Here is a 115,343-nt window from a genome sequence, read left to right as displayed (position 1 = left end):
GGCCGCCGCCACCGCCTCCTCGTTCAGCGCCGTGATCACGGCGCCCAGCCGGTCTTCCGGCACGCCCGCTTCCGGTTCGTTGACGCGGTGCTTGAGCAGCGCCAGCGTGCCGACCATCTTGTTGCTGGCCAGTTCATCGGGATTGCCGACCCGTACCCGCAGGCCCGGATTGGCACGCACCAGCGCCACGAACCAGCGGTCCAGCGCCGCCATCGCGCTGCCCGTGCTGTCCACCGTGTCCCAGGCCGGCGTTGGCAGCGCGGGAGCCGGCGGGTGGCGCCGCGCCATTGGATGGCGACTCTCCCGTTCCCGGCCCTGCGCCGCGTGCGTATCCAGCGTGCGCAGCGCGGCGCGCAATTCGTCCGGCGCGACGAACAGCGCGGCCGCGCCGGCATTGAACAAGTCGCGCGCGACGGGATCGTCATGGGGATTGGCCACCAGCGGCAGGTTGTGCGCGGCATTGGTGCCGGCGCCGGGAAAACCGTAACCCTTCTCCGTTTCCGCTATTACATAGGGCAGCGGTGCCGGATAACGGCGCTCAGGGTCCGCCGCGAAGCGCTGCAACGCCCGTTCCGCCGCGACGATCGCGACCGCGATGGCGGCCGGGTCGCGGCCGTCCACGCGCAGCGGTGCGAAGCCCTGGTGGGCGCGGTCCTCGGCCAGCCAGCGTGCCCCGCCGGACTGCGTGATCTGGGTGCGCTGCTCGATGCGCCGGCCGTTCAGGATCATGACCGGGACGACCAGGCCGCTGTCCTCGGCACGCCACCAGCGCGGCGCCCAGTCCGAGCCGCGCTGCTCCTCGAACGCGCCGTCGCTGAGGAACGCCACCAGCCGTTCGCCCGGCAGCGGCATGTGCACGTACTGCAGCCCCGCGAAGCCTAGGTAGCCGCCTTCCGACACGGCGCCGGCCGTGTGCGGCCCGGCATGACTGCCCACCGGCACGGCCGGACGGCCCTCGGCATCCATCGCATACGAATAGAAGTCGGCGATCAGCCGCGACAAGCCGGCGGCGCTCGCGTCGTAGCGCCCGCGCTGGGTCGCGGACACGTCGCCGGTCAGCGCATTGACCGCCTCGATCGCGGCCACGCAATGGCCCTGCCCCATCAGCCAGCCCCGCGTCGTCGCCGTCAGCGCATTGGCCAGCAGGTAGCCGACGAACGCCGGCACCATGTTCAGCGCGCCACCCGTGTGGCCTTCCGGATGGGGCTTGAAGTCCGCGGCGGCCAGCGGCCCGCCTTCCATGTCGATGCGGCGCGCGTAGGTCATGTGCGCCACGACGTTCATCGCCGCACAGGCCAGCCGGTCGCCCGCCGCCAGCAGCGCGTAGGCGCGCCCGGCCTCCTGTCCATCGGCGGTCAATTGCGCGATCACGTCGTTCACCAGGGCGACCGTGTCCGGGACGTGCCGGATCGGTCCGTGGCCATCCAGCCAGCGCTGGCGTTGGGTATTGCCTGTCATGCTGTTCTCCCTGCCGCTGTACGTTGCATCGGCCTCAGTCCCACGCACGGTGGACGATCGCATCGGCGACCAGGCCCGCCACGCTGATGCCATTGCTCGGGTGCGGCACCGTATCCGTCGAGACGAGCCGCGCGAACAGCGGGCGCAGCGTGTTCCAGGTATCGGCCCCGAACAGCGCATGCACCACCGCGCATTCGGGCTGGCGCAGGCCCTGCCCCGCCAGCTGCTGTGCCGCCACCGCCAGTGTGCGGCCGGACGACGCGATGTCGTCGACCAGCACTGGGGTGCGGTCGCGCCATGCGGACAGGTCGGGCACGGCGATCTCGACGTGGCGGTCGCCATGGCGCGTCTTCGTGAGCACCGCGTACGGCGCGTCGATGCGGCGGGCGATCGCCCCGGCCCACTGCGCGCTTTCCTCGTCGGGGCCGACGATCAGCGGTGCCGCGACGTGGCCGCCGATCCAGTCGGCCAGCAGCGGCGCGGCCTGCAGCGTGATCGTGGGGATCGTGTACACGGCGGCCAGCGCCGGATAGCGGTGCAGGTGCGGGTCGACGGTGACGAGGCTGTCGAACGTGCTCGAGACGAGGCGGGCGAACGTGCGCGACGTTACCGCTTCGCCGTCCTGGAAGCGCTTGTCCTGCCGCATATAGGCCAGGTAGGGTGCCACCAGGTTGACCTCGCTCGCGCCCAGTTCGCGGGCCGCATCGGCGGTGAATGCCAGCGGCAGGAACTGCGTGTCCGGTCGCTCGAGCGTACAGACGATGTCCACCGGCCGCCCCTGCGGCGCGCCGTGCAGCCGCACATAGCTTTCGCCATCGGGGAAGGCTCGCGTTTCGATGCGGCCCAGTTCCCCGTCGCAGTGCCTCGCCAGGGCGCCGGCGAAGGCTTCATTGCCGGGCAGCGCAAAAATCAGTCGTTGCATGGCGCCCCCTTACCCGGCTTGCTGTGCCGGCGTCGTGCCGGCGGCATGGCTTTGCCGCACCAGCAGTACCGGTACAGGCGCCAGCCGCGCGACCTGCTCGGCGTCGCTGCCGATCAGCACGCGGCCGAGGCCACGCCGGCCGTGGGTGCCCATCACAACGATGTCGCACCGGGTGGCGGCGGCCTGCTCGACGATGCGCGCCGCCACGCTCTGGCCCTTGCATTCGATCAGCACCGTCTCGACGGCAAGGCCGCCCAGCCGCAACCCGTCCGCGGCCTGGTCGAGCAACGCCTGCCCGGCGGCGAGGAAGGCCGGTTCCACGTCCCGCACGTAGACGGTGGCCGGCTCGAAGCCGGAGCAGTGATCCAGCTCCTCGACGACATGCAGCAGCACGAGGGGGGCGCCCGTCAGCCGCGCCAGGGCGGCGGCGTGATCGAGCGCGTGGCGGGCGGTGGCGCTGCCGTCGAGCGGTACCAGGATACGTGTGTACATGGCGGTCCTCCAAAGGTTGATTCCCCATTGTAACGACGCGTTGGAAGTGGCGTACGTGAAACGGCGTACGTCAACGGCAAGGCGAGCCGCACGGCACCGGCATGGCTTATACGCATAAGCTCTTGCACAGGCAGAATGTTCAAAATTTAACATTCTTGGGCACTTTGTCCCATTTATAGCCCCTGTGTTGCGGCAGCGCCGCACTCGGGATCGCTTCCGATTTAACAGTGTTGACTTATATTTAAGCTCCATGTGACGATGATTTTCCACCGGTGCCACCGGTGTTCCATTCAACTTTCACTACAGGAGTCGGCAATGAGGAAATACATCGTCTGGTTGGGCGGTTCTGTCATGACGGCGGCGTTCAGCATGTCCGCCTATGCGGCTTCGGGTATCACGGCAACGGTCAGCACGGACAAGCAAAGCCTCGGGCCGGGCGAGGACCTGGTCGTGCGCGTTACGCTGACCAACACGACTTCCGCGCCGCAGCGCCTGCTGAAATGGCACACGCCGTTCGGGGCGATCGAGGAATCGCTGTTCGACGTCAGCCGCGATGGTGTGCCGGTGGCCTATGAAGGCAAGCACGTGAAGCGCCCCGCCCCGACCGCGGCAGACTACGTCACGCTGCAACCGGGTAAATCGTATTCGGCGAAGGTCGAACTGTCGGCGATCTACGACCTGTCGATGACGGGCGATTACGCGATCCGCTTCCGTACCCATGCGCCGGACGTGCTGACGAAGACCGGCGTGCGGCCGGACAAGGTGGCGAAAACCGAAGCGGAAGACGCGGCCAAGGGCGTGCAGGTGGATGAGGATGACCTGCTGCAATCCGCGCCGGTGCAGGTGTGGATCGAGGGCACCAACCAGAAGCGCTCGGTGCCGATTCCGACCGGTGAAGCGAGCCTGGCGTTCAGCCAGTGCAGCGCATCGCAGCAGTCGACGATCACGTCCGCGATCAGCGCCGCGAAAACCATGGCGAACGGCGCGGTCTCGTACCTGAACGCGGGCACCGCGGGGCAGCGCTACACGAAGTGGTTCGGCACCTACAACTCGACGCGCTCCGCCACCGTGAAGTCGCACTTCGCGAACATCAAGGATGCGCTGGACAACAAGCCGATCGTCGTCGATTGCAGCTGCCAGGAGAGCTACTACGCCTACGTGTATCCGACGCAGCCGTACAAGATCTACGTCTGCAACGCGTTCTGGAGCGCCCCGCTGTCCGGCACCGACTCGAAGGGCGGCACGCTGGTGCACGAGACGAGCCACTTCAACGTCGTGGCAGCCACGGATGACTGGGCCTATGGCCAGTCCGCCGCGGCCTCGCTGGCGATCAGCAACCCGTCGCGTGCGATCGACAACGCCGACTCGCACGAATACTTCGGCGAGAATACACCGGCGCTGCCGTAAGTCCTGCCGCGGCCAGCCGCCGTCAGCGCGTGTACGTGAACGTGAACGGCGGTGCCGTCAGCGGAATGCCCGGCGCTCCGGTGCCGGCCAGCGCCTTCGCATCGGTCAGGTAGTGCCCGGCATAGGACACCGAATAGGTGTGCGTGCCGGGCCTGAAGCCGTAGGCCGGGCCGATGTCGATCACGTGCTGGTGGCGCTGGCCTGGCTGCAGCGCGAGATAGTCGGCGGCCGTCAGCGGGCCGCGCTTGACCATCGGGCCCTCGTATTGCACCGTCTCGCCCGTCACCGCGTCCTTGACGATGAAGACGTTACCCAAGAGCCGGTCCATCGCGGCGATCGCGCGCGGCACCAGGACCGGCGTCTTGCCGCGGTTTGTCAGCTCGATGCGCAGGCGCACGTGGCCGTCGGCCGGCGGCGCATCCAGCGCAAGCAGCATCTGTACCTGGTCCAACGCTTCTCCCCTTGCCGTACCACCTCCCAGCGCGGCGGCCGCCAGCAGCGGCGCCAGCATCGCTTTTCCGTTCATCGCAGCGCTCCTTTGTCCGATCGCCCATCTTACCCCGCCGTTGACGGGTGGCGCGCGAGCCTTTATTGTCCTCCTGTCCCTACCAACCGAGGAGCCAGCTTGATCCGCGACGCCAACCCCGCCGATGCCGCAGCCATCGCCGCCATCTACAACCCCTACATCGCAGACAGCACGATCAGCTTCGAAGAGGAAGCCGTGAGCGTCGAGGAAATGCGTACGCGCGTCCAGGGCGTGCAGGACGGCGGCCTGCCGTGGCTTGTGCTGGAACACGACGACGGGTCGATCGCCGGCTATGCGTACGCGACGAAATGGCGCGTGCGCCACGCTTACCGGTTCTCGGTGGAGACGACGGTGTACCTGGCGCCGGCGCACGGCCGCAAGGGCCACGGCACCGCGCTGTACGTCGCGCTGCTGGAACGCCTGCGCGCGGCCGGCTGCCACCTGGCGATCGCCGGCATCGCCCAGCCGAACGAGGCCAGCGTCGCGCTGCATGAAAAGATGGGGTACCGCAAGGTGGCCCACTTCTCGGAAGTGGGCTTCAAGTTCGGGCGCTGGGTCGATGTCGGCTACTGGGAACTGAAGCTCGCGCCCTGAGCTTATTTACCCTTCGCCGCCTTGGCGGGCTTGTTCGCGCTGGCCGCCTGGTACAGCGGCATCACCTTCGGCAGCATCGCCGTCAGCTCGGCGATGCGGGTCTGGTGCGACGGGTGGGTCGACGCGAATTCCGGCGGCTCGCTGCCGGTGGCCTGACTGCCTGGCGTGCGCTTGCCGTGGCCCAGCGCCGCCATCTTGCGCCACACGGCGGGCGCCGCGTCGGGCTTGTAGCCGGCGCGGGCCGCCAGTTCCAGGCCCATCGCATCGGCCTCCGATTCGTTCTGCCGCGAGTTCGGCAACATGAACAGGTAATGCGCGACGGCGCCCGCGGCCTGCACCTGCGCTTCCGTGCTCGGCGCCGCCGTCAGCGCGGCCGTCGTCAACGTGTTCTGCGCCACGGCGCGCGACACCCGTTCGCGCCCGTGTTCGCGCAGCGCATGGGCGATTTCATGGCCCATCACCATCGCCACCTCGTCGTCGTTCAACTTGAGTTGGCGCAGCAATCCCGTGTAGAACGTGATCTTGCCGCCCGGCGCGCAAGTGGCGTTGATCACCGGCGCATCGATCAGCGCCAGCTGCCAGTTCCATTTCGCCGCATCGTCGCGGAACGTCGTCACCTGGCCCTGCAGCCGCGCCGCGATCCGCTTCAGCCGTTCGTATTCCGGGCCTTTCGTCACGAGCCGGCCCGCCAGCTGGGCATCGCGGTTCTGCTGCGTGTAGTTGACCAGCGCCATCCGCTCGACGGTTTCCGCCGAAACGAGCATCAACTGCTGCCGCTGCACGCCGACGGCGCCCGGTTTCGTCGTGGATGCGCAAGCGGCAAGGACCAGCGCCGCGGCACAGGTGACGACACGGGTGACCAGCATCTGTCGTTTCATTGCAACCTCCGATGGGGATGACGGGATGCCACTGTCCGGGATTGCCAAAACCGAGTCAAATGCAACGGCGCAATATCCAAACCCGCATCAAACGGCCGCGGGCGGCCCGCGCAATGCTTGAGCTATGGCTATAATTGCCGCGCCATCAACGATCGAAAGGATGTAGCGGGATGAAACACGCATTGCTGGGCGCCGCGCTGGCGTCGCTGGGGCTGGCCGCCGGTCACGCCGCCGCAAACCCGTTCGGGCTCATCGAGAACCAGCCGCGCAGCGAGCTGTGGGTCAATCCGGGCTTTTACTCGTATCACTTCGACCGCAACGACGGCCTGGACGACACCAACCCCGGCATCGGCGCCGAATACCGCTTCTCGACCGTTGCGGCGGCCACGGTGGGACGGTTCCACAATAGCGACCGGGCGATCTCGAATTATGCGGGCATCTACTACCAGCCGATCTCGCTCGGACCATTGCGCATCGGCGCAGTCGTCGGCGGTTTCGACGGCTATCCGAAGATGCGCAACGGCGGCTGGTTCCTGGCCGCGATCCCCGTCGTCAGCGTGGAGTACGAACGGGTCGGGGTGAACTTTGCTATCGTACCGTCCTATAAGGACCGCCTGCACGGTGCGCTTGCCATCCAGCTCAAGTTCAAGCTGATGGACTGACGCCAACGGCGGCACACGGCTGCGAACTCCCACCCCATGAACAATATCGCTCCACGAGAACAACATCAGCTGGCCCAGGAGTCCGAGCCGGACCTGTACCCCGCCGAACTGCTGCGGCTGGCCGGCTACCTGTGCGGCAAGACCGTGCCGCCGGAGGCGCTGGCCGACGAGCAGGCGCTGCTCGGCTACGCACCGCCGGCGATGAGCGCCGAGCAGCGGCAGGCCCTGTCCGACGTCGCCGCGCTGGCTGCCAGCCAACGCGCGCTGAAGCGGCAGCTGGCGCGGGCCGAGAGCTTCCTGTCCGGCTTTGCCGAGCACTCCCCTTCTCCGCTGTGGATCAAGGGCCGCAGCGGCAGCTATGTGATGGGCAATGCGGCGCTGTCCGGCTTCTTCGGCGTTCCCACGGTCGTCGGCATGGACGATAGGCACTTCTGGCCGGAAGACGTGCGCCAGAGCCTGGAGGAACAGGATCGCGCGGTGCTCGAGCACGGCGAAACGATCAAAACGATGGAAACGTCGCACGACGGCACCCGCCACTGGCTCGTGCACAAGTTCCCGATCGACGTCGACGGCGAGCCGTTCCTCGGCGGTACGGCCATCGACATGACGACCGAGGTCGAGAAGGAACGGGCGCTGATCCGGCACGATAATTTCTACGTGCTGCTGTCGCGCCTCTCGGCGATCATTTCGCGCGCGAAGACGCTGGAAGCGCTGTGCCTCGACACGTGCCGCGTGGCTGCCCACCAGCCGGGCATGGACATCGTCGACATCAGCCGCGTCGACGACGCGGGCGGTACGTTGAAGCTGTTCACCTCCGCGGCGCGCGACGGCACCGAGCATCAATGGCGGCTCGATGACGACACGTCGGAAGCGGACTGGTTTCTGCCGGACCTGGCCGGCACGGCCGCCGCCACGGGCCGCCTGCAATTCTCGAACGATCTGCATGGCGGCTGCGAGCGCCGCCACATCGCCTCGTGCATGGCGATTCCGCTGTTCGTCAACAGCAAATGCTGGGGCGTGATCTCGTTCTATTCGCACCGGCCGGAGTTGTTCGACCACTTCTACCGCGACCGTGCGGGCGAGCTGGGCAATGAGCTGAGTTTCGGCCTGGAGCGGCTGATCAATGCCCAGGAGCTGTTCCGGCTGGCGCGGACGAACGCGCTGTCCGGCCTGCCGAGCCGGCTGCATTTCGACGAGGCGATCGCCGGCCTGGCCGCCGTGAATGCCAGCGGCACGGTGCTGCTGGTGAACATCAACCGTTTTGACGAGATCAGCTCCGCCTACGGCAACACGGCCGCGATCGGGCTGATGCGGCAGGTGGCGCAGCGCTTGAAGACGGAGGTGGCCGAGCGGATGGCGCTGTCGCACGTCGGCATCGGCCGTTTCGCGCTGTTCTACCCCGTCGACGAGGACCGGTCGCCGCGCCGCTACGCCCGCGACACGATCATCCCGCTGCTGGAGGGCTCATACCAGGTGGACCAGCAGAAGATCTGGTGCACGGTGAACGTGGGCGCGGCGATGTTGCCGGAGGATGGCACCAGTGCCGACGAGCTGCTGGTGAAGGCGTGGGACGCGCTGGCCGGCGCCCGCGCCCAGGACGAGCAGATCGGCTTCTACGACCGCGATGCCGACCACGCGCTGGCGCGCCAGGTCAGCATGGAAGCGGAGCTGCGCGAGGCGGTCGAGCGCGGCGAATTCGTCAACTACTACCAGCCGAAGATCGACCTGAAGACGGGCAAGCTGGCCGGCGCCGAGGCGCTGGTGCGCTGGCGTCACCCGATCCGCGGGCTGATCCAGCCGACCGAATTCGTGCCGGTGCTGGAGCGCAGCGGCCTCGTCACCGAGGTGGGGCGGCGCGTGATGCAGCGGGCGATGGAAGATTGGCGTGCGTGGTACGACGAAGGCCTGATGCCGCCGCAGATCGCCGTCAACGTGGCGCCCGCGCAGTTTCGCTGCGACACGCTGTTCGACGACATCGAGCGCGCGTTGAACACGGCCGAAGCACATATGACGCCGTTGTCGATCGAAGTGACGGAGAGCAGCCTGGTGTCGGACCACCGCCGCGTGATCGACACGCTGACGCGCGTGCGCAACCTGGACGTGCCGGTGGCGATCGACGACTTCGGCACCGGCTACTCGTCGCTGGCCTACCTCGTCACGCTGCCGGTGGACGTGCTGAAGATCGACCGCTCGTTCGTGATGAAGATGGCGCAGGATGCGGGCTACATGGGGCTGGTGTCGACGATCGTCTCGCTGGCGCACAACCTCGACCTGAAGGTGGTGGCCGAGGGCATCGAGACGGAAGAGGAATCGAAGCTGCTGAAACTGCTGCGCTGCGAACAGGGCCAGGGCTATCTGTACGGCCGGCCCGTGCCGGCCGAGGAATTCGCCAAGCTGCTGCGGCGCTGACGGTTGCGGCGCCAGCGGCAGCCTGGGGTGGTAACCGCGAAAACGTGGTTCAGTGCGTCAGGTGCGGCTTGCCCTGGTCGGCGATCGTGCCGCGCCAGGCGCCCGTCTCCTTGCCGCGCGCCTCGATCATTTCCTTGAAGCGGCGCAGGTTGCCACGCGCCTCGGTGCGCACGGCACCCATCGCGTCGCCGATGGTTTCCAGCGGGCCTTCCGGCGTGTAGGTCAATTCCAGCACGACGCGGGTGCGGTTGCCCCGTTGTTCGAACGTGACGACGCCGCTGTTCGGCTTGCCCGTCGTGCTGCGCCAGGCGATGCGCTGGTCCGGGATCTGCTCGGTGATCTCCGCATCCCATTCGACGGGCTTGCCGAACACGTCGGCCTTCCAGTGCAGGCGCTTGTCGTCCAGCTGGCGGATTTCATGCACGCTGTCCATGAACTGCGGGAACTCCTCGAACTGCGTCCACTGGTCGTACGCGGTGCGCACCGGCACGTCGACCATGATCTCGGCCCGCACGGTCGAATCGGCCTTGCGATTGGTATTGTTCTTCAGGTACTTCGCGAGATACGCGCCCCCGACGGCGAGGGCGGCAAGCGTGAGCAATCGTTTCATCCTGTTCTCCTCTGACGATACGTCCTGGAATCGCCCAGCCGCGGCGCAACAGACCACCGCGGCGGACGCCGAACGAGGATGCTAGCCCGCCACCAAGCCGCGGCCTATAGGCATGCGGCCGATGTGGATGTAGTCCGGCTCCGGCACTGCGTGCATTATTTCCGGAGGTGCGGATGAGTCTGTGTCCCCTCGTGCCAGGCACTAAGGGACATGCAGACATGCGGATGAGCTCGTGTCCCCTGGTGCCAGGCGCCAGGGGACACAGGCCCAGCCGTGAGAGGCGGGCTCAGCCCCGCACGCGGGTCGTCGCAATCTGGTCGAGGATGTGCTTCGGCACGGCGGCGTAGTGCTTGAACTCCATCGTGTACGTCGCCCTGCCCTGCGTCAGCGAACGCAACGTCGTCGAGTAGCCGAACATCTCCGCCAGCGGCACGAGGGCGCGGATCAGCTTGCCGCCGCCGCCCGGAATCTCGTCCATGCCCTGCACCATGCCGCGCCGCGTCGTCAGGTCGCCCATCACGTTGCCCATGAATTCCTCGGGCGTCTCGACTTCCACGTCCATCATGGGCTCCAGCAGCTGCGGGTCGGCGCGGCGCATGCCGTCCTTGAACGCCATCGAGCCCGCCATCCGGAACGCGTTCTCGTTCGAGTCCACGTCGTGGTACGAGCCGAACGTCAAGGTCGCCCGCACGTCGACGACCGGGTAGCCGGCCAGCACGCCGGAGCGCAGCGTCTCCTGGATGCCCTTGTCGACGGCGGGGATGAATTCGCGCGGCACCACGCCGCCCTTGATCGCGTCGACGAATTCAAAGCCCTTGCCGGCTTCGAGCGGTTCCAGCTTCAGCACCACGTGACCGTACTGGCCCTTGCCGCCGGACTGCTTGATGAACTTGCCCTCGACGTCGGACACTGCCTTCTGGATCGTCTCGCGATACGCCACCTGCGGCTTGCCGACGGATGCCTCGACGCCGAACTCCCGCTTCATCCGGTCCACCAGGATCTCCAGGTGCAGCTCGCCCATGCCGGACATGATCGTCTGGCCGGATTCCTCGTCCGTATGCACGCGGAACGACGGGTCTTCCTGGGCCAGGCGCGACAGCGCGATGCCCATCTTTTCCTGGTCCGCCTTCGTCTTCGGCTCGACCGCCTGCGAGATCACGGGTTCCGGGAACACCATCTTTTCCAGCACGATCACGTGATCCGGCGCCGACAGCGTGTCGCCCGTCGTCACGGCCTTCAGGCCGACGGCCGCCGCGATGTCGCCGGCGAACACCTCCTTGATCTCCTTGCGCTCGTTCGCGTGCATCTGCAGGATGCGGCCGAGCCGCTCCTTCTGGCCCTTGGTCGGGTTGTACACCGTGTCGCCGGAATTCACCACGCCCGAATAGACGCGGAAGAACGCCAGCTGGCCCACGAACGGGTCGGTCATGATCTTGAACGCCAGCGCGGCGAACGGATCGCTGTCGGTCGGATGGCGCTCGATCTCGTTGTCGTGCTCGTCGTGGCCGGCGATCGCCGGCACGTCCACCGGCGACGGCAGGTATTCGATCACGGCATCGAGCATCGCCTGCACGCCCTTGTTCTTGAACGCGCTGCCGGCCAGCATCGGCACGATCTCGCCGCGGATCGTGCGCAGGCGCAGCGCGGCCTTGATCTCGTCTTCCGTCAGCGTTTCGCCGTTCAGGTATTTTTCCGTCAGCTCCGGCGTCGCCTCGGCGGCCGCTTCCACCATGTGCTCGTGCCACGTCCGCGCCAGCTCCTGCAGGTCGGCCGGGATGTCCTCGTACGCGAACTTCACGCCCTGGCTGGCATCGTCCCAGATGATCGCCTGCATCTTGACGAGGTCGATCACGCCCTGGTAGTGGTCCTCGGCGCCGACCGGAATCTGGATCGGCACGGCGTTGCCCTTCAGCCGGTCGCGGATCTGCTGCTGCACGCGGAAGAAGTCCGCACCGACGCGGTCCATCTTGTTGACGAACGCGATGCGCGGCACCTTGTACTTGTTGGCCTGGCGCCAGACGGTTTCCGATTGCGGCTGCACGCCGCCGACGGCGTCGTACACCATCACGGCGCCGTCCAGCACGCGCATCGACCGCTCGACCTCGATCGTGAAGTCGACGTGGCCGGGCGTATCGATGATGTTGATGCGGTGCTCGGGGAAGTTGCCGGCCATGCCGCGCCAGAACGCGGTCGTCGCGGCCGACGTGATCGTGATGCCGCGCTCCTGTTCCTGCTCCATCCAGTCCATCGTCGCCGCGCCGTTGTGCACCTCGCCGATCTTGTGGTTGACGCCGGTGTAGAACAGGATACGTTCGGTCGTGGTGGTTTTGCCGGCATCGATGTGGGCGCTGATGCCGATATTCCGGTAACGCTCGATGGGGGTCTTGCGGCTCATGACATTCTCCTTGAATGGCGGGACGCGCAGGTCTCGCTGTCGATTTTACTGCATCGGGTCATGCAAGATCGGGGGGACTTTCCGAATCTCAAGCCCTGGGGCAACCCTATCCGTCACTCCTGTTGTGCGACTAACAAGCACAGCCGTGCGTATACTGTCCCGATGCCAAAATACAAGATCATGACAATGAAACCACGACTTGCCCCCTGCCTTACGGCCATGCTGGCCCTCCCCCTTTATGCGTCGGCCCAGGCTCCCCAGCCTTCCGTCGAACAAAGCCTGGGACGCTGTGCGCTGCTGGGCGACCCGACGCAGCGGCTCGGTTGCTACGACGCGCTGGCGAACCGCCCAGCCGCCGATCCCGCCACGCCGGAGACGGCCCAGCAGCAAGGCGCCTTCCCCGGCGGCCCGAATGCCAAGGTCGTCGAACCGGGCACGGCGGCTGCGGACCCGGCCGCCGACCCCGTCGTATCGCGCCAGGTGCCCGTGTGGGAGCTGGATGCGGCCTCGAAACGGGGCGTGTTCAACTTCCGGCCGTATCGCGATACATACCTGCTGCTGGCGAACTACAGCAACAGCACGAACGACGGGCCGTTCCAGGACGTCACGCCGGCCGGCATCAAGGCCAAGCACGTGGAACTGGCTTACCAGCTGTCGTTCAAGATGAAGCTGATCGAAACGATCGCAGGTTCCCCTGTCGACCTGTGGTTCGGCTACACGCAGCGCAGCTTCTGGCAGGCGTACAACCGCAGCGCGTCGAGCCCCTTCCGCGAAACCAATTACGAACCGGAGATCATGGCCGTGACGCCGATCGGCAAGCGCATCGGCGGCTTCGATTTCCGCTATGCGGGCCTCGGGCTGGTGCACCAGTCGAACGGGCAGGCGTCGACGCTGTCGCGCAGCTGGAACCGGCTGTACGGCGAAGTGGGCGGCGAATACGGCAAGCTGGCGGTGACGGCGCGCGTGTGGAAGCGGCTCGACAATGCGAAGTCGGACAACGACAACCTCGACATCACGGACTACATGGGGCATGGCGACGTGCGCGTGTCGTACCGCACGGACGGCAACGAGTACTCGCTGCTGGCGCGCCGCAATTTCCATACGGACCACGGCGCGCTGCAGCTGGGCTGGGCCTTCCCGCTGCGCTCGAACCTGAAGGGCTACCTGCAGTTCTTCTCGGGCTATGGCCAGAGCCTGATCGACTACAACTACTCGCAGATGTCGCTGGGCGGGGGCTTCCTGATCGATTTCTGAGGCCGCCGCCGGCTTACGACCGGCGCGGGCCGCCCAATACCCGGGCGGGCAGCAGGACGATGGCGCGCAACGTCTCGAAGACGGCATCGACGCCGATGCCGATCAGCCGGAACGGCAGCAGCACGAGCCAGACGAGCGGATAGAGCACGAGCGCCAGCAGGGCCAGCGGCCAGCAGAAGAACAGCAGCACCAACCACAGGATGAAGCTCAGCATGACGACCTCGCGTGACGGATTGAACGAAGCGTCACTGTAGGCGGCATCCCGGCGGCGCGCACCGGCGCTGCGACGGGCGGGCGAAAAGGCGGGATGAACGGCGCCCTGGACGGGTCAGGCGTAAGCGACGACCTGCGGCTGCAGCGCGGCGTGATACAGCACGCTGGCGGACAGGCGTGCCTGCAGCGACGGAATCGAGCCGCCGGCGCGGTAGGCGAAGCGCACCTGCAGCACGTCGCCCTGCTTGACCGGCACCGGCTTGTCCAGCGGCAGCGACATGAAGTGGTTCAGCCAGTCGATCGTCGTCGCCCGTTCCTGGACGACGGACAGGATGTTCTTCGTCACGAAGCGGATCGCGTTGACGGTGCCGTCGCGGTCGATGACGAACTTGCCTTCCCAGCTGTAGCTCGTCTCGTTCGGTTGCGTGAAGTCGATCACCGAATAGACGGCCGGCTGGGACATCTCGACGGTGCCGGGATGCAGCATGCCCGGCTGCTGGAACTGCACGATCGGCGCGTAAAAGCCCTCGAAATCGTACTCCTGCTGCAGCGGCTGGGCGGCCATCAGCACGGCCTCGGGCAGGAACACGGGCAGCGGCCCGCCGAAGCGCTGCAGGTAGCGGCGCTTGAACTGTTCGATCACCTCGACCTGCTTCTCGCGCAGCATCGCCACGTGGATCATCTCGCAGATGACGACGTCCACCGGTTCCGGCGGCAGGTACTCGAACGCGTCGGCGTGGATCACTTCGACCTTGTCGCCGCCCGGGTTCATCGCGAGGAAGCGGCGCGCTTCCTGGACCATGTCCGGATTGAAGTCGACGCAGTAGACCTTGTCCGCCCGCTGCGCCGCGAACCACGACAGCACGCCGGTCCCGCCGCCCAGCTCCAGCACCTTCATGCCCGGCTGGACGACGTGGGCGATGGCCGCGCGGAAGCTGTGCATCCGGTTGGTATCCATCAGCATGTTGTGGTGATAGTGCACCGGGATGAACTGGCCCAGGTAGCAGCTTTCGAGTTCGCGTTCGGACAGCATCGTGTTTCCTCTCGTGGCGATAGCGACATTATCGGCAACACGATGCCTGCGCAAAACGCGGAGGTCGGCGGGAAAAATGGTCCAGTTCGGGAAAATGCGGGGCGGGACTGATGAGACCGTGTCCCCTCGTGCCTGGCACCAGGGGACACAAGCTCAGCAGCAGTCGGAGCTGACAGCGAGTGGCTTTGTCAACGGTGCCTGGCACCAGTGACACGGGCTCAGCAGGACGCGGAGTTTTCAGGGGGCAGTCCAGTTCGGGAAAGTGCGGTGATGGTGCGGCTGAGGCTGTGTCACCGGTGCCTGGCACCAGTGACACAAGCTCAGCAGGAGTGAGAGCTGTCAGCGGGCGGTTTTGCGCGCCGCCAGGTGCGCGCGGATCGTCTTCGCGATCCACGGCTTGTCGGCCCGTTCGGCGAATTCGGCGGCGTCGATGTGGAAGCCGCTGTCGCGCAGCGTGGCGTCGGCGCCTTCTTCCAGCAGCAGCTTGACGGCGTCTTCCTGGCCTTCACGGGCGGCCAGCATCAGCGGCGTTACCTTGGTCGGCGATTCCGCGTCGATGTACGCGTGGTGTTCCAGCAGGATGCGCATGATGTCCGTTGCGCCGGCCGCCGCCGCGTAGTGCAGCGCCGTCCAGCCGGGCCGGTTCACTTGCGCGCCCTTGGCCAGCAGCGCGAGCACGGCCGGCTGGTTGTTCTTGAACGCGGCCATCATCAGTGCCGTGTTGCCGTTCTCCGCCTGCGTTTCGAGCTGGATCTTCGGGTGCGCCAGCAGCAGCTTGAACACTTCCATCGCGTCGTAGCGCAGCGCCACGATCATGCCCGTCTCGCCCCGCTCCGGCTCGCGCACGTTCGGGTCCAGGCCGCGCGCCAGCAACGGCTTGATGCGGCCGACGTCGTCCAGCTGGGCGGCACGGAAGAAGGAAACGGCGTCGGCATCCTGTGTCTGCGCCGCCGCCGGCGCGCCGAATACGGAGGCAGCGGCCATCGCGGCGGCGGCCGTGCGCAGCGTGAAGCGGGCACGGATGCGGCGGCGCAGCTGGCGCGCCCGGTTGACTAAGCCTCGCAATGACAAGCGCATCAGGCCCTCGCCGCGGCGAACAGGTTGAAGAAGTTCGCCGTCGTCGCCGCGGCGACCTGCTCGACAGGCACTCCCTTCAGCTTGGCGATGAACTCGGCCACGTGGGCCACATAGCCCGGTTCGTTCATCTTGCCCCGGTACGGCACCGGCGCCAGGTATGGCGAATCCGTCTCGATCAGCATCCGCTCCAGCGGCACTTCCAGCGCCACGGCCTGCAGCTCCTTCGCGCTCTTGAACGTGACGATGCCGGAAAACGAGATGTAGAAGCCCATTTCCATCGATGCCCGGGCCACGTCCAGCGACTCGGTGAAGCAGTGCATGACGCCGGCGACGCCGCCCTTGTCGGTGCCGGCGCCCTCCTCGCCCATGATGCGGATCGTGTCCTCGCTGGCCGAGCGGGTGTGGATGATCAGCGGCTTGCCGCAGGCGCGCGACGCGCGGATGTGCGTGCGGAAGCGCTCACGCTGCCATTCGAGGTCGCCCTCGAGCCGGTAGTAATCCAAGCCCGTCTCGCCGACCGCGACGACCTTCGGGTGGCGCGCCAGCTCGACGAGCTGCTCGGCCGTGGGCTCGGGCGTGTCCTCGTAGTCGGGGTGCACGCCGACCGAGGCGTAGATGTTCGGATATTCCTCGGCCAGCGCGAGCACGCGGGGGAAGTCCGGTAGGTCGACGGAGACGCACAGCGCGTGCGTCACCTGGTTGTCCGCCATCTTCGCGCGGATTTCAGGCATCCGGGCTGCCAGTTCCGGGAAGTCGATATGGCAATGTGAATCGATGAACATGCCCCGATTGTAGCCGACCCCGGAAATCCGCGCAGACCGCGCACCCGCCAGCAATATTTCCTGAAATCGGGGTCAGACCCCGTTTTTGGGAAATATTGCCGGGATCAGGCCACCCGCTTGCCCAGGATGATCAGGTCGCGTTCGATGCCGTCCAGGTTCGCAACGCGGGGGAAATGCGCCCATTCGTCGAAGCCGAACTTGCGGAACAGGGCCAGGCTCGGTGCGTTGTGGCCGAAGATGAAGCCGAGCACCGTGTGCACCGCGATGCGCGGCGCGTAGGCGATCGCCTCCGTCAATGCATAGCGGCCGATGCCCTTGCCGCGCCAGCTTTCCGCGATGTAGATCGACACCTCGGCCGTGCCGGAATATGCCGGCCGGCCGTAGAAGTTCGAGTAAGAGATCCAGCCAAGGATTTCCGGCTGGGCCGACGTATCGTCCGCCCGCTCGATCACCCACAGCGGGCGCCGTTCCGGCTGGTGTTCGTGGAACCAGTTCAGCCGCGACTCGACGGAGACGGGCTCGGTATCGGCGGTGACTTCGCGCGAGGCGATCGTGCTGTTGTAGATGGCGACGATCGTCGGCAGGTCGTCGAGGGTGGCGATGCGATGGCGGAAGGACATGAATCGGTCAGAGTGTGTGGGTGGCGCGGGAGGAACGCAGGGCCGCGCCGAGGATCTCCTCGATGCGCGCGCGGGTGCGCTGGCCCGCTTCGTCGTCCGGGAAGTGGACGCCGATGCCCTGCGCCTTGTTGTTGTGCGCCCCGGCCGGCGTGATCCAGACGACCTTGCCAGCGATGGGGTATTTGTTCGTATCGTCCATCAGCGACAGGATCAGGTAGATCTCGTCGCCGATCCTGTACGGCTTTTGCGTCGGGACGAAGATGCCGCCGTTCTTCAGGAACGGCATGTAGGCGGCGTACAAGGCGGCCTTCTCCCTGATCGCCAGCGACAGCACGGCGGGCCGCGTCGCGGGCGCCGGGCTGGCGCCGGATGCGGTGCCGGGATCAGGGGGAGAAGCGCTCATGGCAGTCCTTCATCGACGTCTCATGCACAGCAGGTCGTGTAATCCAACAGCATGTCTTCCAGGAACAGCTTGGGCGACAGCGGGTGGTCGGACGTCGCCCGCCGCTCGGCCGTGCCCTTGATCGCCGCCAGCATGCCGGGGACAGTGACGCGGTCCGCCAGGCCCTTCAGCTCCCGCTGGTAACGGGGATAATACCGGATTCTGCCCGTGAGCTTGATCGAAAAGAGGTCGTACAGCCAGCGCTGCTGCCACGCCACCACGGCGGTCAGCGGTACCTTCTGCATCTTGTCCGCCGTGCGCAGCGCCAGCTCGACGGATGGGTGGGCCAGGCACTGCAGCAGCGTATCCATCTCTTCGCGGTTGCCCGTTTCCGCCTGGGCCAGAGCGGCCAGTGGCGCGCCGCCCTGCTCGCGTAGCCAGCCGTCCGCGTCCTGCACGCCCTGCTCGGCCAGCCAGGCCAGCGCTTCCTCGTGCGCCGGCAGTGCCAGCGCAAACTTGCGGCAGCGCGACAGGATCGTCGGCAGCAGCCGGTCCAGGCTGTTCGACGACAGCAGGAACACGGTGCCCGGCGGCGGCTCTTCCAGCGTCTTCAGCAGCGCGTTCGACGCGGGCATGTTCAGCGCCTCGGCCGGATACAGCACGACGACGCGCAAGCCCTGCCGGTGCGTCGAGATGTTCATGAAGTCCGCCAGCTGGCGCACCTGCTCGATCTTGATTTCCTTCGACGGCGCCTTCGACTTCTTCGTCTCTCCGCCCTCGTCGTCGCCGGCCGCTTCCTCTTCGAACGCTTCCGGCCGGATGCGGCGGAAGTCGGGATGGCTCTGCTGGGCGAACCAGCCGCATGACGCGCAGGCGTTGCACGGGTGGCCATCGGCGCGCACGTCCTCGCACAGCAGCGCTTGCGCGAAGTGCTCGATGAACGCGGCCTTGCCGATGCCGGCCGGGCCGTGGAACAGCACCGCGTGCGGCAGGCGATGGCGCACTTGCTGCAGCTGCGTCCAGGCGTCCTGCTGCCACGGGAAGATCATCTGGCTCATTGCAGCGCTCCGACGATGCCGGCCAGCTCCACGCGGATCGCCTCGATCGTTTGCGTCGAATCGATCACGCGGAAACGCTTGGGGTCCTGGGCCGCGCGGCGCAGGTATTCGTTGCGCGCGGCGCTGAAAAAGTCGGCCTTTTCCTGCTCGAACTTGTCGAGCTGGCGGGTGGCGTCGAGCCGGGCGCGCGCCACCTCCAGCGGCACGTCGAACAGGATCGTCAGGTCCGGCCACAACTCGGGGTGCACCCAGTTCGCCAGCGTGTCGATCTTGATCAGGTCCAGGCCGCGGCCGCCGCCCTGGTAGGCGAAGCTGGCGTCCGTGAAACGGTCCGAGATGACCCACGCACCGCGCGCCAGCGCCGGTTCGATCACCTGGGCGATGTGCTCGCGGCGGCTGGCGAACACCAGCAGCGCTTCCGTCTCCAGGTGCATCGGCTCATGCAGCACGAGCTCGCGCAGCTTCTCGCCCAGCGGCGTGCCGCCCGGTTCGCGCGAGCTGACGAGTTCGATGCCGCGGGCACGGATCAGGTCCGCCACATACTGGATGTGCGTGGACTTGCCGGCACCGTCGATGCCTTCGAAGGTGATGAACCTGCCGCGGGTGGAAGATTGTGCTTGTGCTGCCATCATTGCGAGCGGGTCTGCCGCTGGTACTGGTTGACCGCCCGGTTATGGTCGGTCAGGTTGTCGGAAAACTGGCTCGTGCCATTGCCACGGGAGACAAAATACAACGCGCCCGATTTTGCCGGCGCCAGCGCGGCGCTCAGCGATTGCTGGCCGGGCAGCGCGATCGGTGTCGGCGGCAGGCCGGCCCGCGTATAGGTATTGTACGGGGTGTCCGTTTCCAGGTCCTTCTTGCGGATATTGCCGTCGAACCTGTCGCCCAGCCCGTAGATGACGGTCGGGTCGGTCTGCAGCATCATGCCCAGCTTCAGCCGGTTGACGAACACGGCGGCGATCATCGCCCGCTCGGACTTCTGTCCCGTTTCCTTTTCGACAATCGACGCCATCGTCAGCGCCTGGTACGCGTCCTTGTACGGGAGGTCCGCCGCGCGTTTTTCCCATGCCGCGCTCAGGTGCTGCAGCAGCGCCGCGTGGGCCTGCTTGTAGATCTGCAGTTCCGAAGCGCCCTTCGCGAACAGGTACGTGTCCGGGAAGAACAGGCCTTCCGGTTCCTTGTAGTCGGAGCCGATGCGGGCCATCAGCTCGCGGTCCGACAGGCTGACGGTATCGTGCTTCAGGCCCTGGTGGGCGGCGATCGCCTGGCGCATCTGGCGGAACGTCCAGCCTTCGATGATCGTCAGCGATTCCTGGGCGAATTCGCCGCGCACCAGCTGGTCGATCAGCCGCAGCGGCGTGGTGCCGGGCTTCAGCTCGTACGAACCGGCCTTCAGCTTCGCGCTCTTGCCGGTGAAGCGCGCCAGCACGTTGAACAGCAGCGGCTGGATCGGCACGCCGGCCTCGGCGATCTGCTGGCCGGCCGCGTGGGCGCCGCTGCCCTTGCTGATCGTAAACGGGATCGTGTCGCCCTCGGCCACGATGGGTTGCTCGGACCACCAGGAGAAGCCGGCGCTGGCGGCCGCCGCGACCAGCACGCCCAGTACGATCGTTTTTGTTATGAATGACATGTTTTTTCCTGCCCGCGGCGCCGTACGGCCCTGCCGTTTTTGCGGCGCCCGGCGCGTTTTGTACGGGATCTTTATAATGAGCCCGTAATGATAATGCTTTCGTGGCCAAAGTATCCAAATTTATGAACACGTGGAATCAAATCCTCGCACCTCGCGCTGACACACCGGCAACCCCGGCGGCGCTCGCCGTCGGCTTCGTTGCTCCCGTCACCGACCTGGGCCTGATCGCCTTCACGGGCGACGACACGGCAACCTTCCTGCATTCGCAGCTGACCAACGACATCGAGCACCTGGCTCAGCAGGAAGTGCGGCTGGCCGGCTACTGCTCGCCGAAGGGCCGCCTGCTGGCCAGCTTCCTGATGTGGCGCGACGCGCAATCGGTCTACCTGCAACTGGCGCGCGACATCCAGCCGGCCGTGCAGAAGCGGCTGCAGATGTTCGTGCTGCGCGCGAAGACCAAGGCGGCGGACGTCACCGACCAGCATGTCGTGCTGGGCCTGGGCGGCGGCCTGGCGGAAGCCGTGCTGCAGACGTGGTTCGACGCGCTCCCGAGCGCACCCTACACGAAAATCGACCATCCGCTGGGCACGCTGCTGCGCGTGGCGGACGCCTTCGGCTCGCCCCGTTACCTGTGGCTGACGACACAAGAGACGGCGACGACGGCCGCCCCGCTGCTGGCCGACCGCCTCGTCGTCGGCGGCAACGAGGCCTGGCGCCTGGCCGAGATCCACGCCGGCGTGCCGCTGGTAACGGCCGCCACGCAGGAACAGTTCGTGCCGCAGATGATCAACCTGGAGCTGCTGGGCGGCGTCAATTTCAAGAAAGGCTGCTATCCGGGCCAGGAAATCGTCGCGCGCAGCCAGTACCTGGGCAAGTTGAAGCGCCGCACCGCGCTCGTGTCCATCGACGATGCGGGCATCACCGCCGGCACCGAGGTGTTCGCGGCGGCCGACCCGGACCAGCCTTGCGGCATGGTCGTCAACGCCGCGCCGAACGGTGCCGGCGGCGTCGACGCGCTCGTCGAGATGAAGCTCGATGCGCTCGAAACGGGTGCCGTCAACGCCCGCGCGGCGGGTGGCCCGGCGCTGCGCTTCCTGACGATGCCGTACGTGCTCGACAAGCTGGACGTGTGATGGACCTGTACGTGTACTACCGCGTCCGCGACGAGGATGCGGAACGCCTGCTGCCGCGCGTACGGGCATTGCAGGCGGCGCTGGCGGCCGCGCATGGCGTGGCGCCGCAACTGAAGCGCCGTCCCGGCAGCACGGACGGCATGCAGACGTGGATGGAAGTCTACCCCGCCACCGCGGCCGGGTTCACGGACGCGCTGGCGCAAGCCGTATCGACGCCCGATCTCGCGGCCGATCTGGGGGCGCTCATCGCCGGCCCCCGCCATACTGAAGTGTTCACGGATATCCCCTCATGTGCCTGATCGTTTTTGCCTGGCGCGTCGTGCCGGGGGTGCCGCTGATCGCCGCGGCGAACCGCGACGAATACTATGACCGCGCCAGCCTGCCGGCCGGCCCGTGGGAAGAGAACCCGCAGATCATCGCGGGGCGCGACCTGAAGGCGGGCGGCAGCTGGATGGGCGTCACCCGCCCGGAAGGCCCGGATTGCCAATGGCCCGCGGAAGCGCTGGCGCGGTTGTCGCCACTACGGGCCTGCTGCCAGGACGGCGACCTGGCCGCCACCGAGAACACGGGCAAGGCGCCGTCGCGCTTTGCCGCGATCACCAACATCCGTGCACCGCAGGACTACAACCCGCAGGCGCCGTCACGCGGCATGCTGGTGTCGAACTTCCTTGCCGCGACGATGAGTGCGCGCGACTACGTCGAGCAGATCCGCCCCGGCGCCCACGCCTACAACGGCTTCAACCTGGTGCTGTGCGATGGCGAGGAACTGGTGTGGTTCTCGAACCGGGGCGAAGCGGACCCGCGCAACGGCCAGCCGCTTGCACCGGGCATCTACGGACTGTCGAACGCGCTGCTCGATGCGCCATGGCCGAAAGTCGTCAGGACGAAGGCGCAGTTCGCGAGCCTGCTGTGCCTGGGGGCCCCGGAAGACGCGTACTTTGAAATGCTGGCCGACACGACGCGCGCGCCGGACCAGCGCCTGCCGGAAACGGGCGTACCGCTGGAGCGCGAGCGGCAGCTGTCGGCGGTGAAGATCGAGTCGCCGGACTATGGCACCCGCACGTCGACGGTGGTGAAACTGTATGCGGAAGCACCGGCCGTGTTGCACGAGCAGGTGATCCGCTGACTTGCTGCCAGGGTCGGACCCGTCGGGGCTTTCAGGGGTTTCGGGGAGCAGCGCTCCCCGCCTGCAAAGCGGTGCTGGCATGCATGCCAGCACTCCCTCCTGACCCCAGCCTTTGCCGTTGGGGTGACAGCATGCGACATTGATGCGCTGCTGTTTGCAGCAATCAAATATCCGTGAACACCTGCTCGGCCGGCAGGCGCGACTTCGGCAGCTTGGCGTTGAAGTCCTCGCTGCCGCTGTAGCCCAGCGACACGAGCACGGTGGCCGAGAAGCCCTTTTCGCGCAGGCCCAGTTCCTTGTCCAGCGCTTCCGCGTCGAAGCCTTCCATCGGCGTCGCACCGATGCCCAGCAGTGCGGCGCCCTGCAGCAGCGTGCCCAGTGCCAGGTAGGTCTGTTTCTCGTACCAGAACGGCACGTCCTTCTGCGTGAAGCGGTGCATGTTCGTGTACGACATGCGGCCGGCATGCTGCGACGTCTTCGCCGCGTCGTTGACGAAGCGGCCGTCCTTTTCCTCCTGTGCCAGCACGGCGGCGTTGTGCTCGTCGCTTGGCGCGACGCGGGTGGCCAGCACGATCACGTGCGACGCGTCGCGGATCTTCGCGGCGTTGTACTGGAAGTCAGGCTCGGTGGCCTTGGCGATGCGGTCCTTGCCTTCGGCCGTCGAAGCGACGACGAAATGCCACGGCTGCGAATTGACGGACGACGGCGCAAGGCGCAGCAGTTCGCGCAGCTGGGCGATGACGTCGTCCGGCACCTTGCGTGCGCGGTCGAACGACTTGACGGTGTAGCGCTGGCGCGCCTTGGTAACGGGATCCATGGTGTTTCCTTTCACATCATTTAACGGGACTTAGTTGGTGGGTGCCGGCTGCGCGTTCACCTTCACGCGCAGCAGCTCATAGGGTTTGCGGCGCAGGTCGCGGCCGTCGTTGAAGCCGGCCTGCCGATGCAGCTGGTTGGCGATCACGTACAGGTAGCCGTCCGGTCCGACGGACAGCGTGTCCGGCCACGACAGGTTCTCGCCTCGCGCGATCGTCCGCCACGTCGTGCTGCCGCGCGCGAGCTTGCGGATCGCGTTGTGCTCGTAGTCGCCGGCATACACGGCGCCCGCCGCATCCGACTCCAGGCCGTCCGAGGCACCCTTCACGCCGAGGTCGCGCACGGCACGGGCGAGTTCGGCCTCGGTGACGTTCGGGTCGCGCAACAGCCGCGTGGGCACGGAGTATAAACGCCGGCTCGACAACGCGCAGAAGTACAGCGTGTCCCCGTCCGGCGACAGCGCGATGCCGTCCGACGCGACCTTGAACGTGGCCGGCAGCGGCTTGCCGTCGATGGCCGCCGCGAAGCCCGGTTCCGGCATCGTCGCCGGGTGGCCGTTCAGCCGCCGCACGGCCTTGCCCGTCGCGAGATCGAGCACGATGATGGCGCCGGGGCCGGACAGCGACGAATCCGTCACATAGGCCACGCCTTCCGCGCCGGCCCGAAAATCGAAGCGCATGTCGTTCACATAGGTGGACGGCAGCACCACTTCCGCCGGGAACACGACGGTCTTGACGATGCGGTTGCTCGCCAAGTCGACGGCGACGAGCTTGGCGCCGCCCCGCCGCGGCGCCTTGAACTCCGGCGCCGCCGTGTCGAGGATCCACACGCGCCCGCGGCCGTCGGCAACGACGCTTTGCACGCTGATGAAGCCCTTGGCCGGGTCGGCGGGATCAGCCACGTTCACGGCCGCATCCGGGTACGGTACGGCTTTGCCATCGCGCAGTTCGGCCACCGTGTACGGCACGTCGTCGCCCCAGCGGGGGAAGTTCACGAAGATGCGGCCCGTTTCGGTGACGGTCACGCCGGTCGGCATCGCGCCGTCGAATGTGGCGACCCGTTCCAGCTTGCCGATGGATACCGGCTTGTCGGCCGCCGGGGCCAATGGCGCATGCATGGCCGCTGCGGCGGCAACCGCGGCGGCAATCAACGTCAGTCGTTTCATCATGCCCCCGTCAGAAGCCGGCCAGCACGAGCTTTCCGCGCGCCTGGTTGCTCTCGACGATCGCATGCGCCCTGCGCAGGTTGGCGGCGCTGATCGTGCCGATCCGCTCGCCCACCGTCGTGCGCAGCGCACCGATGTCGATCAGCGCGGCGATCCGTTCCAGGATTTCGCGCTGGCGCACCATGTCGACAGTCTCGTACATCGAACGCGTGAACATCAGTTCCCAGTGCAGCGAGATGCTCTTGCGCTTCAGCGGCATCGCGTCCAACCTGGCCGGATCGTCGATCAACGCGAACTGGCCTTGCGGCGCCAGCATGTCGACGATGTCGGCAAAGTGCTGGTCAGTGTGGGTCAGGCTGACGACAATGTCCGCATACTCATACCCCAGGGCCGCCAGCTGCGGCTTCATCGGGCGGCTGTGGTCGATGACATGGTGCGCGCCCAGCGCGAGGGTCCACTCGCGCGTGTCGGGCCGCGATGCGGTGCCGATCACGGTCAGGCCGGTCAGCTTGCTGGCCAGCTGCGTCAGGATCGAACCGACGCCGCCGGCAGCACCGATGATCAGCAGCGTGCGGCCGCGCGCGCCCTGCTCCGGCACCTTCAAACGGTCGAACAGCAGTTCCCACGCCGTCAGGGACGTCAGCGGCAGCGCGGCCGCATCGGCGAAGTCCAGCGACTTCGGCTTGTGGCCGGCGATGCGCTCGTCCACCAGGTGCAGCTCGCTGTACGAACCGGGGCGCGTCAGCGAACCCGCATAAAACACTGCGTCGCCCGGCTTGAACGCCGTGACGTCGGTGCCCACCGCCGCGACGATGCCGGCGGCATCCCAGCCCAGCACGCGCGGCGCGGTAACGGCCGCACCACGGCGCACCTTCGTGTCCACCGGGTTCACGGACACGGCCTGCACGCGCACCAGCAGGTCGCGCGGGCCCGGCACCGGGTCGGCCAGCTCCATCTCGACCAGCGCGTCCGGCTGCTCGATCGGCAGGCCATGCTGGGTGTACACGATTGCTTTCATCTGCTTCTCCGCATTGTTAAGTTGGAGCAATCATATGGCGGGAGTGGCAACCGAAAAACCCATATAATCGGATAGCACTTTCTCTTTTGGAGTGAAAATGGTTCGTTTTGAGGATCTCGCGCTGTTCGTCCGCACGGCCGCCTGCGGCAGCTTCACGAAGGCGGCGCGGGAGGCCAACCTGCTGCCGGGCCAGGTCAGCGCCGCGATCATGCGGCTCGAGCGGGACCTGGAAATCCGCCTGTTCGCCCGTTCCACCCGCAGCCTGCGGCTGACGGACGAGGGCGAACGGTATTTGCCGTTTGCGCGCGACGCGCTGGCGCTGCTGCACAGCGGCCGGGACGAGCTGCGGCGCAGCGACGACACGCTGTCCGGCACGTTGCAGCTGGCCGCGCCGTCGGACCTGGGCCGCAACGTGCTGCTGCCCTGGCTGACGGCATTCCGGCGCCAGCATCCGAAGCTGGAATTACGCGTGCAGTTTTCCGACCAGGTGACGGACGTGTTCCGCGACCCCGTCGACATCGCGATCCGCTATGGCCAGGTGGACGATGCCAGTTACGTGGCGCTGCCGATCGCACCGGACAACCGGCGCGTGCTGGTCGCTTCGCCCGGCTACCTGGAACAGTGCGGCGCCCCGCAAGCGCTGGACGAGCTGCCGCGCCACTCCTGCCTGCTGTGGCATATGCAGGGCCGGCTGTACGACAAATGGGGCTTCCCGGCCGGGAAAAGCCGGCGCACCGTGCAGGTGAAGGGGCCGCTGGCCAGCGACGATGCGGACATCGTGCGGCGCTGGGCGATCGACGGCGAAGGCATCGCCTATAAATCCTGGCTGGACGTCAGCAACGACGTGCGCGCCGGCCGCCTCGTCGTGGTGCTGCCCGAGCAGCCGGGCGAGCCGGCGCCGCTGCAGCTGATCTGCCCGCACCGCAAGCAGTTCTCGCCGGCCGTGCGGCAGTTGCATGCGCTGTTGCAGGAGAAGTGTGCGGGGCTGGGGACGCCGGCCGCGGCACCCGATGCGGCGTGACGGGTCAGTAGCTCCATTGCACGTGGAACCAGCGCTCCAGCGTGTGCGCAAAGGCGAACCACGTGACCGGGAAGCTCGCCCCGCCGAGCAGACAAGCGGCGGCAAACACGCCGTGGCGTGCTTCGCGCGTTGCCGCGAAACGTTCGTGCAGCAGCGCGCCGGCGGCGACAGCGACAGTGCTGACGGCGAGGATCGTCAGGAAACAGAAACCGAAGGCGGAAACGCGCTGCGTCGCGACGACGGCGAACGGCACGACGATCGCCGCACCGCTGGCCAGCGCCGTCAGTGCCACCAGCTGGCCCAGCGCTTGCAACGCATCCGGTGCCGCGTGCAATGCGCGAACTGCCGTCGCGATGCCGGTGGTTGCGAAGCCGACGAACATCGCCACCAGTAGCGGTAACAGGAAGATGCCCACTCAATGATTCCGGCTCGGCTGGTTCACCGCCCCGCCACCCCAACCTTGTCCAGCGCCTCGGCCATCCTGACCAGCCGCACGAACTCCGCCCGGTAGCCGTCGCGGTCCGGTCCGCGGGCGCCGTCGGCCAGCCTGGCGATATCGTCGTAGCCCATGTCCGCCACCGGACTCTCGCCGCGCAGCCGCTGCGCGAACGCGGCCACGGCGACGGCGAAGCGCGGGTCTTCCGGTGCGCTGTCCAGCCGCTGATGCACCGACGATGCCGTCACGGGATGCTCGATCAGCCGGCTCGTATTCTCCCCGGGGCGCTTGTAGCGCAGCCGCACGAAACACAGCTCGTCGCCGGCGCGCTTGGCCGGCTGCGTCTTGCGGTTGCCCTGGTAGCGCAGCGGTTCGACCAGCTTGTCCGCCGCGTCGGCCGGCGTGATCTCGTAGATCGCCGTCACCGTGTGGCCGGCGCCGATGTCGCCCGCGTCGACCTTGTCGTCCTTGAAGTCCTGCCGTTCCAGCATGCGCGTCTCGTAGCCGATCAGCCGGTACGCGGCCACCTTGGCGGGATTGAACTCGACTTGCACCTTCAGGTCGTTCGCGATCGGGAACATCGTCGACGCCAGCTCTTCGGACAGCGCCTTGCGCGCTTCCAGCAAGGTATCGATGTAGGCCGCGTTGCCGTTGCCCGTCTGCGCGAGGCGCTGCATCAGCGCGTCGTTCAGGTTGCCCTGGCCCACACCGAGGATCGACAGGTAGACGCCTGTCTTGCGCTTGTCGGCGACGAATTTCTCCAGCTGGCGCGGATCGGTGATGCCCAGGTTGAAGTCGCCGTCGGTGGCGAGGATCACGCGGTTGACCGCGTGCTTGTCGAAGTTGCGCTCGGCCAGCTCGTAGGCCCGTTGCAGGCCGTCGCCGCCCGCGGTGCCGCCACCGCTGGAGAGCGCGTCGAGCGCGTCGACGATGCGGTTGCGGTCCTTGCCCGGCGTCGGCTCCAGCGCCACGCGCGTGCCGCTGGCATAGGTAACGATCGATACCGTGTCGTCGTCGCGCAGCTGGCTGGCGAACAGCCGGAACCCCTGTTTCAGCAGCGGCAGCCGGTCCGGCGGCCCCATCGAGCCCGAGACGTCGACCAGCAGCACGACGTTGGCACGCGGCCGTTCGGCCGCCTTGATGTCGTAGCCACGGATCGCGATGTGCACCAGCTGGTTGCCCGCCTTCCATGGGCTGGGCATCACGGTCGTCCCTACCGCGAACGGCCGGGCCGGATCGGCCGGGGCCGTATACCGGTACGGGAAATAATTGACCATCTCCTCAACCCGCACGGCGGCGGGCGGCGGCACGTGGCCGGCCGTCAGCATGCGGCGCACGAATGCATACGACGCCGTATCGACGTCCGCGCTGAACGTGGACACGGGCTGCTCGGACACGAGTACCGGCTTGTTCGCTTCCTTGTCCGTGAATTTGTCCGACCCGCTCGGCAGCACGAAGACGTGCGGCCGGCCGATCAACGGCGATGCCTGCTTGGCGCGGTAGCCCTGCACGGCGACCGGGCTGGCGCCGGCCGCAGCGGGCACCGGCGGCGGGGCCGCCGGCGCGGGAACCGCCGTGATGGGCGAAACGCTGCGCTGGTCGGGTGCCGGTTGCTGGAGGGGCACCGGCTGGCTGCACGCGGCCAGCAGCGCTACCGCCGCGGCCGTGAGGATGAAATGGGTCGGCTTCTGGTTCATCGGTCGTCAAGGGCTCCGTCGAGTGGAAGATTGCACAGCATAAGGAAGGCCGGCGCTGCGCTGCAAGTATTTCTACTTCATGCAAGTTACCCGGCCAGCGCGCCGCCATGTACGCGAATTTGTATCCGAACGTATCTGGCCGGGTTGTGCATACATGGGCTTGCACCGGGCCCGTTTCCCGACATCCGCCGGATACGTGCGGGCGGTCCAATGACTCCATCGACGCAGCACATACCTTCAACCCAACCAACGGAGATCGCGATGAACCAGCCCTTCAACCAGCAACGCCGCACCTTCTTCAACGCCGCCGCCCTCGGCATCGCCGCCACCCAGCTGGGGCTGGCCAGCGGCATCGCCAACGCGGCCGGCATGGGCACTTCGGCAAATGCCGCCGGCATCTCGGCCGGGACCAATACGTTCACGGATATCCGCCAGATCCGCTCCGGCCTGTTGAACGTGGGGTATGTGGACATGGGCCCCGCCAACGGCTACCCGATCGTGCTGTTCCACGGCTGGCCGTACGATATCCACGCGTTCATCGACGTGGCACCGATCCTCGCAAGCGCGGGCTACCGCGTCATCATCCCGCACCTGCGCGGCTACGGCACCACCACATTCCTGTCCGCCGATACGCCGCGCAACGGCCAGCAGGCCAGCTTCACTGCCGATGCGGTGGACTTCCTCGATGCCTTGAAGATCGACAAGGCCGTCGTCGCGGGGTTCGACTGGGGCGCGCGGATCGCCACGACGTTGGCGGCACTGTGGCCGCAGCGCTTCACCGGCCTCGTGTCCGTCAGCGGTTACCTGATCGGCAGCCAGGAAGTGAATCGCAAGCCGCTGTCGCCGAAGGCGGAACTGCAGTGGTGGTACCAGTATTATTTCGCCACGCCGCGCGGTGAACTGGGCTACCGCGAGAACACCCATGCGTTTGCCCGCCTGATCTGGGAACTGGCTTCTCCGCAGTGGAAGTTCGACGATGCGACGTTCGCCCGCTCGGCCAGGTCGCTGGACAATCCGGACCACGTGGCGATCTCGATCACCAACTACCGCTGGCGCCTGGGCCTCGCGCCCAGCGAGCCCCGCTACGAAAGCCTGGAACGCCGGCTGGCGCAGTTCCCGACGGTGAGCGTGCCGACGATTACGATGGAAGGCGATGCGAACGGCGCGCCGCACCCGGACCCAAGCGCGTACGCGAAGAAGTTCACCGGCAGGTACGAGCACCGCAACCTGGACGGCGGCATCGGCCACAACCTGCCGCAGGAAGCGCCGCGCGCCTTTGCCCAGGCCGTGCTGGACGTCGCCAGGCAGGTCTGACGCCGGTACCTAGAACGCGTGGCGCATGTCGACGTGGGGAATGCCGGCTTCGTGGAACTCGTCGCCGGCCACGACGAAGCCGTGCGCCAGGTAGAACGGCGCGGCATGCGTCTGCGCGGACAGCACGACCTCGGCATGGCCTCGGGCGCGCGCCTGGTCCATCAGCCCGCGCAGCAGCGCGCTGCCGATGCCGGTGCCGCGCACGCGCTTGAGCACGGCCATGCGGCCGATGTGCCCATCGGGCAGCAGCCGGCCGGTACCGACAGGGATACCGGCCGCGTCGTACGCGACGGCATGCAGGCAGGCGGCGTCGTTATCGTCCATCTCCAGTTCGGCGGGCACGCCCTGCTCCTGCACGAAGACCTCGAGACGGACAGCTTGTGCGTCGGCACGCAGCGTGCTCCAGTCGCCGTAACGAATCTGCTGGATCGCCATGCTCACACCAGTTTCACGAGTTGCTTGCCGAAGTTGCGGCCCTGGAGCAGGCCGATGAACGCTTCCGGCGCCGCGGCCAGGCCTTGCGCCACCGTCTCGCGGTATTTCAGCTGGCCCGTCGCCACCAGCTTGCCCAGTTCCGCCAGTCCCTCCGGCCAGCAATCGAGGTGCTCGGTGACGATGAAGCCCGTCAGCGAGATCCGGTTCGTCAACAGCACACGTACATTGCGCAGCGGGATCTCTTCGCCGCTGTAGCCGGCGATCATGCCGCACAGCGCGACGCGGGCAAACGCATTGGTGCGCGCCAGCGCGGCATCGAACACTTCGCCGCCGACGTTTTCAAAGATGCCGTCGATGCCGTCCGGCGCCGCGGCCTTCAGGTCTTCCTTCAGGTTGCCCGCCTTGTAGTCGATGCACGCGTCGAAGCCCAGTTCGCGCACGACGTAATCGCATTTCTCCTGGCCGCCGGCGATGCCGATGGCCCGGCAGCCGCGCAGCTTGGCCAGCTGGCCGACCGCGCAGCCCACCGCGCCGCTGGCCGCGGACACGCACACCGTCTGCCCAGGTTCGAGGCGCAGGATGCGGTTCAAACCGTACCAGGCCGTCATGCCCGGCATGCCGACGGCGCCGAGATACGCGGACAGCGGGATCGCCGCCGTATCGAGCTTGCGCAGGCCGCTGCCGTCCGACACGGCCATCTCGGACCAGCCGCCCATCGCGGCGACGAAGTCGCCCTGCGCATACTTCGGATGGCGCGACGCCACCACCTCGCCGACGGTCCCGCCGATCATCGTCTCGTCCAGCGGCTGCGACGCGGCATAGCTCTTCGCTTCGCTCATCCGCCCCCGCATGTACGGGTCCAGCGACAGGTAGTGGTTGCGGATCAGCAGCTGGCCTTCCGCCAGTTCCGGCACGTCGGCCGTCTCGATCCTGAAATTGTCCGGCACGACCTGGCCGCGCGGACGCGATGCCAGCACGATGCGCTGGTAGTGACTCTTCGATTCCGTACTCATCGATTCTCCTTCCGCTTTCTTACACCGCCGATACGCCGCCGTCGACGGCCAGGATCTGGCCCGTGATGTGGCGTCCCGCCTCCGACGCGAACAGCACGCACGCGCCTTTCAAATCCTCGTCGCCGCCGAGCCGGCCCAGCGGCGCCGCGGCGGCCAGCGTGTCGCCCATCTGGCCCAGCACGCCGTGCGTCATCTTCGACGGGAAGAAGCCCGGCGCGATCGCATTGACGTTGATGCCGTATTCGCCCCACTCGCCCGCCAGCGCGCGCGTGAAGTTGACGATCGCGCCCTTCGACGTGTTGTAGACGAGCGTCTTCATCGTTCCCGGCGGATTGCCGGCCAGGCCGGCGATCGATGCGATATTGATGATCCTCCCGGCGCGGCGCGGAATCATCGACAGCCGTCCCACCGCCTGCGACAGCAGGAACACGCCGCGCACGTTCAGATTCATCACCTTTTCCCACGCTTCCAGCGGCAAATCCTCGGCCGGCGCGGCCCAGCTGGCGCCCGCATTGTTCACCAGGATGTCGATGTGCCCCAGCTTGTCGATCGCGCCTGCGGCCAGCGCTTCCACCGCGGCCGGATCGGCCATGTCGGCGGCCAGCGCGTAGGCCGTGATGCCACGCGCGGCCAGGTGGGCCACGGCTTCGTCGAGTTCGTGCTGCTTGCGCGCGCTGACCACGACGGTGGCGCCCTGCTCGCCCAGCGCCGTCGCCATCTGCAGGCCGAGGCCGCGCGAGCCGCCCGTCACGAGGGCCGTCTTGCCCCGCAGGCTGAAGAGATCCTGGACGGTCGCCACGTCACACCTCGTAGTCCATGCACTGGCGCTCGTCGCGCACGGCGGCAAAGAACGGTTTCAGCGCCTGGTGCTGCGGATGCTCGAGATAGCCGTCCAGCGCGGCCTTGTCGGCGAACTCGGAATACAGCACGACGTCGTACGTCGCTTCCAGGCCCGGCTGCGCCAGCGCCACTTCGAACTTGCCCATGCCCGGCACGATGCCGTTGCAGGCGTCCAGCAGTTCCTTCATCTTGCGGGCGTTCGTCGCACGGTCGGCGCCTTCGGCCGCATCCTTCAGCTTCCACATCACGATGTGCTTGATCACATTGCTTCCTTTACCAGATTGCCAAGCGCCGCAGGATAGCACACGGGCAGGCGCCGGCGCACCCGGTGCCGGGTGCTCATCTGTAAGCTTCGCGTAAGTTTCAAGCAAGAATGATGTAAGGTTCGGCGCGCAGAGTGGGTCGGGCCTACACAATAACCGGGATACACCGGCACGGCACAACCAATAATTGGAGACAACATCATGGCTATCACATCTGGCACCGCGGACCCGCGGAACCTGGGGGGCAAGGGGAAGTCGACGCCGATGACGGCCGAGGAGAAGAAAGTCATCTTCGCCTCGTCGCTCGGCACCGTGTTCGAATGGTACGACTTCTACCTGTACGGCTCGCTCGCATCGATCATCGCCAAGCAGTTCTTCATCGGCGACCCCACCACCACCTTCATCTTCGCGCTGCTGGCGTTCGCGGCCGGCTTCATCGTCCGTCCGTTCGGCGCCGTCGTGTTCGGCCGCCTGGGCGACATGATCGGCCGGAAGTACACGTTCCTCGTGACGATCCTGATCATGGGCATGTCGACGTTCATCGTCGGCCTGCTGCCCGGCCACACGTCGATCGGCATCGCGGCACCGATCATCCTCGTCACCCTGCGCATCCTGCAGGGCCTGGCGCTGGGCGGCGAGTACGGCGGTGCCGCCACCTACGTGGCCGAGCACGCGCCGGACGGCAAGCGTGGCATGTTCACGTCGTGGATCCAGACGACGGCCACGATGGGCCTGTTCCTGTCGCTGCTGGTGATCCTGGCGACCCGCGTCGCCGTCGGCGAGGACGAGTTCCAGGCCTGGGGCTGGCGCATTCCGTTCCTCGTCTCCGTGCTGCTGCTGGGCGTCTCCGTGTGGATCCGCCTGTCGATGAACGAGTCGCCCGCGTTCGCGAAGATGAAGGCCGAGGGCAAGACGTCGAAGGCGCCGCTGTCCGAGGCGTTCGGCCAGTGGAGCAACCTGAAGATCGTCATCCTGGCGCTGGTCGGCCTGACGATGGGCCAGGCCGTCGTGTGGTACACGGGCCAGTTCTACGCGCTGTTCTTCATGGAGAAGACGCTGAAGATCGAGTCGGCCACCGCCAACATCCTGATCGCCGTCGCCCTGCTGCTGGCCACGCCGTTCTTCATCTTCTTCGGCGCGCTGTCGGACAAGATCGGCCGCAAATGGATCATCCTGGGCGGCTGCCTGCTGGCCGCGCTGACGTACTTCCCGCTGTTCAAGGCGCTGACCCACTACGGCAACCCGCAGCTGGAAACGGCGCTGCAGAACTCCCCGGTCGTCGTCGTCGCCGACCCGGCCTCGTGCCACTTCCAGTTCAACCCGACGGGCCAGAAGAAATTCCCGTCGTCGTGCGACATCGCGACGGGCGCGCTCACCGCGTCGTCCGTGAACTACACGCGCCAGGACGCACCGGCGGGTACCGTCGCAAAGATCAAGGTGGGCGACAAGGAAATCGCGTCGTTCAATGCCACGATGACGGCCGATAACCTGAACTTCGACGCGGCCAGCAAGGAGAAGGAAGCCGCGTTCAAGAAGCAGGTCGGCGGCGCGATCAAGGAAGCGGGCTATCCGGCCAAGGCCGATCCGGAGCAGATCAACAAGCCGATGGTCGTGCTGATCCTGTTCGTGCTGGTGCTGTACGTGACGATGGTGTACGGCCCGATCGCCGCGATGCTGGTCGAGATGTTCCCGACGAAGATCCGCTACACGTCGATGTCCCTGCCCTACCACATCGGCAACGGCTGGTTCGGCGGCCTGCTGCCGACCACCGTGTTCGCACTGGTGGCATTCAAGGGCGACATCTACTACGGCCTGTGGTACCCGATCGTGGTCGCGCTGGCCACGCTCGTCATCGGGGCACTGTTCATCCGCGAGACGAAGGACCGCGATATCTACGCTGCCGACTGATCGTTCGCCGCACACTTCGGAGGCCACCTGCGGGTGGCTTTTTTTTTGCTGCTGAGGCTGTGTCACTGGTGCCAGGCACCGTTGACACAAACTCAGCAGCACTATGCAAGCTCATCAGTAGCGTTTTCGCGCCCCGTTGCGTATCCTGTAGCAATGGATACGATCACGATCCGGCCCTTCGCGGCCGATGAATGGCGCACCTGGCGCGCGCTGCGCCTGGCCGCCCTCGCCGACACCCCGGATGCCTTCGCCGTCACGCTCGCGCAGGCGCAGGCACGTTCCGACGACACGTGGGCCAGCCTGCTCGCGCAAGCCTGCTCGGCGCCGGCTGACCTGCCGCTCGTCGCGCTCGTCGACGGCGAACCGTGCGGCCTCACGTGGGCCAATCACGAAAGCGGCACCGTGTGGCTGTATCAGGTGTGGGTGGCACCGGAGCGGCGCGGGCGCGGTGTCGCGCAGGCGCTGTTGCGGTATGCGATCGGCTGGGCGCGCGAGCGCGGCGCGGCCGAAGTGCGACTGGACGTCACGGCCAGCCTTGCGCCGGCCTATGGGCTCTACAAAGGAATGGGATTCGAGGAGGACGGCGCTCCCGTTCCGATGGAGAACAGGAGCGGGCTGCGGGAACAGCCGATGCGTTTACCGCTCGGCTGACATCAGCCCAGCGCGCCCTCGACGATGCGCAGCGAGTAGTCGGTGGCCTTGACGTCCTTCGTCAGGGCGCCGATCGAGATGCGGTGCACGCCCGTCTCGGCGATCGATCGCACCGTATCGAAATTGACGCCGCCGGAGGCTTCCAGCAGCGCACGGCCCCGATTGACCTGCACCGCGTCGCGCATCATGGCCAGGTCGAAGTTATCGAGCAGGATCGACGTGGCGCCGGCCGCCAGCGCTTCGTCCAGCTCGGCCAAGGTCTCCACCTCGACCTGGATCGACACGTTCGCGTTGACCTTCTTCGCGGCGACCAGCGCGGCCGTGATGCCGCCTGCGGCGGCGATGTGGTTTTCCTTGATCAGGATGCCGTCGTACAGTGCCAGGCGCTGGTTCTGGCCGCCGCCGACGCGTACCGCGTACTTCTGCGCCAGACGCAAGCCGGGCAACGTCTTGCGCGTGTCGAGGATCGCGGCGCTGGTGCCGGAGATCGCGTCGACGTAGCGGCGCGTCGCCGTTGCCACGCCGGACAGCAGCTGCATGAAGTTCAGCGCCGCGCGCTCGCCCGTCAGGATCGCGCGGGCCGGGCCGACCAGCGTGCACACTGGCGTATCGGCCGCCATCACGTCGCCTTCCGCGTAGTGCCATTCGATGCCGATGGCCGGGTCGAGCGCGTGCATGATGCCTTCGAACCAGGGCGCGCCGCACAGCACCGCGTCCTCGCGCACGATCACGCGCGCGACCACACGGCCCGCTTCCGGCACCAGCTGGCCGGTGAGATCGCCGGTGCCGACGTCTTCCAGCAGCGCGGCCAGCAGGTTCGCTTCAAAGGCGCGGGTCAGCGCCTCGTCGAACGGCGCGAAACGATTCAACAGTGTGCTCATGCGGGTCCGATTCCGTTAAACAGTTGGGCTTCTTGCGCCAGGTCGGCGCCGGGCGCCACCTTGGCCTTCTTCGCGGCCGCGAAGTCGAGCATGCGGTTGATCGACACCTGCGCCTGGCGGCCCACCGCCGGGTCCACGTGGATCTCGTTGCCCAGGTTTTCCAGCACGTCCACCAGATTGCGCAAGCCGTTCATCGCCATCCACGGGCAATGCGCGCAGCTCTTGCAGGTGGCGCTGTTGCCGGCCGTCGGCGCTTCGATGAACGTCTTGCCCGGCGCCGCCATCCGCATCTTGTGCAGGATGCCGTTGTCGGTGGCGACGATGAACCGCGTGGCCGGCAGGCTGACGGCCGCCGCGATCAGCTGCGACGTCGAGCCGACGACGTCCGCCTGGGCGACGACGTTGGCGGGCGACTCCGGGTGCACCAGCACTTTCGCGTCCGGGTACTCGGCCTTCAGCAGGTCCAGCTCGATGCCCTTGAATTCGTCGTGCACGAGGCAGGAACCCTGCCACAGCAGCATGTCGGCGCCCGTCTGCTTCTGGATGTACGAACCCAGGTGCTTGTCGGGGGCCCACAGGATCTTCTTGCCCTGCTCATGCAGGTGCTTGACGATATCGAGGCCGATCGACGACGTCACCATCCAGTCGGCGCGCGCCTTCACGGCCGCGCTGGTGTTGGCGTAGACGACGACGGTGCGGTCCGGATGCTGGTCGCAGAACGCCGCGAAGTCCTCCGGCGGGCAACCCAGGTCCAGCGAACAGGTCGCGTCCAGGTCCGGCATCAGGATGGTTTTTTCCGGCGACAGGATCTTCGCCGTCTCGCCCATGAATTTCACGCCGGCGACGACGAGCGTTCTGGCGGGATGATCGCGCCCGAAGCGCGCCATCTCGAGCGAATCGGACACGCAACCGCCCGTCTCCTCGGCCAGATCCTGCAGGTCCGCATCGACATAGTAATGCGCGACCAGCACGGCCTCGCGCTCGCGCAACAACGTGCGGATGCGCTCCTTCAGCAGGATCTTTTCATCGGCCGCCACGGGCGCCGGCGTGCGCGCCCACGCGTGCGCGACACAGCTGCCGCCCTGCTGGTTATCCTCGATCAGCGGCTTTTCGTACTCGACGGTCTTGACGGGGATGGCTACGGTATTCATCGCTTGCCTTTGTCCGAATCAGTTGATGCCCTGGCTGGTCAGGTACTCTTCGTAGTTGCCGCGGAAGTCCACCACCTCGTTTTCCTTGATCTCGATGATCCGGTTCGCCAGCGACGACACGAACTCACGGTCGTGCGACACGAAGATCAACGTACCCGCGTACTTGTCCAGCGCGATGTTCAGCGACTCGATCGATTCCATGTCCATGTGGTTGGTGGGTTCGTCCAGCAGCAGCACGTTGTGACGGCCCAGCATCAGCTTACCGTACATCATGCGGCCCTTTTCACCGCCGGACAGCACGCGCACGGACTTCTTCACCTCGTCGCCGCCGAACAGCAGGCGGCCCAGGATCGAGCGCACGGCCTGGTCGTCGTCGCCTTCCTTGGTCCACTGGCCCATCCAGTCGGTCAGGTTCAGGTCCGTCGCGAAGTCTTCAGTCGGATCCTGCGGCATGTAGCCGACGTTGGCGTTCTCGGCCCACTTGACGAACCCGGTATCGGGCTGCAGCTTGGCCATGTCGCCGGCGATGCAGCGGAGCATCGTGGTTTTACCGGCGCCGTTCGCGCCGATGATCGCGATGCGTTCACCCGCCTCGACCATGATTGAGAAGTTCTTGAACAGCGTCTTGTCGAACGTCTTCGAGATCGAATCCACCTCGACGGCCAGGCGGTGCAGCTTTTTCTCGCCTTCGAAGCGCACGAACGGATAGGCACGCGAGGAAGGTTTAATATCCTCGACCTTGATCTTGTCGATCATCTTCAGGCGCGACGTCGCCTGGCGCGCCTTCGATTTATTCGCCGAGAAGCGGCGCACGAAGTCCTGCAGCTCGGCGACCTTTTCCTTCGCCTTCGCGTTGTTCGCCATCTGCTGGTTGCGCGCCTGCGTCGATGCCAGCATGTAGTCGTCGTAGGTGCCCGGGTAGATCTTCAGCGTGCCGTAGTCCATGTCGGCGATGTGCGTGCAGACCTGATTCAGGAAGTGACGATCGTGGGAGATGATGATCATCGTCGAGTTACGCTGGTTCAGCACGTCCTCGAGCCAGCGGATCGTGTGGATGTCCAGGTTGTTGGTCGGCTCGTCGAGTAGCAGGATGTCCGGATTCGAGAACAGCGCCTGGGCCAGCAGCACGCGCAGCTTCCAGCCGGGAGCGACGTTGCTCATCGGGCCCTGGTGCAGGTCGATCTCGACGCCAGCGCCCAGCAGCAGTTCGCCGGCGCGCGCCTCGGCCGTGTAGCCGTCGTACTCGGCCACTTTGCCTTCCAGTTCGGCGGCCTTCATGTAGTCGTCGTCCGTCGCTTCCGGGTTCGCGTAGATCGCGTCGCGTTCCTGCATCGCGGCCCACATTTCCGTGTGGCCCATCATCACGACGTCCAGCACGCGCATCTCCTCGTACGCGAACTGGTCCTGGCGCAGCTTGCCCAGGCGCTCGTTCACGTCGAGCGACACGTTACCGGCCGACGGTTCCAGGTCGCCGCCGAGGATCTTCATGAAGGTGGACTTGCCGCAGCCGTTCGCGCCGATCAGGCCGTAGCGGTTGCCGTCGCCAAACTTGACGGAGATGTTCTCGAACAGCGGCTTGGCGCCGAATTGCATGGTGATGTTTGCGGTGGATAGCACTGATGAGCCCTTAAATAACGCTTGTCGCAGATGGTCGCGGATCGATCCGCGACGAGATTCAATGAACCGGGTATTTTACCATTTTCATACCGTGCCGGCACGGCCCGGCAGACTACAGGTCGGGCCGCGCCAGCGTCGGGTAGTCGGTAACCGTCAGGTCGAAGCCCGTCTCGTCCGATACCAGGTGAGCCAGGCCGCCGAACGGCAACGTGCAGCGGTGCTTGACGTGGCCGAACGGGAGCCCCGTCAGCACGGGGATCGGCAGCGTCTCGCGCAGGTACGCGAGCATCGCATCGAAATCGTAGCCGTTGTCGAACGGCGCCAGCCGGTAGCCGGAGAAGTCCCCCAGCACGAGCGCGCGCTGCCCCTCGAGGGCACCGGAATACAGCAGCTGCAGCACCATCCGCTCGACGCGGTACGGGTGCTCGTTGATGTCCTCGATGAACACGATGCCGTTGGGGATGCGCGCGAAGTACGGCGTACCGGCGAGGTGCGTCAGCATTGCGAGATTGCCGCCCCACAGCCGGCCTTCGACGTCGACGCGCGGATTGCCTTCGGCCGTGCCGCGCACATGGTGCGTGGGGCCGCGCAGGCAATCCCGGAACTGGTCCAGCGTATAGTCGACCGGTTCGTCGCGGATGAAATCGTCGCAGATCATCGGGCCGGCAAAGCTCTTGCGGCCGGTCGCCGCCATCAGCCCCATGTGGAATGCCGTGACGTCGCTGTAGCCGACGAACAGCTTGCCGCTGTCGGCCATCAGGCGAAAGTCGATGCGGGGCAGGATGCGCGAGATGCCGTACTGGCCGCGCAGGGCGATGACCACCTGCACGTCCGGATCGCGGGCCGCCGCCTCCAGCTGGGCCAGACGGCCCGCATCGGTGCCGCCGAAGCGCAGGTGTTTCTGCGCCGGGTCGTAGTAATTGTGCACCGTGCAGCCCTGCTGTTCCAGCCGGGCGATGCCGCGTGCCACGGCGTCGTCGTCGAGGGCATAACCGCCGGGGGCGGCGATCGCGATTCCGATGTTCTTCAAGGTCGTGTCCGGAGAGTGAAAGGCGCGGCCATCTTAACCGTGGGCCGGCCCGCCAGCAAGGCGCGCCGCGACGATGGCTGCCTTCTCCCGTTCGTCCCGCGCCGCCTTCGCCGCCGCGCGCCGGTGCGCAAAGAACGCCTTCAGCAGGTTGCCGCACTCCTCTTCCAGCACGCCGCCCACCGCCTCGGTGTGGTGGTTCAGCTGGTCCGACGCGAACAGGTCCACGACGGAGCCACAGGCGCCCGTCTTCGGATCGCGCGCACCGTACACCACCTTCGCCAGCCGCGCATGCATCATCGCGCCGGAGCACATCACGCACGGCTCCAGGGTCACGTACAGCTCGCAGCCCGGCAGCCGGTAATTGCCGAGCGCCTGGGCGGCCGCGCGCAGCGCGACGATCTCCGCATGGGCCGTCGGGTCATGGCCGGCGATCGGCTGGTTGAAGCCGCGCGCGATGACGACACCGTCCTTGACGACGACGGCGCCGACCGGCACCTCGCCCAGGTCCCAGGCGCGCTGCGCCTCGGCCAGCGCGGCCAGCATGTGACTGTGCTGTTCGTCGGTCATCGCGCTGTCAGTTGTCGGTGATCTCGGCCCAGCAGTTCGGCGTCTCGTGCAGCACAAGCTTGTGCAGCTTCAGGCCGGTGCCGTAGCGGTCCTTGTAGGCGGCCTTCAGGATGTCGAACGCGACGGCGGCGAGGTTTTCAACGGTCGGGATGCGGTCGATGACGACGGTCTTGTGGTTCGGCAGCGACGCGAGGAACTCCTTCACGGCCGTGTCCTTCTCGTACACGAGGAACGCATGGTCCCACACGTCGACGAGGTGCTCTTTCGCGAGCGCCTTGACGTCGGAGAAGTCCATGATCATGCCGTTGTCGGAATTGCCTTCCGCGGCGATGACCTGGCCGGTCAGCGTGATCTCCAGCGTGTAGCGGTGGCCGTGCAGGTTGCGGCACTGGCTCTTGTGGTCGGGAATGCGGTGGCCGGCATCGAATTCGAGCTTGCGGGTAATCGTCAGCATACGGGTGATATCAAGGAATGTTCAGCAGTTTATGGGTTTGCAGCGACAGCTTCCATTTCGGATTGCGCTTGCACGTCTCGATCGCCAGCGTCGTATTGAACGCGGCCAGCGGCCCGTCCATCGGCTGCACGAAGAAATTCTCGAAGTCGAGGTGTTCGTAGGCCGCCAGCTCCTGGTTGGCCTGCGGGATCACGACCTTGATTTCGTTGCCGCGCTCGACGACCAGCTGGGAGCCGACCTTCGGGCTGACGCAGATCCAGTCGACGCCCGGCGGCACCGGCAGCGTACCGTTCGTTTCGATGGCGATCGTGAACCCGGCCGCGTGCATCGCATCGATCAGCGGCGCATCGAGCTGCAACAGCGGCTCGCCGCCGGTGAACACGACGTACTTGCTGGCCGGGTAGGTGGCGGGCCACAGGCTGTCGATGACGGCCACGAGTGCATCGGCCGTGGCGAATTTGCCACCCCGCTCGCCATCGGTGCCGACGAAATCCGTGTCGCAGAACTGGCAGGTCGCCGTGGCGCGGTCGCTTTCGCGGCCCGTCCACAGATTGCAGCCGGAAAAACGGCAGAACACCGCGGGCCGGCCGGCATGGGCGCCTTCGCCCTGCAGCGTATAGAAAATTTCCTTGATACTGTAAGTCACTATGAATCCTGAAGCGGCCGCTGTAGCACAAATGGCTCGCGGACAAAAGGGTAACCCTCAATTATAAGCTATTGCAACACCCGCCGCGCGCCGGCCCGCGATTGATTTGGCGCAAGGCCGCGCCGGTACTGTTCAGTTAAGGTCGTCTCGTACAGATGATCAAGGGCAACACGATGAAACGCTGGGCAAATCTCTCGCACGCGCCGGGTTGGCTGCTTGCTCTGGCGGCCCCGGGCGCCGCCGCCCTGCCCGCTCATCCCACGCTGGACTGGGCCGACGGCGACGTCGCCCTGTTTGCGAGCCTGGCGGCCCTGTTCGCCGTGCTCGGCGGCGTGCTGTGGTGGCGCCATGCGCTGCTGTTGCAACGCTGCGCCGGCCTGCGCCGCCAGCTCGTTGCCGAACAGGCGCTACGCACCACCGCCGAGCGTGCGCTGCGCGACAGCCACGGCATGCTGGCCCGCATGGCGGACCAGCAGCGCGGCGCGCGCGAGGCGGAGCGCCGCCGCATTGGAACAGGGGCTGCGCCTGGCCGTGCAGCGCCAGCTCGACGAATTCGCGCGCATCTCCGGCATCCGCTGCCACCTGGAGACGGAAGCGCCCGACGCGGCGGGTATCGCCGCGCCCGCGCCGCGCCGCCGGGCCGACCGCGACGCGTTTGCCGCGGCCGAGACGGCGCTGTTCCGCATCCTGCAGGAAGCGCTGTCGAACGTGCTGCGCCACGCCTGCGCCAGCGAGGTGCACGTGGCGCTCGGGCGCGGTGTCGACACGCTGCTGTTGACGGTGCGCGACAACGGTGTCGGCCTGCCGCCCGGCTGCGAATGCCAGGGCCACGGCCTGTCCGGCATCGCCGACCGCGTCAAGGCGGCCGGCGGCCAGCTGACGCTCGACAGCCAGCCCGGCCAGGGGACGACGATGCACGTCGCCCTGCCTGCCGGGCACCCGCGCACGGCTGAGTGCTATCAAGCTGAACTTTGTGATTGATCAAACGCGCAGTGGATCGTGCAATGCACAATTTGGATTCCGCGCAATGCAACTCGTAGTTAACAACACGCAGGCTCGTCAAATGAACAGTTCCCAGAAAGTGCAACCCTTGATGGATTTCCCCCATGCCGATGCCGCGCAAGCCTACGCGTTCAAGCTGCTGGAACTGCTCGTGATTCCCGCTTTCGTCGTCGATGCGCGCGGCCGCGTGATCCTGTGGAATCGCGCCTGCGAACGCCTGACGGGCGTGGCAGGCTACGAAGTACTGGGCACCTGCGATGCGTGGCAATGCTTTTACCAGTCGCCGCGCCCCACCTTGGCCGACCTCGTCGTGCAGCAACGTACCGACGAGCTGCCGTCGTTGTACGAAGCCCACGGCAAGCCGTGCGACGAGCCGCGGCACGTGAACGCGGAAAGCTGGTGCGACATGCCGCGCGCGGGGCGGCGCCGCTACCTGGCCGTCGACGTCAGCCCGATCTGCGATGCGCATGGCCGCCTCGTCGCCGTCGTCGAGACGCTGCGCGACATGACGGACGAGAAGCAGGCGCAAATCTCCCTGGAGCAGCTGGCCACGCGCGACGGCTTGACGGGCCTGGCGAACCGCCGCTGCTTCGACGACACGCTGCACGCCGAGTGGCAGCGCGCGCTGCGCCAGCAGCAGCCGCTGTCGCTGCTGATGGTCGACGTGGACAATTTCAAGCAGTACAACGATGCCTACGGCCACGTGGGCGGCGACGAGTGCCTGCAGCGCATCGCCGGTGCCGTGGCCAAGGAAATGCGTGCGAACGACCTGGTGGCCCGCTACGGCGGCGAGGAGTTCGCCGTGATCCTGCCGAACCAATCGCTGAAAGGGGCGGCCATCGTCGCGGAGCGGATCCGCTGCCGCGTCGAGCAGCTGCACCTGCCGAACCTGGGCACGGCGAAGCAATTCGTCACCGTCAGCATCGGCGCGGCGACGGCGCTGGCAGCGCCGGACAACGACCCGTCACAGCTGCTCGCCACTGCCGACGCGGCGCTGTACCGCGCCAAGCACATGGGCCGCAACCGCATCAGCCTGACGCGGGAGCCGCAAGAGGCGCTGTGATCAGCTCGCCGGAATGTAGTCGATGCCGTTCTGCATCACGCCGATCAGCTGCGCCTTGAGCTCGTTCGATTCCGAGAAGCCGACTACGATCTCGCCGCGGGTCATGCCACTGTCGAGCAGCGCCATCCAGTGGTTGAACCCGTCAATGTCATAGGTCCGCCCCAGCGCATTCTGGTACAGCTGCGCGATGAAGTGCCCATTGTCGAGTTGGCCATACAGCCGCGAGAACTCATCACTCGTCGTGAATTTCTGGGCCACGGAGGCCAGGCTTTCTCCCGCGTCCATCAGTTTGATCCAGGTGCCGATGCCGGGCTGGTCCGGCGCGCGATCCAACGCGGCCGCGTACAGCCGATAGATCTGGCCGGGTACGCCATACACGTCCAGTGCCACCGCCGCGTCGGCGAACTGCACGCGCTCGACATTGCGCAGATGTCCCGTCTCACCCGCGGCGCTCGTGACGACGAAACCGTCGCTGGCGGCGGTAACCGTGTAGGCGTTACGTACACCGACATACTGCACGGTGTCGAGACCGGCACCGCTGTCGATGCTGACGTTGCCCGCGGGAGCGACAACGCGGTCGGCACCATCGGTGCCGTTCAGGAACGCGCTGCTCGGCAGATCCCGCACCGCTACCAGGGTGTCACTGAACCGCAGGTACTCCACGCCGTTCAGACTGTCGATACCGTCGCCGGTCACCGTCACGGTATCGCCCGCACGGTTGATCCCGTAGCTCGCAAAGGCGTGCGTGAAAACGACAGTATCCTGGCCGCCCGCGCCCGAAATCGTATCGCTGCCGGCGCCCTCGTAGAAGATGTCGGTGCCGGCACCGCCCGTCAGCGTATTGCCGGCTGCGTTGGCATAAATCGTCGACCCGCCCGATCCGGCGATCGCGCTCTCGATCGTCACGTTGTAGGCGATGGAGATGTTGTGCAAGCCGCTGGCGGTTTCGCTGAACGTGCCGGCGTTCAGATTGATGATCGTCGCGCTCGTGCACGCGGAGAAGTCCAGCGTATCGGCTCCACCCGCATCCCAGATGCACTCGGGGGCAATGTTGTTGGTGAATGTATAGGCGTCATTGCCCGCGTGGTAGCTCATGTTGGCGCCATACAGGTACTGGATTGCCTGGATGTCGTACAGCATCGGCGTCGTCATGAACGTCCGGTTGATCGCATAGCTGGTCGGATCGTTGTACGACATCTGCGTGTAGTCGCCGTTATCCGTTGCCGCCGGCAGGTACGGACCGCCGAGCTCCGAGCCGGTCGAATCGTAGTCTCCAGGATGCTTCAAGCCCAGCATGTGGCCGATCTCGTGCACCAGCACGGTCGGACCGTAGGTGCCGGCCGTGAAGACCGTATTGCTGCTCGACGTATTGTTCAGGTACATCGTCACGCTGCGCACGCCGGTCTCGGGCAGGTAGGCGTAGGCGCTGCTGTCCGATTGCGTGTTGGTGCCGAACTGCAGATTGCCGGAGTTCGCCGATACTTCCGTGAAGGTGATGTTCGCGACGGCGGCCCATTCGGCCAGCGCGTCGCGTACGGCGGCCTGCTGGGTCGCCGTCATCGCCCGGAAGCCGCCCGCGTCGTCATCCGAAGCGTTGGACGGCACACGCGTGAGGAAGCTGTATGTCAGCGAAACAGGTATGCCCGCCGTCGCGTTCCAGCTGCTGTAGACAAGGGAGTCGATCGAATTGTTACCGGTCGTGAGGCTCATGATTGCTCGGGGAAGTCGGTTTGACGGACGATGGTAGCACGGGATGCTTGTGCGTGGCGCAACAATTGCGGCGTTGCACCATTTGCACTATGCAAACGTAAAGCAAAAAAAAAGGGCGCCGAAGCGCCCTTCCCTGCGTCGACGGTGCCGCTACTGCGCGCCGCCCTGCGCGGCCGCCCCAGCGGCGGCCGTGGCCATCGGCTGCATGCCCAGGTTCCTGGACAGGAAGCCCCAGCGGTCGGCCACTTCCTCGATCTGCTTCGACGTCGGCTTGCCGGCGCCATGGCCCGCCTTCGTGTCGATGCGGATCAGGATCGGGGCCGGGCCGGCCTGGGCGGCCTGGGCGGCCGCCGCGAACTTGAAGCTGTGCGCCGGCACGACGCGGTCGTCATGGTCGGCCGTCGTCACCATCGTGGCCGGATAGCAGGTGCCCGGCTTCAGGTTGTGCAGCGGCGAATAGCGCACCAGCGCCTTGAATTCGTCGGGATTGTCGGACGAGCCATAGTCCGACGTCCATGCCCAGCCGATCGTGAACTTGTGGAAGCGCAGCATGTCCATCACGCCCACCGCCGGCAGCGCCGCCGCGTACAGGTCCGGCCGCTGCGTCAGCGCCGCGCCGACCAGCAGGCCGCCATTGCTGCCGCCGCCGATCGCCAGCTTGGCCGGCGACGTCACCTTCTGCGCGATCAGCCATTCGGCGGCGCCGATGAAGTCGTCGAACACGTTCTGCTTGCGCAGCTTCGTGCCGGCCTGGTGCCACGCCTCGCCGTATTCGCCGCCGCCGCGCAGGTTGGCCATCACATACACGCCGCCCATCTCGACCCAGGCCAGGTTGGCCACGGAGAACGACGGCGTCAGCGATACGTTGAAACCGCCGTAGCCATACAGGTAAGTAGGATTGCTGCCGTCGCGCCGCATGCCCTTCTTCGCGACGATGAACATCGGCACGCGGGTGCCGTCCTTGCTGGTGAAGAATTCCTGGCGCGTCTCGAACGCGTCCGGGTCGAAGTCGACCTTCGGCTGGCGGTACACCGTGCTCCTGCCCGTCTTCAGGTCGTAGCGGTAGATCGTGGTCGGCGTCGTGAAGCTCGTGTACGAGTAGAACGTTTCCGTGTCGCCCCGCTTGCCGCCGAAGCCGACCGCCGAGCCGATGCCCGGCAACGTCATGTCATGCAGCGGCTTGCCCTGCAGGTCGAACATCTTGACGGCGCTGTGCGCATCCGTCAGGTATTCGGCCACCAGTTGGCCGTTGACGATGTTCGCACCGGTCAGCGTCTGCGCCGCTTCCGGCACGATCTCGCGCCACGCCTTCGTCGCCACGTCGATCGCGACGATGCGCGAGCGCGGCGCGTTCTTGTCGGTGACGAAGTAGAACACCTGGCCGACGTTGTCGATGAAGCTGTAGGATGCGTCGAACGCTTCGAGCAGGCCCGTCACGGGCGCATCCTTGCGTTTCAAGTCCTTGATGAACACGCGGTTCTTCGGATCGGTGCCCTGGGACGAGCTGATGACGAGGTAGCGCCCGTCGTCCGTCACCTCGGCGGCGAAGCCCCATTCCTTCCGGTCCGGGCGGTGGTACACCAGCACGTCCTTGTCCTGCGGCGTGCCCAGTTTGTGGAAGTACAGCTTCTGGAAGTAGTTCACGCTCGCCAGTTTCGTAGCCTCGGTCGGTTCGTCGTAGCGGCTGTAGTAGAAGCCCGAACCGTCATGCGCCCAGGCCGTTTGCGAGAACTTGACCCACTTGATGTGGTCTTGCGTGTCCTTGCCGCTGTCGATGTGGCGCACACGGATCTCGTTCCAGTCCGAGCCGGATGCGGCGGTGCTGTACGCCAGGTACTTGCCGTCCGGGCTGACGGCCGTGCCGGCCAGCGCGACGGTGCCGTCGGCGGCCAGCGTGTTCGGGTCGAGCAGCAGGCGCGGTTCGCTGTCCAGCGTCTTCAATGTGTACAGCACGGCCTGGTTCTGCAAGCCGTCGTTGCGGCTGTAGAAGTAGCGGCCGCCTTCCTTGAACGGCACCGAGTAGCGCTCGTAGTTCCACAGCTGCGTCAGGCGCTGGCGGATCGCGGCGCGCTCGGGGATCTGCGCCAGGTAGCTTTGCGTCAGGCGGTTCTGCTCGGTCACCCACGCTTGCGTTTCGGCGCTGTTGGCGTCTTCCAGCCAGCGGTACGGATCGGCGATCGTGGTGCCGTGGTAGTCGTCGCGCTGATCCACTTTCTTTGTCACGGGATACGTCGGCGGCGTGCCGGGGGCACAAGTCTGTCCGATGGCGTAGCCGCTGGTGGCGGCCAGCAGCGCGATGGCGGTTGCGAGGGTGGCGCGGTGGAAGTGCATGGGTGTCCTTGTCGTTGTAGGTGACCTGCCATGAGCAGGCCGGGCGATCATAGCTTGAAGCGCGGCAAATAAGTGTTGTTAGAGGCATCCGCCCACGGTGTTTTATTTGGTCGTTTCATCAACCTGTAATAATTTCTTTATATCATCACCGGCAGATTCAACCCGAGACCGACCGTGAAATCCGCCACCGCCCTGCTGTCCACCCTGCCCTCGAACGTCAGTTACCTGCACGCGCCGGAAGGAGCGGACGAGCTGACCGGCGCCCACCTGCTCGACATCATCGCGCGGCGCCAGCTGACGGCGCTGTTCCAGCCGATCATCCAGATGCAGACCGGCGACATCGTCGGCTACGAAGGCCTGATCCGCGGCCCTTCCGACAGCCCGCTGCATGCGCCCATCAAGCTGTTCCGGGCCGCCCGCGACAACAACCTGACCCTGGAAGTGGAGCACCTGTGCCGCCGCGTCGTGCTGGAACGTTTCGCGGAGCTGGAGCTGCCCGGCAAGCTGTTCCTGAACGTCAGCCCGGAATGCCTGCTGCCGCAGCGCGAGGGCAGCACCGGCGAAACGCTGGACTTCATCCGCCAGATCGGCATCCATCCGGACCGCGTGATCATCGAGCTGACGGAGAACCAGCCCACCTACGACTACGAGCTGATGCGCGAAGCGGTGCTGCACTACCGCGAGCGCGGTTTCCAGATCGCGATCGACGACCTGGGCGAAGGCTTTTCGAGCCTGCGGCTGTGGTCGGAGCTGCGCCCGGAGTACGTGAAGATCGACATGCACTTCATCCAGGGCATCAACAACGACCCGGTGAAGCTCCAGTTTGTCCGTTCGATCCAGGAGATCGCGGAAAAATCCAATACGCTGGTGATCGCCGAGGGCATCGAAAAGCAGGCCGAGCTGCTGGTGCTGCGCGACCTCGGCGTCGCCTTCGCGCAGGGCTATCACCTGGGCCGCCCCCATGCGAACCCGGCGCGGGCATTGCCGGCCGAGGCGGTGCAGGCGCTGTCGCGCAACGGCGTCGCCGTCTATCCGCAGCGGGCGGCGGAGAAGAATACCGTGAGCATCCTGAAACTGCTGCACCGCGTGGCGGCCGTTGCGCCGGCGATGACGAACAACGAGGTGTACGAGATCTTCCAGGCCGATCCGAAGCTGCTGATCATTCCCGTCGTGGAGGACGGCGTGCCGCTCGGCCTGATCTCCCGCTTCGAGATGATCGACCACTTCGCCCGCCCCTACGAGCGCGAGCTGTATGGGAAGAAGTCGTGCCGCCAGTTCATGGACAGCAAGCCGCTGATCGCCGACAAGGACACCAGCCTGCAGGACCTGTCGTACCGGATGGTGGAGTCGGACGCGCACCACCTGTTCAACGGCTTCATCATCACGGACCAGGGCCGCTACCTGGGCATGGGCACCGGCCACGACCTGATGCGCGAGATCACGCAGCTGCAGATCAATGCGGCCCGCTATGCGAATCCGCTGACGCAGCTGCCCGGCAACGTCCCGATCAACGAGCACATCGACCGATTGCTGCAAAGCGGTACCCGCTTCTGGGTCTGCTACTGCGACCTTGACCACTTCAAGCCTTTCAACGACGTGTACGGCTACCGCCGTGGCGACGACGTGATCCAGCTGACCGGCCACATGCTGACGCGCCACTCCGACCCGGATCGCGACTTCGTCGGCCACATCGGCGGCGACGACTTCATGATCCTGTTCCAGAGCGAGGATTGGGAAGCGCGCTGCCGCGCGATCCTGGCCGACTTCGGCGACAGCGTGCTGGAGTTCTACAGCGATGCGGACCGCGAACAAGGCGGCTACATCAGCGAGGATCGGCAAGGCAAGAAGGTGTTTTATCCGTTGATGAGCCTGTCGCTGGGCGTGATCCGCGTCGAGCCGCGCCAGTACTACTCGCACCACCAGATCGCCACCTGCGCTTCGGAAGCGAAGAAACAGGCCAAGAAAATCCACGGCAACAGCCTGTTCCTCGACCGCCGCCAGCCGGCACGCTGAGCGCGCCGGCAGCACCATTCAGGCACGGTGGGCGTCCCGCCAGCGACGCGTCAGCGCCTGCGCGGAGCCGATCTCCTCGCGGGTCAGCTTGCGTTCGATGAGCTTGCGGTTGTTGCAGGCCGTCTCGTCGCCCGCCTCGGCCGCCAGCGAAATCCACATGTACGACAGCACCGGGTCGCGCTCGACGCCGCGGCCGCTGGCATACATGCCGCCCAGGTTGTACTGGGCCAGCGGGTGGCCCTGTTCGGCCGCGCGGCGGTACCAGCGCACGGCTTCGGCATCGTCCTGCGGCACGCCCTGGCCGTTCGCGTACATCACGCCCAGGTTGTTCTGCGCGCTGGCATCGCCCTGTTCGGCCGCGTGGCGGTACCACGCGACGGCGCGCGCCTCGTCCTTCGGCACGCCGTGGCCGTTCGCATAGATGACGCCGACATTGAACTGCGCGTTCGGCGCCCCCTGGTCCGCCGCCTTGCGGTACCACACCAGCGCCTGCGCCGGGTCGCGCTGCACGCCGCGGCCGTGCGCATACATGCCGCCCAGGTTGTACTGTGCCAGCATGTGGCCCGCCGCGGCGGCGCGGTGGTACCACGCGAACGCCTGCGCCTCGTCCTTGCGGGTGCCGTAGCCGTTCGACAGCATCACGCCCATGTTGAACTGGGCATCGACGTCGCCCTGGTCGGCGGCGCGGCGCAGCCATGAGCAGGCACGCTCCAGGTCGACCTGCACGCCGCGCCCTTCCGCATAGGCGACGCCCAGGTGGCGCTGGGCGGCCGCCAGTCCCTGCGCGGCGGCCTGGCGGTACCAGGCGACGGCCTGGGTATCGCTTTGCAGCACGCCGTGGCCGCGCCGGTACATCAGGCCGAGATTGAGCTGCGCGGTCGCATCGCCCTGCAGCGCTGCCTTGCGGAACCAGGCCAGCGCCAGCGGGAAATTGCGCTTCGTGCCGAGCCCTTGCGCATAGGCCTCGCCCAGCAACGACTGCGCGCTGGCGACGCCCTGTTCGGCGGCCCGGCAGAACCACGTCAGCGCCATCTCGTCGCTTTGCGGTACGCCGCGGCCCTTGCGGTACATCAGGCCCAGGTTCTGCTGGGCCGACGCATCGCCCTGCTTCGCCGATTTGCGGAACCAATACACGGCCTCGCTATCGTCCGGCGGCGTGCCGGTGCCGTTGTAGTACATGGCGCCCAGGTGGTTCTGGGCGAAGGCGATCCCCTGCTTCGCCGCCTCCCGCATCCACACGAATGCGACCTTGTCGTCGCGCTGCACGCCCTTGCCGCGCTTGTAGAGCAACGCGAGATTGAACTGTGCATACGCGTTGCCTTGTTCCGCGGCGTCACGAAACCACGTGAATACGCCCGCGCTGTTGCTCGAGTAACGGTTGTTCATGCCAGCTCCCCCATCCCAGCACGTCGGTGTTGCATAAAGCTTAATAAACGATGGCGTGGCCCACTTGAGCGGTCTCAATCGGTGTGCCGGTTTGCCATGGACATCAAGCGGCAACGCAGGCGCATCGGCCTGCGGGGGAGGTTTTCAGTGCGCGCCCGTGTCGGCCGAGCGCTTGTGGAGGAATGCGGGGACCTTGGCGGCCGCAAGTTTATTGACCGACATCAGCAGCGCCGGGTCGACCGACGCGATGCCGTACTGGTTGGCGATGTGGCGGCCGACGTGCAGCAGCACCTCCGCCGCCACCTGCGCATCGGCCTCAGCGCGGTGGGCCGTACCCTGGAACGCGATGCCGAGCCGGTTGCCAAGCTGGCCCAGCTTGTAGCTGCCGAAATCGGGGAATACGCGCCGGCACAGCTTCAGCGAGCAGACGGTGCCGGTATGGCCGGACGCCATGCCGAGCCTGCCGCTTTCCGCGTGCAGGAATTTTTCATCGAAGCTGGCGTTGTGGGCGGCCAGCGGGTCGCCGCCGATGAATGCCAGCAGCCGCGGCACCACTTCGTGCGCGGGCGGCGCCGTATCCACCATCTTTTGCGTGATGCCCGTCAGGCTCGTGATGAACGACGGGATGCGCACGCCGCAGTTCACCAGCGACACGTAACGGTCGACGATGACGCCGTCGGCGATCCGCAGCGCCGCCACTTCGGTGATGCGGTCGCCCATCGCGGGCGACAGGCCCGTCGTTTCGAAGTCCAGCATCACGATCGGTTTTGTCAGCATGGGATCCTCACCCGAATTTACGGACGGCGTCGAGCGCCAGGCCGGCGCCGATACTGCCGAACAGGTCGCCTTCGACGCGGCGCGCGTCAGGCACGGCGGCACCGATCCGCTCGCGCAGCGCGGCGACGCCGGACGAACCGCCCGTGAAGAACACGGTGTCGACCTGCTCCGGCCGCACGCCGGCATCGGCCAGCAGCGCATCGACCGTCGCGCCGACCGAGTCGACCAGCGTGCCGATGGCCGTGACGAACTGCTTGCGCGCCACTTCCAGGGTCAGTGGCGGAGCGAGCCGTTCCAGGTCCAGCCGCACCGTGTCCTGTGCGGACAGCGCGATCTTGCCTTCCTCGACCCGCATCGCCAGCCAATGGCCGGCGCGCTCGTCGATCAGGTGTTGGAGCCGGCGCAGGCGCTCGGGTTCCCGCGCATCGCGCACCAGCTCGCCGAGCTGCGCCGCCATCTTCTTCGTGTAGGCCTGGTTGATCGTATGCCACGTGGCCAGGTTGAAGTAATAGCTGGACGGGACGGCACTGCCGTTCTTCAGCTCGCTGCCGTAACCGAGCAGCGGCATCACCGCGGCCAGGCTCAGGTATTTGTCGAAGTCGGTACCGCCGATGTGCACACCACCGGTGGCGAGGATGTCGTCGCGCCGGTCGGCCTTCGCAACCCGTTCCGGTGCCAATCGCACCAGCGAGAAGTCGGACGTGCCGCCGCCGATGTCGGCGATCAGCACCAGTTCCTCGCGCGCGATCTGCGACTCGTAGTCGAATGCGGCCGCGATCGGCTCGTACTGGAACGCGATGTCGCGGAAACCGGCGGCGCGGGCGATGTCGGCCAGCGTGTCCTCGGCCAGCCGGTCGGCGACGGGATCGTCGTCGATGAACTGCACCGGGCGGCCCAGCACGGCCGACGTGAACGGCCGGCCGGCAGCGGCCTCGCCGCGCTGCTTCAGCTCGCCGATGAACTGCGCCAGCAACGCCCGAAACGACAGCGCGCGGCCTGCCACTTCCGTCTGCCCATCCATCAGCGGCGTGCCGAGCAGGCTCTTCAGCGAGCGCATCAGCCGGCCTTCATAACCGGCCAGGTAATCGGCCAGCGCGGCGCGGCCAAACGTGACCTCGTCATCGTCGGCATTGAAGAACACGACGGAAGGCAGCGTCGCCTTGCCGTCCTCGAGCGGCAGCATCACCGGGCGGCCCGGCGCGACCCACCCGACCGTGGAATTGGATGTGCCGAAGTCGACACCGCATGCATTGGCCATCGCTACCATCCGCGAACTAAAAGGGGCGGTATTTTAGCAGAGGTTGGATTGAGCTGGATCAAAAACATGGTGGAGGAAAAAGTTACGCTAGGAAATTCAAGAACGAAGGAGACAGACATGGCAACCCTCGACAACCGATCCACACGCTTCACGCCGGCGCAGCAGCCGCACCAGCAGCAGAACCAGCAGCAGACGCGGCACCAGCGCATCCTGCAGACGATCCGCGGCGCTTCGCTCCGACGGATTACGGCCTCGGCTGCGCTGCTGGCCGCCGTCGGCCTGACGTTTGTGCTGGTAGGGTAGCGGCGGCGCGACAGTAAGTGTTTTCCGCAGGGAAATTAATTGCCAGTAGGTAAGTTGATACGTTATCCTCAACCGAAACGAGTGCCGTCGCGGTACTTTGACGAGACAATGAGAAAAACGAAGACACCACCTCCGGTAGACAACGGGGCCGACAGCAAGGCGGCCGAATACAAGGCGGCGTTGCTCCGCGAGAACCGGCGCGTCACCTCCTACGACGTCGCGATGGTGGCCGGCGTGTCGCAGTCGGCCGTCTCGCGCTGCTTCAAGCCGGGCGCCAGCGTATCGAAGTCCACGTATGCCCGCGTGATGAAGGCCGCCGCCGGCCTCGACTACATCCCGAACGCCGCCGCACGCAGCCTGATCACGCGCCGCTCGAACATCGTCGCCGTCGTCATCTCGCACACCGCGAACCTGTACTACCCGGAAGCGCTGGCGGAATTGTCCGCGCAGTTGACGCGCCGCGGCAAGCGCGTGCTGCTGTTCACGATGCAGCACGAGGCGGACGTCGAACAGATCCTCGGCGACGTCTGGCAATACCAGGTCGACGGCGCGATCGTCGCTGCCGCGCTCAGCGAGGAACAGGTGCAGGAATTCGAACGCCGCCGCCTGCCGCTCGTCGTCTTCAACCGCAACCTGCGCGGCCGCACCGTCAACAGCGTGCTGTGCGACCAGTACGAATCGGGCCGCCTGCTGGCGACGCGCCTGACGGCCGCCGGCCACCGCCAATTCGGCATCGTCGCCGGCCCTGACACGTCCACCGTCGCCACCGAGCGCCGCAACGGCGCCTGCGACAAGCTGCACGAGCTGGGACTGCCGGCCCCGGTCGTCGTCACGGGGCAGTTCGACTACGCCAGCGGCGCGCGCGGCCTGCGCGAGATCCTCGACCGGCTCGGCCGGATTCCCGATGCAGTCATCTGCGGCAACGACGTGATGGCGCTGGGCTGCCTGGACTACGCGCGCCACGAGCTGTCGATCGACGTGCCGGGCACGATGTCGGTGGCGGGATTCGATGCCGTCGAGCCGTCCAACTGGCTCAGCTATAACCTGACGACGTTGCGCCAGCCGATCCACAACATGGCATTGGCCGCGGCCGACCTGTTGACGTCGCTGATCGAGACGGATGGCCGCCTGGCCGAGAAACGCACGTTCGCGCCGCAGTTCGTCGAAGGGGCAACCGCGCGGCTGCGGCCGCTCGGGGACGATTCGCTGGCTGCATAAAAAAACCCGCCGTCTGGCGGGTTTTTCACGTGGCGATCGGCGGAATCAGCCCGCCGCCACCCGCTTGCCGATATGCGCCAGTGCTTCCTCGACCTGGTCGATCAGGATCAGGCACAGGTCGCCTTCCTTCAGCCGGTCCAGCGCCGTATCGATCGCGACGAACTCGCCGTTGATCTCGTCCACGTGGGACGTGCGCGGTGCGCCTTGCAGGCCCTGGCGCAGCAGCGCGATCACTTCGCCGTCGGCGCGGCCGCGCTGGCACTGGTCCTGGTACAGCACCACGTCGTCGAACGCCTTGCCGAGGATTTCCGTCTGCTGGCGGATGTCTTCGTCGCGACGGTCGCCCGCGCCACTGATGACGACCGAGCGGCGCTTGGCCGGCATCGATTCGACGGCCTGCACCAGCGCAAGCATCGCGTCCGGGTTGTGGCCATAGTCGGCGATCACGGTGGCGCCGCGGAAGTCGAACACGTTGAAGCGGCCGGGCGCGTTGTGGCTGTCGGTCGTGAACGTTTTCAGGCCCAGGCGGATCGACTGCCAGTCGATGCCGGCGCCCCATGCTGCGGCCACGGCGGCCATCGTGTTCTCGACCTGGAAGCCGATCGTGCCGTTGCGCGTCAGCGGCACGTCGGCCAATGCGATGCGCTGCTCGAACTTGCCTTCGACGGCGACCAGCTCGCCCTTGTCCACGTAGACGGTGCGGCGGCCCTGCGCGATGTGCGTCGCGACGACCGGGTGGTAGCGGTCGGCGCCGAAGAACGTCACCTTGCCCTTGCAGGTGGCGGCCATCGCGGCAACGATCGGATCGGTGGCGTTCAATACCGCCATGCCGTTGTCGTCGACGTTCTGCACGATCACGCGCTTCAGCACGGCCAGGTCCTCGACGGTCGTGATGTAGTTCAGGCCCAGGTGGTCGCCCGCGCCGATGTTGGTGACGACGGCCACCTTGCAGCGGTCGAACGCGAGGCCTTCGCGCAAGATGCCGCCACGTGCCGTCTCGAACACGGCGGCGTCCACGTCCGGGTGCTGCAGCACGCTGCGCGCGCTCTTCGGCCCCGAGCAGTCGCCGGAATCGATCTGGCGGCCGTTGACGTACACGCCGTCCGTGTTGGTCATGCCGACGCGCAGGCCGGACGACGCGATCAGGTGGGCGATCAGGCGCACGGTCGTCGTCTTGCCGTTCGTGCCTGTCACGGCGACGACGGGAATGCGGCCATCCTCGCCCTCGCCGAACAGCGTATTGACGATGGCTTCGCCGATCGGGCGGCCCTTGCCGTACGACGGCGACAGGTGCATCCGCAGGCCGGGCGCCGCATTGACTTCGACGACGCCGCCGTTCTGTTCCTCGATCGGGCGCAGCACGCTGTCGACGACGGCGTCGACACCGCAGATGTCGAGACCGATCATCTGCGCCGCTTCGACAGCGCGCGCCGCCACTTCCGGATGCACGTCGTCCGTCACGTCGGTGGCGCTGCCGCCCGTCGACAGATTCGCGTTGTTGCGCAGGATGACGCGCTGGCCTTGCGGCGGCACGGAATCCGCGTCGAGGCCTTGCAGCTTCAGGCGCGCCAGCGCGATGTCGTCGAAGCGGATTTTCGTCAGCGAGGTCGCGTGGCCGCTGCCGCGGCGCGGGTCGGCATTGACGATGTCAACCAGTTCGCGCACAGAGTGCACGCCGTCGCCGACGACGTGCGGCGGGTCGCGCCGCGCGGCGGCGATCAGCTTGTTGCCGATGACGAGCAGGCGGTAGTCGTGGCCCGGCAGGAAGCGCTCGACCATGATGTCGTCGCGGAACTCGCGTGCCGTGTTGAACGCGGCGATCGTCTGCTCTTGTGTCGTGATGTTGACGGTCACCCCCTTACCCTGGTTGCCGTCCTTCGGCTTGATCACCACCGGCAAGCCGATCTGCTGGGCCACCTGCCAGGCTTCCTCGGCGGTCTCGACGGTGCGGCCGATCGGCACCGGCACGCCGGCCGCATCCAGCAGCTTTTTCGTCAGTTCCTTGTCCTGCGCGATGTTCTCGGCGATCGCGCTGGTCGAATCGACCTCGGCGGCCTGGATGCGGCGCTGTTTGCTGCCCCAGCCGAAGGCCACCATCGACCCCTGCGTCATGCGGCGGTACGGGATCCTGCGGGCCACGGCAGCGTGCACGATCGCACCGGTGGACGGGCCCAGGCGGACGTCCTCGTCCAGCTCGCGCAGCTCGTGCAGCGCGGCCGCCAGGTCGAACGGCGTGTCCTGCAGTGCCGAATTGACCAGCTTCTCGGCCAGGTCCACGGCTAGCTTGCCCACTTCTTCCTCGGTATATTCCACGACCATCTGGAAGATGCCCTCCTCCACCGTCGCCGTCGTGCGGCTGAACGTGACCGGGCAGCCCGCTTCGGCCTGCAGTGCCAGCGCCGTCAGCTCCAGCACGTGGGCCAGCGGCACCGCGTCGGCGTGGCCGTGCGGCTGGAACTGGCCGATACGCGGGAAGCGCGCGCGCAGCCGGATTTCGAATCCGGGCAGCTTGTCGACCGCCAGCTCCTCCTGGGTGCAGCGGACGATGGCTTCGATGGCCGTGTGGTGGCTCCAAAGATTAGGGCCGCGCAGCGCGCGGGTACGGATCACTTCCATGTACTATTCCTGGTTGTTTTCTTGTCGGGGCACACGCTCAGCGCGCCCGCTTCTTCCATTCGAACGTGCGCAGCGCCGCGGCGATCAGGTCCGGCGTCAGGCCCATCGCCCAGCCGGTGCCGATCGCGGCCAGCACGGCCTCGCGGCATTCCTCTTCGTCGTTCGGCAGGCAGCTGGTCGGCAACGTGGCCACTTCGTCAGTGCCGATCGCCAGCACGAACGAACCGCCGCGCCCGAAGACCGCACGGCCGCCGGCTTCGCGATGGGCGGCCAGCGGTGCCGCGTCCTCGTGGGTGCTGTAGAACAGCACGCTGCCATCGCACAGCTCGGCCATCTCGGCCACCTGCTCGTCCATCGCGTTCAGCACGGCCACGCCGTCGGACAGCACGACGTCGACCTGGGTGCGCAGCACGTTGAACATCTTTTCCGGCGCGTCGATGTAGAACTCGCCGAGCTGCTCGAACCCTTGCGTGTCGGTGACGACGCCGACGGTGCAGCGGTCGTACGCGAATCCTTCGGACAACGTCATCCGGTTGCCGTTGGCGAACACGGCCGACTCGATGTTCTTGTTCAGCAGCAGGCGCTGGCCGGATTCCCATTCGGTGAGCGGGCCGCGCGCGATCTTGCGGCCGTTCAGGTAGACGCCTTCCTCGCACGCCACGCCGACATAGCGGCCAGAGACCTGCAGCTGCCACGCTGTCAGCCGCGCGATCAGCGCCGTGTGGCGCGTCCCGGACACGCCGACGATCGGGATGCGGCCGTTTTCGTCCGTGCCGAACAGCTCGTCGACGATGGCCGCACCGACCGGGCGCGGCGTGCCGCCGGGCGCCGGCTTCAGGTGGGCCAACAGGCCCGGGCTGGCGTTGACTTCGATGATCGCGCCGCCCTGCTCTTCCAGCGGCCGCGAGATGTCCTGCGTGACCAGGTCGATGCCGGCGATGTCCAGGCCGACCGCCCGGGCCGCCAGCGCCGCCATCTCGGCCACGGACGGGTGCACCAGGTCGGTGACGTCGTTGGCCACGTTGCCGTTCAACTGGATCAGCACTTTGCGGCCCGCTTCCGGCACGGAGTCCGGGGTCAAGCCCTGGCGCTTCAGTTCCAGCTGCACTTCGGGCGACTTGTCCGGCTCCACGGGGTTGAGCGGATGTTCCTCGTTGGGCCCGCGGCGCGGGTCCGAATTGATCTGCGTATCGACGAGCGCGCGCACGTCGTGCTGGCCGTCGCCCGTGATCCACACGGATTCGCCGCGCGACGCGGCCACCAGCTTGCGGCCCACCACCAGCAGGCGGTGTTCGTCGCCGACGACGAAGCGCTCGACGATGACCGACGAGCTGTCGCCCCGCTCCACCGCGATGTGATAGGCGCGGCGGACGTCCGCTTCCGTCATCAGGTTCAAGGTCACGCCGCGGCCGTGGTTGGCGTCGTACGGCTTCACGGCCACCGGCAGGCCGATGTCCTGCGCCGCTTCCCACGCTTCGTCCTCGCTTTCGACCAGCTCGCCCTCGGGCACCGGCACGCCGCACGAGGCCAGGATGCGCTTGGTCATGTCCTTGTCGCTCGCGATGCCTTCGGCGATCGCGCTCGTGTTGTCCGTCTCGGCCGTCCAGATGCGGCGCTGGCGGGCGCCATGGCCCAGTTGCACCAGGTTGCCGTCGGTTAGACGGATGTGCGGGATGCCGCGGTCCGTGGCCGCCTCGACGATGCTGTTCGTCGACGGGCCCAGGCACAGGCGCTCGACCATGTCGGTCAGCTTCGCGACTGCCGCGTCGAGATCGTATGGGCGGTCCTCGATACAGGCCATCAGCAGGTCGCGGCCGGCGGCCAGCGCGGCGCGCCCCACGTTTTCCTGCCGGGTGCGGAACGCCATCTTGTAGATGCCGCTGCCCTCGGCAGTCTGGCGAGTCTTGCCGAACCCGGTGCGCATGCCGGCCAGGTTCTGCAGCTCCAGCACGACGTGCTCGAGGATGTGGCCCGCGTACGTGCCGTCGCGCAGGCGCTCGAGGAAGCCGCCGTGCTCGCCCACGCCGCAACGGTGTTCGACGAGGCCCGGCAAGGCAGCCGTCAACCGTTCGTACAAACCAGGGAGTTTGTTGGAAGGGAAGTTTTCCAGCTCACCGATATCCAGCCATGCTTCGATGACCGGGCGGTAGGTCCAGATGTTCGGTCCACGCAGGTGCGTTACCCGGAGAAGTTCAATATCTTTCTTCTTTGTCATGTTTTTGCTCTAGTACCTCTTACGGTATACTCGGTCACCGAGTCGGCAACCCAGGCCCGCAAGACCAGGCTTCCTCTTCTCTATCGTCCCTGAAGAATACAATAAATAAAAATCGGCCCCATTCTTCCGTGCGCTAATCGTGTCAGCGCATCCCGGGCCTGAACCGTTACACAGCCCAATACTTCGATTCGCAGTGCAGGTTTGGCTTACGCAACTCACTACGTTTCTGCTATTTTCCCACTGAATTCACTTTCTTGCCACTTGGCAAAGATACCAACGGAGCATTTCCGACAATGACAAGAACCGATCTTCCTCCTGGGCCCGCCCGCATCGAACTGCCAGAACCCTGGCGTTCCGACACGCAGATGCAGCTTGCTCCTGGGGAAAACGTACAGACCGCCCTGGAGGTTGACCTCGACGCGACATTGCATTTCGCCAAAGGCATCGTGCTGCTGACGGAGCTGCGCATCCTGGCCCGCGCGCCGGGCGAAGACTGGCAGCAATGGCCGTACCGCCGCGGCATGGCGCTAAAGTTGCACGACCATGCCGGCGTGGGCCACCTGGAACTCGTCGACGAGCACGGCCGCCTGGCCGCCTGGCGTTTCACGCTGGCCCAGAACCTGATGGCGATCCGCCTGACCGAGCAATTCGGCCCGCTGCTGGAGACGGCGCTGACGGGCAAGCCGGTGGAGCGCGAGGAAGAACATGCCTGCCCCACCTGCAAGGCACCGCTGGAACCGGACCAGGACGAATGCCCGATCTGCACCAAAGTCGTGCACACGCCCCCGTCGACGTGGACCCTGCTGCGCCTGTGGCGCTTTGCCCACCCGTACCGCTGGGCGCTGCTGGGCGGCTTCACGCTGATGCTGCTGTCGACGGGCGCGCACATGATTCCGCCGTACCTGTCGATGCCGCTGATGGACAATGTGCTGATCCCGTACCAGAACGGTCAGCCCGTCGACACGCACCTGGTGATGCTGTACATGTCCGGCCTGCTGGGCGCGGCCGTCCTCGCGTGGATCCTCGGTTGGGGCAAGACGTACGTGCTGGCGCTCGTGTCCGAACGGATCGGTGCGGACCTGCGCACGACGACGTACGAGCACCTGCTGCGCCTGTCGCTGGAATACTTCGGCGGCAAGCGCACGGGCGACCTGATGTCGCGCATCGGCAGCGAGAGCGACCGCATCTGCGTGTTCCTGTCGCTGCACCTGCTGGACTTCGCGTCCGACTGCCTGATGATCATCATGACGGGCGTGATCCTGTTCACGATCGACCCGTGGCTGGCGATCGTCACGCTGGTGCCGCTGCCGTTCATCGCCTGGCTGATTCACCTGGTGCGCGACAAGCTGCGCACGGGCTTTGAAAAGATCGACCGCGTATGGGGCGAAGTGACGAACGTGCTGGCCGATACGATCCCCGGCATCCGCGTCGTCAAGGCGTTTGCCCAGGAATCGCGCGAGGCGAACCGCTTCCGCGTCGCGAACAAGCACAACCTGGCCGTCAACGACAAGCTGAACAAGGTGTGGTCGCTGTTCTCGCCGACCGTGTCGTTCCTGACCGAGGTCGGCCTGCTGGTGATCTACGTGTTCGGCATCTGGCAGGTGAGCAAGTCGCACATCACCGTCGGCGTGCTGACGGCGTTCCTGACGTATTCGTCGCGCTTCTACGGCCGCCTCGATTCGATGAGCCGGATCGTGTCGGTGACGCAGAAATCGGCCTCCGCCGCAAAGCGCATCTTCGACATCCTCGACCACGTGTCGTCGGTGCCGGAGCCCGTCAAACCGGTCAAGCTGGACAAGGTGGAAGGCAATATCACGCTGCGCGAAGTGGGCTTCCGCTACGGTAACCGGGCCGTCAACCGCGGCGTCAACCTGGAGATCAAGGCCGGCGAGATGATCGGCCTCGTCGGCCACAGCGGCTCGGGCAAGTCGACGCTGGTGAACCTGATCTGCCGCTTCTACGACGTGGCCGAAGGCGCGATCCTGCTGGACGGCGTGGACATCCGCTCGCTGGCGGTGTCCGACTACCGCCGCAATATCGGCCTCGTGCTGCAGGAGCCTTTCCTGTTCTTCGGCACGATCGCCGAGAACATCGCCTACGGCAAGCCGAACGCGACGCGCGCCGAGATCATGGCCGCCGCCCGCGCCGCCCATGCGCACGACTTCATCCTGCGCCTGCCGCAGGGTTACGATTCGATGGTGGGCGAACGCGGCCAGGGCTTGTCCGGCGGCGAGCGCCAGCGCATCTCGATCGCCCGGGCCCTGCTGATCGACCCGCGCATCCTGATCCTCGACGAAGCGACGGCGTCGGTCGACTCGGAAACGGAGAAAGAGATCCAGAAGGCGCTGGACAACCTGGTGGCCGGCCGCACGACGATCGCGATCGCCCACCGCCTGTCGACCCTGCAGCGGGCCAATCGCCTCGTCGTGATGGACCGCGGCAAGGTCGTCGAGGAAGGCCCGCACGACGAGCTGATGGCCAAGGAAGGCGCCTATTACCGCCTGTACCAGGCGCAGGCCCGCAACGTCGATACCGATCTGGATGAAAAGGCAAAGCAACGCGATGACGACAATTGATTTCACCCTGCGGCGCGACGCCTTCGGCCGCCTGAACCTCACCGCCGCCGACGGCACCGTGCACGAAGGCGTCGCACCGGTGCGTGCCTTCCCGATCCAGGCGCCGGACGAGGGTCTCGCCCTCGTCAACACGGACGGCAAGGAGGTGGTGTGGATCGACCGCGTCGACGACCTGCCGCCGGCAACGGCCGCGCTGGTGCGTGAGGAGCTGGCCGGCCGCGAGTTCATGCCGGAAATCAGCCGCATCGTCGACGTGACGAGCTTTGCGACGCCGTGCACGTGGAGCGTCGAGACAAACCGTGGCCCGACCGAATTCGTGCTGCGCGGCGAAGAGGACATCCGCCGCATCGGTACCGAATCGCTGCTGGTATCCGACACGCACGGCATTCAGTTCCTGATCCGTGACCAGTACGGCCTGGACAAGCACAGCAAGAAGATCCTGGACCGCTTCCTGTAAGCGTCCGTCAGTCCCGATACGGCATACAGGCGCTGCTCTTGCGAGCGGCGCCCGCGCAGATCGCCCGGCGGCATTCGACAGCGCCGGATTCCCCCGGCCCGGGGCAGCGGGCAAACACGGCACTGCTCTTGCTCCGCTGGGCCGGCTGACGCTGGCGCGGCGCCTCTTCCCGTGCGGCGGACTTGGCGACCTCGCGCCGCGGTTCCGTGACGGCCGCGGATTCGTCGCCGGAAGCGCCCGAGGTGGGTGGCGATGCGGGTGGCGATGCGGGCGCAGCCGGCCCGACCTGGGCCGCAACCCATTCCGGCAGGTCGCGCAGCACGGCCGGTGCCACCCGCTGGCCGGGCAGCTGCAACGGCGGCAGGCGGTCGCCGGTCGGCGCGGCGGCCGTGGCTTCGGGTGTTGGAGGCATCGATGGGGTGGCGGGTGTCGCCGGCGTCCCTGGTGTCGGTTGGGCGCCCTGCGCAGTGCGCGGCAGCACCTTCGGCAACGGCAAGCTGGCCGCGGACCGTTCGACGCCCGCGATCGCGCTCTCGGCCTGGAATGTGCGCACACCCCAGACGGCGGCGGCACCGACCAGCACGGTCGCAACGAGCGCGCCGGCCCAGGCGATCCGGTTCAAAGCACGGTTCGATGCGCGGGGCGCCGCTGCGGCAGGGTTGTCCGGTTGCGGAATGTCGGGGCTATCACTGTCGGGCTGCATCGCGGGAGGATAGCGCAAGCCCGGCATGCGGCGGCGCACAATTGGCGCGGCCGTCTGTGTGCGGCCGCGCACCGACCGGCGCTGCCGTCACCGCTACCTTGCTTGCTCGATGCGAGGAGAAGCGATGAGCGACAAGCTGAAGGTCGAGCCCCCCACCCTGCCGTCCGGCGGCTGGGGGTCGGTGCAGGAAGTGGCCACGATCCTGCTGCATGAGCGGGTGCCCATCAAGGACAGCCGGTTGCTGATGAACCAGAACAAGCCGGACGGCTTTGCCTGCGTCAGCTGCGCCTGGGCCAAGCCGGCCCACCCGCACCCGTTCGAATTCTGCGAAAGCGGCGCCAAGGCGACCGCCTGGGAAACGACGAGCAAGACGATCGGCGCCGAGTTCTTTGCGCGCCACACGGTGACGAGCCTGGAATCGTGGAGCGATTACGCGCTGGAGGACCAGGGCCGGCTAACCGTGCCGCTGCGCTGGGATGCCGCCACCGACAAGTACGTGCCGATCGACTGGGACACCGCGTTTGCCGAGATCGGCGCCGCGCTGCGCGCCGCCCAGCGCGAACAGGTGGTGTTCTACTCGTCCGGACGGGCGTCGCTGGAAACGTCCTACATGTACCAGCTGTTTGCCCGCATGTACGGCAACAACAACCTGCCGGACAGCTCGAACATGTGCCACGAGAGCACGTCGGTCGGCTTGCAGAAGTCGCTCGGGGTCGGCGTCGGCACCGTCGCGTTGAAGGACTTCGAGCACACCGACTGCATCTTCTTCTTCGGCCAGAACGTCGGCGTCAGCAGCCCGCGCATGCTGCACCAGCTGCAGGATGCGCGGCGCCGCGGCGTACCGATCATCACGTTCAATCCGCTGCGCGAAGCAGGCCTCGTCAGCTTCACGAATCCGCAATCGCCCGTCGAGATGCTGACGGGCCAGGAAACGACCATCAGCACGCAGTACCACCAGTTGAAGGCCGGCGGCGACACGGCAGCGCTGATGGGCCTGTGCAAGGCCGTGCTGGAGCGCGACGACGCGGCCCGCGCGCGCGGCGACCAGCGCGTGGTGGATGCCGCTTTCCTGCTGGAGCACACCCACGGCTTCGACGCGTTCAAAGCGGCGGTGCGGGCCTGCCCGTGGCCGGACATCGAAGCGGAATCTGGCTTGACGCGCGCGGCGCTGGAGGCGGCCGCGGAAGTGTATTGCGGTGCCGGCGCCGTGATGGCCGTGTACGGCATGGGGCTGACGCAGCACCGCCATGGCGTCGACAACGTGACGATGCTGGTGAACTTCCTGCTCTTGCGCGGCAATATCGGCAAGCCCGGCGCGGGCGTCTGCCCCGTGCGCGGCCACTCCAATGTACAGGGCCAGCGCACGGTCGGCATCACGGAAAAGCCCGAACTGGCGCCGCTCGACCGGCTCGCCGAACAATATGGCTTTGAACCGCCCAGGAAGCCAGGCATGAACACGGTGGAAGCGTGCGAAGGCATCCTGGCCGGCAAGGTGCGGGCATTCATCGGGCTGGGCGGCAATTTCATCCGCGCCGTGCCCGATACGGCACGGATGGAAGCGGCATGGCGCGCATTGCCGTTGACGGTGCAGGTATCGACGAAGCTGAATCGCAACCACGTCATCCACGGCAAGGCGTCGTACGTGCTGCCGTGCCTCGGCCGCATCGAGATCGACCGCCAGCACGGCATCCCGCAAGCCGTATCGATCGAGGACAGCACCGCGTGCATGCACGGCTCGCGCGGCATGACCGAGCCGGTCGCGCCCACGTTGCTGTCGGAGCCGGCTATCGTCGCGGGCCTGGCGAAGGCGACGCTGGACCCGAACCCGCGGGTGGATTGGGACGCCTGGGTGGCCGACTACCGCCGCATCCGCGACGCGATCGCCGTCACGTACCCGGCCATCTTCCACGACTTCAACCAGCGCATGTGGACACCAGGGGGCTTTCGCAAGCCGCTCGGCGCGGCCGAACGGGTGTGGCATACGCAAAGCGGCAAGGCCGAATTCACGGTGCCCCGCTCACTGCGGACGGACCCGGACACCGAGAGCCGCGACCCGGCCGCGCTGCGCCTGTTCACGATCCGCAGCGACGGCCAGTTCAACACGACGATCTACAGCCCCGACGACCGCTTCCGCGGCATCTACGGCAGCCGGCGTGTGCTGCTGATGGCGCGTGCCGACATGACCCGCCGCGGCCTGGCCGAAGGCGACACGGTCGATGTGACCACGGCCGTCAGCGCCGATGCGCCGCGCCGTGTCGACGGCTTGCGCGTGGTGCCGTACGACCTGCCCGAAGGGTGCGCGGCAGGCTACTTCCCCGAATGTAACCCGCTGATCCCCGTCTGGCATCACGCGCTGGAGAGCAAGGTGCCGGCCGCGAAGTCGATCGACGTGCTGGTGCGGCGCGCCGGCGCCGATCAACCTGCCGCGTAGTCGAGCAGCAGCGGCAGCAGCAGCGGGCTGACCAGGCAAAGGTGCACGCCCGCGCCCAGCAGCGTCCAACGCGGCAGCGGAGCGCCCTCGCGCCGGCGCCACAGCGCTTGCAGCAGCAGCGCGATGGCAGCGATGGCAGCGACGGCACCGCCGGCTGCAAGCGCCGCCAGCAAAGCCGTCGCCAGCACGAGGGGTGCGGGCGCAGCCAGCCCGAAGAGCAGCAGCGCCGGCGCGGGCCCGGCGAGCGTCACGCCGACCAGGCCCGCCGCGCCGAGCAGTGCCAGCGCACCGGCGCCGATGCTCAGCTGGGCCGCGCGGCGCAGCGCCGATGGGGGCACGGGTGCTGGTGGGGTGCCCTCGCGCCGGCGTCGCAGCCGTCCCACGGCCCGCACGGCGAGCCAGACCAGACCCAGTGCGTACAGCGCCGCCAGCCCGCCCAGCCAGGCCAGTGGCATGAACGAGCGCTGCACGACGACCGGTTCGATCAGCTGCCGCGGCCATGCCGCCGCGTGCAGCGGCCCGCTCCACGCGGCACCCGGAATGGCGGCCAGGCAGCCGGCGGCCGGTGCCAGCGCGCCGCCGGCGAAGAAGCGCGCCACCGCGGGCAGCATGCACGGGTCGGCCAGCGTCGGTGTATGGCCGGCGCCGGCGAACTCGTGATAGCTGACGTGGGTGCCGGCCGCTTCGAGGCGCTGGCCATACGCGGGCGCCGTGATCGGATCGAAGCGGCCCGCCACGACGGCGACCGGGCCGGCCAGTGGTGTGCCGCGGTGCGGCGGCGCGGGCGGGGCCAGCGCCGTCAGCGCGGCGAGGTCCTGCCGGAAGAACAGCAGATCATCGTCGGCGCCGGCGGACGGCGGCACGCGCCCGGCCTCGTCGTTCAACAGCGCGAGGTAGTAGGCGCCGAAGTCGAGGCTGCGCACGCGCATGCCGACGGCCACTTCGTACAGCAGCCGCACCGCCCCGCTGTCGCCGCGCCGCAGCGCCTCGAACAGCGGCGGCAGCACGGGCAGGAACTCCTTCCCGTACATCAGCTGCTGCACGAGCAGCGCAAAGTCGTGCCGGTCCAGGTGGATGCCGCCGGCCAGCCGCAGCGGCGCCGTGTCCAGCGCGGCGCGCACCGCGGCGTAATCCGCCCGCAACGCCGGATATCGCGCGTGGCAGGCGGCGTCGCGCGCGCAACTGGCGAACAGGCGCTCGAGCGCCGCCTCGTAATTGCGCCCGATCTCATCGTAGTACGGCCCTTCCGGCACGACGGAGTCCAGCAGCATGCGGTCCACCGCCTGCGGATGGCGTTGCGCATACGCTTGCGCCACCCGGGTGCCGTACGATACCGCGTACAGGTTCAGGCGCGCATGGCCGAACATCCGGCCGACGGCAGCGATGTCGTCGGCCAGCGCGGCGGCGCCGAAGTCGGCGCGCCGCTCCGGCGCCACGCCGGCCACACAGGCCTGCACGAGGCGGCGCCGATCGGCCAGCGCGGCGCCCGCGTCGACGTCGCGGGCCAGCGCGGCAAGCAGCGCATCGCCCAGCCCAGGACAGGGCCGCGGCGTGGCGGCACCGGTGCCACGCGGGTCGAACAGGATGATGTCGTGGCGCTGCCGCAGCGGGTGGCCGAGCCAGTCGGCCACTTCGGTGACGCCGCGACCGCCCGGCCCGCCGTTGACGAAGACCACCGGCGGCGCCGTGCTGGCCGGGTCCGCCCGCCGCAGCCGCAGTGCCGGCAGGCGGTAGGTGGCCGCGCCGGCCCCTTCCTGCGCCACCAGCGTGGCGCACTCCATCCGCTGCGGGTCGAACCATGACTTGCCCGCGTACGGACACGCCGCGCGGTCGACCGTGTACGTGGCCGCCGCGGCGGGCAGTGCCGCCGCCAGCAGCAGCGCCGCCAGCATTCCCGAGACGCAGCGCATCGCCGTCATGCCTGCGCGGGCGGTTCGGTGGTCACGCCGGCCGGACGGCGGAACAGGCACTTCAGGCGGTAGCCGAGCAGCGCGCCCAGGCTGGCCAGGCCCCACAGCGGCATCACGAGCATGCCGAGGTTCGGCTTGGCGTAGGCCTCGCGCCACAGTTCGCGCACGGGCGGGTAGCTCAGGTCCGAGATCTTGTGCAGCGGCGAACGCCAGCAGAAGGCCAGCGTGGCGCCAACGCCTTCGTCGATCGGCTGCACGCCATGCCACCAGCTGGGCGGAATGTACAGCGCGTCGCCCTGCTCGACGTCGGCCACGAACGGGCGCAGCTTGGCCGGCAGTTCGTCGAACACGTTCGGGTCGTCGAGATAGCGTTCGCTGAAGAAGATGCGCTTCAATGCCGCGTAGCTGGCGTCCTTCGCCGGCAACAGGCCCACGCGCTTGGCGCCGCCGATCTGGCACATCAGCGTTTCGTCGATCGTGTGCGTGTGCCAGCCGGAACCGGCGCCGCGGTACATGAACGTGCGGGCACGGGGGTAGAACAACGGCTTCTTCGGCTTGGCCAGGAAGCGCACACCGCCGATGTCGTCCTTCAGGCTCGTGAACTTGCTGTTCGGCGCATCGACGCGGAACGGCAGGAAGATCACCGCGTCCTCGTCGCTGTGCAGCACGTCCAACGCCTGCGCCATCGTGCCGGGGATCGCGCTGCGCTTCATCGTCGCATCGTTCGAGAAGTTCAGGTGGCGGTACAGGTTCACCTTGTTCTCGCCGACCTTGCCGGCCAGGTAGCGCTTGTCCGTCCAGCGGCCGCACGCGGGCCAGTGGCGGATCGCGCCCTTGATCAACAGCGGCAGGTTGCGGTCGACATAGTCGCGCCGGAAGCGCTCCTCGGTCAGGTCGGCCGCATCGATGCTGGGCACGCGGCGGGCCGCCGCCATGCCCGGGATATGTTGGAGTATGCGTTCGTCGATCATCGCTTGGTATCCATTCTGATTAAAAAAATACAAACAAACCGCGCTGTCAGGCCCAGAAGCGGAACGGCAGCAGGCCCCAGGCAGCCAGCACGGCGCACCATTGCAGCAGCAGTGCCAGGGCCAGCACGTCGGCGCGGCGGTGCCGCAGCCCGCCGCGGTACAGCCGCAGCAGGCCATACAGCGCGGCCAGCGGCAGCGCCGCCGTCAGTGCCGCCAGCGCCACCGTTGCCGCGCCCACGTCACCCATCGTCTGCCACGCCAGGCCCACCGCCACCCCGGCCACCGGGATCAGCAGCAACACCGCCCAGGCAGGGGCCAGCGCATCGGCCAGGAAGCCGCGGCGGGTCCGCCACAGCCGCACCGTGCCCACCACCAGCAGCCACGCCAGCGCGCCAAGGCCCGCCGCAAGGCTGGCCCACATCCACAGCAGCCGGCCGAACGACACGGGGCGCCACGTGCCGAAGCCGTCCGAGTACGCCGTGCCGCCCGCATCGGCCAGCAACGCATGCGTGGCGGTGATGCGGTCCGGCGCCCGGTACAGCCGCGGCCCGGCCGGCGCCAGCACGGTGGCCGCGCCCAGCAACGGCCGCAGTTCCACCGCGCCGGCCGCCGCCGGCGCCAGCGCCACGGGGTTGAACAGCAAGTCCAGGTAGACGAAAGCGGGCACCTTCGCGGGCAGCCGCACGTACCAGCCCTGCCACGCCTGCGCATCCCCGGCGGGCGTGGCCCGCGGCGCCACGGCGCGCGGCAGTGCCAGCGCATCGAGCATCAGCGCCGTAAAGGCTTCGTAGTCGGCCGCCTCGCTGTCCATGTTCAGCGCCACCAGGAACGCGGCGCGCTGGGCCGGCGCCAGGCAGAACATCGCCCGGAAGCCGACCGTGTTGCCGCCGTGGCACAGCACGACCCGGCCATGGCGGTCGCGCCGGCCCAGCCCCAGCGCGTAGCCGGCCGGCAGGCCCGCACGCGCCGCAGCGGTGCCTTGCGCGCGGCCCATCTGGCGCAACAGGTCGGCGCGGATGAACGGCGCGCCATCGATCCGGCCATCGCCCATCAGGAACGCTGCAAAGCGGGCCATGTCGGCCGGCGTCGTCACGAACTGCCCGGCGGGCCGCAGGAAGTTCGCCAGGTAGGCCTGGGGCCGGGCCCGATCGACGTGCCCCATCGCCAGCGGCGGCGTGGCGCCGTGCTGGTCGACGTGGCCGAACGTGCTGGCCGTCATGCCCAGCGGCCGCAGCAACTGTTCGTCCAGGTAGCGCTCGTAGCGCTGGCCCGTCACCCGCTCGATCGCCAGCGCGGCCAGCACATAGCCCAGGTTCGAGTACGAGAACTCGCTGCCCGGCCGCGTGCGCACCGGCAGCGGCGCCGCAAGCGCCGCGGCGAGCGGCGTATCCGGCCCGGCCGCGGCGCTGAACAGATGGCGGAACGTGGCATCCGGCAGGCCGGCCGTATGGTCGAGCAGGTGCCGCAGGCGCACCGGGTCCGTCGCATGCCAGGGATTGGCCGGCGCAAGCTCCGGCAGCAGCGTGGCGATCGGCGTATCGAGCGTCACCCTGCCCTGCGACACGAGCCGCAGCACGCCCGCCGCCAGCACCGTCTTGGCGATCGAGCCGACGTGCATCCGGTCTTCCGCCCGCAGCGGCACGCCGGCGGCACGCTGGCCGGCGGCGCCCGTTTCGACAGTGCCGTCGCCGTGCAGCAGCATCCACGAAGCGCCGACGAGGCCCCGCTCGGCCAGCAGCGCCTCGACGCGCGGCGCCAAGTCCGCCGCCGCACCGATCGGCGCGCAGCCCAGCCACCACAGCAGGAGCAGCCATCGCATCATGCGCGGGCCGCGACAAGGTGCGCTTCGCTCATCTGCGCGCGCAGCGCGCGGAACGGTGCGCTGCGCACGGCCGCCAGTGCCAGCACGACCATGCCGGCACCCGTCAGCGTGAACACGGCCCGCATCGGCGCGCTGGCGCCGGCGTCGAGCCAGTGCGCGAACGGCGCCAGCACGTGGCCGCTGGCCATCCACGGCGCGAAGCCGTATTCGGCCAGCACGGGCGCGATCGAGACGGCGGCGATCAATGCCAGCCCGCTGAAGAACGCGCGGGTCGAGAACACCCGGCCCTGGATCTCGGTCGGCGTGATCATCTGCATCAGCGTCTGACCCGACACGAGGATGAACGGTGCCGAGAACGAGAACAGGAAGGCCAGCACGGCCAGCGTCGGGAAGTTGGTGCACAGGCCGCACAGCGCCATGCTGGTGCCGGAGATCATCGATGCGCACAGCAAGGTGCGCACGCGGTCGGCGCGGGCCGAGAACGTGGACGCGGCGATCGCGCCGGCCAGCCCGCCGAACCCGGCGATCGTGGCCAGCCAGCCCAGCACGGCGTCCGATGCGGAGCCGAGGATCATCGGCCGGAACAGCACCAGCACGACGCCGTTCAGCACACTGACGGCGCACAGGAACAGCACGAGCACCATCAGGCCGCGTTGCGCGCGGATGTAGCGCAGTCCGAACGACAGCTGTTCAAGCAGGCCGGCCAGCGAGAACGGCTTGCGCGGTTTGGCCGCCACCTCCGGCTTCGGCATGAAGCGGGCGAACGCCAGGCTGACGGCCGCCATCACATAGGTCGCGGCATTGAGCAGGATGACCATGCCCAGCCCCAGTTCCTCCAGCGCGTGCACGGAAATCAGCGGCACGATCGCCGCGCTGCCGTTGATCCCCATCTGGACGTAGCCGTTGGCCCGCGCATAGGCCGCGCGCGGCACCAGGAGGCCGATCGACGACGCATAGGCGATCTGGTGGATCGACCCGAACAGCGCGATCACGGGGGAAAACAGCAACATGTTCGTCGGCGTCAGCCAGCCCGCGCGCAGCAGCGCCCACAACGCCAGCGCCGCGACGGTCAGCCCCACTTCCGTTGCCAGCATCACGTACTTGCGGTGATAGCGGTCGACCAGCAGGCCGGTCAACGGCGCGAACAGGATCGACGGCACCAGCTGCGCCGCGATCACGGCGCCGAACTGCAGCACGGAGCCGGTCTCGCGATAGATCCAGATGCTGATCGCGAACGCGGCCATCTGCGAACCGAATACGGAGATCGTCTGGCCGCGCCACACGGTCATGAAATCGGGATAGGCGCCGAGCCGGACGGCCCCACCGGGGGATGATTGTGTCATGTGAACCTCATGGACGAGCGGCGCCGGCCAGGGCCGGGATGCCGCGTTGTTGTTGCAAGGGAGCCAGGTGGGACAGGTGGGTACGCATGGCGCCCGCCAGTTGCGCCACCCACGGCGCCTGGACCAGGCTGAAATGGTCGGTGTCGAACCAGCACGCATCGGCCACGTCGCGCCCGAGTGCCAGCAGGCGCGTGGCGGCATCGGCGCCCGTGTGCCGGGCGGTGGCGGCGGCGCCGTAGTAGTGCAGCGCGCGCACCGGTTGGACAGAACGGCACAGCCGGCCGGCCACGAGCCCGGCCAGCGTGATCGAGCGCAGGCGCTCGCGCACGGGGCCACCGGCCGCCAGCACGTCGAGCCCGTAGGCGCGGTCGAATCCGGCGGCGAGACCCGGATCGGCGTCGAACAGCGCGCGCCATTCCTCCAGGTCCATCACATCCGCCACCCTGGCCTGCAGCGCACCCCAGGGTTCGGGCGCATGTTCCAGCACCGAATCCACCAGGCCCAGGTACGCCACCGTGGCGCCTTCCCGTTCCAGCCGGTGCGCGACGGCCAGCGCGATGACGCCGCCCAGCGACCAGCCAGCCAGGCGGTACGGGCCGTCCGGCTGGACTTGCCGCAGGCGCGCGCAATACGCGTCGGCCAGCTGGTCGACGGTATGTACGGCGATCGCACCGGTGCCGGAAAAGCCCGCGTGTTCGATGCCGTACACGGGGCCGTCGTAGGCCAGCTCGCGCACCAGGGCGCGGTAGCACAGCAAGTCGCCGCCGACCGGGTGGATCAGGAACAGCGGCGCGCCGCTACCTGCCTGCAACGTGACGGCCGGCTGTTCCCCGCCGCCGCCCGCATCGATCAGCGCTGCCTGCGCGCGCACGTCCGGCGCCGTGTACAGGCTGCCCAGCGGCAGGCGCACGCCAAAGCGCCGCCGCACCGCCTCGACCAGCATCACGGCCAGCAGCGAATGGCCGCCCAGGCTGAAGAAGCCCGCCGTCGTGTCGATCGTCTCGGCGTCGATGCCCAGCAGGTCGGCCCACACGTCCCGCAGCGCATGCTCGGTCGGCGTGGCGGGCGGCGCGGCCGGTGGCGCGGCCGGTGCCACGATGGGCGGCAGCGCGCGCCGATCCAGCTTGCCGTTGGCCGACAGCGGCAGGCGCTCGACGCACAGGTAGGCGGCCGGCACCAGGTAGTCCGGCAGCGCGCCGTGCAACGCGGCGCGTACCCGGCCCACCAGCGCTTCCGCATCCGCGCCCGTCGCATGGTCCGTTTCCAGGTAGGCCGCCAGGTGCCGCCGCTCGCTCTCGCCGGCCGCCACGACGACCGCCTTGCGCACCCCGGCCACGCGGGCGATGTGCGCCTCGATCTCGGCCGGTTCGATGCGAAAGCCGCGCAGCTTGATCTGCTCGTCGATCCGGCCCAGATGCACCAGGCGGCCGGCGCGGTCCATGCGTACCAGGTCGCCGCTGCGATACAGCCGCGGCGCCCAGTCGGGGCCGAATGGATTGGCCACGAACTGGCGCGCCGTCAGGTCCGGCCGGTTCAGGTAGCCGTTGCTGACGCCGGCGCCGCCGATGTACAACTCGCCGGGCGCGCCGCGGGGCGTCGGCCGCATCGCCTCGTTCAGCACGTACAGGCAGGTATTCGGCAGCGGCGTGCCGATCGGCAGTTCCGTCGCGCCGTCCAGCTCCTGCTCGCCGATCAGCTGCATGCAGCAGCCGACCACCGTTTCGCTGGGCCCGTAATGGTTGTAGATCGCGCTGGCCGGGAAGCGCTGCCGCAACTGCCGCGCCAGCGCCGCCGGGAAGCGCTCGCCGCCGATGACGAACGCGTGGCGCGCCGGCGAAGGCGCGCCGTCGCCCAGCAACGCCAGCAAGCCCTGCACGTGCATCGGCGTCATCCGCAGCAGATAGTCCGGGCAGTCTGGCGCGGCCAACACGGCGGCGGCGCGCGGCAGCACGTCGCCCCGCGGCAGCAGCGTCACGCAGCCGCCATGCAGCAGCGGCAGCAGCAGCGCCGGCACCGTGATGTCGAAGCCGTGCGACGTGACGACCAGGGAACCCGCCAGGTGCGGGCCGTAATAGCGCCGCCCCGCATACGCGCAGTAATCGGCCAGGCCGCCATGGTGCACGTCGACGCCCTTCGGCACGCCGGTGGTGCCGGACGTGTAGACGACGTAGGCACTGGCCGCGAGACCCACGTCCGGCTGCGGCACGGCGGCGCTGTCGTCCCAGCCCGCATCCCACCCGGATCCCAGGCAACCGTCGACGGCGATGTGCGGGCACGCCGCGACATCGGGTAGCGCGTCGGCCAAGCCGGCGCCCAGCAGCACGGCGGCCGCGCCGGCATCGGCCAGGATCGCGTCCATCCGCGCCGGCCCGTTGCGCAGTTCCAGCGGCAGGTAGGCGGCGCCGCGGCGCAGCACGCCCAGCAGCGCCGCCAGCAGTTCGGCGGACGGCTCGATGCACAACGCGACGCGGTCGCCCGGTCCCACGCCATGCGCGGCGAGCCGCCGTGCGATCGCGTCCGCCGCGGCGTCCAACGCTTGATAGCTCACATCGCCCGCCGCATCGCGCACGGCCGGCGCGTCCGGCACGCGGCGCGCCGTCTCCGCGATCGTTTCGTGCACGCAGCGCAGCGCGATGCTGGTGTCGCGCGTGTCGTTCCATGCGCGCAGCGCGGCGAGATCGGCGGCGGGTGCCAGCGGCAGTGCCAACAACGGGCGGTCGGGCGCATCCAGCGCCGCGCCCAGGAATACTTGCAGACTGTCGGCCAGCCGCGCCACCGTGGCGCCGTCGAACAGGCTGGTCGCATAGGTCCAGTGCAGCACCAGTTCGTCGCCGCTTTCGCGCACGGACAGGCTCAGGTCGAACTTCGCCTGCGCCGCGCCCAGCGGCACGCCGGCGACGTCCACGCCGGGCAGCTCCAGCGCGACGGCCTCGTTGTTCTGCAGCGCGAACGACACCTGGAACAACGGTGCGTGCGCCAGGCTGCGGGCGGGTTTCAGCGTCTCGACCAGCAGTTCGAACGGCACGTCCTGGTGCGCGAACGCGTCCAGGGCCAGCTGCCGCGTCGCGTCGACCTGCTGGCGGAACGTGGCGTTGTCGGCCAGCGCATGGCGCAGCACCAGCGTGTTGACGAACAGGCCGATCGACTGGTCCAGGCCCGCATGGCCGCGCCCCGCGACGGGCGTACCGAGCGCGAATTCCGCGGCATGGCTCCAGCGCATCAGCACGACCGCGAACGCGGCCTGCAGCGCCATGAACAGCGTGGCGCCGCCGGCGTCGGCCAGCGCGCGGATGCGCGCCGTCAGTGCGGCGTCCAGCCGCTGGGTGTGCAGCGCGCCGGCGTAATCGGCGCGAGTTGGGCGCGGCCGGTCCAGCGGCAGGCCGTGCACGGGCGGCAGCCCGGCCAGCTGGTCGCGCCAGTAGGCCAGCTGGCGGTCGAGCTGGGCCCGTTGCTCGGGGTCCCGCTGCCACGTCGCGAAATCGGCGTACTGCAACGGCAAAGCGGGCAATGGCGTCCCCGCATACAGCGCTGCCAGCTCGCGCGTCAGCACGCCCAGCGACCAGCCGTCGCCGGCGATGTGGTGCAGCGTGACCAGCAGCACGTGCGTATCGGGTGCAAGCGCGAACAGCTGGGCGCGCAGCACGCCGTCGCGCGCCAGGTCGAACGGCGCGGCGGCCGCGGTACGCAGCCTTTCGACCAGCGCCGGATCGTCCGGGCCGGATGCCCACGTGGCGTCAACCACCGCGAACGGCATCGCCCGCACGGGCAGCACGCGCTGCACCGGCTGGCCGTCGTCGTTCGCGTACACGGTGCGCAGCACGTCGTGGCGCGCCACGATCGTGTCGAACGCCACCCGCAACGCCGCCACGTCGAGCGTGCCCCTCAGGCACAGCGCGACGGGCAGGTGGTATTGCGCGCTGCCGCCTTCCAGCTGGTCGATGTACCACAGCCGCTGCTGGGCATGGGACAGCGGATGGGGCCCCGGGCCCGCGCCGCCGGCCATTGCCCGTGCCGCGGCGCGCGGCAACGCGGCCAGCTCCGTGCACAGCGCGCGCAGCGTGGGCCGGGCGAACACCGTGCGCACGCCGGCGCGGATGCCGCACTCCTGCTCGATGCGATTGATGAGCCGCATCGCCAGCAGCGAATGGCCGCCCAGCTCGAAGAAGCGGGCATGCGCGCCGATCTCGTCGACACGCTTCTTCAGCAACTCGGCCCACAGCCGCGCGACCTGCCGTTCCAGCCCCGCCGCCGGCGCCTCGTAAGGGGCGCTCGCAGCGCGTCGTGGTGCCGGCAGCCGCGCCACGTCGACCTTGCCGTTGGCATTCAGCGGGAAGCGTTCCAGCACCTCGAACACGGGCGGCACCATGTATTCCGGCACCGCCGCGGCCAGGCCGGCGCCGATGTCGTCCAGCGCGGCGGCAGCGGCGCCGTCGCACAGCACCAGGTAGGCGACCAGCGTGCGCTCGGCCCCCTCGCCCGTCGCCAGCACGACGGCATCGGCGACGCGCCGGTCGGCCAGCAGGCAATGCTCGATCTCGTCAAGCTCGATGCGGAACCCGTGCAGCTTGATCTGCCTGCCGATGCGGCCCAGGTATTCCAATGCGCCGTCCGGGCGGTGGCGCACCAGGTCGCCGCTGCGGTACAGGCGCTGCCCGTCCAGCACGACGAATTTCGCCGCAGTCATATCGGGCTCGTTCAGGTAGCCGCGCGCCAGGCACGCGCCGCCGATGAACAACTCGCCGGCCACGCCGCGCGGCACCGCATTGCCCCGCTCGTCCAACAGCCGCAGCGTGCAATGGTCGACCGGCCAGCCGATCGGCGGCACCACGGGCCAGAGATCGGGGTCGCCCGCCAGCGCCACGTCCGTGACGACGTGCGTCTCGGACGGGCCGTACAGGTTCAGCAACGTGCAGTGCGGCGTGGCGCGGAAGAACGCGCGCACGTCGGCATTGATCGTCAGCGCTTCGCCGGCCACCTGGATCATGCGCAGGTCCGGCAACGCTAGCCCCTGCTGCACGGCGTGCCGGCAGAATTCCGGCAGCAGCGCCGTCGGCAGGTAGGCCCGGCCGACGCGCTCGGCGCGCAGCAGCTCGCCCAGCCGCGCCAGCGACGTGCGCGCGTCGTCCGGCGGCAGCACCAGCGTGCCGCCGTTGCACAGCGCCGTCATGATCTCGTAGATCGACATGTCGAAGTTCAGCGTGGCGTACTGCAGCGCCGGCAGCGGCTGCGCCAGTACCGGGTGGCGCCGGTACTGGTCGTGCAGCAGGTTGGCCAGCACCCGGTGCGGCAGCACGATGCCTTTCGGCTTGCCGGTCGAGCCGGACGTGTAGATCGCATACGCCAGCTGTTCCGGGTCGATGGGCAGGCCCGGATCCGTGTCCGGCAGGCCGGCGGGCAGCGCGCCCACGTCCAGCGCCAGGCCCCGTTCGTGCGGCGTGCGCCAGGCCGCGCCGGCATCCGTCAGCACGAGCGGCACGGCGCTGTCGTCCAGCATCCGCTCCAGCCGCGCCGGCGGATAGTCGGGGTCGAACGCCACATAGGCGGCACCCGCCTTCAGCACGGCCAGCACGGCCGCCACCATCGCCGGGCCCCGCGGCAGGCTGATGCCGACGAGCTGGTCGCGCCCCACGCCGCGGCCGATCAGCGCGGCGGCCAGCCGGTTGGCCTGGGCATTCAACTGCGCGAACGTGAGCCGCGTATCGCCGTGCACCAGGGCGACGGCGCCGCCGGACCGGGCGGCGTGCCGCTCGAACAGCTGGTGGATCGGCACGGCGCGTTCCGCAACGGTGGCGCCGGCCTGCCAGCGCGCCAGCCGCGCGCGATCGTCGGCCGTCAGCAGCGCCAGGTCGCCCACCGGGCAGGCGGGATCGGCGCAGAGCGCCGCAAGCAGCACGGCGAAGCTGTCGGCCAGCGCGGCGATCGTGGCGGCATCGAACAGTGCGCTGGCATACACCCAGTTCAACGTCAGGCCGCCATCGCGTTCACCGGCCAGCAGCTCCAGGTCGAAGCGGCCCGTGTCCTGGCCGGTGCCGAAGGCGCGCACGCCGGCGCCCGGCAGCTCCAGGCCGCCGTAGTCGTTGTTCTGCAGCGCGAACAGGATCTGGAACAGCGGCGCATGGCTCAGGTTGCGCTCCGGCTGCAGGCGCTCGACCAGCATTTCGAACGGCACGTCCTGGTTCGCGTACGCGGCCAGCGCGTCGGCGCGGGTGCGCGCCAGCAATGCCGTGAACGATTGGCCCGGCTCGACGTCCGTGCGCAATACGAGCATGTTGACGAAAAAGCCGATCAGCGGTTCCAGCTCGTGCCGCTGGCGCCCGGCGACGGGCGAACCGATGACCACGGAGCGCTCCTGGCCATGGCGCGCCAGCAGCACGGCGAACGCCGCGTGCAGCACCATGAACAGCGTGGCATCGTGGTCCAGCCCCACGCGTTTCAGCCGGGCCAGCAGCGCGCCGTCCAGCTGCTGCAAATGCGCGCCGGCGGCAATCTGCTGCTGCGGCGGGCGCGGGCGATCCAGCCGCAGGCCATGCAGCGGCGGCGCGCCGGCCAGCCGTTCTTCCCAATACGCCAGCTGGCCCGTCATCCGTTGCGTGACGGCCGGCGTGGCCTGCCAGCGCGCATAATCGGCGTACTGCACCGGCAGCGGCGCCAGTGCGGCCGGCGTCCCCGCCATGCGCGCGCCGTACAGCGCGGCGAATTCGCGCGTCAGCACGCCTTTCGACCAGCCGTCGCAGGCGATGTGGTGCAGCGTGACGACGAGCACGTGCCGGTCCTCGGCCACCGTGAACACATGGGCGCGCAGCATCAGGTCCGCCGCCAGGTCGAACGGCTGCGCGGCTTCGGCGGCGCAGGCGCATTGCAACGCCTCCTCGCGGCCTGGCTCGGGCACGCCGCGCAGGTCGGTGCGGCCCAGCCGCAGCGTGGCCGTGCGCACTTGTTGGTACGGTTCCCCGTCGCCGGCCGCGTAGGTGGTGCGCAGTACCGCATGGCGCTGCACGATCGCGTCCAGCGCCCATTCGATGGCGTCCAGGTCCACGCGGCCTGTCAGCTCCAGCGCCGTCGGCATGTTGTACTGGCCGCCGCCGCCCTGCAATTGCTCGATAAACCACAGCCGCCGCTGCGCGTACGACAGCGGTGCCGGCGTGCCCGCGCCGGCTGCCGGCACGATCGGCGGCGCCGCCGTGCCGGCATCGCCGCCGAGGAACGCGATCAGCGCATCCTTGTGCGCGCGGATCTTGTCGGCCAGGGCCGGCGCCACGCTGCCGCCGGCGCGCGAGCGCGTCTTCAGCCGCCCTTCGTGCAGGAACGGGTAGACGCCCTGCTCGTTCAATTCACGTACCAATGCTTGCACGCCCATAAGTCACCAATCCATGTCGTTCGTGTCGTCCAGCCCGGCCAGTGCCGCGCGGTTCTGCTCGATGACGCGCTGCGCCTCGATGTGCGCGGCGAGCGCGCGCAGCTGCGGCGTGCCGAACACCGTTGTCAGCGGCAGCGTGACGCCGAACTGCGCCGCGATGGCGCTGACCATCCGCGTCGCCTTCAGCGAATGGCCGCCCAGCTCGAAGAAGCTGTCCGTCGCGCCCACCGCCGGCACGCCGAGCAGGTCGCGCCAGATGTCGCCCAGCCGCAGCTCGATCTCCCCTTCCAGCGGCTGCGCGGCGGCCCGCGCGGCCCGTGCCGGTGCCGGCAACGCGCGCCGGTCGATCTTGCCGTTGGCCGACAGCGGCAGCGCGGCCAGCCGCACGAACGCGGCCGGCACCATGTATTCGGGCAGGCGGCGCCGCAGTGCCGCGCCTACCACCGCCGCGTCGTCGTCCGCCGCCGGCGCGCCGGCCGGGTCGACGACCAGGTAGGCCGCCAGCATCACGTCCGCGCCTGTGCCGTGCACCGCCACGACGGCGTCGCGCACCCACGCCAGTTGGCGCAGCGCCGCCTCGATCTCGCCCGGTTCCACGCGGTAGCCGCGCAGCTTCACCTGGTCGTCGGCGCGGCCGAGGAACAGCAGATTCCCGGCACTGTCGTACCGCACGCGGTCGCCGGTGCGGTACATGCGCGCCAGCGCGCCCGTGCCATGCGGGTTGGCGACGAAGGCTTGCGCCGTCAGCTCCGGCTGGCCCAGGTAGCCGTCCGCCAGCCCGGCGCCGGCCACGTACAGCGTGCCCGGCACGCCCAGCGGGCAAGGCCGCAGGCGGTCGTCCAGCACGTACAGCGCGCGGTTGTTCATCGCCTGGCCGATCGGCACGGTGTCGCCGAGCGTGTCGATGTGCGGCGTCACGTGGTACATCGCACAGCCGACCACGGACTCGGACGGTCCGTAGTGGTTGTAGATGTCCGCCTGCGGGAAGCGCCGCTGCAGCCGGCGCGCCAGCTCCGGCGTGAACCGGTCGCCGCCGATGACGAAGGCATGCCGGGCCGCGACGACACCTTCGGCTGGCAGCAGGTCCAGCATCGCCTGCACGTGCATCGGCGTGGCGCGCACGAGACGGGCCCCTGCGGCCGGGTCGGCGATGCGGTGCGCCAGTGCGCCCAGCGTATCGGCCGGGTCCAGCAGCTCGACACAGCCGCCCGTCAGCAACGGCAGGAACAGCGCCGGCTTGGTCAGGTCGAACGCATACGACGTCGCCACCAGCGATCCGGTCAAATGCCCGCCGTGATAGCTGGACAGCGCATGGCCGAGGTACATCGCCAGCGCCCGGTGGCTGACGACGACACCCTTCGGCTGCCCGGTCGAGCCGGATGTGTAGATCACATAGGCGGCATCCTCGGGCGCGACCGCAGCCGGCACGGTGCTGCCGGCTGCGAGCCAGTCGTCGGCACCGCCGTCGGCCACCAGCACGTCGGCCGGCACACTGGCGAGATGCGGGGCCAGGTTTGCGCTCAGGTGCTGCTGCGTCAGCACGGTGCCAAGGCCCGCGGCGGCGGCGATCCGCGCCAGCCGCTCCGGCGGATGCACCGGGTCGAGTGGCACGTAGGCCGCGCCGCACTTCAGGATCGCCAGCATGCCGGCCAGCAGGTGGACCGAGTTGTGCATGCACAGGCCGATCCGGCTTCCCGCGCCGCGTGCCGCCAGGGCCGCGGCCAGGTGGTTGGCGCGCGCTTCCAGCGCCGCATAGGTCAGCATCGTGTCGCCACAGCGCACGGCCGGCGCGTCGGGCGTGCGGCGCGCCTGGCTTGCAAACGCCTCGTGTACGGGCACCTCCGGGTAAGGCGCCGCCACGCACGCCGCGCGGCGCGCCAGTTCGGCCTGTTCGGCAGCGCCCAGCACGAGCGCATGCGCGACCGGCTGGGCACCGTCGGCCGTCATTGCCGCTGCCAGCGCCGGCACGTAGCCGCCGATGCGGGCCAGGAAGTCGGCATCGAACACGGCGGCATCGACGTCGATCGCCACGTCGAAGCGCACCGCGCCATCGTCCGGGACTTTCGAGAACGACAGGCTGATCGTGTAGTTCTTCTCGTCCGCGCCCTGGGCACCGACGACGCCCAGCGCGCTGTCGAGCCCCTGGTAGACGTGAAAGTTCACGTAGTTGAACAGCGAACCGGAGAAATCGAGCCCGCTGTCGGCCTGGATCTCGACCAGCGGCAGCCGGCGCGCGCCGTACGATGCCGTCACCTCGGCCTCGATGCGGCGCACCAGCTGCTCCCAGTCCATGTCGTCCAGCGCGACGCGGAACGGCAGCGAATTGAGGAACAGGCCCAGCGTGGCCTCGCCGCCCTCGCGTTCCGGGCGGCCGTTGCTGACGACGGAGGTCAGCACGTCGCTGCCGCCGTCCAGCAATGCCATCAACGCCGCGTGCAGGGCGAGCAGCACGCTGCGCTCCTGCACGTCCAGCCGCCGGGCCAGCGCGCTGAGGCGGCCGGACAACGCCTCGTCCAGCCGCTGCGCGGCGCGCAACGTGCTGCGTTTCGGCTTGCCGGCCCACCATGGCAGCACGGCGCCGGCGAGGTGCGCGCACCAGTAGGCACGCACGGCCGGATCGGCCAGCGCCTGCTGCTCCAGCTGCACGTAGTGTGCGTACGGCAGCGGCGGCGCGTCGGCCGGCGCGTTGCCCAGGTAGGCGTTGAACAGCTCCGTGTTCAGGCTCGCCACGCTCCAGCCGTCCATCAGCGCGTGGTGGAAGCTCAGCGTGTACTGGAATTCCCCCGGCCCGCGCAACTGCACGTGGACCTGCCATGGCGGCACGCCGGGTTCGAACGGCGTGTTGCGTTCCCGCTCGATCAATTCGGCCACCGCGTCCGCCGCCTGCGCGGCGGGCAGCGCCGCCAGGTCGGTCACGTGCAGTACCGGCACATGGTGCGCCAGCACCAGTTGCAGCGGCGTGCCGCCGGCCAGGCTGAAGACGGTGCGCAGGATCGGGTGCCGCGCCACCATCCGCGCCAGGGCCGCCGCGAAGCGCGCCTCGTCCCAGCCGGCGCGCACGTGGAAGCTCATCACGTCGTGGTACGTCGACACGGCCAGCAGGTTGTGGAACACCATGCCCTGCTGCAGCGCCGTCATCGGATACGCATCGGCCAGCCGCTCATCGGCCGGTGCAAAACCGTGTTTGGCCAGCACGGCCGCATCCACCAGCGCGAACGGCGCCAGCTCGACGGCCGGCAGCGCCGGCGCGCACGCATCGGCGCGCCGCGCCAGCGCCGCCACGGTGGGGGCTTCGAACAAGTCCTTGACCGTCAGGCCGAAGCCGGCGCGCTGCAGCCGCGCCACCAGCGGAATCGCACGGATCGAATCGCCGCCCACGGCAAAGAAATTGCCGTCCGCGCCGACGCGGCCCAGTGCCAAAGCTTCCTGCCAGATCGCGGCGATACGCTGCTCGGTCGGCGTGGCCGGGGCCCGCCCGCCGCCCGCGGCCGCGCCGGCGTCCGGCGCCGGCAGCGCCGCCCGGTCGATCTTGCCGTTGACGTTCAGCGGCATCGCCGCCAGCGGCACGATCACGGCGGGCACCATGTAGTCCGGCAGCGCCGCGGCCAACGCCGCACGCACGTCGTCGATGCCGGCGCCGGCAGACTGGTCCAGCACCACATACGCCACCAGGCGGCGCGCCGCACCATCGCCGTCGGCCAGCACCAGGGCCTGGCGCACGGCGTCCTGGCGCATCAGCTGCGCCTCGATCTCGCCCAGCTCGATGCGGAAGCCGCGGATCTTGACCTGGTTGTCGATGCGGCCCAGGTATTCCAGGTCGCCATCCTCATGCCGGCGCACCAGGTCGCCGGTACGGTAGCGGCGTGCGCCGGCCGGGTCGACGAGGAAGCGCTGCGCCGTCAGCTCGGGCCGATGCAGGTAACCGCGGCAGACGCCAGCGCCCGTCACATACAGCTCGCCGGCCACGCCGACGGGAACGGGGCGGCCTGCCGCGTCCAGCACCAGCGTGCCCAGGTCGGCCAGCGGCCGGCCGATCAGGCTGCCCCCGCCGCGCAGCGCATCGGCGCGGGTCACCTCGCGCACCGTCACGTGCACCGTGGTTTCCGTGATGCCGTACATATTGATCATCCGCGGCGTTTCCGGGTGCAGTGCGAACCACGGCCGCAGCGCGGCGAATTCCAGCGCGGCGCCGCCGAAGATCACGTAGCGCAGCGCGAGCGGCGTGCGCCGGCGCGCATCCTCCTCGCGGAAATGCTCGAACGCGGCCGGCGTCTGGTTCAGCACCGTCACGCCTTCCTCCACCACCAGCGCGTGGAAGCGTTCCGGCGTGCGCGCCACCAGCTTCGGCACGACCACGAGGCGGCCGCCATGGCACAGCGCGCCCCACATCTCCCACACGGAGAAGTCGAACGCGTACGAGTGGAACAGCGTCCACACGTCGGCCGGCCCGAACGCGAAATCGGCTTGCGTCACGCGCATCAGCCGGTCGACCTGGCGGTGCTCGACGACGGCGCCCTTCGGCTGGCCGGTGGAGCCTGACGTGTAGATCACGTACGCCGCGTTGGCCGTGTCGACCACCGCGCCGCACGGCGTGGCGGGGTATGGCGCCAGCAGCGCGTCGTCCAGGGCGAGTACGCGGGACGGCCGGTCGGCCAGCGTGGGCAGCAGGGCCGGTTCGGCCAGCAGCAGCGCGGCATCGCTGTCGCGCAGCAGGTAGTCCAGCCGGGCCGGCGGCAGCGCCGGGTCGAGCGGCACGTAGGCCGCGCCAGCCTTCAACGTGCCGAGGATCGCGACGACCATGTCCAGGCCCCGCTCGAAGAACAGGCCGACGCGGGTTTCGGCTGCCGCGCCGTGCGCGCGCAGCGCATGCGCCAGCCGGTTGGCGCGCGCATCGAGCTCGCCATACGTCAGCGTGGCGCCGTCGCACACCAGCGCAACGGCATCCGGCGTGCGCGCCACCTGTTCCTCGAAGCGGTGATGGATGCAGCCGGTGGCCGGCGCGGGCGCCGGCGTGGCCCAGCGTGCGATCGCCTGCTGCTCGGCGGCCGACAGCCATGCGATGCGGGCCGGATCGTCGTGCAGCGGCAGCTGCACCAGGATCGCTTCCAGGTGCGCCAGCAGCCGGACGACGGCGCCGTCGGCCACCACGTCGCTGCGGTAGCTGCAGCGGATGCCCAAGCGGTCCGACAATGTCGCATTGATCGTCAGCTTGTAGTTGGTTTCCTCGTAACCCTCGGCGCCGCACAGGCGCAGGCCGGCGGCGCCGTCCGCCGCGGCGGCCGGATCGATCGGGTAGTTCTCCAGCACCATCACGCTGTCGAACAGCGGCGCGCCCGCCTCCAGCGCGCTCTGGCGCCGGATCTCCGCCAGCGGCAAATAGCCGAATTCGGCGGACTGCTGGAAGGCCTGGTGCAGCTTGCCCAGCGCGGCGGCGATGCCCACGCCCGGTTCGGCCGTGAACGTGACGGGCAGCGTGTTCAGGAACAGCCCCACCATCCGTTCGACGCCGGCCAGTTGCGGCGGCCGGCCGGCCAGGATCGCGCCGAACACCACGGTGGCTTCGCCGCTGTAGTGGTGCAGCAGCCACCCCCACGCGTATTGCAGCACCGTGTACAGCGTCGTGTGCGTGCGGCGCGCCAGCTGCTGCAGGCTGGCCGTCGCTTCCGGCGACAGCGCGAATTCCCGGTAGCGGTGGCTGCCTTCGGCCGCCGCCGGCAGCCGGTCGATCGACAGCGGCGTCGGCGCCTCGATGCCGGCCAGGCGGCCGCGCCAGTACGCGCGTGCACCGCTCACGTCCTGCTCGCGCAGCCACGCCACGTAGTCCTGGTAAGGCCGCACCGCCGGCAGGCGCGGCGCCTGTCCCTGCGCCAGCGCGCCGTACAACGCCATCACGTCCGCATACACGAGCGGCAGCGACCAGCCGTCGAGCAGCACGTGATGGTGCGTCCACACCAGCCGATAACGTTCGTCGCCCAGGCGCAGCAACAGCATCCGCATCAGCGGCGGCGCCGTCAGGTCGAACGGCTCGGCGCGCTGCGCGAGGCGCGCGCGCGTACCCGCCGCCTCCTGTTCGGTAGCGGGCAGGCCGCGCAGATCGCATTCCTCCCACGGCAGCCGCACCGCATCGACGACGAGCTGGCAAGCCTCGTCGCCGACGTCGACGATCGCGGTGCGGAACACGTCGTGGCGCGCACACACGGCTTCCCACGCCTGGCGCAGCACCGCCGGTTGCAGCGGCCCTGCGAGCTCCAGCTGGATCTGACTCGTGTACGCGCCGCCGTCCACCAGCGTATGGAACAGCAATCCCCGCTGCATCGCCGTGGCCGGATACAGCCGCTCGATCCGGTAGCGCTGCGCCAGCGCGTCCAACGCCGGCTGGCCGATGCGCGCCAGTGGGAAGTCGGACGGGGTCGGCATGGCCGGCGCCGCCAGGCAGTGGGCGATCACGTCGCCCAGCGCCGTTTCATACGCGGCGGCGAACCGCTCCACCGTGGCGGCATCGAATTCGTCGGCGCTGTAGTCGATCGTGAAGCGCAGGCAGCCGCCGCTGACGACGCCATTGATGCCCAGCGCCGCGTCGCGCGGCTGCTCCGGCGCGGCCGGCGTGCCGATCGGCTCGGCGGCAAAGCCGATGCCGTCGCCTTCCAGCGCCGCGTCGAACTGGCCCAGGTAGTTGAACAGGATCTGCGGTGCCGGCGCCGCGGCCAGCGCCGCATCGCGCGCCAGGTAGCGCAGCACGCCGTAACCCAGCCCGCCGCGCGGCACTTGCCGGTATTGTTCCTTGGTGGCGCGGATGACCGCGCCGACGTCGTCGCCCTGCCCGGCCGCCCCCTCCAGCCGCAGCGGGTACAGCGCCGTGAACCAGCCGACGGTGCGGCCAAGATCCGGCGCATCGGCCAGGCCGTCGCGGCCGTGCCCTTCCAGTGCCACGTGCAGCGAGTCCGCACCCGTCAGGGACCGCACGGCGAGGCGCAGTGCCGCCAGCAGCAATTCATTGATGCCTGTGCGGTACGGGCGCTGGCATTGCTGCAGCAGCTGGCGGGTGGCCTCCCGCGGCAGCGTGAAGCCGGTCGCGCGGGTGCTGGCGCGCAGCGGCGCGGTGGCCGGCACACGGTCGGGCACGAGCGCCGGCACGGCGTCTTGGGCCTGGGCGCGCCAGAACGGCAGTTCGGTCTGCGCCACCGGGCCGGCGGCGTCGGCGGCCAGCGCCAATGCCCATTGCTGGTAAGAGGCCGGCACGTCCGGCAGCGCGACAGGCTCCCCCGCGCGCAACTGGCGCACGGCCAGCTGCAGGTCCTGCAGCAGGATGCGCCACGACACGCCGTCGACGACGAGGTGGTGCGCCAGCAGCAGCAGGCGCGCGGTATCGTGCCCCGCCAGCCAGACCATCCGCAGCAGCGGGCCGCGTGCCAGGTCGAATGCGCGCTGGTGGCGTTCCGCGGCCGTCGCAACGAAGTCCTCGAACGTGCCGGCGCCGGTCATCGTCTCGTACGCCACCAGCGCGGCGGTATCGATGGCCTCCGGCGCCACGTGGACGGCCACGCCGCCGCCGGGGAACACGAGGCGCAGCGCATCGTGCCGGCGCACCAGCGCGGCCGCCAGCGCGGGCAGCTGCTCCGGCGCCAGGCCGGCCGGCGGATGCAGCAGCACGCCCTGGTTGAAATGGTGCGGCGACGGCATGGCCTCGTCCAGGAAGCGGCGCTGGATCGGCAGCGGCGGCAGCGTGCCGCTGGCGGCGCTGTGCCGCGGCGTCGCCGCGGGGCCGGCCTGCGCTGCGATCGCCTCGATCGTGCCCAGCTCGACGAACTGGCGCGCCGTGACGGCGAAACCGGCCTGGTTGGCCCGCGCCACGGCTTGGATGCTGAGGATCGAATCGCCGCCGGCCGCAAAGAAGTTCTCGCGCACGCCCACCGTTTCCCGCTGCAGCAGCTCGCACCAGATCGCGGCGAGCGCCTGTTCGGCCGGCGTGCGCGGCGCGTCCTCCGTGTCCGCGCCCAACGCAAGCAGCGCCGCGTGATCGATCTTGCCGTTGCGGGTCAGCGGAAACGCCGGCAGCACGAGCAGGCTGGCCGGCACCATGTAGGCGGGCAGCAGCTGCGCCGCGCGCTCCAGCAGCGCCTGCGCCAGCGCGCCGCGCTGCGCCGCATCGGCCAGCGCGGGCGCCGTCACGAACGCGGCCAGGCTGGCGCCACGTGCCCCAGTGCGCAGCAGCACGACTGCCTGGGCCACCTGCTCCGCGCCGGCCAGCACGCTTTCGATCTCGCCCGGCTCGATGCGGTAGCCGCGCAGCTGCAGCTGGTTGCCCAGCCGGCCCAGGTAGTCGAGCCGTCCATCCGGGCGGCGGCGCACCAGGTCGCCGCTGCGGTACAGCCGTTCCGGCTGGCCAGCCATCAGTGCGACGTTCACGAACGCCTGGGCGGTCAAGTCGGGAGCGCCCAGGTAACCGTGCGCCAGTCCGACACCGCCGATCAAGAGCTCGCCGGCGGCGCCCACCGGCATTGGCCGCAGGTCGCTGTCGACGACATACAGCCGCACGTTGTCGCACGGCGCACCGATCGTCACCGGTTCGTCAGGCGCCAGCCGCGCCCAACTGGCGCACATCGTCGCCTCCGTCGGCCCATAGCCGTTGTACAGCGGCACGCGGCCGGCCCAGCGGCGCGGCAACGCGTCCGGACAGCGCTCGCCGCCGACCATCAGCATGCGCAGCGCATACGGCCGCTCCGGGTCCATGTGCGCCAGCAGCGCCGGCGCCAGGAACGCATGCGTGATGCCGTGTTCGACAAGGTAGTCGGCAAGCGCGTCGGGCGCCGTGCGCAGCGCGTCCGGGCACAGGTACAGCGTGGCGCCGTTCAACAGCGCCATCATCCACTCCCACACGGAGGCGTCGAAGCCGATCGACGCGAATTGCAGCACGCGGCTGTCGCGCTCCAGGCCGAATTCGCGGACCTGGAACGTGGCCAGGCTGATGATGCCCCGATGCGGCACCGCCACGCCCTTCGGCTTGCCGGTCGAGCCGGACGTGTAGATCACGTACGCCGTGTCGGACGGCGTGCCCGCCACCGCCACGTCGTCCGCGGCCTGCGGCACCAGCGCATCGGCGCACAGCAACACTGCGTCAATGCCCTCCAGCGACGGCGCCAGCGCCTGCGTCGTCAGCAGCACGCGGGCGCCGCTGTCGGCCACCATGTAGGCGATCCGCTCGCGCGGATTGGCCGGGTCGATCGGCACGTAGGCGGCACCCGCCAGCAGCGTGCCCAGCACGGCCGCGAACAGCGCCGGCTCGCGCGCCGCGCAGACGGCCACCGTGGCACCCGGGCCGATGCCGCGCTCGCGCAACGCGGCTGCCACGGCGCGGGCCTGCGCATGCAGTTCGCCGTAGCTGACGCGCACGTCGCCATGCACCAGCGCCGTCGCGGCGGGCGCCGCGGTGGCTTGCGCGACGAACAGGTGCTGCATGCACACCGTCTCGTCGAATGGCCGGGAGGTCGCATTCGCCCGGTCGATCACCGCCAGGTCCTCGGCCGGCACGATGTCCAGCTGCCCTGGCGCCAATTCCGGCGCCGCCAGCACGGCTTGCAGCAGGCGGGCCAGCCCGCGCGTCAATGCCGCCGGCAGCGCAGCGTCGAACACGGCCGCATCGAAGCACCAGGCAAGTGCCAGCGCGCCGTCGTCCCCCGTGTGCAGCAGCGCGGCCAGGTCGTAGCGGGCCGGCAGACCCGCCTCGAACGCGCTGGCCGCTTCACCGCCGCGCTCGAGCAGCAGGACCTGCAACAGCGGCGGATGCAGGCTGTCGCGGTCGACTTTCAACAGGTCGGCCATCAACAGCAGCGGCAGGTCGGCCATCGCGTGCGCCGCCGTGGCGGCAGCCTGCGCCTGGCGCGCCAGCAGGGGCAGCGATGCGGCACTGCCGGGTGCGAGGCGCAGCGGCACGACGGGATCGAACACGCCGGCGCGAGCCTGGCCCGCCGGTTGCAGGCGCGCCGGCAAGCGGCTGCCGAGCACGATCTCGTCCATGCCGCTCCAGCGGCACAGCAGCGTGGCGAATGCGGCCTGCAGCAGGTGCAGCGCATCGCAGCCCTGCCCGGCGGCCAGCTTGCGCAGCGCGGCGGCGCCGGCGGCGTCCAGCAGCGGCGCGGCGGCCATATCGCCCGGCTGGAACGGCGCACCGCGCGTGCCGACAGTAGGCAGCGCGTGCGCCGGCGGCGCATCGGCCAGCACGTCGCACCAGAATTTTTCCTGCGCCTGCAATGCCGCGCTGTCGACCCAGGCCGGCTGGATGTCCGCCAGCGTGGCCAGCAGGCGCTCCTTGCCCGCCTTGATGTCGTCCTTCAGCGCCGGCGTCATCGCCTGGCCCATCGCGCGCGCCTTCAGCGCACCGCCCTCGGCGTACACCAGCACCCCCAGGCGCCGCGCCGCTACCAACAAATCCATCGCCATGCTTGCTCCTTCAGTTATCCTTTGGATCGCCGTGCCACCGCTCAGAATTCGAACTCGGCCGCGCCGGCCGGCGCCGCATCGATCGCGCCACGCCGGGCGAGCCGCGCGGCCCGCTCGGCCAGATCGGCATCGCCCAACCAGTTGTCCAGGTCCGGCGCCGCTTCCGGCGCCGCCGCGGCGGCTTCCAGCATCCTTTCGTAGGAATCGGCCACCAGCGCGACCGCCTCCCCGTCATAACAATCGTCCCGCGTGTAGAACACCACCTCGAGCTGCTCGCCCGGCACGACCATCACGGACAGCGGCAGGTCGGAGCGGTCGACGTGGTGCACCCACAGCACGTCAAGTTCGCCGGCGGCCGCCGGCGGCGCCGTCAGCGGGAAGTTCTCGAACACGAACAATGTGCCGGAGGCGCCGCGCAGGCCGTCGCGGCCCAGCGCCGCGCAACTGCGCGCCAGCGGCAGGAAGCCGTGTTCGGCGCGCTCGACCTGCAGCCGCTGCAGCGCCTGGGCGGCGCCGGCCACGCTGACGACGCCATCCAGGTCGACCCGCACGGGCACGGTGGCGAGCAGCGGACCGACGATGCGCTCGACGCCATCCAGCGCGTGGGGACGGCCCGCATGCACCGTCAGGAACGTGACGTCGTGCCGGCCCGTGTGGGCGGCCATCGTCCAGCACCAAGCAGCCTGCGCCAGCGCGGCCAGCGTCACCCGGCGCGTGCGCGCGGCCTCCGCCAACCGGCCGCTCAGCGCGGCGCTCAAGCGCAGCGCATGGCGGTGCTGCACGGCCGCGCCCCCCTTGTCCGCCCGCGCCGGAGCCTGGCACGCGAACGGCGGCAGCGGCGCGGCGCCGGCCAGCAGGCCGTCCCAATAGGCCTGCGCGCGCGGCGCATCGAAGCCACGCAGCCAATCCGCGTAGCGGCCGAACGGCACCGCCGGCGCCAGCACCCCGGCACCGCGGTACAGTGCCGCCACGTCGGCCAGCACGATGCCGCGCGACCAGCCGTCGGACACGCAATGGTGTTCGGCAACCAGCATGCGGTACCGCGCCGGCGCCATCCGGATCAAGTGGATGCGCAGCAGCGGCGCGCGGTCCGGCGCGAAGCCGGCGCGCGCATCGTCGTCCAGCAGCCGCGCAAAGCGCGCTTCCTGCTCGTCCGCCGGCAGCGCCGACCAATCCAGTTCGACCCACGGCAGCGTGGCGCGGCGCAGCACTACCTGCAGCCAGCCGCCATCGCGGCCCGGCACGAACGCGGTGCGGTAGACGGCATGGCGGGCAACGACGCCCTGCCATGCGGCGCGCAGCGCGGCGGTATCGAGCGCGCCGCCCAGCTCGTTGACGAGGTGCGACACGAAGGTGCCGGCCACGCCGCTGACCTGCGATTCGTAGATCATCCCGGCCTGCATCGGCGTGGCCGGCGCCACGCTGTCGACGTCCGCGGCGGCGATGCCGCGTGCGGCTAGCTGCGCCGCCAGGTCCGGGTGCTCGGCCGTCCAGCGGCGCGCCGCCGGCGCCTCGGCCAGCGCGCGCAGCGCGGCGGCGAAACGCTCCGCCAGTGCCGCGACGGCCGTGCGCGGATAACGCTCGGCGCCATGGATGAACGACATGCGCAGCGCGCCATCGACCACGGCGCCGACGACGTCCAGTTCATGGATGCGCTGCTGCCCGGGGGCGATCTGCGCGCCCGGCGCCTCGCTGGCGAAGCGCAGCAGCCGGTCGTCCTCGACGTCGAAACGGCCCAGGTAGTTGAAGCTGACGGCAGGCGCATGGCCCGCCGCCAGCACTGCGCGGGCCGCCGCGTCGTCGCCATGGCGCAACGCCAGGTACGGCCGGCCGGCGCCGGGCACCACCGCCAGTTGCGCATGCAGCGCCGCCGGCAGCGCGGCCAGCGGCACGCCCGGCGCATCGATCGCCACCGGATACATCGCCGTGAACCAGCCGACGGTGCGCGACAGGTCGATGCCGTCCGCCGTGCCGCCCCGGCCATGGCCCTCCAGCGTCAGCAGCAAGCGTCCGCCGGCCCAGTCGCGCCAGGCGTCGTAGAAGGCCGCCAGCAGCACGTCGTCCGGCCCCATGCCGGCGGCGGTGGGCAGCGCATGCAGCACGGCCTCCGTCAGCGCCGCATCGAAACGCAGTTCGACGGCCTGTTCGGTACCGCGCAGGTTCGCGCCGGCGGCCGGTGCCGGCAGCGCGCCGGGCAGCGCCGTGGCGTCCCGCCAGTAAGCCAGCGCCGCGTCGCGGCTTGCCGCCGCCTGCGCGGCCTGCGCCGCGACCCAGTCCCGATACGACGTGGACTTGCGCCCCAGCCGCGGCATACGCCCTTGCTCCAGCTCGGCGATGCAGTGTTCCAGGTCGTCGACGAGGATGCGCCACGACACGCCGTCGACGACCAGGTGGTGCGCGACGATCAGCAGGCGATCGTCGGCTGCCGTGGCGCCTTGCAGGTAGCCGGCGCGCAGCAGCGGGCCGCGCGCCAGGTCAAGGCCCGCCTGCAGCGCGTCGCACGCCTGCGCCAGCGCTGCCTCGCCCGGTGCGACAGCGATCACGTCGAGCGGCACCGCGACGTCGCCGGCCAGGTGCTGGACCACGGCGCCATCGGCTTCGACGAACCGGGCGCGCAGCATGTCGTGTTGCCGAACCAGCGCCTGCAAGGCCTGGCGCAGCACGTCCGGCGCGATGCGGCGCTGCAGCCGCAGCAGCACGGACTGGTTCATGTGATGGCGTGCCGCGAAGTCCTGCGCGAAGAACCAGCGCTGGATCGGCGCCAGTGGCACCGGGCCCGTCAACGGCGCGGCGTCGTCCTCGGCACCGTCGTCGACGGCGGCCGCGCGGGCCAGCTCGGCCAGCGTCTGGCACTCAAAGATCGCGCGCGGGGCCAGGCCGATGCCGGCCTTGGCAGCCCGCGCGACCAGCTGGATCGCCATGATCGAATCGCCGCCCAGCTCGAAGAAATTGGCGGCGGCATCGTCGACCGGCACGCGCAGCACGTCGCGCCACACGGCGGCCAGCCGCTGTTCCATCGGCGTCAGCGGCTGCGCGGCGGCCGCGATGCCGCCCTCCTGCACCACGGCCAGCGGCGTGCCGAAGTCGTCGCAGGCCGTTGCCGGTGCCGGCGCGCGCAGCGTCCACGCTGCGGCCAGCGGCGCGTCGACGTGGCGCGCGATGTTCGGGCTGGCCGCATCGAGGCCGACCAGCACGACGGGAGCGTCGGACGACGAGGCCAGCCACAGGCTGTCCAGGCCCTGCGCCGGCGCCAGCGGCAGATAGCCGCGCGCCGCGCTCTGGGCCTTCAGGGCATAGCCGCGGCTCATGCCCACTTCGTCCCACATGCTCCAGTGCAGGCAGCGCGCGCGGCCGCCGGCGGCGCGGCGCCGTGCCACCAGCGCATCGAGGGCGGCGTTGGCGGCCGCGTAGGCTGCCACGCCCGCGCCACCGAAATACCCGTTGGCGGAACCGAAATGCACGATCTCGACGCCCGGCCGGTCGGCCAGCACGTCGTGCAGCACGGCCGCCCCGCGTGCCTTGGCGTGCAGCGCATGCAGCAATGCGGCATCGTCCAGCGCCGCCACGGGTGCTTCGACCAGCGCGCCGGCCAGGTGGAACACGTGCGTCAGCGGCACCTGCCAGCGCTGCTGGTAGTGCGCCAGCTGCGCGGCCACGCCGGCGCCGTCGCACACGTCCTGCGCCACGCGGGCGTAGCGTGGATCGCCGGCGTCGCCTTGCGGCACGGAGCGGCCCAGCACCAGCACATTGAGCGCGGTGTGCTCCAGCAGCCATGCGGCAAGCGCCGCGCCGATGCCGCCGGCACCGCCCGTGATCACGCACCAGCCGGGGTCGGATAGTGCGGCGGGCGGCTGCTCCGGAGCACAGTACCGCAATGCCTGGACATAGCGGCCCGCCGGGCGCAGGGCCACCACGTCATGCGCCGCCACGCCGCCGATCTCGGTCGCCAGCGCGGCCAGGCTGCCCGGGTCCGCGGCGCCGACGTCGATCTGGCGGCAGCGCACGGCGGGCAGTTCCAATGCCAGCGAGCGCACGAAGCCCTGCAGCGCGGCGTGTTCCGGCAGCGCGTCCGCATCGCCCGGCAGCGCGAACGCGGCGCCGGTGACGACGTCCAGCATGTCGACCTGGCCCGGCTGCGCCGTTGTGATCGCGCGTGCCAGCGCGGCCACGCTGCGCAGCGCCGCATACTCCGGCTGCCACGCGATCGTGGCATGGACGATGTGCCAGCCCTGCCCCGTTTCTTCGTGCAGCGTCGCCAGCAGCCCGCTCCACTGCTCGGTGTCGAGCGGGTCGAGCGTGAACTGGTCAATGCCGAGCCGGGCATAGCGTTCGCCCGGCAGCACACGCACCAGCCGGGTCGCGTGGTGCCGCAGCAGGTCGGCCGGCAGCTCGGTACCGGCCAGCAGCACCGGCATCGGCCGGGCCGGCCGAGGTGCGGGCGCCGGCAGCCAGGCGGGCGCGTGGAACCATGCCGGCAGCGTCGCCGGCGCCCCCGCGTCGAGCCGCGCGTCGAACTCGCCCGCGTTGAAGCGCTGCGCCAGTTGCAGGCGCTGGATCTTGCCGATCGATGTGCGGGGGAATTCCGCCGGCGCCAGGGACACGACGAACGTGGGCGCGATACCGCCGCGGCTCAGCAAAGCCTGCCGCAGCGCGCGGCGCACCCGTTCCAGCGCGCCGGCGGCGCGCTCGTGCACGCTGAAGAACAGCGCCAGACGGTCTGTATCGTGGCCTGGACCACGCACCGCGCAAGCCGCAACGTGCGCCTCCAGCACGTCCGGCACCTCTTCGGCGATCTGTTCCAGTTCGTGGCCGTGGTAGTTCAGGCCATTGACGATGATGACGTCCTTTTCCCGCCCCGTGATCGTCAGGCTGCCGCCGCGCAAGGTCGCCAGGTCGCCCGTCACGTACCAGCCGTCGGCCGTGAACGCCGCGGCGTTGGCCGCGTCGTTGTTGAAGTAGCCCGCCGTTACGGGCGCGCCGCGGATCTGCAGGCGGCCTTCGGCACCCTCCGGCAGCACCCGGTCGGCGCCATCGACGATCCGCAGCGCCACGCCGGGCACCGGCGCGCCGACGGCCACGAAGGCGTCGTCGTCGCTGCCCGCCGCCAGCGTGAAGGCGGGATTGAACGTGACGCCCGAGCAGGTCTCGGACATGCCCCAGGCCGGCTTCATCGCGTCGCTGCGCAGGCCGTACGGCGCCAGCCGGCGCAGGAACGTGCGGGCCGTGCGCGGCACGATCGATTCGCCCCCGTTCAGGATGAAGTCCAGCGGCGCCAGGTCCCATGGACCGGCTTCAGTGGCTTCCAGCGCCTCGTTGACGAGCGCATAGGCGAAGTTCGGCGCCCACGTGTTCGTGACGCGGTGCGCGCTGAGGCAATCGAGCCAGCGCAGCGGCTGCGTCAGGATGGCGCCGGTCGGGCACTGGATCTGGTCGGCGCCCAGGTAGACGTCGAGCAGGTGGAACATCACGAGCCCGCCCACGTGGTCGAGCGGCATCCAGTTGAACGAGACGACGGCGCTGTCGAAGCCGAACAGCTGCGCGGTCGCCTGCGAGCGGCTGATCAGCGCGCGGTGCGACTGCCGCACGGCCTTCGGGGCGCCGGTGCTGCCCGACGTGAGCAGCAGCAGTGCGGTGTCGTCCGGTGCGCCCGCGTGCCAGTCCGCGCTGGTCGGATACGCGCACAGCGCGGCGATGTCGGCCTGCGGCAACGCGACAAGGTCCAGCCGCCGCGCGAGCGGCGCTGTGTCCGCGCCCTCCTGGGTGATCACCAGCGCCGGCGCCAGCACGGGCCAGGCGTTGACGATCTTTTCCATGTGCTTGTCGCCATTCTCGCAGCGCGCCGGTACGGCGGCCGGCACGGGCAGCGCACCGGCCAGCACGCAACCCCAGAAGGCGGTCAGCATGTCGCGCCGGTCGTCCAGTTGCAGTACGACGCGGTCGCCCGGCCGTACGCCGTGCGCGCGCAAGCCTGTCAGCACGGCGCTGGCGGCCGTCCACAGCGCCGCGTAGCTCTGCCGCTGCGCCGGCGCGGCCGTGTCGTCCAGATAGGTGATGCCGTGCGCACCATGCCGCGTGGCCGCAGCGTGCAGCATGGCCGCCAGCGACCACGCGCAAGTGGGCGGCTGCAGCGGCGCGCCCTCGGCCAGCGCCGGCTGTGCGTCCGCCGGCACCACCGGCTGGGTCGCCGGCCGCGCTGGCCGCGGCACGGCGGCTGGGCGTTCATAGGTCAACGGGGCCGGCACGGCCGGCGCCTGCCAGACGGTGGCCACGGCCTGCGCCGGCATCCCGGCCGCGGCCGCGAACCGAGCGCATGCCGCCGCGTTCAGCACCGGCAGCCGCGCCAGCGCCGCGCAGTCGAGGGTGCCGTCACGCAGGTACGGCAGCCGGTTCACGGCCACGTAACCCGCCGGCAGCCATGCGGCAGGCAGGCGCGCGGCCAGCAGCGCAGCCAGCGCATGCGGCTCGATCTTCTGGTTCAACACCACGTAGGCGACGCCGCGCCAGACGCCGTCGCGGTCCTGCCGCGCCAGCACGGCGGCCGCCGTGACGGCGGGAATGCGCACCAGCGCGTCCTCGACGCGGGCCAGGTCGACACGGTGCCCGTCCAGCCACGCGTGGCCGGCTGCGAACCCGTCGAGCCGCGCGGCGCCGCGCACCACCCGGCCCGCCAGCCCGGTCGCTATGCCGGCAGCCGCGGCATCCGGCTGCCAGTGCCATTCGCCCGGCGCATCATGTGGCAGCGGCTGGCCAAGCGCGTTCACGCTGCGCAGCACGCCCCGGTGGTGCACGGTGCCGCCGGGGGCACGCAACACGCAGGGGCCCGAGGCTGGATCGCTCCAGCACTGCCAGGCCCCTACTGCCGCGCCGGCCCCCGGCTCGGCGCCATGCAGCAGCACGAGGCGCCGCCCGGCCAGTTGGTCAGCGCCCAGCGCTGCCAGCTCGCCCGGCCCCAGCACCAGCACAGTGGCCTGTGACTGATCCGCCAGCACGGGCGTGCCCGCGCTGCCGCACCACGCGCGCGCGGCGTTGGCCATGTCGTCCGCCACGGCGGTGCCGAGGTAGGCGCTGTCGCCGGGGTGCAGTGGGCAATGGGCGGCCAGCAGACCGGCGCCATCGATCTGGTCGCCGTGCAGCGCGGGCGCCGCCTGGGCGTCCAGCAGCCCGTCGACCGGCGTATCGGGCGCCGCCAGCGCCTGCGCCAGCAGCGCGATGAACGTGTCGCGCAGGCGCTCCACCGTGGCCACCGCCAGCAATTGGCGGCGATAGGTCAGCACGCCGTGGCCTGGGCCGGCGCCGAGGAACAGCTCGAAGATCAGGTCGAATTCGCTGGCGCGCCGCGGCAGCTGCACCGCCTCGATCTCCAGGCCCGGCAGGCGCAGCACGCTGGCCTCGGTCGACTGCAGCGCGAACAGCACCTGGAACAGCGGCGGATACGCGGCCGAGCGGTCCGGCCGCAGCGTATCGACGACCTGTTCGAACGGCACGTCCTGGTGCGAAAACGCGTCCAGCGCAACCTGGCGCACCTGCCGCAAGTAAGCGCGGAACGTGCCCTCCCCGATCCGGCTGCGCAGCACCACCGTGTTCGAGCACATGCCGATCATGCCGTCGAAGCGGCGTTCGCGCCGGTTTGCGACCGGCGTGCCGATGCTGATGTCGCCCGTGCCGGCAAAGCGGCCCAGTACCAGCTTGAATGCGGCGGCAAGCACCATGAACGTGCTGCCGTTTTCCGCCTCGGCCAACCGCCGCGCGGCTTCGCACAGCGCAGCGGGCAGCTCGAACAGCAGCGACGCCGCCTCCAGGCCGGCGCCGTCGCGCGGCCGTTCGCACGGCAACGGCCAGCACGCGGGGGCGCCGGCCAGCTGCCGCTGCCAGTAGGCCAGCTGGCGCGGCGCGGCGCTGTCGAGCCATTCACGCTGGCGCCGCACGTACTCGCCGTATTGCGGCGCCGGCGGCAGTGCCGCATCGGTGCCTTGCAGCGCGGCCGCGTAGGCGGCACTCAGCTCCGTCTCGATCAGCCGCAGCGACCAGCCGTCCGCGACGATGTGGTGCAGCACGGCCACCAGCACCGTGTCGCCGGCACCGGCCGTCAGCGCGGTCACCCGCAGCAGCGGCCCCTCGTCCAGGCGGAACGGCGCGGCCAGCAGGCGCGCGATCGCTTCGTCGACGGCGCCCGGCTGCACCGTCGCCCGCCCCAGCGTCAGCGGCTGGTCGGCCAGCACTTCGCGGCGCGGCGTGCCTTCACTGTCGACGAAGCGGGTGCGCAGGATTTCGTGGCGCCGCACCAGCGCGTTCAGCGCCCGTTCCAGCGCCTGCGCGTCGAACCGGCCGCGCAGCCGCAGCACGGAAGCGATGTTGTAGGCCGCGCTGTCGCCCTGCATGCTGTCGAACAGCCACATGCGCTGCTGGGCGGGGGCCAGCGCGCCGTCGTCCGGCTCGCCGCGGGGGGCGGCGGAAGACGGCGCGGCCGCCGGTGCGGCCTGGGCGGCGAGCTTGCCGAGCAGCGCGTTGCGTTGTTGCGGCGTCAGCGCGGCCAGCCGTTGTTGCAGGGTACTCATGCCAGCGCTCCTTCCGCTGCCGGCGCGGCGCCCGCCTCCAGTTCGGCCAGCAGCCGTTCCAGCATCTCGGGATCGGCGGCCGCGGCCTGCTGCGCGAGCAGCGCCTGCGTCAGGCCGGCGATCGTCGGCGTCTCGTAGATCGCCTGCACGGGGAGCTCGATGCCCGTGACCTCGTGCAGCCGGCTGATGATGCGCGTGGCCAGCAGCGATTGCCCGCCCAGCGCGAAGAAGCTCTCGTCCGGCCCGATGTGGGCGCTGCCCAGCAGCTCGCACCACACGGCCGCCACCTGGGCCTGCAGCGCATCGGCCGGCTCCGCAGATGCGACGGCGACGCTGGCGGCGACAGGCGCCACGGCCGCCGGCGCCGGCAGAGTGGCCGTTGCGCCCGGCGCATCCACCCAGCAGCGGCGCCGCTCGAATGGATAGCCCGGCAGCGGCACCCGGCGGCAAGTGCGCTCCGCATACACGCTGGTCCAATCCACCGTGGCGCCGCGCACCCACGCGGCGCCGAGGGCCTGCAATACGGCGGTCATGGCGTCGCCCCCCTGCGTGGGAGCGGCCGCCAGCACGGCTGCGTGGCCCGGCGCCGGCAGCGCGCCCTGCACCAGTGCGGCGGCGGTGGCGCCGGGGCCCATGTCGATGAACACGTCCGCCAGCGGCGCGGCCGCGGCCACGGCGGCGCCGAAGCGTACCGTGCCACGGGTCTGTTCCAGCCAGTAGCCGGGGTCGAGCCAGCGCTCCGGCACTTCCACGCGACCGGTCAGGCACGACACCAGCGGCATGCGGGCCGGCGCACCGCGCACGCCGCGCAGCACCTGGCCATATGCATCCAGCATCCCGTCGAGCCGGCGCGAATGGAACGCATGCGACGTGCGCAGCGGCTGGCCGTCGCCGCCCGCGGCGCGCACCGCGGCCAGGCATTGCGCCACGCCGGCATGGCTGCCCGCGACGGCCACGGCACGCGGGCCGTTCTCGGCCGCCAGGTCGCATTCCCATTCCGGGTGGGCCGCCAGCAGCGCGGCCGCCTCGGCGCCGGACAGGCGCAGCGCCGCCATCGCGCCCTCGGGCTGTGCCTGCATCAGCCCCGCGCGCGCCGCCACCAGGCGGATCGCATCGCCTGCCGCGAACACGCCGGCGACGCAGGCGGCCACGTACTCGCCCAGGCTGTGGCCGAGCAGCACGGCCGGCTGCACGCCCCAGCTTTGCCACAGCCGCGCCATCGCATACGACGTGGCGAAGATCGCCGGCTGGGCCCATTCGGTGCGCTGCAGCGTCGCGTCGTCGCCTTCCTGGAGCAGCAGCGGCAGCAGTGCCGCGCCTTCCGCGCCGAGCGCCGCGCAGCATGCGTCGATCGCGGCCCGGTAGACGGGCTGGCTCCGGTACAGCGGCCCCGCCATGCCGGCGCGCTGCACGCCCTGGCCGGGAAACACGAAGGCCACACGCGGCGCTGCCGCCGCTGCCGTTGCCATGGCCGGCGCGGCCAGCGCAGCGGCGATCTCGGGCCAGCTGCCGCCCACGGCAAAGCGCCGGTGCGCGAAATGTTCACGGCCGCATGCCAGCGTGTACGCGGCATCGGCAGTGCCGCCATCAGCGGCCGCCGCGTGCGCAGCCAGGCGGGTGGACAGCCGCTCCAGCGCGGCCGGCGTGCGGGCCGACCATACCAGCAGCTCGGGGCCGCCAGGTGCCGCCGGCGGCGCGGCCGGGGCCTCTTCGACGACCACGTGGGCATTGGTGCCGCCCAGTCCGAACGAGCTGACGCCGGCCCGGCGCGGCGTGGCGCCGGCCGGCCACGGGCGCAGCGCCGTGTTCACGCAGAATGGGCTGGTGACGAAGTCGATCGCCGGATTCGGCGTCGCGTAGTTCAGGCTGGGCGGCAGTTGGCCGTGGCGCAGCGCCTGCGCCACCTTGATCAGTCCCGCCACGCCGGCGGCCGATTCCAGGTGGCCGATATTCGGCTTGACGGAGCCCAGCGCCACGCTGCCCGGCGCCACGCCGGCGAACGCCTCGCCCAGCGCGGCCAGCTCGATCGGGTCGCCCAGCCGCGTGCCGGTGCCGTGCGCCTCGACGTACGACACGGACGATGCCGGCACCTCGGCGAACGACAGCGCCTGCCGGATCACGTCGCGCTGGCGCGTCACGCTCGGTGCCGTGAAGCCCACCTTGGCGGCGCCGTCGTTGTTGACGGCCGCGCCGCGGATCACGGCGTGAATGGTGTCGCGGTCGCGCAGCGCGTCTTCCAGGCGCTTCAGCACGACGATGCCGGCGCCGCTGCCGAACACGGTGCCGCCGGCGGCGGCGTCGAAGGTGCGGCAATGGCCGTCCGGCGAATTGATGCTGCCCGGCTCATACGGATAGCCGGCATCGGCCGCGTTGACCTTCGCGCCGCCCGCCAGCGCCAGGTCGCACTCGAACGAGATAAGCGCGCGGTAGGCCAGCGTGACGGCGACGAGGCTGGACGAGCACGCGGTATCGACGCCGATGCACGGGCCGTCCAGGTTCAGCTTGTAGGCGATGCGCGACGCGGCATAGCACTTGTCGTTCCCCAGCAGCAGCTGATGCATGCCGAGGGAGCGCAGCAAGTCCTGGCGCGGCATGAGGTTGTGCAGCAGGTAGCTGTTCAGCCCCACGCCCGCGTAGACGCCGACGGCGCCCGGGTACGTGGCCGGCACGTAGCCGGCATGCTGCATTGCCGCGTACGCGCATTCGAGCAGCACGCGGTGTTGCGGATCCGTGATCTCGGCCTCGCGCGGCGTCATGTCGAAGAACTCCGCATCGAAGTCCTCGGCCTCGGCCAGCCGCGCCGCCGCCGGCACATAGGCCGGGTGCGCGCGCAGCTCGGCCGGCACGCCCAGCGCATCCAGTTCGGCATCGTCCAGCCGGCGCACCGATTCGACGCCAGCGGCCAGGTTGGCCCAGAACGCGTCGATGTCGGCGGCGCCGGGGAAACGCCCGGCCATGCCGATGATGGCCACACTCTGGAACAGGGTCTCGTCGTTGCTCATCATTTCGCTCCGCTCATTGCCAGTTCGCGCTGCCGCAGCAGCGCCGCCTTGCGCCGGTCCGTCTGGGCCGCCGCCGCGGTGTCATCCTGCTCCGGCGCCGCCGTCTCGCCCAGGTAGGCGGCCAGCGCGGCGATGCGGGGGTACTTGAACAGGTCCACCACCGACAGCCGGTCGCCGAATGCGCTCTTCAACTGCTTGTGCATGCCGACGATCAGCACGGAATCGCCGCCCAGTTCGAAGAAGTTGTCCTCGACGCCGATGCGGTCGACCCGCAACGCTTCCTGCCAGATGGCCAGCAGCCGCTGCTCGATGTCGTTACGCGGCGCGACGATCGTGCGCGCCGGCTGTTCCGCCACGTCGCCCCGTGCCAGCCGCGCGCGGTCCACCTTGCCGTTCGGCGTCAGCGGCAACTGCTCAAGCTCGATGAACGCGGCGGGGATCATGTATTCAGGCAGGTGTGCGCGCAGCTGCTCACGCAGGTGTTCGCTCAGTTGCTCACTCGGTTGCCCGACGCTGGCGTGCGCCGGTGCCACCGCCGCCGGCCGGCCGCCATCCCACGCGTCGACCTGCGCGGCACTGACGCTGCCGCCGACCATGCTGTGCACGATCAGCTGGCTCTGGCCCAGGCCCAGCAGGCCGGGCAGTGCCGGATCGAGGTAGCCGATCGGGCACAGGCCGATCAGCTGGGCCGGTGCCTGCTCCATCAGCAGCTGGCCCATGTAGCCCGCCTCCACGTGCAGGAACTGTTCGGCCACCGCGTCGCCGTACACGGGCGCGATCGCATTGCGCTCTCCCACCAGGTACAGCGCGAACGCGGCTGCCTCGAACACGTGCGGGTTCTCGCCGCGGCCGTAGTGGCCCGCATCGGGCTCGCCCGCTCCGGCCACACGGATCAGCGTGTGCTGTTCCGGGTGGTAGTAGTAGATGCCGGCATCCAGGCCGTCGATGCGCCCGTGCTTGACGTGCAGGTAGGCCTGCACCGCATGCAGGCTGCCGGCGGACGCGTAGCGGTACTTCGGCAATGCCAGCGCATCGTCCTGCAGCGCGGCCAGGTGCGACAGCCACGTGCCGAGGCGCTCCAGCGTCAGCGGCGCGCCGTGGTAGGCGCGGTAGCTCTTGCGCCGGCGGTACGCCGCCGTATCGGCGGGCGCCTTCGGCAGCGCCAGTGCCGTGTCGCCCGCGCGGGCCGGCCGCAGGCCCGGCTTGGTCAGCTTGAACTCGACCAGCCGTGCGTGCGCCGGATCGTCGTCCCCGGCCGGCTGGGCGGCGGCGCCGACCAGGTAGGCCACCAGGCGGCTGCGGTTCTTGCGCCCCGCATCGTCGGCCGCCACCACCACCGCATCGCGGCCCGTGTATTGCCGCAGCACGGCTTCGACTTCGCCCAGTTCGACCCGGTAGCCATTCACCTTGACCTGGAAGTCGTTCCGGCCCAGGAACTCGATGTCGCCGCACGGCAGCCAGCGTCCCAGGTCGCCGGACTTGTACAGCCGCTGGCCGGTGACGGGATGGTGCACGAACAGCGCCGCCGTGCGTTCGGGATCGGCGAGATAGCCGAGCGCCAGCCCGTCGCCGGCAACATACAGTTCGCCCGGCACCCACAACGGGCAAGGTTGCAGCTGACTGTCGAGGATGTGGATCTGCTGGTTGACCATCGGCCGGCCGTACGGGATGCTGTCCTTGTCCCAGTCGGCCGGCACCACCGGATGGCACGCCGACCAGATCGAGCATTCCGTCGGCCCGCCCGCGCCCAGCACCGCCGTGTGCGGCCACAGCGCGGCCATCCGGGCCGGCAGCGCCGGCGGAATCCAGTCGCCGCTCAGCAGCGCAATGCGCAGCGGCATCGGCGCCGGCCCACCTTCGGCCGCGGCATGCGTGACGAGGATCTGCATCAGCGCCGGAACGGAGTTCCACACGGTGACGCGGTGCTCGCGAATCAACGCGCTCCAGTGGGTCGGGTCGCGCAATGCCGCCGCGGCAGGCATCACCAGCGCGGCGCCGCACGACAACGTGCCGAACAGGTCGTACACGGACAGGTCGAAGTTCAGCGCGGACAGCGCGAACACGCGGTCTTCCGGCGTCAGGCCGATGCGGCGATTGATGTCGGCGGCCGTGTTGGCGGCGCCGCGGTGCGGCACCATCACGCCCTTCGGCCGGCCCGTCGAGCCGGACGTGTAGATCACGTAGGCCAGGTCGTCCAGCTGCTGGCGCGGCGTCAGCAGCGGCGTGCCGGGCGCCACGGGCGCCACGTCTTCCAGCACCACCGCCGCGCAGCGGGCCCGCGTGGCCAGCTGGTCCGCCAGCGCGGCGCTGACGACGACCTGGCGCAGGCCGCTGTTCTCCAGCAGGTAGGCCAGGCGCTCGTCCGGCAGCGCCGGGTCGATCGGCAGGTAAGCGCCGCCGGCCGCCAGGATGCCCATCACGGCGACGACCTGCTGCCAGCCCTTCTCCATGTAGATGCCGACCGGCTCGGCCGGCGCCACGCCGCGCTCGCGCAGCAGCGCGCCGAGGCCCTGCGCATGGGTGAGCAGTGCGCCGTAGGTCAGCACCCGGTCCGGCGCGATGACGGCGGCACGTTCCGGCGCCGCCAGCGCCTGCGCTTCGAAGCCGCGGTGCAGCAGCGGCAGCTCCTGGGTGAACGTCGTGTCGTTGGCGGCGGCCAGCAGCGCGCGCTGCTCAGGCGGCAGCAGGTCCGGCGCGGCCGTGTCGTGCCATGCGGCCGCATCGTCGACCAGCTGCTCGATGTAGCGGCAGTAGGTGTCGAACATCGCATCGACCATCCCGGCCGGGAACAGCACATCGACGGCATCCCAGTTGAAGCGCAATTGGCCCTTCCATTCCATCACCTGGTGGTCGAGCCACACCTGCGAAGTCTGGCTAACGCCGAACACTTCCTCGCCCAGTTCGTCCGTCGCATCCGTTTCGTGTTCCAGCGCGCGCACGCCCAGCGTGCTGGTGAACACCACCGGCATCGCCACGCGCGAGCCGTTCCGGCGCGTCATTTCGCGCAGCACGTGGATCGCGCTGACGTAGCGGTGATCCAGGTCGGCCCACAGCTGCTTCTGCACGCCTTCCGCATGCGCCAGGAAGGCGCCCGGATGGCGCAGGTCCACTTCGAGCAAGGTCAGCGACGTGAAATCGCCGACGATCTGTTCGACCTGCTCGTGGAACGGATGGCGGCTGTACATCGTCAGGTTGATCGTGAAGTGCGGCTGCGCGCTCCAGCGGGCCAGCACCCGCGAGAACGCCGCCATCAGCACGCCCGACGGCGTGAGGCCGGCACTGACGGCCTTCTGCTTCAGGGCCGACCAGCGCTCGCGCGGCATCTGGTAGCTGCGCCGGCTGAACTGCGGATTGCGCAGCGCCGATGGCGCCTGCGCCAGCGGCAGGTCCGGTGCCGGCGGCAGGCTGCCGATGCGGTCGAACCAGTAACGCTCGGAGTCGCGGTACGCGGGGCTGTCCTGCAGCGCGCGCTCGGCCAGCACGTAGTCGCGGAACGAGAAGTCGATCGGCGCCAGCGCCAGGGCCGGCTCGCGGTACAGCTGCAGCCACTGCTCGATCAGCATGTTCATGCTCCATGCGTCGACCAGCAGGATGTCGATGCTGATGCACAGGCGGAAGCGCCGCGGCGCGGCGCGCAGCGCCTTGATGTCGAACAGCGGCCAGCGGTCCGCGGGCAGCACCTGGTGCGACATCCGCTCGCGCAGCGCCAGGCGGCGCCGCTCGGCCTCGTCCTCGTCCAGGTCCGCCAGTTCGATCACCTCGAACGCATACGGCGGCACCTCGGCCAGGATCTGCTGCTCGCCGCTGGGCAGGAAGATCGCGCGCAGCATGTCGTGCCGGCGGATCAGCACGTTCCAGGCGGCGACGAAGCGATCGAGTTCGCCCTGCCGGATATCCACCTCCAGGTAGATGTGGGTAGCCACGTCGCCCAGCTCCATCGTGCCGCTGCGGCCGACCCAGTAGGCTTGCTGGATGTCGGTCAGCGGGAACGGCTCGTGGCGGTGCGCGTGATCGGGCGCGACGCGGGTCAGCGGCGCGGCCGCCGCGGCGCCCTGCTCCGTGCCGGCGCGCCCTTCCAGGCACGCGGCCAGGTCGCCGAAGCGCGGATGGTCGAACAGCTCGGCGAGCTTCAGCTGCACGCCCAGCTGGTCGCGCACGACGGCCGTCAGCTGCGTCGCCAGCAGCGAATCGCCGCCCAGTTCGAAGAAGCTGTCGTCGGCATTGACCGCGGCCACGCCGAACGCCTGGCGCCAGATCGCGGCCAGCCGTTCCGTCAGCGTATCGGCACGCGGCGCTTGCTGCGCGGGAGCCGCAACTGCGGCGGCTGCGGCCACGGTGGTATGCGCTGCCGCAGCCGCTGCCGGTACCGGGGCGGCGCCGGCGTCGGCCGGATCGATCCAGTAGCGCTTGCGGTCAAACGCATAGCCGGGCAGCGGCAGACGCAGCCGCCGTTCGCCCGCGTACACGCCGTCCCACTCGACACGGCAGCCGCGCACCCACAGGCCGCCGAGCGCCTGCAGGTACACCTCGTGGTCGTCGCGCGGGTCGTGCGCATGGCGCGCCGACGGCAGCACCGCGTCGGCCACGCCGAAGCTGCGCCGCGCCAGCGTCGTCAACGCCTGTCCGGGGCCGGCCTCCAGCAGCACGTAGCCGCCGTCGTCCAGCACGCGCCGCAGCGCGTCGCCGAAGCGCACGGTGCCGCGCAGGTGCGCCACCCAGTAGGCCGGATCGGTGGCCTGCGCGGCAGTGACCCAGTCACCGCTGACGTTCGACAGGTAGGGTCGCGCCGGTGCGCGCAGCGTCACGGCGGCCACGCGGGCGGCGAATTGGTCCAGGATCGGCTCGACCATCGCCGAATGGAACGCATGCGACGTGTGCAGCCGGCGCGTTTCCGTGCCGGCCGCCGTCAGTTCCGCCTCGGCCGCATCGATGGCCGCCGCCGGGCCGGACAGCACGCAGATGGCCGGGCCGTTGACGGCCGCCACGTCGCAGCCGCGCGCCAGGTACGGCGCCAGGTCCGCCTCCGGCAACGCCACCATCAGCATCGCGCCAGCCGGCAGCGACTGCATCAGGCGGCCCCGCTCGGCCACCAGCGCGGCCGCGTCTTCCAGCGTCAGCACGCCGGCCAGCGTGGCGGCCACATATTCGCCGATGCTGTGGCCGATCATCGCGTCCGGCACGATGCCGACGCTTTCCCACTGCCGCGCATACGCATAGCCGAGCGCGAACAGCGCCGGCTGCGCGAGATCGGTGCGCGCCAGGCGGTCCGCATCGGCGCCGCCGTCGAACAGCAGCGCGGCCAGGTCGACGCCGAGCGCGCGGGCGAAGTGCGCCGCGCAGTCGTCGAAGGCGGCCCGGAACGCCGGTTCGGCAGCGTACAGGCCGCGCGCCATGCCGACGTGCTGGGCACCCTGGCCGGGGAACATCAGGCAGACCTTCGGCGCATGGCGTACCGCGCCGGCGCCCTGGATCCGGCGGCTGTCGGGCGTCAGCGCAGCGGCGGCATCGGCAGTGCCGCGCACCGCCAGCGCGGCGCGGTATTCGTATTCGCGGCGCCCCACCTGCAGCGTGTAGGCGGCGTCGGCCAGGTCGATGTCCGGATGATCGCGCAGGTGCGCGCCGATGCGGCCGATCTGGCGCTCCAGCGCGGCCGGGGTCTTCGCCGACAGCACGATCAGGTGGGCTGGCCGGACCGACGCCACGCCGTGGCGAGCCGGCGCCTGCTCCAGGATCGCATGGGCATTGGTACCGCCGATGCCAAACGAGCTGACGCCGGCGCGGCGCGGTGCGCCATTGTCCGGCCAGTCACGCAACGTGTCGTTCACGTGGAACGGCGTGGCGGCGAAGTCGATGTTCGAGTTCGGCGCGCTGTAGTTGATGCTGGGCGGGATCACGCCGCGCTTGACCACCTCGGCCGCCTTGATCAGGCCCGCCACGCCGGCCGCGATGTCGAGGTGTCCGATGTTCGATTTCAGTGATGCGAGCGCGCAGCTGCGCGGCGGCAGCCCGGGCCCGAACGCCTGCGCCAGCGCGGCCACCTCGATCGGGTCGCCCAGCACCGTGCCGGTGCCGTGCGCCTCGACATAGCCGATCGTGGCTGGGTCGACGGCGGCGCGCGCCAGCGCATCGGCCACCACGTCGACCTGGCCGGCCACGCTCGATGCCGTGTAGCCGAGCTTCATCGCGCCATCGTTGTTGACGGCGCTGCCGAGGATCACGGCGTGGATGTAGTCGCCATCCTCGATCGCCTCCGCAAGCCGCTTCAATACGACGATGCCGGCGCCGTTGCCCTTCACGGTGCCGCGCGCGTCCGCGTCGAACGGCCGGCAGTGGCCATCCGGCGACACGATGCTGCCTTCGCGGTACAGCATTCCGGCGTGCTGCGGCGTATCGAGACTGACACCGCCGGACAGCGCGATATCGCATTCATACGACAACAGACTCTGGCAGGCCTGGTGGATCGCCACCAGCGACGTCGAACAGGCCGTGTCGACGTTGACGCTGGGGCCGCGCAGGTTCAGCTTGTAGGAGACGATCGTGCTGGCGAAGCTCTTCTCGTTGCCGATCGAGACCCGCAGCGGGCCCACGGCCTCCAGCAGTTCCGGATGCGTGCGCAGGTTGCGCACGTAGTACGACATCGAGCCGATGCCGGCATATACGCCGATCTGGCCCGCATACCGTTCGCTCGCATAACCCGCCTCGTCGAGCGCCTCGTAGCAGCACTCGAGCAGCATGCGCTGCTGCGGATCGGTGATCTCGGCCTCGCGCGGCGTGAACTGGAACAGCTCCGCGTCGAAGTCCGCCACGCCGTCCACCACGTAGGCCACCTTGACGAAGTCGGGGTTGTTCAGCAGCCGCTCCGGCACGCCGGCCGCACGCAACGTGGCGTCGTCCAGCCGCGTCGAGCTTTCCTTGCCGGCGACCAGGTTGGCCCAGAAGCGCTCCACGTCGGCGGCGCCGGGAAAGCGGCCTGCCATGCCGATGATCGCGATGGCGTTTGCATTGTCGATCGAATCATTCATGTCGTTTTCTCTGTTTCATCCGTTGACGCATTTGCTGAACCGCTTCCTGGCCGGCGCGCTGGCGCCCCGGCCGGGTAACGAGGGAAGGTGCGGCCTGGTCGCGCTGCGCCAGCAGCACGACGAGGCTGTCGATCGTGGGGAACTTGAACAGTTCGATGATGCTCACTTCACAGCCGAAGCGGGCCGCCAGCTGCCGCTGCAGCTTCGGCAGCAGCAGCGAATGCCCGCCCAGTTCGAAGAAGTTTTCGTTGACGCCGACGCTGTCGAGCTGCAGCAGCTCGCACCACAGCGCCGCCAGCGCCCGTTCCAGGTCGCTGCGCGGCAGCGCCCGCGGCGCACCGGCCGACGATCCCCGCTGGCTGCCCGGCGCCGGCAGCGCCTTGCGGTCCACCTTGCCGTTCGGCGTCAGCGGCAGCGCCGCCAGCGGCACGATCGCGGCCGGCAGCATGTGCGCCGGCAGGTGCCCGGCCGCATGGCGCAGCAGTTCGCCGGGATCGGCCGCGGCGCTCGGCGCGCTGGTCACGTAGGCAACGATCGCCGCCTCGTGCTCGTCCGCGCCGCGCACCACGGCCACCGCCTCGGCGACGGCCGGATGGCTGCGCAGCGTCGTCTCGATCTCGCCCAGCTCGACGCGGTAGCCGCGCACCTTGACCTGCTGGTCGAGGCGGCCGAGAAATTCAATGGTGCCGTCGGCCAGCCGCCGCACCTGGTCGCCGGTGCGGTACATGCGCGCGCCCGGCCAAGGGGCATACGGGTCGGGCAGGAAGCGCTCGGCCGTCAGGTCGGGCCGGCGCCAGTAGCCGCGCGCCACGCCTGCGCCGCCGATGTACAACTCGCCGGCGACGCCGATCGGCACGCGCCGCATGTCGCCGTCCAGCACGTACAGCGCGGTGTTTGCCAGCGGCGCGCCGATCGCCGTCTCGCCGTCCTCGATGTGCCGCACGGCCGACCACACCGTGGTTTCCGTCGGCCCGTACATATTGAAGACGGCGCCACCGGTAGCCGCCTGCAGGTCGCGCGCCAGCGCCGGCGACAGCGCTTCGCCGCCGACAAGGAAGCCGCGCAGGCCCGCCAGCGCGGCCGCGCCGTTCTGCTCCAGCAGCAGCTTGGCGAACGACGGCGTGCACTGCAGGTGCGTCGCATCCGGCCGGATCGCCACCTGGCCGGCTGGCGCGCGCGGCGCCTGCGCGAGACGGCGCAGCGCATCCAGGTGCGTCAGGCTCGCCGTCACCTTGCCCGCGTCGACGCCGAAGTCGATCAGGCAGGCGATTTCGTCGACGCCCAGCGCGTGCACGTCCCGCAGCAACGGCTGGCACGATTCCGGGGTGCCGAACAGCGCCCCGGTGGCGAAATAGCGGTTGAAGCCCGCGTCCACCACCAGTTCCAGGTCGTTGCCCGCATCCAGACCTTGGCTCTCGGCGACGGGTTTCAGCAGGTTGATCGCGCTGCGCAGGTAGGCCTTGAACGGTTCGCGCACCGTCTCGCGCGCAGCCTCGACGTCGCCGTCGACATAGGTGTGCAGCATCAGCGTGACCCGGCCGGCGTCCGGATCGAAACCGTGCTCCGCGCGCGCCTGCCGGTACAGCGCGATCTTCTCGCGCAGTTCGGTGAGGCTCTGGCCCAGCAGGTGCGTCAGCACGTTGGCGCCGATCTCGCCGGCGTAGCGGAACGTGTCGGGGCTGGCGGCCGCCGTCACCCACATCGGCAGTTCCGGCTGCACGGGGCGCGGGCGCACGCCCACCTGCACCGTGTTGCCCAGGCCGTCCGTGCGCGCGACGGTCTCGCCGGCCCACAGCTTGCGCACCGTGTCGATGCCCTCGCGCAGCACGCGGTGACGCTCGGCGTAGCGGTCCGGTGCCAGCACGAAGTCGTTGAAGTGCCAGCCCGACGCGAACGCGACGGCGGCGCGCCCGCCGGACAGGTTGTCGACCATCGCCCACTCCTCGGCGACGCGCAGCGGATCGTGCAGCGGCAGCACCACGCTGCCGGCGCGCACCTGCACGTTGGTGGTGATGGCGGCCAGCGCGGCGGCGGCCACCGACGGGTTCGGGAACTGGCCGCCGAAGCGGTGGAAGTGGCGCTCCGGCACCCAGACGGCATTGAAACCGTGGCTGTCGGCGAAGCGCGCGCCATCGAGCAGCAGCCGATATTTGTCGGCCTGCGCATCCTCGTCGGCCGCGAAGTAGAACAGGCTGAAGTCCAGCGTGCCGGCACGCGCCGGCGCAACGGCGCGGCGCCGCGCCGGTTCCGCTTGCGGCGCCGCCTGGGTCAGGGATGCGAGGTGATCGACCTGCAGCAGCACATGGTGGCCGCGTGCCAGGGTCCACAGCAGTTCCAGCACGGAGATGTCGAAGCTGATGCTGGTCAGCGCCGTCCAGACGGGCCTCCCGCCGCGCTCCGGCAGCGACGGCGCGAGGCTGCGATCGAGCCCGGCGAACAGGTTGACGACGTTGCGGTGCGTGACGACGACGCCCTTCGGCCGCCCCGTCGAACCTGACGTGTAGATCACATAGGCCGCATTGGCGCCATCGACGGCGGCCGGCTCCACCGCGGCCGGCGGGCAATCGTGCAGCGCCACCACCGGCACGTCACCGGCCGGGACACGCTCGACGGCGGCGCCGGCAACGACGATCGCGGCCAGTTCCGCGTCGCCGGCGATGTAGCCAATCCGCTCGGCCGGGTATTGGGGGTCAAGCGGCACGTAGGCGGCGCCGGCCAGCAGGATGCCCAGCATGCCGATGACCAGCTCCGGCGAACGGTCGCCGAACACGCCGACGCGTGCCTCGGTACCGATGCCGCGGGCCCGCAGTGCCTGCGCCAGCCCGCCGGCGCGCAGCAGCAGCTCGCGGTAGCTCACATCCGTGGCGCCGAAGCTGAGCGCGATCGCGTCAGGCTGGGCGGCCGCCGTGGCGGCGATCAGGCGGTGGATGCTGGCGCCCGCGTCGAGCGGCACGGCGCTGTCGTTCCAGCGCGCCAGCTGGGCCGCTTCCACCGGCGTGACGAGTTCCAGCTCGGCGAGCGGTGCCGCCGGGCGCGCCGCGATCTGGCGCAGCAGGTGCACGTAATGCCCCGCCATCCGCTCGATCGTGGCGGGCTGGAACAGCGCCGTGTTGTATTCGAACGCGCCGGCGACCTGGCCGCCGGCACGCGTGATCGTCAACGTCAGGTCGAACTTGGCGATGCCGTTGTGCGTGGGCAGCCGCGTCAACGCGAGGCCGGCGGGTGCCGGCGGCGCCTGTTCGTCGGTGAGCATGAACATCACCTGGAACAGCGGCGCGTGCGCCAGGCTGCGTTGCGGCTGCACGTGCTCGACGACCTGCTCGAACGGGAATTCCTGGTGCTCGAACGCTTCCAGCGCCGTATCGCGCACGTGCGCCAGCAGGTCGTCGAAAGTGCCTTCCGCGCCGCCGCGCAGCCGCAACACGACGACGTTCGAGAAGAACCCCAGCACGTCTTCCCATTCGCGCAGGCGGCGGTTGGCGATCGGTGTGCCGATGGCCAGGTCGTGCTGGCCCGTGATGCGCGCCAGCTGCAGTCCAAACACGGCAAGAAGCGCCATGTAGGCGCTGGCGCCGCGGGCTTGCGCATGAGCCGCCAGCCGCGCCACGTCCGCCTCCGGCAGTGCGAAATGGTGCACGGCGCCGTCGTAGCGCTGCACCGGCGGGCGCGCGTGATCGAGCGGCAGTTCGATCAGCTCCGGCAAACCGGCCAGCTGTTCGCCCCAGTAGCGCTGCTGCCGCTGCCACTCGGCGCCACCGGCCCACTGCTTCTGCCACGCCACGTAATCCTGGTAACCGGGCCGCGCCGGTGCCTGCGCCGTTGGCGCGCCATACAGCTGCCACAGGTCGCGCGCCAGCAGGTCCATCGACCAGCCGTCCGACACCACGTGGTGCATCGTCAGCAGCAGCACGTGTTCTTCCGCGTCCAGCGCGACCAGCGTGGCGCGCAGTAGCGGCGGCGTGGCCAGGTCGAACAGCCGGCGCGCCTCGTCGCGCATCATGTCGTCCAGCGCCGCGGCGCGCGCCAGCGGCGCATGGCCGACCAGCGACACGTGGGCCAGGTCGAGCGCGGCCGGGCCGGCACGCCGCACATAACCTTCCACACCACCCTCGAAGGCGCTGCGCAGCACGTCGTGCCGGGCCGGCAGCGCGGCGCACGCCCGCTCCAGCGCCGCCACGTCGAGCGGACCGCGCAGGTGCCACGCGGCCGGCACGTTGTAGGCACAGGACGTGCTGTCGATCTGGTGCAGGAACAGCAGCCGCTGCTGGGCGAACGACAAGGCGGCGGGATCCGCTGGCGCGGCCGGTGCGCTGGCCAAGGGCGGCGCGGCGGCGGGCTTCGCGCCGGCCTGCTCGATCGCCCAGATCAGCTCCGCCTTGTTATCCGCCATGCGGCGCTTCAGGTCCGGGCTCAGCGCCTTGTCGGGCGCGGCGAAGTGCAGGCGCCCTTCCTCGACCCACAGGCGCACGTTCAGGCGCCGCAGTTCACTCATCAATTCATGCATCACAGCACTCCCACGTCAAGGTCGTCGGCGGATGCCTGCTCGCCGCCGGTGCGCTCCGCGGCAGCCGCGGCCCAGCACAGGTTGTCGATCCGCTCGGCCTGGTCGGCCAGGCGCGGATACAGGAAAATGTCGCGCACGGCCGTCGCGACCCCGAACGCGGCCGGCATGCGCGCATTCAACGCGGTGGCCAGCAGCGAATGCCCGCCGGCGCTGAAGAAGTCGTCGTGCCGCCCCACCCGTTTCAGGCCCAGCACCTCGCACCACAGGTGGGCCAGGCGCTGCTCCGTTTCGCTGACGGGCGGATCGAAGTCGGGCACGTCCGCCGCCAGCGGCAGCAGGGACAGGGCCTTGCGGTCGATCTTGCCGTTCTGCGTCAGCGGCAGTGCCGTCTCCGTCACGATGCGGGTCGGCACCATGTACTCGGGCAGCTGGCCGGCCAGCGCGCGCCGCAGCCCGGCGCTGGTGACGGGGGCCGTGCCGTCCGGTTCGACAAAGGCGACCAGCGCATCGACGCCATCGCCCAGCGGCCGCACGACGGCAACGGCGGTGCGCACGCCTCCCGCGGCCACCAGGACGCTTTCGATCTCGCCCAGCTCGATGCGGAAGCCGCGCAGCTTCACCTGGTGGTCGGCCCGGCCCAGGTAGGCCAGCCGGCCGTCGTGGAGGTGCCGCACCAGGTCGCCCGTGCGGTACAGCCGTTCGCCGGGCGCCGTCGCATGTGGGTTCGGCACGTAGCGCTCGGCCGTCAGGGCCGGCTGCCCCAGGTAGCCGCGCGATACGCCGCACCCCGCCAGGTACAACTCGCCCGGCGCGCCCGGCGGCACGGGGCGAAGCGCCGCATCCAGCACGTAGGCACGGGTGTTGTGCAGCGGCCGGCCGATCGTCGGCGGCTGCGCGCCGCCCCGCTCCACCGGGCCGCCGGTCGAGTAAGTCGTGTCCTCGGACGGGCCGTACAGGTTGTAGACGGCCCGCACGTGGTCGCGGGCATGCAGCTTGTCGACCAGGCTGCGCGCCAGCGCCTCGCCGGCCAGGTTCACTACGCGCACGCTGGCCGGCAGCGCATCGGCCGCCAGCAGCGCCTCCATCGCCGACGGCACCGTGTTGACCAGCGTGACGGGCCGCGCCGGCGGCCGTTCGGCCAGGACCAGCGCATCGCGCACCAGCAGCACGGTGTGGCCGGTGACCAGCGGCAGGAACAGCTCGAACACGGACAGGTCGAAGCAGATCGACGTCGACGCCAGCACGCAGCGCAGCGCCTCCGCATCGAACTCCTGGCGCGCCCACGCCAGCATCGCCACCGCGTTCGCGTGGGTGATCGCGACGCCCTTCGGCCGGCCGGTCGAGCCGGACGTGTAGATCACGTACGCCAGCTGGCCCGGCAATGTGGCCGGCAGCGGCGCCGGCGCCACGGGATCGTGCGCGGCGTCCACCAGCGCGACGCGCGTGCCGGCCGGGACGAGCGCCGTGAGCCGCTGCGCACCCTCGCCGTCCACCAGCACCACGGCGGGCCGCGCGCTGTCGGCGATATGCGCCAGCCGGCCGTCCGGGTAATGGGGATCGAGCGGCACGTAGGCGCCGCCCGCCTTCAGCACGGCCAGCAGCGCGACGACCAGGTCGGCCGTACGCGGCAGGCAGACGCCGACGGTGTCTTCAGGCCGCACGCCCAGCGCGCGCAGTTGCTGGGCCAGCGCATTGGCGCGGCCGTTCAACGCCGCGTAGCTGACCTCCGCGTCGTCGCACACCAGCGCGATCGCATCGGGCGTGCGCGCGGCCTGCGCTTCGAACAGCGTGTGCAGGCAAGTGTCCGGATACGGTGCCGCGGTGGCGTTCCACGCGGCCAGTTCGGCGCGCTCGGCGGCGCCCAGCAAGTCCATTGCCTGCAGCGGCGTGTCCGGCGCGGCCAGCACGTGCTCCAGCACGGCCACGTAATGACGCCACAGCCGCGCTACGCTGGCCGCGTCGAACAGGTCGACGTCGTATTCCAGCGTGCCGGCCAGGCTGCCGCCACGCTCCTGCAACGTCAACGTCAGGTCGAACTTGGCGACGTGCTGGGTGGCCGGCAGCACTTCGCTCTTCACCTGCGGCAGCGCGATCGTCTCGGCAGCGCCATGCAGCAGGTTGAACATCACCTGGAACAGCGGGCTGTAGCTGAGGCTCCGCGCCGGCTGCAGCGCTTCGACCAGCTGTTCGAACGGCAGGTCCTGGTGTTCGTGCGCGGCCAGCGTGGTTTCGCGCACGGCCGCCAGCAACGTGCGGAAACTGGCCGCGCTGTCTACGCGGGTGCGCAGCACCAGCGTATTGGCGAAGAAACCGATCAAGCCGTCCAGTTCCGCACGCGGCCGGTTCGCGACGGGGCTGCCGACCGCGATGTCGTCCTGGCCGCTGTAGCGGGCCAGCACCAGCTGGAAGACGGCCAGCAACGTCATGAACAGGCTGGCCTGGCCGTCGTGGCCCAGCGCCCGCAGCGCCGGCAGCAGTTCGGCCGGCACGGCCACGGGCAGGCTGGCGCCGGCATGGCGCCGCGCCGCCGGGCGGGCCCGGTCGGTCGGCAGCTCCAGCAGCGGCGGCAGGCCGTCCAGCTGGCGGCGCCAGTAGTCCAGCTGCCGCGCGCCCCGCTCGCCGGCCAGCCATTCACGCTGCCAGCACGCGTAGTCGATGTATTGCAGGGCCGGCGCGGCCGGCGGCGCGGTACCCGCCAGCGCGGCGGCATAGCCCTGTTCCAGCTCGCGCCACAGCAGTTCGATCGACCAGCCGTCGCCGGCGATATGGTGCAGGCA

71 protein-coding genes (1 of these 71 running past the window's edge) are annotated in these 115,343 nt (G+C 69.2%); 20 read left to right on the top strand and 51 right to left on the bottom strand.

The features are described from left to right. The 3 genes in view from IP92_RS14540 to IP92_RS14530 are tightly spaced (at most 34 nt apart) and all read right to left on the bottom strand, a layout consistent with a single transcriptional unit that may run on beyond the window. Positions 1-1,458, bottom strand: the 5' portion of a protein-coding gene (locus IP92_RS14540) for a phosphoketolase family protein (protein ID WP_145876108.1). It extends 852 nt beyond the left edge of the window; the window shows 1,458 of its 2,310 coding nt (coding positions 1-1,458); it begins with the start codon at positions 1,456-1,458; the stop codon falls past the left edge of the window. 34 nt (positions 1,459-1,492) lie between these two features. Continuing rightward, a complete protein-coding gene (locus IP92_RS14535) occupies positions 1,493-2,380 on the bottom strand; it encodes a ribose-phosphate pyrophosphokinase (protein ID WP_145876107.1) in 888 nt (295 codons plus the stop codon). A gap of 9 nt (positions 2,381-2,389) precedes the next feature. Next, positions 2,390-2,872, bottom strand: coding sequence for a universal stress protein (locus IP92_RS14530; protein ID WP_145876105.1), 483 nt, complete (start codon positions 2,870-2,872; stop codon positions 2,390-2,392). 315 nt (positions 2,873-3,187) lie between these two features. Between IP92_RS14530 and IP92_RS14525 the strand changes: the two genes are divergently transcribed. Next, entirely contained in the window at positions 3,188-4,279 is a 1,092-nt protein-coding gene (locus IP92_RS14525; RefSeq protein ID WP_229418782.1) for a M35 family metalloendopeptidase, read from the top strand. Positions 4,280-4,301: 22 nt separating this feature from the next. Here the strand turns inward: IP92_RS14525 and IP92_RS14520 are convergent, their stop codons facing one another. Then, a complete protein-coding gene (locus tag IP92_RS14520; RefSeq protein ID WP_145876103.1) occupies positions 4,302-4,805 on the bottom strand; it encodes a hypothetical protein in 504 nt (167 codons plus the stop codon). A 99-nt stretch (positions 4,806-4,904) separates the two neighbouring features. Here IP92_RS14520 and IP92_RS14515 point away from each other — a divergent pair, with 99 nt between their 5' ends. Beyond that, the gene (locus tag IP92_RS14515) at positions 4,905-5,399 is read left to right on the top strand and encodes an arsinothricin resistance N-acetyltransferase ArsN1 family B (RefSeq protein ID WP_145876101.1); all 495 of its coding nucleotides are present in this window, start codon (positions 4,905-4,907) and stop codon (positions 5,397-5,399) included. 2 nt (positions 5,400-5,401) lie between these two features. On the opposite strand, the gene IP92_RS14510 is transcribed toward IP92_RS14515, so the two are convergent. After that, positions 5,402-6,277 carry a M48 family metallopeptidase gene (locus IP92_RS14510; RefSeq protein WP_199271870.1) on the bottom strand — a complete coding sequence of 292 codons (876 nt, stop codon included), beginning with the start codon at positions 6,275-6,277 and terminating at the stop codon, positions 5,402-5,404. A 170-nt stretch (positions 6,278-6,447) separates the two neighbouring features. On the opposite strand from IP92_RS14510, the gene IP92_RS14505 reads away from it, so the two are divergent. Beyond that, complete coding sequence (locus IP92_RS14505; RefSeq protein WP_145876098.1) at positions 6,448-6,939, top strand: hypothetical protein; 492 nt, start codon at positions 6,448-6,450, stop codon at positions 6,937-6,939. 36 nt (positions 6,940-6,975) lie between these two features. Further along, entirely contained in the window at positions 6,976-9,348 is a 2,373-nt protein-coding gene (locus tag IP92_RS14500; protein WP_145876096.1) for a putative bifunctional diguanylate cyclase/phosphodiesterase, read from the top strand. Positions 9,349-9,397: 49 nt separating this feature from the next. Here the strand turns inward: IP92_RS14500 and IP92_RS14495 are convergent, their stop codons facing one another. Both IP92_RS14495 and fusA read right to left on the bottom strand, forming a co-directional pair. Beyond that, complete coding sequence (locus tag IP92_RS14495) at positions 9,398-9,958, bottom strand: SRPBCC family protein (protein WP_145876093.1); 561 nt, start codon at positions 9,956-9,958, stop codon at positions 9,398-9,400. Positions 9,959-10,244: 286 nt separating this feature from the next. Then, complete coding sequence (gene fusA, locus IP92_RS14490) at positions 10,245-12,353, bottom strand: elongation factor G (protein WP_145876091.1); 2,109 nt, start codon at positions 12,351-12,353, stop codon at positions 10,245-10,247. A gap of 219 nt (positions 12,354-12,572) precedes the next feature. Here fusA and IP92_RS14485 point away from each other — a divergent pair, with 219 nt between their 5' ends. Next, on the top strand, positions 12,573-13,607 hold the full coding sequence (locus IP92_RS14485) for a phospholipase A (protein ID WP_229418781.1): 1,035 nt from the start codon (positions 12,573-12,575) through the stop codon (positions 13,605-13,607). Positions 13,608-13,620: 13 nt separating this feature from the next. Here the strand turns inward: IP92_RS14485 and IP92_RS14480 are convergent, their stop codons facing one another. The 9 genes from IP92_RS14480 to mltG form a co-directional block, all read right to left on the bottom strand. Next, positions 13,621-13,821, bottom strand: a complete 201-nt coding sequence (locus IP92_RS14480; RefSeq protein ID WP_145876087.1) for a hypothetical protein — start codon at positions 13,819-13,821, stop codon at positions 13,621-13,623. Between the two features lie 114 nt (positions 13,822-13,935). Then, a complete protein-coding gene (locus tag IP92_RS14475) occupies positions 13,936-14,853 on the bottom strand; it encodes a class I SAM-dependent methyltransferase (RefSeq protein WP_145876085.1) in 918 nt (305 codons plus the stop codon). Between the two features lie 339 nt (positions 14,854-15,192). Further along, on the bottom strand, positions 15,193-15,918 hold the full coding sequence (locus IP92_RS14470; protein ID WP_229418780.1) for an ankyrin repeat domain-containing protein: 726 nt from the start codon (positions 15,916-15,918) through the stop codon (positions 15,193-15,195). Between the two features lie 11 nt (positions 15,919-15,929). Then, entirely contained in the window at positions 15,930-16,712 is a 783-nt protein-coding gene (locus tag IP92_RS14465) for a TatD family hydrolase (protein WP_145876083.1), read from the bottom strand. Positions 16,713-16,816: 104 nt separating this feature from the next. Next, complete coding sequence (locus IP92_RS14460; RefSeq protein ID WP_145876080.1) at positions 16,817-17,332, bottom strand: GNAT family N-acetyltransferase; 516 nt, start codon at positions 17,330-17,332, stop codon at positions 16,817-16,819. A gap of 7 nt (positions 17,333-17,339) precedes the next feature. Next, positions 17,340-17,735, bottom strand: a complete 396-nt coding sequence (locus tag IP92_RS14455; RefSeq protein WP_145876077.1) for a PilZ domain-containing protein — start codon at positions 17,733-17,735, stop codon at positions 17,340-17,342. A gap of 20 nt (positions 17,736-17,755) precedes the next feature. Then, entirely contained in the window at positions 17,756-18,772 is a 1,017-nt protein-coding gene (locus IP92_RS14450) for a DNA polymerase III subunit delta' (RefSeq protein WP_145876075.1), read from the bottom strand. Further along, positions 18,769-19,404 carry a dTMP kinase gene (gene tmk / locus IP92_RS14445; RefSeq protein ID WP_229418779.1) on the bottom strand — a complete coding sequence of 212 codons (636 nt, stop codon included), beginning with the start codon at positions 19,402-19,404 and terminating at the stop codon, positions 18,769-18,771. Before tmk ends, IP92_RS14450 begins: the two co-directional genes overlap by 4 nt. Then, entirely contained in the window at positions 19,401-20,402 is a 1,002-nt protein-coding gene (mltG, locus tag IP92_RS14440; RefSeq protein WP_145876073.1) for an endolytic transglycosylase MltG, read from the bottom strand. The genes tmk and mltG overlap by 4 nt, the downstream gene beginning before the upstream one ends. A 122-nt stretch (positions 20,403-20,524) precedes the next feature. Between mltG and ygfZ the strand changes: the two genes are divergently transcribed. From ygfZ to IP92_RS14425, 3 genes are read left to right on the top strand one after another with little or no spacing between them, the layout of a single operon-like run. Further along, positions 20,525-21,535: a CAF17-like 4Fe-4S cluster assembly/insertion protein YgfZ gene (ygfZ, locus tag IP92_RS14435; RefSeq protein WP_145876071.1), complete on the top strand. Its 1,011-nt coding sequence runs from the start codon at positions 20,525-20,527 to the stop codon at positions 21,533-21,535. After that, positions 21,535-21,834 carry a DUF4936 family protein gene (locus IP92_RS14430; RefSeq protein ID WP_145876069.1) on the top strand — a complete coding sequence of 100 codons (300 nt, stop codon included), beginning with the start codon at positions 21,535-21,537 and terminating at the stop codon, positions 21,832-21,834. Before ygfZ ends, IP92_RS14430 begins: the two co-directional genes overlap by 1 nt. Beyond that, a complete protein-coding gene (locus tag IP92_RS14425; protein ID WP_145876066.1) occupies positions 21,825-22,661 on the top strand; it encodes an NRDE family protein in 837 nt (278 codons plus the stop codon). The genes IP92_RS14430 and IP92_RS14425 overlap by 10 nt, the downstream gene beginning before the upstream one ends. Positions 22,662-22,824: 163 nt before the next feature. Here IP92_RS14425 and nfsB read toward each other — a convergent pair whose 3' ends face one another. Genes nfsB through IP92_RS14410 form a run of 3 tightly spaced genes read right to left on the bottom strand, consistent with a single transcriptional unit; the run spans position 22,825 to position 25,660 of the window. Continuing rightward, the gene (gene nfsB, locus IP92_RS14420) at positions 22,825-23,478 is read right to left on the bottom strand and encodes an oxygen-insensitive NAD(P)H nitroreductase (protein ID WP_145876064.1); all 654 of its coding nucleotides are present in this window, start codon (positions 23,476-23,478) and stop codon (positions 22,825-22,827) included. A 30-nt stretch (positions 23,479-23,508) separates the two neighbouring features. Next, a complete protein-coding gene (locus IP92_RS14415) occupies positions 23,509-24,645 on the bottom strand; it encodes an L-dopachrome tautomerase-related protein (RefSeq protein WP_229418778.1) in 1,137 nt (378 codons plus the stop codon). 7 nt (positions 24,646-24,652) lie between these two features. Further along, positions 24,653-25,660 (bottom strand): zinc-binding alcohol dehydrogenase family protein, encoded by a 1,008-nt coding sequence (locus tag IP92_RS14410; RefSeq protein ID WP_145876062.1) that lies wholly within the window; start codon positions 25,658-25,660, stop codon positions 24,653-24,655. 97 nt (positions 25,661-25,757) lie between these two features. Between IP92_RS14410 and IP92_RS14405 the strand changes: the two genes are divergently transcribed. Next, positions 25,758-26,681 carry a LysR family transcriptional regulator gene (locus IP92_RS14405; protein ID WP_145876060.1) on the top strand — a complete coding sequence of 308 codons (924 nt, stop codon included), beginning with the start codon at positions 25,758-25,760 and terminating at the stop codon, positions 26,679-26,681. 4 nt (positions 26,682-26,685) lie between these two features. On the opposite strand, the gene IP92_RS14400 is transcribed toward IP92_RS14405, so the two are convergent. Then, positions 26,686-27,096 (bottom strand): hypothetical protein, encoded by a 411-nt coding sequence (locus tag IP92_RS14400; protein WP_145876058.1) that lies wholly within the window; start codon positions 27,094-27,096, stop codon positions 26,686-26,688. A gap of 23 nt (positions 27,097-27,119) precedes the next feature. Next, positions 27,120-28,814, bottom strand: coding sequence for a vWA domain-containing protein (locus IP92_RS14395; RefSeq protein WP_145876056.1), 1,695 nt, complete (start codon positions 28,812-28,814; stop codon positions 27,120-27,122). 261 nt (positions 28,815-29,075) lie between these two features. Between IP92_RS14395 and IP92_RS14390 the strand changes: the two genes are divergently transcribed. Further along, positions 29,076-30,128: an alpha/beta fold hydrolase gene (locus tag IP92_RS14390; protein ID WP_145876054.1), complete on the top strand. Its 1,053-nt coding sequence runs from the start codon at positions 29,076-29,078 to the stop codon at positions 30,126-30,128. A gap of 9 nt (positions 30,129-30,137) precedes the next feature. Here the strand turns inward: IP92_RS14390 and IP92_RS14385 are convergent, their stop codons facing one another. The 4 genes from IP92_RS14385 to IP92_RS14370 are packed head-to-tail and all read right to left on the bottom strand — an operon-like array spanning position 30,138 to position 32,679. Next, positions 30,138-30,563 carry a GNAT family N-acetyltransferase gene (locus tag IP92_RS14385; protein WP_145876052.1) on the bottom strand — a complete coding sequence of 142 codons (426 nt, stop codon included), beginning with the start codon at positions 30,561-30,563 and terminating at the stop codon, positions 30,138-30,140. 2 nt (positions 30,564-30,565) lie between these two features. After that, positions 30,566-31,576: an NADP-dependent oxidoreductase gene (locus IP92_RS14380; RefSeq protein WP_145876050.1), complete on the bottom strand. Its 1,011-nt coding sequence runs from the start codon at positions 31,574-31,576 to the stop codon at positions 30,566-30,568. 19 nt (positions 31,577-31,595) lie between these two features. Continuing rightward, positions 31,596-32,375: an SDR family oxidoreductase gene (locus IP92_RS14375; RefSeq protein WP_145876048.1), complete on the bottom strand. Its 780-nt coding sequence runs from the start codon at positions 32,373-32,375 to the stop codon at positions 31,596-31,598. A gap of 1 nt (position 32,376) precedes the next feature. Then, complete coding sequence (locus tag IP92_RS14370) at positions 32,377-32,679, bottom strand: Dabb family protein (RefSeq protein WP_145876046.1); 303 nt, start codon at positions 32,677-32,679, stop codon at positions 32,377-32,379. Positions 32,680-32,880: 201 nt separating this feature from the next. On the opposite strand from IP92_RS14370, the gene IP92_RS14365 reads away from it, so the two are divergent. Beyond that, complete coding sequence (locus tag IP92_RS14365) at positions 32,881-34,587, top strand: MFS transporter (RefSeq protein WP_145876044.1); 1,707 nt, start codon at positions 32,881-32,883, stop codon at positions 34,585-34,587. A gap of 153 nt (positions 34,588-34,740) precedes the next feature. Then, positions 34,741-35,238, top strand: a complete 498-nt coding sequence (locus tag IP92_RS14360) for a GNAT family N-acetyltransferase (protein ID WP_145876042.1) — start codon at positions 34,741-34,743, stop codon at positions 35,236-35,238. 2 nt (positions 35,239-35,240) lie between these two features. Here the strand turns inward: IP92_RS14360 and nadC are convergent, their stop codons facing one another. The 7 genes from nadC to queE form a co-directional block, all read right to left on the bottom strand. Next, positions 35,241-36,119, bottom strand: coding sequence for a carboxylating nicotinate-nucleotide diphosphorylase (nadC, locus tag IP92_RS14355; protein WP_145876039.1), 879 nt, complete (start codon positions 36,117-36,119; stop codon positions 35,241-35,243). After that, positions 36,116-37,270, bottom strand: coding sequence for a quinolinate synthase NadA (nadA, locus tag IP92_RS14350; protein ID WP_145876037.1), 1,155 nt, complete (start codon positions 37,268-37,270; stop codon positions 36,116-36,118). The genes nadC and nadA overlap by 4 nt, the downstream gene beginning before the upstream one ends. A gap of 18 nt (positions 37,271-37,288) precedes the next feature. Continuing rightward, positions 37,289-38,887: an ABC-F family ATPase gene (locus IP92_RS14345; RefSeq protein ID WP_145876035.1), complete on the bottom strand. Its 1,599-nt coding sequence runs from the start codon at positions 38,885-38,887 to the stop codon at positions 37,289-37,291. A gap of 112 nt (positions 38,888-38,999) precedes the next feature. Then, complete coding sequence (gene ldcA, locus IP92_RS14340) at positions 39,000-39,917, bottom strand: muramoyltetrapeptide carboxypeptidase (protein ID WP_145876033.1); 918 nt, start codon at positions 39,915-39,917, stop codon at positions 39,000-39,002. A 33-nt stretch (positions 39,918-39,950) separates the two neighbouring features. Continuing rightward, positions 39,951-40,484, bottom strand: coding sequence for a tRNA adenosine(34) deaminase TadA (tadA, locus tag IP92_RS14335; protein WP_145876031.1), 534 nt, complete (start codon positions 40,482-40,484; stop codon positions 39,951-39,953). 7 nt (positions 40,485-40,491) lie between these two features. Beyond that, positions 40,492-40,938, bottom strand: coding sequence for a 6-carboxytetrahydropterin synthase QueD (gene queD / locus IP92_RS14330; RefSeq protein WP_145876028.1), 447 nt, complete (start codon positions 40,936-40,938; stop codon positions 40,492-40,494). Positions 40,939-40,948: 10 nt separating this feature from the next. After that, positions 40,949-41,584 carry a 7-carboxy-7-deazaguanine synthase gene (gene queE, locus IP92_RS14325; RefSeq protein ID WP_145876026.1) on the bottom strand — a complete coding sequence of 212 codons (636 nt, stop codon included), beginning with the start codon at positions 41,582-41,584 and terminating at the stop codon, positions 40,949-40,951. Positions 41,585-42,091: 507 nt separating this feature from the next. Here queE and IP92_RS14320 point away from each other — a divergent pair. Beyond that, the gene (locus IP92_RS14320; RefSeq protein ID WP_158206637.1) at positions 42,092-42,565 is read left to right on the top strand and encodes a sensor histidine kinase; all 474 of its coding nucleotides are present in this window, start codon (positions 42,092-42,094) and stop codon (positions 42,563-42,565) included. Positions 42,566-42,647: 82 nt separating this feature from the next. Beyond that, entirely contained in the window at positions 42,648-43,649 is a 1,002-nt protein-coding gene (locus IP92_RS14315; protein WP_229418776.1) for a sensor domain-containing diguanylate cyclase, read from the top strand. Here the strand turns inward: IP92_RS14315 and IP92_RS14310 are convergent, their stop codons facing one another. Then, positions 43,650-45,359: a DUF4214 domain-containing protein gene (locus tag IP92_RS14310; protein ID WP_229418775.1), complete on the bottom strand. Its 1,710-nt coding sequence runs from the start codon at positions 45,357-45,359 to the stop codon at positions 43,650-43,652. A 150-nt stretch (positions 45,360-45,509) separates the two neighbouring features. Continuing rightward, positions 45,510-47,690 (bottom strand): prolyl oligopeptidase family serine peptidase, encoded by a 2,181-nt coding sequence (locus IP92_RS14305; protein WP_145876020.1) that lies wholly within the window; start codon positions 47,688-47,690, stop codon positions 45,510-45,512. A gap of 225 nt (positions 47,691-47,915) precedes the next feature. On the opposite strand from IP92_RS14305, the gene IP92_RS14300 reads away from it, so the two are divergent. Then, entirely contained in the window at positions 47,916-49,703 is a 1,788-nt protein-coding gene (locus IP92_RS14300) for a GGDEF domain-containing protein (RefSeq protein WP_229418816.1), read from the top strand. Positions 49,704-49,721: 18 nt separating this feature from the next. Here IP92_RS14300 and IP92_RS14295 read toward each other — a convergent pair whose 3' ends face one another. The 3 genes from IP92_RS14295 to IP92_RS14285 form a co-directional block, all read right to left on the bottom strand. Further along, positions 49,722-51,089, bottom strand: a complete 1,368-nt coding sequence (locus IP92_RS14295) for a tetratricopeptide repeat protein (RefSeq protein WP_145876018.1) — start codon at positions 51,087-51,089, stop codon at positions 49,722-49,724. Between the two features lie 144 nt (positions 51,090-51,233). Next, positions 51,234-51,866: a 3'-5' exonuclease gene (locus IP92_RS14290; RefSeq protein ID WP_145876016.1), complete on the bottom strand. Its 633-nt coding sequence runs from the start codon at positions 51,864-51,866 to the stop codon at positions 51,234-51,236. A 7-nt stretch (positions 51,867-51,873) separates the two neighbouring features. After that, a complete protein-coding gene (locus IP92_RS14285) occupies positions 51,874-53,124 on the bottom strand; it encodes an Hsp70 family protein (RefSeq protein WP_145876014.1) in 1,251 nt (416 codons plus the stop codon). 117 nt (positions 53,125-53,241) lie between these two features. Between IP92_RS14285 and IP92_RS14280 the strand changes: the two genes are divergently transcribed. Both IP92_RS14280 and IP92_RS14275 read left to right on the top strand, forming a co-directional pair. Next, positions 53,242-53,427: a hypothetical protein gene (locus IP92_RS14280; protein ID WP_145876012.1), complete on the top strand. Its 186-nt coding sequence runs from the start codon at positions 53,242-53,244 to the stop codon at positions 53,425-53,427. 108 nt (positions 53,428-53,535) lie between these two features. Then, complete coding sequence (locus IP92_RS14275; protein ID WP_145876010.1) at positions 53,536-54,645, top strand: LacI family DNA-binding transcriptional regulator; 1,110 nt, start codon at positions 53,536-53,538, stop codon at positions 54,643-54,645. A 45-nt stretch (positions 54,646-54,690) separates the two neighbouring features. Here the strand turns inward: IP92_RS14275 and cphA are convergent, their stop codons facing one another. Continuing rightward, positions 54,691-57,261, bottom strand: coding sequence for a cyanophycin synthetase (cphA, locus tag IP92_RS14270; protein ID WP_145876007.1), 2,571 nt, complete (start codon positions 57,259-57,261; stop codon positions 54,691-54,693). 37 nt (positions 57,262-57,298) lie between these two features. After that, entirely contained in the window at positions 57,299-59,476 is a 2,178-nt protein-coding gene (locus IP92_RS14265; RefSeq protein ID WP_145876004.1) for a cyanophycin synthetase, read from the bottom strand. 293 nt (positions 59,477-59,769) lie between these two features. Between IP92_RS14265 and IP92_RS14260 the strand changes: the two genes are divergently transcribed. Together IP92_RS14260 and IP92_RS14255 are read left to right on the top strand one after the other, a co-directional pair. Then, on the top strand, positions 59,770-62,052 hold the full coding sequence (locus IP92_RS14260) for a cyanophycin metabolism-associated ABC transporter (RefSeq protein WP_145876003.1): 2,283 nt from the start codon (positions 59,770-59,772) through the stop codon (positions 62,050-62,052). Then, positions 62,039-62,509 carry a cyanophycin metabolism-associated DUF1854 family protein gene (locus tag IP92_RS14255; protein WP_145876001.1) on the top strand — a complete coding sequence of 157 codons (471 nt, stop codon included), beginning with the start codon at positions 62,039-62,041 and terminating at the stop codon, positions 62,507-62,509. Before IP92_RS14260 ends, IP92_RS14255 begins: the two co-directional genes overlap by 14 nt. Before the next feature lie 7 nt (positions 62,510-62,516). On the opposite strand, the gene IP92_RS14250 is transcribed toward IP92_RS14255, so the two are convergent. Then, positions 62,517-63,230 carry a hypothetical protein gene (locus IP92_RS14250; RefSeq protein WP_145875999.1) on the bottom strand — a complete coding sequence of 238 codons (714 nt, stop codon included), beginning with the start codon at positions 63,228-63,230 and terminating at the stop codon, positions 62,517-62,519. 106 nt (positions 63,231-63,336) lie between these two features. Between IP92_RS14250 and IP92_RS14245 the strand changes: the two genes are divergently transcribed. Next, positions 63,337-65,643: an FdhF/YdeP family oxidoreductase gene (locus IP92_RS14245; RefSeq protein WP_145875996.1), complete on the top strand. Its 2,307-nt coding sequence runs from the start codon at positions 63,337-63,339 to the stop codon at positions 65,641-65,643. Here IP92_RS14245 and IP92_RS14240 read toward each other — a convergent pair. The 11 genes from IP92_RS14240 to IP92_RS14190 all read right to left on the bottom strand — a co-directional run. Next, positions 65,628-67,562 (bottom strand): alpha/beta hydrolase, encoded by a 1,935-nt coding sequence (locus IP92_RS14240; RefSeq protein WP_145875995.1) that lies wholly within the window; start codon positions 67,560-67,562, stop codon positions 65,628-65,630. The genes IP92_RS14245 and IP92_RS14240 overlap by 16 nt on opposite strands. Beyond that, complete coding sequence (locus tag IP92_RS14235) at positions 67,559-68,524, bottom strand: cupin-like domain-containing protein (RefSeq protein WP_158206636.1); 966 nt, start codon at positions 68,522-68,524, stop codon at positions 67,559-67,561. Before IP92_RS14235 ends, IP92_RS14240 begins: the two co-directional genes overlap by 4 nt. A 46-nt stretch (positions 68,525-68,570) precedes the next feature. Continuing rightward, positions 68,571-70,346, bottom strand: a complete 1,776-nt coding sequence (locus IP92_RS14230; RefSeq protein WP_145875991.1) for a serine hydrolase domain-containing protein — start codon at positions 70,344-70,346, stop codon at positions 68,571-68,573. Then, entirely contained in the window at positions 70,343-71,689 is a 1,347-nt protein-coding gene (locus tag IP92_RS14225; RefSeq protein ID WP_158206635.1) for an MFS transporter, read from the bottom strand. Before IP92_RS14225 ends, IP92_RS14230 begins: the two co-directional genes overlap by 4 nt. A 7-nt stretch (positions 71,690-71,696) precedes the next feature. Next, a complete protein-coding gene (locus IP92_RS14220; protein ID WP_158206634.1) occupies positions 71,697-79,040 on the bottom strand; it encodes a non-ribosomal peptide synthetase in 7,344 nt (2,447 codons plus the stop codon). 9 nt (positions 79,041-79,049) lie between these two features. Then, positions 79,050-89,483, bottom strand: a complete 10,434-nt coding sequence (locus IP92_RS14215) for a non-ribosomal peptide synthetase (RefSeq protein WP_145875985.1) — start codon at positions 89,481-89,483, stop codon at positions 79,050-79,052. Positions 89,484-89,524: 41 nt separating this feature from the next. Further along, positions 89,525-98,038: an SDR family NAD(P)-dependent oxidoreductase gene (locus IP92_RS14210; protein ID WP_145875982.1), complete on the bottom strand. Its 8,514-nt coding sequence runs from the start codon at positions 98,036-98,038 to the stop codon at positions 89,525-89,527. After that, entirely contained in the window at positions 98,035-101,043 is a 3,009-nt protein-coding gene (locus IP92_RS14205) for a type I polyketide synthase (RefSeq protein WP_145875980.1), read from the bottom strand. Before IP92_RS14205 ends, IP92_RS14210 begins: the two co-directional genes overlap by 4 nt. After that, positions 101,040-108,062, bottom strand: a complete 7,023-nt coding sequence (locus IP92_RS14200; RefSeq protein ID WP_145875978.1) for a non-ribosomal peptide synthetase/type I polyketide synthase — start codon at positions 108,060-108,062, stop codon at positions 101,040-101,042. The genes IP92_RS14205 and IP92_RS14200 overlap by 4 nt, the downstream gene beginning before the upstream one ends. Beyond that, positions 108,055-112,566 (bottom strand): MupA/Atu3671 family FMN-dependent luciferase-like monooxygenase, encoded by a 4,512-nt coding sequence (locus tag IP92_RS14195; protein WP_145875976.1) that lies wholly within the window; start codon positions 112,564-112,566, stop codon positions 108,055-108,057. Before IP92_RS14195 ends, IP92_RS14200 begins: the two co-directional genes overlap by 8 nt. Then, positions 112,566-115,343 (bottom strand): non-ribosomal peptide synthetase (locus tag IP92_RS14190; RefSeq protein WP_145875974.1); only part of this gene is annotated, 2,778 nt, incomplete at its 5' end. The genes IP92_RS14190 and IP92_RS14195, both read right to left, overlap by 1 nt.

The organism is Pseudoduganella flava (assembly GCF_007830495.1).
In the GTDB taxonomy this organism is placed as follows: Bacteria; Pseudomonadota; Gammaproteobacteria; order Burkholderiales; family Burkholderiaceae_D; genus Rugamonas; species Rugamonas flava.
Note: the sequence above shows the minus strand (reverse complement) of the source record. Positions and strands in the feature narration are given on the sequence as shown.

Excerpts from the sequence above, each read along its gene's own strand:
- IP92_RS14535 (WP_145876107.1), bottom strand. The coding sequence starts at position 2,380 with ATGCAACGACTGATTTTTGCGCTGCCCGGCAATGAAGCCTTCGCCGGC.
- IP92_RS14530 (WP_145876105.1), bottom strand. The coding sequence starts at position 2,872 with ATGTACACACGTATCCTGGTACCGCTCGACGGCAGCGCCACCGCCCGC.
- IP92_RS14525 (WP_229418782.1), top strand. The coding sequence starts at position 3,188 with ATGAGGAAATACATCGTCTGGTTGGGCGGTTCTGTCATGACGGCGGCG.
- IP92_RS14520 (WP_145876103.1), bottom strand. The coding sequence starts at position 4,805 with ATGAACGGAAAAGCGATGCTGGCGCCGCTGCTGGCGGCCGCCGCGCTG.
- IP92_RS14510 (WP_199271870.1), bottom strand. The coding sequence starts at position 6,277 with ATGAAACGACAGATGCTGGTCACCCGTGTCGTCACCTGTGCCGCGGCG.
- IP92_RS14505 (WP_145876098.1), top strand. The coding sequence starts at position 6,448 with ATGAAACACGCATTGCTGGGCGCCGCGCTGGCGTCGCTGGGGCTGGCC.
- IP92_RS14500 (WP_145876096.1), top strand. The coding sequence starts at position 6,976 with ATGAACAATATCGCTCCACGAGAACAACATCAGCTGGCCCAGGAGTCC.
- IP92_RS14495 (WP_145876093.1), bottom strand. The coding sequence starts at position 9,958 with ATGAAACGATTGCTCACGCTTGCCGCCCTCGCCGTCGGGGGCGCGTAT.
- fusA (WP_145876091.1), bottom strand. The coding sequence starts at position 12,353 with ATGAGCCGCAAGACCCCCATCGAGCGTTACCGGAATATCGGCATCAGC.
- IP92_RS14485 (WP_229418781.1), top strand. The coding sequence starts at position 12,573 with ATGCTGGCCCTCCCCCTTTATGCGTCGGCCCAGGCTCCCCAGCCTTCC.
- IP92_RS14480 (WP_145876087.1), bottom strand. The coding sequence starts at position 13,821 with ATGCTGAGCTTCATCCTGTGGTTGGTGCTGCTGTTCTTCTGCTGGCCG.
- IP92_RS14475 (WP_145876085.1), bottom strand. The coding sequence starts at position 14,853 with ATGCTGTCCGAACGCGAACTCGAAAGCTGCTACCTGGGCCAGTTCATC.
- IP92_RS14465 (WP_145876083.1), bottom strand. The coding sequence starts at position 16,712 with ATGTTCATCGATTCACATTGCCATATCGACTTCCCGGAACTGGCAGCC.
- IP92_RS14460 (WP_145876080.1), bottom strand. The coding sequence starts at position 17,332 with ATGTCCTTCCGCCATCGCATCGCCACCCTCGACGACCTGCCGACGATC.
- IP92_RS14455 (WP_145876077.1), bottom strand. The coding sequence starts at position 17,735 with ATGAGCGCTTCTCCCCCTGATCCCGGCACCGCATCCGGCGCCAGCCCG.
- IP92_RS14450 (WP_145876075.1), bottom strand. The coding sequence starts at position 18,772 with ATGAGCCAGATGATCTTCCCGTGGCAGCAGGACGCCTGGACGCAGCTG.
- tmk (WP_229418779.1), bottom strand. The coding sequence starts at position 19,404 with ATGATGGCAGCACAAGCACAATCTTCCACCCGCGGCAGGTTCATCACC.
- mltG (WP_145876073.1), bottom strand. The coding sequence starts at position 20,402 with ATGTCATTCATAACAAAAACGATCGTACTGGGCGTGCTGGTCGCGGCG.
- ygfZ (WP_145876071.1), top strand. The coding sequence starts at position 20,525 with ATGAACACGTGGAATCAAATCCTCGCACCTCGCGCTGACACACCGGCA.
- IP92_RS14430 (WP_145876069.1), top strand. The coding sequence starts at position 21,535 with ATGGACCTGTACGTGTACTACCGCGTCCGCGACGAGGATGCGGAACGC.
- IP92_RS14425 (WP_145876066.1), top strand. The coding sequence starts at position 21,825 with ATGTGCCTGATCGTTTTTGCCTGGCGCGTCGTGCCGGGGGTGCCGCTG.
- nfsB (WP_145876064.1), bottom strand. The coding sequence starts at position 23,478 with ATGGATCCCGTTACCAAGGCGCGCCAGCGCTACACCGTCAAGTCGTTC.
- IP92_RS14415 (WP_229418778.1), bottom strand. The coding sequence starts at position 24,645 with ATGATGAAACGACTGACGTTGATTGCCGCCGCGGTTGCCGCCGCAGCG.
- IP92_RS14410 (WP_145876062.1), bottom strand. The coding sequence starts at position 25,660 with ATGAAAGCAATCGTGTACACCCAGCATGGCCTGCCGATCGAGCAGCCG.
- IP92_RS14405 (WP_145876060.1), top strand. The coding sequence starts at position 25,758 with ATGGTTCGTTTTGAGGATCTCGCGCTGTTCGTCCGCACGGCCGCCTGC.
- IP92_RS14395 (WP_145876056.1), bottom strand. The coding sequence starts at position 28,814 with ATGAACCAGAAGCCGACCCATTTCATCCTCACGGCCGCGGCGGTAGCG.
- IP92_RS14390 (WP_145876054.1), top strand. The coding sequence starts at position 29,076 with ATGAACCAGCCCTTCAACCAGCAACGCCGCACCTTCTTCAACGCCGCC.
- IP92_RS14385 (WP_145876052.1), bottom strand. The coding sequence starts at position 30,563 with ATGGCGATCCAGCAGATTCGTTACGGCGACTGGAGCACGCTGCGTGCC.
- IP92_RS14380 (WP_145876050.1), bottom strand. The coding sequence starts at position 31,576 with ATGAGTACGGAATCGAAGAGTCACTACCAGCGCATCGTGCTGGCATCG.
- IP92_RS14365 (WP_145876044.1), top strand. The coding sequence starts at position 32,881 with ATGGCTATCACATCTGGCACCGCGGACCCGCGGAACCTGGGGGGCAAG.
- IP92_RS14360 (WP_145876042.1), top strand. The coding sequence starts at position 34,741 with ATGGATACGATCACGATCCGGCCCTTCGCGGCCGATGAATGGCGCACC.
- nadC (WP_145876039.1), bottom strand. The coding sequence starts at position 36,119 with ATGAGCACACTGTTGAATCGTTTCGCGCCGTTCGACGAGGCGCTGACC.
- nadA (WP_145876037.1), bottom strand. The coding sequence starts at position 37,270 with ATGAATACCGTAGCCATCCCCGTCAAGACCGTCGAGTACGAAAAGCCG.
- tadA (WP_145876031.1), bottom strand. The coding sequence starts at position 40,484 with ATGACCGACGAACAGCACAGTCACATGCTGGCCGCGCTGGCCGAGGCG.
- queD (WP_145876028.1), bottom strand. The coding sequence starts at position 40,938 with ATGCTGACGATTACCCGCAAGCTCGAATTCGATGCCGGCCACCGCATT.
- IP92_RS14315 (WP_229418776.1), top strand. The coding sequence starts at position 42,648 with ATGAACAGTTCCCAGAAAGTGCAACCCTTGATGGATTTCCCCCATGCC.
- IP92_RS14310 (WP_229418775.1), bottom strand. The coding sequence starts at position 45,359 with ATGAGCCTCACGACCGGTAACAATTCGATCGACTCCCTTGTCTACAGC.
- IP92_RS14305 (WP_145876020.1), bottom strand. The coding sequence starts at position 47,690 with ATGCACTTCCACCGCGCCACCCTCGCAACCGCCATCGCGCTGCTGGCC.
- IP92_RS14295 (WP_145876018.1), bottom strand. The coding sequence starts at position 51,089 with ATGAACAACCGTTACTCGAGCAACAGCGCGGGCGTATTCACGTGGTTT.
- IP92_RS14290 (WP_145876016.1), bottom strand. The coding sequence starts at position 51,866 with ATGCTGACAAAACCGATCGTGATGCTGGACTTCGAAACGACGGGCCTG.
- IP92_RS14285 (WP_145876014.1), bottom strand. The coding sequence starts at position 53,124 with ATGGCCAATGCATGCGGTGTCGACTTCGGCACATCCAATTCCACGGTC.
- IP92_RS14280 (WP_145876012.1), top strand. The coding sequence starts at position 53,242 with ATGGCAACCCTCGACAACCGATCCACACGCTTCACGCCGGCGCAGCAG.
- IP92_RS14275 (WP_145876010.1), top strand. The coding sequence starts at position 53,536 with ATGAGAAAAACGAAGACACCACCTCCGGTAGACAACGGGGCCGACAGC.
- cphA (WP_145876007.1), bottom strand. The coding sequence starts at position 57,261 with ATGGAAGTGATCCGTACCCGCGCGCTGCGCGGCCCTAATCTTTGGAGC.
- IP92_RS14265 (WP_145876004.1), bottom strand. The coding sequence starts at position 59,476 with ATGACAAAGAAGAAAGATATTGAACTTCTCCGGGTAACGCACCTGCGT.
- IP92_RS14260 (WP_145876003.1), top strand. The coding sequence starts at position 59,770 with ATGACAAGAACCGATCTTCCTCCTGGGCCCGCCCGCATCGAACTGCCA.
- IP92_RS14255 (WP_145876001.1), top strand. The coding sequence starts at position 62,039 with ATGACGACAATTGATTTCACCCTGCGGCGCGACGCCTTCGGCCGCCTG.
- IP92_RS14245 (WP_145875996.1), top strand. The coding sequence starts at position 63,337 with ATGAGCGACAAGCTGAAGGTCGAGCCCCCCACCCTGCCGTCCGGCGGC.
- IP92_RS14240 (WP_145875995.1), bottom strand. The coding sequence starts at position 67,562 with ATGACGGCGATGCGCTGCGTCTCGGGAATGCTGGCGGCGCTGCTGCTG.
- IP92_RS14235 (WP_158206636.1), bottom strand. The coding sequence starts at position 68,524 with ATGATCGACGAACGCATACTCCAACATATCCCGGGCATGGCGGCGGCC.
- IP92_RS14230 (WP_145875991.1), bottom strand. The coding sequence starts at position 70,346 with ATGATGCGATGGCTGCTCCTGCTGTGGTGGCTGGGCTGCGCGCCGATC.
- IP92_RS14225 (WP_158206635.1), bottom strand. The coding sequence starts at position 71,689 with ATGACACAATCATCCCCCGGTGGGGCCGTCCGGCTCGGCGCCTATCCC.
- IP92_RS14215 (WP_145875985.1), bottom strand. The coding sequence starts at position 89,483 with ATGGCGATGGATTTGTTGGTAGCGGCGCGGCGCCTGGGGGTGCTGGTG.
- IP92_RS14210 (WP_145875982.1), bottom strand. The coding sequence starts at position 98,038 with ATGAGTACCCTGCAACAACGGCTGGCCGCGCTGACGCCGCAACAACGC.
- IP92_RS14205 (WP_145875980.1), bottom strand. The coding sequence starts at position 101,043 with ATGATGAGCAACGACGAGACCCTGTTCCAGAGTGTGGCCATCATCGGC.
- IP92_RS14200 (WP_145875978.1), bottom strand. The coding sequence starts at position 108,062 with ATGAATGATTCGATCGACAATGCAAACGCCATCGCGATCATCGGCATG.
- IP92_RS14195 (WP_145875976.1), bottom strand. The coding sequence starts at position 112,566 with ATGCATGAATTGATGAGTGAACTGCGGCGCCTGAACGTGCGCCTGTGG.